Source organism: Streptomyces bullii (assembly GCF_042657145.1).
Classification (GTDB): domain Bacteria; phylum Actinomycetota; class Actinomycetes; order Streptomycetales; family Streptomycetaceae; genus Streptomyces; species Streptomyces bullii.
Window position 1 is genome coordinate 443,899 of record NZ_JBHSNY010000006.1, and the last position, 115,343, is coordinate 559,241.

Annotated in this window: 90 protein-coding genes and 2 pseudogenes (2 of these 92 only partly in view); 39 read left to right on the forward strand and 53 right to left on the reverse strand. The window is 73.0% G+C overall.

All coding sequences use genetic code 11. From position 1 onward, the window contains the following. On the reverse strand, nt 1-637 hold the 5' portion of the coding sequence (locus ACFPZJ_RS19705; protein ID WP_381023079.1) for an amino acid ABC transporter ATP-binding protein. It extends 107 nt beyond the left edge of the window; the window shows 637 of its 744 coding nt (coding positions 1-637); the start codon lies at nt 635-637; the stop codon falls past the left edge of the window. A gap of 129 nt (nt 638-766) precedes the next feature. Then, a complete protein-coding gene (locus tag ACFPZJ_RS19710; protein ID WP_381023082.1) occupies nt 767-1,174 on the reverse strand; it encodes a DUF6278 family protein in 408 nt (135 codons plus the stop codon). Nucleotides 1,175-1,345: 171 nt separating this feature from the next. Here ACFPZJ_RS19710 and ACFPZJ_RS19715 point away from each other — a divergent pair, with 171 nt between their 5' ends. Continuing rightward, a complete protein-coding gene (locus ACFPZJ_RS19715) occupies nt 1,346-3,109 on the forward strand; it encodes an SGNH/GDSL hydrolase family protein (RefSeq protein ID WP_381023085.1) in 1,764 nt (587 codons plus the stop codon). Nucleotides 3,110-3,131: 22 nt separating this feature from the next. Here ACFPZJ_RS19715 and ACFPZJ_RS19720 read toward each other — a convergent pair whose 3' ends face one another. From ACFPZJ_RS19720 to ACFPZJ_RS19755, 8 genes are all read right to left on the reverse strand, one after another. Continuing rightward, the gene (locus tag ACFPZJ_RS19720; protein WP_381023087.1) at nt 3,132-3,911 is read right to left on the reverse strand and encodes an exodeoxyribonuclease III; all 780 of its coding nucleotides are present in this window, start codon (nt 3,909-3,911) and stop codon (nt 3,132-3,134) included. Between the two features lie 52 nt (nt 3,912-3,963). Next, the gene (locus ACFPZJ_RS19725; RefSeq protein ID WP_381023090.1) at nt 3,964-4,599 is read right to left on the reverse strand and encodes an MBL fold metallo-hydrolase; all 636 of its coding nucleotides are present in this window, start codon (nt 4,597-4,599) and stop codon (nt 3,964-3,966) included. Between the two features lie 33 nt (nt 4,600-4,632). After that, complete coding sequence (gene pcaDC, locus ACFPZJ_RS19730; RefSeq protein WP_381023093.1) at nt 4,633-5,931, reverse strand: bifunctional 3-oxoadipate enol-lactonase/4-carboxymuconolactone decarboxylase PcaDC; 1,299 nt, start codon at nt 5,929-5,931, stop codon at nt 4,633-4,635. 138 nt (nt 5,932-6,069) lie between these two features. Beyond that, nucleotides 6,070-8,379, reverse strand: a complete 2,310-nt coding sequence (locus ACFPZJ_RS19735) for an SWIM zinc finger family protein (protein WP_381023095.1) — start codon at nt 8,377-8,379, stop codon at nt 6,070-6,072. Beyond that, nucleotides 8,376-11,243 (reverse strand): DEAD/DEAH box helicase, encoded by a 2,868-nt coding sequence (locus ACFPZJ_RS19740; protein WP_381023098.1) that lies wholly within the window; start codon nt 11,241-11,243, stop codon nt 8,376-8,378. The genes ACFPZJ_RS19735 and ACFPZJ_RS19740 overlap by 4 nt, the downstream gene beginning before the upstream one ends. 130 nt (nt 11,244-11,373) lie before the next feature. After that, nucleotides 11,374-11,958 carry a sugar kinase gene (locus ACFPZJ_RS19745; protein WP_381023101.1) on the reverse strand — a complete coding sequence of 195 codons (585 nt, stop codon included), beginning with the start codon at nt 11,956-11,958 and terminating at the stop codon, nt 11,374-11,376. Continuing rightward, nucleotides 11,955-13,103 carry an ROK family glucokinase gene (locus ACFPZJ_RS19750; protein ID WP_381023104.1) on the reverse strand — a complete coding sequence of 383 codons (1,149 nt, stop codon included), beginning with the start codon at nt 13,101-13,103 and terminating at the stop codon, nt 11,955-11,957. The genes ACFPZJ_RS19745 and ACFPZJ_RS19750 overlap by 4 nt, the downstream gene beginning before the upstream one ends. 174 nt (nt 13,104-13,277) lie before the next feature. Next, a complete protein-coding gene (locus ACFPZJ_RS19755) occupies nt 13,278-14,015 on the reverse strand; it encodes a GntR family transcriptional regulator (RefSeq protein ID WP_381023468.1) in 738 nt (245 codons plus the stop codon). 128 nt (nt 14,016-14,143) lie between these two features. Here ACFPZJ_RS19755 and ACFPZJ_RS19760 point away from each other — a divergent pair, with 128 nt between their 5' ends. Next, entirely contained in the window at nt 14,144-15,166 is a 1,023-nt protein-coding gene (locus ACFPZJ_RS19760) for a Gfo/Idh/MocA family protein (protein WP_381023107.1), read from the forward strand. 18 nt (nt 15,167-15,184) lie between these two features. On the opposite strand, the gene ACFPZJ_RS19765 is transcribed toward ACFPZJ_RS19760, so the two are convergent. After that, nucleotides 15,185-15,862, reverse strand: a complete 678-nt coding sequence (locus tag ACFPZJ_RS19765) for a response regulator (RefSeq protein WP_381023110.1) — start codon at nt 15,860-15,862, stop codon at nt 15,185-15,187. Between the two features lie 97 nt (nt 15,863-15,959). After that, the gene (locus ACFPZJ_RS19770; RefSeq protein WP_381023113.1) at nt 15,960-16,832 is read right to left on the reverse strand and encodes a hypothetical protein; all 873 of its coding nucleotides are present in this window, start codon (nt 16,830-16,832) and stop codon (nt 15,960-15,962) included. Nucleotides 16,833-17,234: 402 nt separating this feature from the next. Here ACFPZJ_RS19770 and ACFPZJ_RS19775 point away from each other — a divergent pair, with 402 nt between their 5' ends. Continuing rightward, nucleotides 17,235-19,079 (forward strand): caspase family protein, encoded by a 1,845-nt coding sequence (locus ACFPZJ_RS19775; protein WP_381023116.1) that lies wholly within the window; start codon nt 17,235-17,237, stop codon nt 19,077-19,079. 16 nt (nt 19,080-19,095) lie between these two features. On the opposite strand, the gene ACFPZJ_RS19780 is transcribed toward ACFPZJ_RS19775, so the two are convergent. The 4 genes and pseudogenes from ACFPZJ_RS19780 to ACFPZJ_RS19795 form a co-directional block, all read right to left on the reverse strand. Continuing rightward, complete coding sequence (locus ACFPZJ_RS19780; RefSeq protein ID WP_381023119.1) at nt 19,096-20,220, reverse strand: CHAT domain-containing protein; 1,125 nt, start codon at nt 20,218-20,220, stop codon at nt 19,096-19,098. 1 nt (nt 20,221) lies between these two features. After that, nucleotides 20,222-21,979 (reverse strand): hypothetical protein, encoded by a 1,758-nt coding sequence (locus ACFPZJ_RS19785; RefSeq protein WP_381023122.1) that lies wholly within the window; start codon nt 21,977-21,979, stop codon nt 20,222-20,224. Between the two features lie 3 nt (nt 21,980-21,982). Next, a complete protein-coding gene (locus ACFPZJ_RS19790) occupies nt 21,983-22,189 on the reverse strand; it encodes a hypothetical protein (protein ID WP_381023125.1) in 207 nt (68 codons plus the stop codon). A 157-nt stretch (nt 22,190-22,346) separates the two neighbouring features. Then, nucleotides 22,347-23,596 (reverse strand): annotated as a pseudogene (locus tag ACFPZJ_RS19795) (sensor histidine kinase). Nucleotides 23,597-23,778: 182 nt separating this feature from the next. Between ACFPZJ_RS19795 and ACFPZJ_RS19800 the strand changes: the two are divergent. Continuing rightward, a pseudogene (locus ACFPZJ_RS19800) lies at nt 23,779-23,978 on the forward strand (hypothetical protein). A gap of 189 nt (nt 23,979-24,167) precedes the next feature. Beyond that, the gene (locus ACFPZJ_RS19805; RefSeq protein WP_381023127.1) at nt 24,168-24,554 is read left to right on the forward strand and encodes a guanyl-specific ribonuclease; all 387 of its coding nucleotides are present in this window, start codon (nt 24,168-24,170) and stop codon (nt 24,552-24,554) included. 161 nt (nt 24,555-24,715) lie between these two features. Here ACFPZJ_RS19805 and ACFPZJ_RS19810 read toward each other — a convergent pair whose 3' ends face one another. The 3 genes from ACFPZJ_RS19810 to ACFPZJ_RS19820 all read right to left on the reverse strand — a co-directional run bounded on the left by ACFPZJ_RS19810 (nt 24,716) and on the right by ACFPZJ_RS19820 (nt 27,528). Continuing rightward, complete coding sequence (locus ACFPZJ_RS19810) at nt 24,716-25,498, reverse strand: SDR family NAD(P)-dependent oxidoreductase (RefSeq protein WP_381023130.1); 783 nt, start codon at nt 25,496-25,498, stop codon at nt 24,716-24,718. A 70-nt stretch (nt 25,499-25,568) separates the two neighbouring features. Beyond that, nucleotides 25,569-26,102 (reverse strand): DinB family protein, encoded by a 534-nt coding sequence (locus ACFPZJ_RS19815; protein WP_381023133.1) that lies wholly within the window; start codon nt 26,100-26,102, stop codon nt 25,569-25,571. A gap of 520 nt (nt 26,103-26,622) precedes the next feature. Then, nucleotides 26,623-27,528 carry a LysR family transcriptional regulator gene (locus ACFPZJ_RS19820; RefSeq protein ID WP_381023136.1) on the reverse strand — a complete coding sequence of 302 codons (906 nt, stop codon included), beginning with the start codon at nt 27,526-27,528 and terminating at the stop codon, nt 26,623-26,625. Nucleotides 27,529-27,584: 56 nt separating this feature from the next. On the opposite strand from ACFPZJ_RS19820, the gene ACFPZJ_RS19825 reads away from it, so the two are divergent. Next, complete coding sequence (locus ACFPZJ_RS19825) at nt 27,585-28,148, forward strand: FAD-dependent oxidoreductase (protein ID WP_381023139.1); 564 nt, start codon at nt 27,585-27,587, stop codon at nt 28,146-28,148. 126 nt (nt 28,149-28,274) lie between these two features. Here the strand turns inward: ACFPZJ_RS19825 and ACFPZJ_RS19830 are convergent, their stop codons facing one another. Together ACFPZJ_RS19830 and ACFPZJ_RS19835 are read right to left on the reverse strand one after the other, a co-directional pair. After that, nucleotides 28,275-29,180: a DMT family transporter gene (locus ACFPZJ_RS19830; protein ID WP_381023471.1), complete on the reverse strand. Its 906-nt coding sequence runs from the start codon at nt 29,178-29,180 to the stop codon at nt 28,275-28,277. A gap of 108 nt (nt 29,181-29,288) precedes the next feature. Beyond that, entirely contained in the window at nt 29,289-29,915 is a 627-nt protein-coding gene (locus tag ACFPZJ_RS19835; RefSeq protein WP_381023141.1) for a dihydrofolate reductase family protein, read from the reverse strand. A gap of 160 nt (nt 29,916-30,075) precedes the next feature. Between ACFPZJ_RS19835 and ACFPZJ_RS19840 the strand changes: the two genes are divergently transcribed. Further along, on the forward strand, nt 30,076-30,819 hold the full coding sequence (locus ACFPZJ_RS19840) for an SDR family oxidoreductase (protein WP_381023144.1): 744 nt from the start codon (nt 30,076-30,078) through the stop codon (nt 30,817-30,819). A gap of 132 nt (nt 30,820-30,951) precedes the next feature. Here ACFPZJ_RS19840 and alc read toward each other — a convergent pair whose 3' ends face one another. Beyond that, nucleotides 30,952-32,082 (reverse strand): allantoicase, encoded by a 1,131-nt coding sequence (alc, locus tag ACFPZJ_RS19845; protein ID WP_381023147.1) that lies wholly within the window; start codon nt 32,080-32,082, stop codon nt 30,952-30,954. Nucleotides 32,083-32,148: 66 nt separating this feature from the next. Then, nucleotides 32,149-33,486, reverse strand: a complete 1,338-nt coding sequence (allB, locus tag ACFPZJ_RS19850; RefSeq protein ID WP_381023150.1) for an allantoinase AllB — start codon at nt 33,484-33,486, stop codon at nt 32,149-32,151. A gap of 271 nt (nt 33,487-33,757) precedes the next feature. Here allB and ACFPZJ_RS19855 point away from each other — a divergent pair, with 271 nt between their 5' ends. Then, a complete protein-coding gene (locus ACFPZJ_RS19855; RefSeq protein WP_381023153.1) occupies nt 33,758-34,552 on the forward strand; it encodes an IclR family transcriptional regulator in 795 nt (264 codons plus the stop codon). A 255-nt stretch (nt 34,553-34,807) separates the two neighbouring features. Here ACFPZJ_RS19855 and ACFPZJ_RS19860 read toward each other — a convergent pair whose 3' ends face one another. After that, nucleotides 34,808-35,074: a DUF5955 family protein gene (locus ACFPZJ_RS19860; RefSeq protein ID WP_381023156.1), complete on the reverse strand. Its 267-nt coding sequence runs from the start codon at nt 35,072-35,074 to the stop codon at nt 34,808-34,810. Between the two features lie 294 nt (nt 35,075-35,368). Here ACFPZJ_RS19860 and ACFPZJ_RS19865 point away from each other — a divergent pair, with 294 nt between their 5' ends. Both ACFPZJ_RS19865 and aceB read left to right on the forward strand, forming a co-directional pair. Then, on the forward strand, nt 35,369-35,971 hold the full coding sequence (locus ACFPZJ_RS19865; RefSeq protein WP_381023159.1) for a nucleotidyltransferase family protein: 603 nt from the start codon (nt 35,369-35,371) through the stop codon (nt 35,969-35,971). 201 nt (nt 35,972-36,172) lie between these two features. Beyond that, nucleotides 36,173-37,798 carry a malate synthase A gene (aceB, locus tag ACFPZJ_RS19870; RefSeq protein WP_381023162.1) on the forward strand — a complete coding sequence of 542 codons (1,626 nt, stop codon included), beginning with the start codon at nt 36,173-36,175 and terminating at the stop codon, nt 37,796-37,798. 3 nt (nt 37,799-37,801) lie between these two features. Here aceB and ACFPZJ_RS19875 read toward each other — a convergent pair whose 3' ends face one another. Genes ACFPZJ_RS19875 through ACFPZJ_RS19885 form a run of 3 tightly spaced genes read right to left on the reverse strand, consistent with a single transcriptional unit; the run spans nt 37,802 to nt 40,655 of the window. Then, complete coding sequence (locus ACFPZJ_RS19875) at nt 37,802-38,122, reverse strand: Rdx family protein (RefSeq protein ID WP_381023164.1); 321 nt, start codon at nt 38,120-38,122, stop codon at nt 37,802-37,804. Beyond that, nucleotides 38,119-39,033: a HipA family kinase gene (locus ACFPZJ_RS19880; RefSeq protein WP_381023167.1), complete on the reverse strand. Its 915-nt coding sequence runs from the start codon at nt 39,031-39,033 to the stop codon at nt 38,119-38,121. Before ACFPZJ_RS19880 ends, ACFPZJ_RS19875 begins: the two co-directional genes overlap by 4 nt. 41 nt (nt 39,034-39,074) lie before the next feature. Next, the gene (locus tag ACFPZJ_RS19885) at nt 39,075-40,655 is read right to left on the reverse strand and encodes an IucA/IucC family protein (protein WP_381023474.1); all 1,581 of its coding nucleotides are present in this window, start codon (nt 40,653-40,655) and stop codon (nt 39,075-39,077) included. Nucleotides 40,656-40,758: 103 nt separating this feature from the next. Here ACFPZJ_RS19885 and ACFPZJ_RS19890 point away from each other — a divergent pair, with 103 nt between their 5' ends. From ACFPZJ_RS19890 to ACFPZJ_RS19900, 3 genes are read left to right on the forward strand one after another with little or no spacing between them, the layout of a single operon-like run. Beyond that, entirely contained in the window at nt 40,759-42,264 is a 1,506-nt protein-coding gene (locus ACFPZJ_RS19890) for an IucA/IucC family protein (protein WP_381023170.1), read from the forward strand. A 48-nt stretch (nt 42,265-42,312) separates the two neighbouring features. Then, nucleotides 42,313-43,578, forward strand: coding sequence for a vWA domain-containing protein (locus tag ACFPZJ_RS19895; protein ID WP_381023173.1), 1,266 nt, complete (start codon nt 42,313-42,315; stop codon nt 43,576-43,578). Then, entirely contained in the window at nt 43,578-44,372 is a 795-nt protein-coding gene (locus ACFPZJ_RS19900; protein ID WP_381023175.1) for a hypothetical protein, read from the forward strand. Before ACFPZJ_RS19895 ends, ACFPZJ_RS19900 begins: the two co-directional genes overlap by 1 nt. Before the next feature lie 227 nt (nt 44,373-44,599). On the opposite strand, the gene ACFPZJ_RS19905 is transcribed toward ACFPZJ_RS19900, so the two are convergent. Further along, nucleotides 44,600-45,232, reverse strand: coding sequence for a winged helix-turn-helix transcriptional regulator (locus tag ACFPZJ_RS19905; RefSeq protein ID WP_381023178.1), 633 nt, complete (start codon nt 45,230-45,232; stop codon nt 44,600-44,602). Nucleotides 45,233-45,319: 87 nt separating this feature from the next. Here ACFPZJ_RS19905 and ACFPZJ_RS19910 point away from each other — a divergent pair, with 87 nt between their 5' ends. From ACFPZJ_RS19910 to ACFPZJ_RS19920, 3 genes are all read left to right on the forward strand, one after another. After that, the gene (locus tag ACFPZJ_RS19910) at nt 45,320-46,528 is read left to right on the forward strand and encodes a pyridoxal phosphate-dependent aminotransferase (protein ID WP_381023181.1); all 1,209 of its coding nucleotides are present in this window, start codon (nt 45,320-45,322) and stop codon (nt 46,526-46,528) included. A 213-nt stretch (nt 46,529-46,741) separates the two neighbouring features. Then, entirely contained in the window at nt 46,742-47,365 is a 624-nt protein-coding gene (locus ACFPZJ_RS19915) for a hypothetical protein (RefSeq protein ID WP_381023184.1), read from the forward strand. 55 nt (nt 47,366-47,420) lie between these two features. After that, nucleotides 47,421-47,843, forward strand: a complete 423-nt coding sequence (locus ACFPZJ_RS19920) for an acyl-CoA thioesterase (protein WP_381023186.1) — start codon at nt 47,421-47,423, stop codon at nt 47,841-47,843. A gap of 210 nt (nt 47,844-48,053) precedes the next feature. On the opposite strand, the gene ACFPZJ_RS19925 is transcribed toward ACFPZJ_RS19920, so the two are convergent. The 7 genes from ACFPZJ_RS19925 to ACFPZJ_RS19955 all read right to left on the reverse strand — a co-directional run bounded on the left by ACFPZJ_RS19925 (nt 48,054) and on the right by ACFPZJ_RS19955 (nt 53,817). Next, entirely contained in the window at nt 48,054-49,454 is a 1,401-nt protein-coding gene (locus ACFPZJ_RS19925) for a nucleobase:cation symporter-2 family protein (RefSeq protein ID WP_381023189.1), read from the reverse strand. A 240-nt stretch (nt 49,455-49,694) separates the two neighbouring features. After that, complete coding sequence (locus tag ACFPZJ_RS19930; protein WP_381023191.1) at nt 49,695-51,071, reverse strand: 8-oxoguanine deaminase; 1,377 nt, start codon at nt 51,069-51,071, stop codon at nt 49,695-49,697. A 110-nt stretch (nt 51,072-51,181) separates the two neighbouring features. Further along, nucleotides 51,182-52,105 carry a factor-independent urate hydroxylase gene (pucL, locus tag ACFPZJ_RS19935; protein ID WP_381023193.1) on the reverse strand — a complete coding sequence of 308 codons (924 nt, stop codon included), beginning with the start codon at nt 52,103-52,105 and terminating at the stop codon, nt 51,182-51,184. Between the two features lie 6 nt (nt 52,106-52,111). Then, nucleotides 52,112-52,513 (reverse strand): hydroxyisourate hydrolase, encoded by a 402-nt coding sequence (uraH, locus tag ACFPZJ_RS19940; RefSeq protein ID WP_381023195.1) that lies wholly within the window; start codon nt 52,511-52,513, stop codon nt 52,112-52,114. Between the two features lie 5 nt (nt 52,514-52,518). Then, the gene (uraD, locus tag ACFPZJ_RS19945; RefSeq protein WP_381023197.1) at nt 52,519-53,028 is read right to left on the reverse strand and encodes a 2-oxo-4-hydroxy-4-carboxy-5-ureidoimidazoline decarboxylase; all 510 of its coding nucleotides are present in this window, start codon (nt 53,026-53,028) and stop codon (nt 52,519-52,521) included. A gap of 172 nt (nt 53,029-53,200) precedes the next feature. Further along, nucleotides 53,201-53,569 carry a helix-turn-helix domain-containing protein gene (locus ACFPZJ_RS19950; RefSeq protein ID WP_381023200.1) on the reverse strand — a complete coding sequence of 123 codons (369 nt, stop codon included), beginning with the start codon at nt 53,567-53,569 and terminating at the stop codon, nt 53,201-53,203. Beyond that, complete coding sequence (locus ACFPZJ_RS19955; protein ID WP_381023203.1) at nt 53,566-53,817, reverse strand: YkoF family thiamine-binding protein; 252 nt, start codon at nt 53,815-53,817, stop codon at nt 53,566-53,568. The genes ACFPZJ_RS19950 and ACFPZJ_RS19955 overlap by 4 nt, the downstream gene beginning before the upstream one ends. Before the next feature lie 280 nt (nt 53,818-54,097). Here ACFPZJ_RS19955 and ACFPZJ_RS19960 point away from each other — a divergent pair, with 280 nt between their 5' ends. The 18 genes from ACFPZJ_RS19960 (at nt 54,098) to ACFPZJ_RS20045 (ending at nt 73,343) form a co-directional block, all read left to right on the forward strand. Continuing rightward, nucleotides 54,098-55,183 carry a lytic transglycosylase domain-containing protein gene (locus ACFPZJ_RS19960; RefSeq protein WP_381023205.1) on the forward strand — a complete coding sequence of 362 codons (1,086 nt, stop codon included), beginning with the start codon at nt 54,098-54,100 and terminating at the stop codon, nt 55,181-55,183. A gap of 54 nt (nt 55,184-55,237) precedes the next feature. Next, nucleotides 55,238-56,344, forward strand: a complete 1,107-nt coding sequence (locus tag ACFPZJ_RS19965; protein WP_381023208.1) for an RNA polymerase sigma factor — start codon at nt 55,238-55,240, stop codon at nt 56,342-56,344. An 880-nt stretch (nt 56,345-57,224) separates the two neighbouring features. After that, nucleotides 57,225-58,163, forward strand: a complete 939-nt coding sequence (locus ACFPZJ_RS19970; RefSeq protein WP_381023210.1) for an ABC transporter ATP-binding protein — start codon at nt 57,225-57,227, stop codon at nt 58,161-58,163. Further along, nucleotides 58,160-58,930: an MlaE family ABC transporter permease gene (locus tag ACFPZJ_RS19975; RefSeq protein ID WP_381023212.1), complete on the forward strand. Its 771-nt coding sequence runs from the start codon at nt 58,160-58,162 to the stop codon at nt 58,928-58,930. Before ACFPZJ_RS19970 ends, ACFPZJ_RS19975 begins: the two co-directional genes overlap by 4 nt. A gap of 3 nt (nt 58,931-58,933) precedes the next feature. Continuing rightward, nucleotides 58,934-59,758, forward strand: coding sequence for an MlaE family ABC transporter permease (locus ACFPZJ_RS19980; RefSeq protein ID WP_381023214.1), 825 nt, complete (start codon nt 58,934-58,936; stop codon nt 59,756-59,758). A gap of 5 nt (nt 59,759-59,763) precedes the next feature. Beyond that, entirely contained in the window at nt 59,764-61,020 is a 1,257-nt protein-coding gene (locus ACFPZJ_RS19985; RefSeq protein WP_381023217.1) for an MCE family protein, read from the forward strand. After that, nucleotides 61,017-62,054, forward strand: a complete 1,038-nt coding sequence (locus ACFPZJ_RS19990; protein ID WP_381023220.1) for an MCE family protein — start codon at nt 61,017-61,019, stop codon at nt 62,052-62,054. The genes ACFPZJ_RS19985 and ACFPZJ_RS19990 overlap by 4 nt, the downstream gene beginning before the upstream one ends. Further along, nucleotides 62,051-63,070 (forward strand): MCE family protein, encoded by a 1,020-nt coding sequence (locus tag ACFPZJ_RS19995; protein ID WP_381023222.1) that lies wholly within the window; start codon nt 62,051-62,053, stop codon nt 63,068-63,070. The genes ACFPZJ_RS19990 and ACFPZJ_RS19995 overlap by 4 nt, the downstream gene beginning before the upstream one ends. A gap of 8 nt (nt 63,071-63,078) precedes the next feature. Beyond that, nucleotides 63,079-64,182 (forward strand): MCE family protein, encoded by a 1,104-nt coding sequence (locus ACFPZJ_RS20000; protein ID WP_381023476.1) that lies wholly within the window; start codon nt 63,079-63,081, stop codon nt 64,180-64,182. Next, nucleotides 64,179-65,462, forward strand: coding sequence for an MCE family protein (locus tag ACFPZJ_RS20005; protein ID WP_381023225.1), 1,284 nt, complete (start codon nt 64,179-64,181; stop codon nt 65,460-65,462). The genes ACFPZJ_RS20000 and ACFPZJ_RS20005 overlap by 4 nt, the downstream gene beginning before the upstream one ends. Further along, nucleotides 65,459-66,733: an MCE family protein gene (locus ACFPZJ_RS20010; RefSeq protein WP_381023228.1), complete on the forward strand. Its 1,275-nt coding sequence runs from the start codon at nt 65,459-65,461 to the stop codon at nt 66,731-66,733. Before ACFPZJ_RS20005 ends, ACFPZJ_RS20010 begins: the two co-directional genes overlap by 4 nt. Further along, entirely contained in the window at nt 66,730-67,245 is a 516-nt protein-coding gene (locus ACFPZJ_RS20015) for a hypothetical protein (RefSeq protein WP_381023230.1), read from the forward strand. Before ACFPZJ_RS20010 ends, ACFPZJ_RS20015 begins: the two co-directional genes overlap by 4 nt. A gap of 51 nt (nt 67,246-67,296) precedes the next feature. After that, entirely contained in the window at nt 67,297-68,085 is a 789-nt protein-coding gene (locus ACFPZJ_RS20020) for a hypothetical protein (protein WP_381023232.1), read from the forward strand. Between the two features lie 149 nt (nt 68,086-68,234). Next, nucleotides 68,235-69,074, forward strand: a complete 840-nt coding sequence (locus ACFPZJ_RS20025) for a TIM barrel protein (RefSeq protein WP_381023479.1) — start codon at nt 68,235-68,237, stop codon at nt 69,072-69,074. 33 nt (nt 69,075-69,107) lie between these two features. Then, nucleotides 69,108-70,001, forward strand: a complete 894-nt coding sequence (locus ACFPZJ_RS20030) for a 2-hydroxy-3-oxopropionate reductase (protein WP_381023235.1) — start codon at nt 69,108-69,110, stop codon at nt 69,999-70,001. Nucleotides 70,002-70,179: 178 nt separating this feature from the next. Further along, on the forward strand, nt 70,180-71,658 hold the full coding sequence (locus tag ACFPZJ_RS20035; protein ID WP_381023237.1) for a catalase: 1,479 nt from the start codon (nt 70,180-70,182) through the stop codon (nt 71,656-71,658). Between the two features lie 400 nt (nt 71,659-72,058). Then, complete coding sequence (locus ACFPZJ_RS20040) at nt 72,059-72,310, forward strand: hypothetical protein (protein WP_381023240.1); 252 nt, start codon at nt 72,059-72,061, stop codon at nt 72,308-72,310. Nucleotides 72,311-72,683: 373 nt separating this feature from the next. After that, nucleotides 72,684-73,343 (forward strand): TIGR04222 domain-containing membrane protein, encoded by a 660-nt coding sequence (locus ACFPZJ_RS20045; RefSeq protein ID WP_381023243.1) that lies wholly within the window; start codon nt 72,684-72,686, stop codon nt 73,341-73,343. A 129-nt stretch (nt 73,344-73,472) separates the two neighbouring features. Here the strand turns inward: ACFPZJ_RS20045 and gcl are convergent, their stop codons facing one another. Continuing rightward, complete coding sequence (gene gcl / locus ACFPZJ_RS20050) at nt 73,473-75,257, reverse strand: glyoxylate carboligase (protein WP_381023246.1); 1,785 nt, start codon at nt 75,255-75,257, stop codon at nt 73,473-73,475. A gap of 284 nt (nt 75,258-75,541) precedes the next feature. On the opposite strand from gcl, the gene ACFPZJ_RS20055 reads away from it, so the two are divergent. After that, nucleotides 75,542-76,306 carry a hypothetical protein gene (locus tag ACFPZJ_RS20055; protein ID WP_381023248.1) on the forward strand — a complete coding sequence of 255 codons (765 nt, stop codon included), beginning with the start codon at nt 75,542-75,544 and terminating at the stop codon, nt 76,304-76,306. A 693-nt stretch (nt 76,307-76,999) separates the two neighbouring features. Here the strand turns inward: ACFPZJ_RS20055 and ACFPZJ_RS20060 are convergent. Together ACFPZJ_RS20060 and ACFPZJ_RS20065 are read right to left on the reverse strand one after the other, a co-directional pair. Then, nucleotides 77,000-78,589, reverse strand: coding sequence for an AMP-binding protein (locus tag ACFPZJ_RS20060; RefSeq protein WP_381023251.1), 1,590 nt, complete (start codon nt 78,587-78,589; stop codon nt 77,000-77,002). After that, on the reverse strand, nt 78,586-80,256 hold the full coding sequence (locus ACFPZJ_RS20065; protein ID WP_381023253.1) for an AMP-binding protein: 1,671 nt from the start codon (nt 80,254-80,256) through the stop codon (nt 78,586-78,588). Before ACFPZJ_RS20065 ends, ACFPZJ_RS20060 begins: the two co-directional genes overlap by 4 nt. A 123-nt stretch (nt 80,257-80,379) precedes the next feature. On the opposite strand from ACFPZJ_RS20065, the gene ACFPZJ_RS20070 reads away from it, so the two are divergent. The 4 genes from ACFPZJ_RS20070 (at nt 80,380) to ACFPZJ_RS20085 (ending at nt 86,010) form a co-directional block, all read left to right on the forward strand. Continuing rightward, a complete protein-coding gene (locus tag ACFPZJ_RS20070) occupies nt 80,380-81,201 on the forward strand; it encodes a response regulator transcription factor (RefSeq protein ID WP_381023256.1) in 822 nt (273 codons plus the stop codon). 143 nt (nt 81,202-81,344) lie between these two features. Further along, complete coding sequence (locus ACFPZJ_RS20075) at nt 81,345-84,155, forward strand: helix-turn-helix transcriptional regulator (protein ID WP_381023258.1); 2,811 nt, start codon at nt 81,345-81,347, stop codon at nt 84,153-84,155. Nucleotides 84,156-84,408: 253 nt separating this feature from the next. Continuing rightward, nucleotides 84,409-85,200, forward strand: a complete 792-nt coding sequence (locus ACFPZJ_RS20080; protein ID WP_381023261.1) for a S1 family peptidase — start codon at nt 84,409-84,411, stop codon at nt 85,198-85,200. 159 nt (nt 85,201-85,359) lie between these two features. Then, nucleotides 85,360-86,010 (forward strand): LysE family translocator, encoded by a 651-nt coding sequence (locus tag ACFPZJ_RS20085; protein ID WP_381023264.1) that lies wholly within the window; start codon nt 85,360-85,362, stop codon nt 86,008-86,010. Nucleotides 86,011-86,047: 37 nt separating this feature from the next. Here the strand turns inward: ACFPZJ_RS20085 and ACFPZJ_RS20090 are convergent, their stop codons facing one another. The 15 genes from ACFPZJ_RS20090 to ACFPZJ_RS20160 form a co-directional block, all read right to left on the reverse strand. Then, complete coding sequence (locus tag ACFPZJ_RS20090; RefSeq protein ID WP_381023267.1) at nt 86,048-87,163, reverse strand: winged helix DNA-binding domain-containing protein; 1,116 nt, start codon at nt 87,161-87,163, stop codon at nt 86,048-86,050. 146 nt (nt 87,164-87,309) lie between these two features. Next, a complete protein-coding gene (locus ACFPZJ_RS20095) occupies nt 87,310-88,608 on the reverse strand; it encodes an MFS transporter (RefSeq protein WP_381023269.1) in 1,299 nt (432 codons plus the stop codon). Further along, nucleotides 88,605-89,750: a PLP-dependent cysteine synthase family protein gene (locus tag ACFPZJ_RS20100; RefSeq protein WP_381023271.1), complete on the reverse strand. Its 1,146-nt coding sequence runs from the start codon at nt 89,748-89,750 to the stop codon at nt 88,605-88,607. The genes ACFPZJ_RS20095 and ACFPZJ_RS20100 overlap by 4 nt, the downstream gene beginning before the upstream one ends. Before the next feature lie 133 nt (nt 89,751-89,883). After that, on the reverse strand, nt 89,884-90,303 hold the full coding sequence (locus ACFPZJ_RS20105) for a hypothetical protein (protein ID WP_381023274.1): 420 nt from the start codon (nt 90,301-90,303) through the stop codon (nt 89,884-89,886). Nucleotides 90,304-90,512: 209 nt separating this feature from the next. Further along, the gene (locus tag ACFPZJ_RS20110; protein WP_381023276.1) at nt 90,513-90,962 is read right to left on the reverse strand and encodes a hypothetical protein; all 450 of its coding nucleotides are present in this window, start codon (nt 90,960-90,962) and stop codon (nt 90,513-90,515) included. Between the two features lie 394 nt (nt 90,963-91,356). Next, on the reverse strand, nt 91,357-92,139 hold the full coding sequence (locus ACFPZJ_RS20115) for a TSUP family transporter (RefSeq protein WP_381023278.1): 783 nt from the start codon (nt 92,137-92,139) through the stop codon (nt 91,357-91,359). 76 nt (nt 92,140-92,215) lie between these two features. Then, the gene (locus ACFPZJ_RS20120; RefSeq protein ID WP_381023281.1) at nt 92,216-94,570 is read right to left on the reverse strand and encodes a penicillin acylase family protein; all 2,355 of its coding nucleotides are present in this window, start codon (nt 94,568-94,570) and stop codon (nt 92,216-92,218) included. After that, a complete protein-coding gene (locus ACFPZJ_RS20125) occupies nt 94,557-95,855 on the reverse strand; it encodes an MFS transporter (RefSeq protein ID WP_381023283.1) in 1,299 nt (432 codons plus the stop codon). The genes ACFPZJ_RS20120 and ACFPZJ_RS20125 overlap by 14 nt, the downstream gene beginning before the upstream one ends. Next, nucleotides 95,852-100,081, reverse strand: a complete 4,230-nt coding sequence (locus ACFPZJ_RS20130; protein WP_381023285.1) for an amino acid adenylation domain-containing protein — start codon at nt 100,079-100,081, stop codon at nt 95,852-95,854. The genes ACFPZJ_RS20125 and ACFPZJ_RS20130 overlap by 4 nt, the downstream gene beginning before the upstream one ends. Before the next feature lie 40 nt (nt 100,082-100,121). Then, nucleotides 100,122-106,889 (reverse strand): amino acid adenylation domain-containing protein, encoded by a 6,768-nt coding sequence (locus ACFPZJ_RS20135; RefSeq protein WP_381023288.1) that lies wholly within the window; start codon nt 106,887-106,889, stop codon nt 100,122-100,124. A 22-nt stretch (nt 106,890-106,911) separates the two neighbouring features. Then, nucleotides 106,912-110,343, reverse strand: a complete 3,432-nt coding sequence (locus tag ACFPZJ_RS20140; RefSeq protein WP_381023291.1) for an AMP-binding protein — start codon at nt 110,341-110,343, stop codon at nt 106,912-106,914. Further along, nucleotides 110,340-112,652: a pyridoxal-phosphate dependent enzyme gene (locus ACFPZJ_RS20145; protein ID WP_381023294.1), complete on the reverse strand. Its 2,313-nt coding sequence runs from the start codon at nt 112,650-112,652 to the stop codon at nt 110,340-110,342. The genes ACFPZJ_RS20140 and ACFPZJ_RS20145 overlap by 4 nt, the downstream gene beginning before the upstream one ends. Nucleotides 112,653-112,655: 3 nt before the next feature. Beyond that, entirely contained in the window at nt 112,656-113,627 is a 972-nt protein-coding gene (locus ACFPZJ_RS20150; RefSeq protein WP_381023296.1) for a GHMP family kinase ATP-binding protein, read from the reverse strand. 95 nt (nt 113,628-113,722) lie between these two features. Then, complete coding sequence (locus ACFPZJ_RS20155) at nt 113,723-115,225, reverse strand: argininosuccinate lyase (RefSeq protein WP_381023299.1); 1,503 nt, start codon at nt 115,223-115,225, stop codon at nt 113,723-113,725. A gap of 35 nt (nt 115,226-115,260) precedes the next feature. Then, nucleotides 115,261-115,343, reverse strand: partial view of an isopenicillin N synthase family dioxygenase gene (locus tag ACFPZJ_RS20160; RefSeq protein ID WP_381023300.1) — the final stretch only. Its footprint extends 847 nt past the window's final position; 83 of the gene's 930 nt are visible here — the last part of the coding sequence; the start codon falls outside the window, past its right edge; it ends in the stop codon at nt 115,261-115,263.

The following is a 115,343-nucleotide window of genomic DNA, read 5'->3' on the forward strand; positions in this document are numbered from 1 at the left end:
AGACGACACGGTTGGCGGCCGACCGGGCGAAGCCCATCTCATGGGTGACGACGATCATGGTCATGCCCTCGTTCGCCAGCTGCCGCATGACCTCCAGGACCTCGTTGATCATCTCCGGGTCGAGGGCCGAGGTCGGCTCGTCGAACAGCATCACCTTGGGGCTCATGGCCAGGGCGCGGGCGATGGCCACCCGCTGCTGCTGACCGCCGGAGAGCTGCGCCGGGTACTTGCTCGCCTGGTCGGCGACGCCGACGCGCTCCAGCAGCTCACGGGAGCGCTTGACGGCGTCCTCCCTGCTGCGCCCACGGACCTTGACCTGCCCCAGCGAGACGTTCTCCAGGACGGTCTTGTGGGCGAAGAGGTTGAAGGACTGGAAGACCATGCCGACATCGGCGCGCAGCCGTGCGAGGGCCTTGCCCTCCTCCGGCAGGGGCTGCCCGTCGAGGACGATCGTGCCGGACTGGATGGCCTCGAGCCGGTTGATCGCCCGGCACAGCGTCGACTTGCCCGACCCCGAGGGGCCGATGACCACGACCACCTCCCCCCTGCCGACGCTGAGGTTGATGTCCTGCAGGACATGCAGCTCCCCGAAGTACTTGTTGACGTCACGCAGCTCGATCAGCGGATCGACGGCCATGTTTCAGCCCTACTCACTCTCAGCTGTGTGGTGGTTGCCGCAACGTATCCAGGCAAGATCGCGCCCGCTCCGCGACACGCACCTTCCGGGCATTAGCCGTATTTACGGCAAACTTATCGAACTGATGGTTCATGCCTCCGCGACCTCCGCGTAGAGCTGGGAGAGCTCGGGCACACCGCTGGCGGCCCACTCGTGCCCCGAGGCCACGACGTCGAACTCCCGGCCCGAGGCGAGCCGCACGACGGGCTGACCGTCGGGCCAGATCTCCCAGGCGGCGCCCGGCACGGTCCGCACGATCACGGTGCCCAGGTACAGCCCAGCGTCGTTGCCGAGCCAGAGCAGGCTCTCCTCGTCGTCCCGCCAGCGCGGCAGCAGCTGGTCGAGCGCCTCCAGCGAGGCCACGGAGTCGTCCAGCCGGACGCCCGCCCGGGACGCCTGGGAGCGCAGCAGTTCGCACTCGGCGAGGAGTTCCGCGAGGCCCTCGGGATCGGGGAGCCCCAGCTTCTGGCGCCGGTTGCCCAGGAAAGGGATGTTCATACGCCCAGCGTGTCATTCGTACCGCCATATGCACCACAGGCGCGCGCGTGCGGTCGGTTCCGGTCGAGTTCACGCCGAGTTCGCGCATGGCTCGTTGACCGGTCCCCGGAGCCTCCCTAACTTCACTAGGCGCTTGTGTCGCGGCTGTCCAGTCGGCGGGAGGAGTCGGCCGTGCGCCGAAGTGTCCGGGACATCACGGTTGTGCTGGCCCTGTTGGCGTCCCTGGTCTCGGCGGGGTCGGCGCGGGCGGCCACCGAGGACAGGTCCGTGCCGCAGCCACTGGAGCGGCTCTTCGACAACACCGCCGTCAGCGACGACGCCCGGCCCGGCGAGGCGGACTTCGACGGCTCGGGCGCCTCGCTGTCGGCGCGGGACCTCGCGGCGGCGGGCTGGACGCCGGGCCGCGTCCTCACTGTGCAGGGCGCGCGGCTTACCTGGCCGCTCCGGCGGCCGGGCGAGCCGGACAACGTGCGGGCCGCCGGGCAGGACGTGCGCGTCACCGGCCGCGGCGACGCCCTCGCCTTCCTCGTGGCGGGCACCGGCGACCCCGACGGCACCGCGGGGACGGGCACGGTGTCGTACGCCGACGGCGCCCGCTCGGCGTACCGCCTGAGCGCGCCCGACTGGCGCACCGGCCCGCTGGCCACCAAGGCAGTGGCGCTGCCGCACATCAACACGCCCGGCGGCCAACTCGCCGAGCGGGCACGGCTGTACGTCGTGACGGTGCCGCTGGTGCCGGGGCGCCGGGTCGTCTCGGTACGGCTGCCGAGGGCCGCCGGGATGCATGTGTTCGGCCTGTCGGTGCGGCCCGCCGCGCCAGGCTGGACGGGCAGCTGGGCGGCCTCGACGTCCGGGTACACGGCTCTCGGGCCGTGGACGGGCCGGACGCTGCGGCTCGTGGTGCACAGCTCCGCCGGCGGGCCGCGGGTGCGGGTGCGGTTCGACAACACGTTCGCCGGGACGCCGGTGCGGATCGGGAGCGCCACGTTGGCGCTGCGGGCGTCGGGCGCGGCGGCCCGGGGCGCGCCGGTGCCGTTGTCCTTCGGCGGTGCGCACGGCGTGGAGATACCGGCGGGGGCGCAGGCCTACAGCGATCCGCTCGGTTTCGACGTGCCCGCGGACAGCGATCTGCTGGTGAGTCTCCACCTGCCCGGCACGGTGCCGGCCGCGCCCGTGCACCGGCTCGCGCTGCAGCGGTCGTACCTGAGCGAGCCGGGCGATCACACGGCGGACGGCTCGTCGGCGCCGTACACCTCGGTGCTGACGACCTGGCCGCTGCTCGGCGGAGTCGACGTGGGCGGCGGGCCGGGGTCGGTCGTGGTGCTCGGGGACTCGATCACCGACGGAGACCGGTCCACGGCGGACGCGAACCGGCGGTGGCCCAATGTGCTGGCCGCACGGCTGCTCGCCCAACGTGTGGTACCGCGCTATGGGGTTCTCAACCAGGGGATCTCGGGGAACCGTGTGGTCACCGACCGGTACCCCGGTGACGGAGTCTCCACGGACACCGCCGGGGTCAGCGCCCTGCACCGCTTCGACCGGGACGTCCTCGCGCAGACGTCGGCGCGTACGGCGGTGGTGTTCGAGGGCGTCAACGACCTGCGGTGGGGTGCGCCGGCCCAGGAGGTGATCGCCGGGCTGCGCGAGCTCGCGGCACGCGGTCACGCCCGGGGGCTGCGGATGCTGGTGGCGACGATCCTGCCCTGCGAGGGCGAGGCGCGGTGCACGGCCGCCGTGGACGCCGAGCGGATCGCGGTGAACACCTGGATCCGGGAGAACGACGACTTCGACGCCGTGCTCGACTTCGACGCCGTGGTGCGCGACCCGGAGCACCCGGCGCGCATGCTGCCCGCGTACGACAGCGGGGACCACCTGCATCCCGGGGACGCGGGGCTGGCGGCCCTCGCCGAGTCGGTCGACCTCGGGCTGCTGTGACGGCCGCCGTGCCTCCCGGCCGCTACACGTCCAGGTCCACGACCACCGGCGCGTGGTCCGACGCGCCCTTGCCCTTGCGCGCCTCACGGTCGACGAAGGCGTCCTCGACCGCCTTGGTGAACGGCTCGTTGGCGTACACCAGGTCGATGCGCATGCCGCGGTTCTTCGGGAAGCAGAGCTGGCGGTAGTCCCAGTACGTGAAGGGGTGCTCGTACTTCAGGGGCCGCGGGACGACGTCGGACAGGCCTGCCTCGCGGAGGGAGGCCAGGGCGGCGCGCTCGGCGGGGGTGACGTGGGTGGAGCCCTCGAAGGCGGCCCGGTCGTAGACGTCGTCGTCGGTCGGGGCCACGTTGTAGTCGCCCATGACCGCGAAGGGGCGGCTGCCGCCCGCGTCGCCGGCGACGGCTGCCCTGAGGGCCTCGATCCACTGGAGCTTGTAGGCGTAGTGGGGGTGCTCCACCTCGCGGCCGTTGGGCACGTACACCGACCAGACGCGGACCGGGCCGCAGGTCGCGGAGATGGCGCGGGGCTCGACGACGCCGTCGAAACCGGGGTCGCCTGGCAGGCCCTTGACGACGTCCTCGATGCCGACGCGGGAGAGCACCGCCACCCCGTTCCACCGGCCGGTCGCGTGCACCGCCGCCTCGTACCCCAGCTCGCGCAGTTCGTCGAACGGGAACTGCGCCTCGGCGACCTTGGCCTCCTGGAGGCACAGCACGTCGGTGCCGCTGCTCTCCAGCCAGGCCAGGAGCCTCGGCAGGCGGGCGGTGATCGAGTTGACGTTCCAGGTCGCGATGCGCATGCCTCACAACCTACCGGGCGGGTCCGACAACGCGGTCCCCGCCCGGTGGACCTCACACCTCGACGGACTCGCCCGGCGTCAGACGCAGGTGTTCCGAGCCGCCCAGCTGCCCGATCTGACGGTCGTAGATGGGGCGGGCGAGGTCGGTGAGGAGGGCGTCGTGGATGTCGTAGGCGCGCTGCGGCCCGACCTCGCGGACGTAGTCGATGACCTCGGAGATCTTGTTCCAGGGGGCCATGACCGGCAGCATCAGCGTCTCCACCGGCTGGTCGGGGAGGGTCAGGGCGTCGCCGGGGTGGAAGACCTTGCCGCCGTCGATCAGGTAGCCGACGTTGGTGATGCGCGGGATGTCCGGGTGGATCACCGCGTGCAGCTCGCCGTGCACCTGCACGTCGAAACCGGCGGCGGTGAAGGTGTCGCCGTGGCCGACGGTGTGCACGCGGCCCGGGAACGCCGACGAGATCTTCTCCGCGACGGACCTCAGCGTCCAGATCCGCGCGGCCGGGTTGTTCTCCATCGCGGCGCGCAGCCGGAACTCGTCGAAGTGGTCGGGGTGCTCATGGGTGACGAGGATGGCGTCCGCGCCGAGCGCGGCGTCCTCCTCGCTGAATCCTCCCGGGTCCAGGACCAGCGTCTGCCCGCCCTTCTCGAGGCGGACGCAGGCGTGCGACTTCTTCGTGAGCTTCATGGCTCCATCCTGGCCCGCGCCCTCGGCGGATGTTCACTCCTGGGGGGTGGTCTCCTCGCGGATGACCTGCTGCGCCACCTTGAACGCGCTGTTCGCGGCCGGTACGCCGCAGTAGACGGCGGCCTGCATCAGGACCTCCTTGATCTCGTTCGGGGTGAGGCCGTTGCGGAGGGCGGCTCGGGTGTGGAAGGCGAGCTCCTCCAGGTGACCTCCGGCGACCAGGGCGGTGAGGGTGACACAGCTGCGGGTGCGGCGGTCCAGGCCGGGCCGGTCCCAGATCTCCCCCCAGGCGTAGCGGGTGATGAACTCCTGGAAGTCGCCCGAGAACTCGTCGGCCTGCGCCAGCGCCCGGTCGACGTGCGCGTCGCCCAGCACCTCGCGGCGGACCTTGATGCCGGCGTCGTAGGGATCGGGCCGGCCCTGGGTCTGCGGCGGTACGACGGCCGGGGCGATCTCGGCGACGGGCCGGGGCTGCGGGGGCGCGGCGGACAGGACCGGCTTGACGGCGGCCGCGGGCAGGGCCGTCTGGCCGGTCGAGGAGTCGAAGGCGGGCTGCCAGGCGGTGGAGAAGTGACGGAACAGGAGGTCGGTGACCGCGGCGGGCTGCTCCACCGGCACCAGATGGGAGGCACCGGGGACGACGGCGAGGCGGGCGTCCGGTATCCCGGCGACCAGGGTGCGGGCCTCGGCGGGGCCGGTGACCTGGTCGTCCGAACCGACCAGCACGAGCGTGGGCACGCCGACGCGCGCGAGGTCCGCTCGTACGTCGAAGGAGGCGAGCGCCTCACAGGCGGCGATGTAGCAGCCGGGGTCGGTGGTGCGCACCATCTGCACGGCCCACTCGGTGATCGCGGGCTGCGCGGCGGCGAACCCGCCGGTGAACCAGCGGTCGGGCGCCGTACGGGCGATGGGGTCGAGGCCGTTCGTCCGTACGATCACCCCCCTCTGCCGGAACTCGTCCGCCGTGCCGAAGCGGGGCGAGGCGGCGATCAGCGCGAGGGAGGCCAGCCGCTCAGGGTGGCGCAGGGCCAGCTCGATGCCGACCGCGCCGCCGAGCGCGCAGCCCGCGTAACCGAAGCGGTGCACGCCGAGGCCGTCGAGGGTGGTGAGCAGCCGAGTGGTGAGATCGGCGACCGAGCCCGCCGGGTACGCCGGGGCGCCGCCGTGCCCCGGCAGGTCGAACCGGAAGACGCGCCACTGCTGGGTCAGCTCGGGGACCTGGCGGTCCCACATGTGCCAGGTGGTGCCGAGCGAGGGACCGAGGATGAGGACCGGGGCGTCTTCCGGGCCGTCGAAGCGGTACTGGAGGGCAGGGGTCGTCGTCTCACTCACCGCTCCACGCTAACCGCCGGTTTCGGCGACTCCGTCCCTGGGCCCCTGATACCCGCACCCGCCCGCCGGATATCACCATGGAACGCTCACGCGATCTTCACCGAGTGCCGGACGTTTCGTCGCAGCGTGGCGGCCCCGTCACAGATCGCCCGGTATGCCGAGCCCGGTCAGGGCGCCGACCGGGTCCAGGTCGGGGGTGCCGCGGGGCCACCAGTCGTCGTGGCCCGGCTCGGACTCGTACGCGTACCACAGGCCGTCGCGGCCGAGGCGGAGCTGGAGATGGCCGCGCGGGTGGGTGAGGCGGTTGCGCCAGGGGCGGAAGGCGGGCAGGTCGGCGGCGAGCAGCAGGGGACGGGCGCGGTCGAAGCGTCCGGCCGGCGGGTCCCAGGGTTCCTCCAGGACGGTGAGGCCCTCCAGTCCGCCCTGCCGCCAGGCGGCCACCGCGCGCGCCAGCTCGGCCGGGGTGCGGTCGGCGGCGGAGGCCAGGGCGGCGTAGAGCGCACGGGTGCCGGCGGTGAGCCCGGACCCGGGGCGGGCCGCGGCGAGGCGGACCGCGTCCTGCCACAGCGTGAGCCGCCCGACCGGGTCACGGCCGGTGGTGAGCAGGGCGTGGGCGCGGGCGGCGGCGTCGGTGGCCAGCTGGTCCAGGGCGAAGGGGTCCGGTCCTCCGGGGGCGGCTGGGTACGCCGGGGGCTGCTCGGGGTGCGGCGGAGCGGGCAGGGGCGCCGGGAGGGGCGGGAGGGTGCGAGGCGCGAGGGCGTCGGTGGCCCGGATGCCGGGCAGGGGCGCGGGTTCCTTGTCCTGCGCGGCGCGGGCGGCTCGGGTGGCGCTGCGGCGGGACAGGGCGTCGAGCAGGTCGCGTTCGCCTCGGCCGCGCAGCAGGAGCAGGACGAAGGGGTCGGCGTCGAGCAGGCGGGCGGTCTGGTAGCAGAGGGCGGCTGCGTGCTTGCAGGGGTGGCCGGTGTCCGGGCAGCTGCAGCGCGGGGCGAGGTCGCCGGGGCCGGGCAGCAGGGGCACGCCGCAGTCGGCGAGGGAGTGGGGCATCTCCTTGTCGAGGAGGGCGGCGATGTGTCCGGGCCGGTCGGCGGCGGCGTCCAGGAACCTCTCCCACTCGGCGTCGTCCAGTGTGCGCAGCCGCACCTGCACGCGGTACGGCCGGGGGCGGCTGCCCCGGACGTACGCCAGGACGAGGCCGGGCGTCACGGTGATCGCGTCCACATGCCCCTGCTCGGCGTACCCGCGGCCTCGCGCCAGCCGCTTGGCGTCCAGGGCTCCCTCCTCCAGCGCGGTGACCCACGCGTTTCCCCACCAGGTCTCGGCGAAGCCGGCGTCGCCCGACGAGCGGGGTGGGAAGGCCGGGAAGGTACGGCGGAGGTCGTTGTCGCGGTCCGGGGCGGCCATGGTGCGCGGGACGCGAGGGGTTGCGGGGGCAGGGGCGGGGGTGTGAGCGGTGCCGGGACTGGGAGTCGCTGCGGGAAGGGGAGTCGGGCCAGGGGTGCGGCCGTGCGCGTGCGGCGCGGTGTCCGGTGCGTCGGCGGGTTCGGGCGCCTCGGTGCCCGGGGAGGCCGGACCCTGCTGTCCCGCCGCCTCGTCGCGGTCGGGCTCCTCCGCTTCGGCGGGCATGCGGAAGGCGCCGGCCAGCAACTGACGGAGGTCCCGTGCCCGACTGCCGGTGGGACGGGCGGCTCGGGCGGGCCGGGCGGGCCGGTCCTGGGGACCAGGCCGGGAACGGGGAGCGGCCAGCGGCGCGGAAGGCCTCGCCGCGCCATCATGCCGAGCGGTTTCCGGCGCAGGGTCCGGCGGCGGCACTGGGTGCCTGCTCCGGGATTGGTCCGACCGGCCCCCCGGCGCCGCATCCGCCGACTCGTCCCGCGCAGCATCGGCCAGGCCGTCTCGTGCAACACCAGCCACACTGCCTCGCGCCGCATCCGCCCGGGCACTCCGCACCGCATCCGCCGAACCGCCCCGCGCCGCCTCCGCCCTGGCATCCGGCACCACATCCCCCGAACTCCGCGCCACAGCCGCCGAACCGCCGCGCATCGCATCCGCCCGGGCACTCCGCACCGCATCCGCCGAACCGCCCCGCGCCGCCTCCGCCCGGGCATCCGGCACCGCATCCACCACCGACGTGAACCCGCGTTCCCCCGACGTGACCCCGGGCGCCTCAGCGGGCGCCTGGTACGCGGCCGCCGGGGCGTCCGGCTCGGGGTCCGCCGCCTGGCGGGCGTGTCGTGCTGCTACCGCCCTGCGCAAGGCCTCGCGGGCCACGTCGCCCGGGCGGGGCGCATCGGCCGCAGGCGGTTCGGGAGGCGTCAGGTCCGGGGCCGGGGTCGGCTCGGCCGGTCCGGGCAGCGGGCGGGCGTCGGGCGGGGTGGTCTCTTCGCGGGCCGCCTGTTCCCGGGCCGCTCGCAGGGCGCGACGGGCCTCGTCGGCGGGGCGGCGGGTCATGGCGTCCTCCGCAGGGAGACCAGATCGGACAGCTCACGGTCGGTCAGTTCCGTCAGGGCGGACTCGCCGGAGCCGAGGATGGCGTCGGCCAGGGCCCGCTTGGACTCGAGCATCTCGGCGATGCGGTCCTCGACCGTGCCCTCGGTGATGAGGCGGTGGACCTGGACCGGCTGGGTCTGGCCGATGCGGTAGGCGCGGTCGGTGGCCTGTTCCTCGACGGCCGGGTTCCACCAGCGGTCGAAGTGGACGACGTGTCCCGCGCGGGTGAGGTTCAGGCCGGTGCCGGCCGCCTTCAGGGACAGCACCAGCACCGGGGTGGCACCGCTCTGGAAGCGGTCCACCATGCGTTCGCGTTCGGGGACCGGAGTGCCGCCGTGCAGCAGGTCCGCGGGGACCGCGCGGGCCGCCAGGTGGGAGGCGATCAGCCGGGCCATGCCGACGTACTGCGTGAAGACGAGGGCCGAGCCGTCCTCGGCCAGCAGGGTGTCCAGGAGCTCGTCGAGCAGCGCGAGTTTGCCGGAGCGGGCGGCCAGCCGCTCGGCCCGGGCGTGCTCCTCCTTCAGGTACAGGGCCGGGTGGTCGCAGATCTGCTTCAGCGCGGTGAGGAGCTTCAGCACCAGGCCCCGGCGGGCCATGCCCTGCGCGGTCTCGATGGCCAGCATCGACTCGCGCACCACCGCCTCGTACAGCGCGGCCTGTTCGCGGGTGAGCGGGACGGGGTGGTCGGTCTCCGTCTTGGGCGGCAGCTCGGGGACGATGCCCGGGTCGGACTTCTTGCGGCGCAGCAGGAAGGGACGGACCAGGCGGGCCAGGCGCTCGACCGCCTCCTCGTCCTCGCCGTTCTCCACGGCGCGTGCGTGCCGGGCGCGGAAGGACTTCAGGGGGCCGAGGAGCCCGGGCGTCGTCCAGTCCAGGAGTGCCCACAGTTCGGAGAGGTTGTTCTCCACCGGTGTGCCGGTCAGGGCCACGCGCGCGGGGGACGGGATGGTGCGCAGTGCCTTGGCCGTGGCGGAGTAGGGGTTCTTCACGTGCTGCGCCTCGTCGGCGACGACCATGCCCCATGTGTGCCCGGCCAGGGCAGGTGCGGCCGAGCGCATCGTGCCGTAGGTGGTGAGGACGAAGCCGCCGTCGGCGTCGTCCAGGGTGCGCTCGGGGCCGTGGAAGCGGCGCACGGGGACGCCGGGCGCGAACCGGGTGATCTCCCGCTGCCAGTTGCCGAGCAGGGAGGCCGGGCAGACCACCAGCGTCGGCTCGGAGCGGGCCCGCTTGAGGTGCAGGGCGATGACGGTGATGGTCTTGCCGAGGCCCATGTCGTCGGCGAGACAGCCGCCGAGGCCGACGGAGGTCATGAGGTCGAGCCAGGCCAGGCCGCGCAGTTGGTAGTCGCGGAGGGTGGCGTGCAGGCCGGGCGGGGGTTCCGCGGGCCGTACCCCGGCGGTGAGGCGGTCGCGCAGGGTGGCCAGCGCCCCGGTCGGCACCGCCTCGACCATCTCGCCGTCGACCTCCGCGCTGCCGGTGAGGGCGACGGACAGCGCGTCGACCGGGTCGAGCAGGCCGAGGTCGCGTTTGCGGGCCTTGCGGACGAGGGCGGGGTCGACCAGCACCCACTGGTCGCGCAGCCGGACGACCGGGCGGTGCGCTTCGGCCAGGGCGTCCATCTCGGCCTCGGTGAGCGGGTCGCCGCCGAGCGCGAGCTGCCAGCGGAACCGCAGCAGGTCCTCGCTCTCGAAGAAGCCGGTGCCGTCGGTCGCCGAGCCGGGCGCGGGCCGTACCACCGCCGTCGCGGACAGGTCCTGGGCCAAGTCCCTCGGCCAGTGCACGGCGACCCCGGCGGCGGCGAGCCGGGTGGCCGCGACGCCCAGCAGGTCGCCGAGCTCCTCCTCGGACAGGGCCAGCACGTCGGGCACGTCCTGGTCGCAGAGCCGGTCCAGGGGCGGCCAGACGCGGGCCGCCCGGCGCACCGCGAGGGCGGCGTCCACGCGTGCGCGGGGCCCGAACGCGTCGCCGGAATCGCCGGCCCACAGGGTCGCCGCGTCGACCACCAGCGTCGGGTCGGCGAGGCTGTGCACCTGCACCACCGCCGCGCCCGCGGTGCGCGCCGCGTCCGGGTCGGTGTCGAACAGGTCGTACGCCGACAGGTCGAGGCGGAGCGAGATCCGCACGCCCGCGTCCATGCCGGCGGCGACCTCGGCGGCCCAGTCGTGGGCGCCGGGCAGGTGTTGCGCCTGCCGCGCGGCGAAGGGCCTGCCGGACGCGTACGGGGCGGCCGGGGTGCGGGGCAGGGTATCGGCGACCGCGTCCAGGAAGGCGCGCATCAGCGCCTCCGGTTCGGGCAGCCGGATCGGGCCGGGGCCGGGCAGCGGGACGGCGTGGCCCTCGTGCGGGAGGGCGGCGGCCACCGCGCGCAGGTGCGCGATGTCGTCGGGGTCCAGGGGGCCGGCGCGCCAGGCGTCGTGGCCGGTGGCCGTCAGGCCGGGCAGCAGCCGGCCGCGGGCCGTCAGCCGCAGGGCGTGCAGCGCGGCCGCGCCCCAGCAGGCCGTCGCGGGGTGGGCCGCGGGGTCGTGGCGGGCCCGCACCAGCAGCGGCAGTGCCTCGCCGAGCGGGAGCGACCGGGCCGGGGCGGTCCGTCGTCGCACACCGGAGCCGTGCCGTCGTACGACGGTGAGCTCGGTGTCATCGGCGGGCAGCGCGCCGCCGTCGGGGTCCCAGAAGGCGATCCGGCCCTCGCGCGGCAGGGGCGCGGGCAGGAACACGGCGGCGAGCCGGACGGGGACCTCCGACTCCGCGGTCTGCGTGGTCTCCACGGCCTCCGCCGTGCCCTCCGTCCCGCCTGTCCGCTCGGTCATCGCGGCCGTGCCGCTCATACGTCCTGTCACCTCCCGCCCGTGTGCCGGATCAGACGTCTTCGACTCTACGGGCGGGGTCTGACAATCGACTCCGGCGGCCGGTCGGGGCGGGCCGGCTCGGCGCGCGGCCCGGATACGCAGGCCGGGATCAGGGCACCGTGCGGGAGACGACGTAGACCCACGGGTAGCTCGGGTTCGTCATGTCTACGACGATGTCGTGCGTCGGGGCGGGGTTCTTCTGCCGGTGCACCAGGCCCCACCACGCTCCCGAGTCCGCGAACCGCCAGCCGCTGACCCGCTGGTCGCGGGCGCCGATGGTGATGTCGCCCTCCTTCAGCTGCTCCCGGTTCACGCCGACGCTCGCCAGGTAGGCGTCCAGGCCGGCCGCGCTGGTCTCGAACTGGACGTAGAGGCGGCTGGTCTTCCAGTTGTTGGTCTCGTAGTACGCCACGTGCCAGGCCGGATGCGGTATGGGCACCTGGTACAGGCGGCGCTGCAGCTTCGACGGCCAGCCCTCGGTCAGGCCGGTCGCCGAGTACTTGGCCTCCTTGTCCTTGCCGCTGGCGCGGCTCTGGTTCGCGGAGATCACCAGGTATCCGGCCGGGATGCCGATGAGCAGCACGATGATCAGCAGGGTGAGCGCCCTGCGGCGGATCATGTGGCCACGGTCCTCGGCCGGTCGCCGGGGCCCGCCCGCGGAGCCGGACGGGCGCGGCAGGATGTTCGCCGTCACAGCGACTCCCGGGTACTGCGGCGGGCCTGTGCGTACCGCTCGTAGCGCTCGTACCGCTCCACCCGGCGGCGCTTGGCGCGGCGGAAGCGGCGGGCGACCAGCCGGGCGAGGTCGGCGGCGCCGACCATGCCCGCCTCGGGGCCGAGCTGGGCGCGGACGATACGGGCCTCGGGGCGGTAGCCGCGGCCGGTGAGGTGGCGCTTGAAGGCGTCCCGCGCGGGGCCGATGAGCAGGTCGTCGGCGGCCGAGACACCGCCGCCGATCACGAAGCAGGACGGGTCCAGGGCGGCGGCGAGGTTGGCGATGCCGACGCCGAGCCACTGCCCTATGTCCTGGAGCAGCTCGGTGCACATGGCGTCGCCCTCGCGGGCCAGCTCCGTGATCATCGGGCCGGTGATGTCGGAGATGTTGCCCTTGACGTGCTCGATGATCCCGTACGCCACCGGCGAGTCGGCGGCGGCCAGCTCGCGCGCCTCGCGGACCAGGGCGTTGCCGGAGCTGTACTGCTCCCAGCAGCCGCGGTTGCCGCACGGGCAGCGGTGGCCGCCGGGCACGACCTGCATGTGCCCGAACTCGCCGGCGACGCCGTACTTGCCGCGCTTGACCTGGCCGTCCTCCAGTATCGCGCCGCCGATGCCGGTGCCGAGGGTGATCATGACGAGGTGGTCCTCACCCCGTCCGGCGCCGAAGCGCCACTCGGCCCAGGCGGCGGTGTTGGCGTCGTTGTCCACGAGCACCGGCACCGAGAGGCGGCTGGCGAGGCGGTCGCGCAGGGGTTCGTTGCGCCAGGACAGGTGGGGGGCGAACAGGACGCGGTTGCGGTCGGCGTCGACCCAGCCGGCCGCGCCGATCCCGACCGCGTGCACGTCGTGCCGGTCGGACAGGTCCAGCACCAGCTCGACGATGGTGTCCTCGACGACCTTCGGGCTCTTGGACTTGTCCGGGGTCTCCGTGCGGAGCTTCTCCAGGATGTTGCCGTCGGCGTCGACGACGCCCGCCATCACCTTCGTACCGCCGATGTCGATGCCCACCGTCGGCACCCGGGGTGCGGTGAGATGGGAGCGGCGCTCCCTCGTGCCCACCGTGCGCAGGACGGGAGCACGGCGGGAGCCGATGGGGGCGGTGAAGTCGCGGTAGGTGCTCATCGCCGCCGATTCTGCCTCACCGTGACGCTGAGTGCTGCGAGGGGCAGCGGCGGGGCGCTGCCGCGCGGTGCCGGGTGCGGGTGCGTGCGAGCAGGAGCGGACGGTCACGCGCCAGGGGGCGGGGTGCGGGCGCTGGGTGATCAAGACAACACGGATGTCCCGTGCCGGTGGTGGTCAGGACCGGACGAGCAGCTGGAACTCGAAGGAGTAGCGGGACGGCCGGTAGGTGTGGGTGCCGTACTCCACCGCGCGACCGGTGTCGTCGAACGTCACGCGCTGCATGGTCAGCAGCGGGGCGCCCGCCTCCTCGGCGAGCCGCTCGGCCTCGGCGGCGGTGGCGGCGCGGGCGCCGATGGACTGGCGGGCACTGTGCAGGGTGATCCCCGCGGCCCGCATCAGGCGGTACAGGCCGGTCGCCTCCAGCTGCCCGGTGTCCAGGTCGATGAGGCCGGGCGGCAGGAAGTTGCACAGGTACGCCATCGGCTCCCCGTGCGCGAGCCGGAGCCGCTCCACGCGGTGCACCTCGCTGTCCTCGGCCACGCCGAGGGCGGCGGCGACCTCGGCGGACGCCGGGACGACGGTGTTGACCAGGACCTTCGTGGCCGGGCGCTGTCCCGCCGCCTCCAGGTCGTCGTAGAGGCTGCTGAGCTCCAGCGGGCGCTTGACCTGGCTGTGCACGACCTGTGTGCCGACACCGCGGCGGCGTACGAGCAGGCCCTTGTCGACGAGCGACTGGATGGCCTGGCGGACCGTCGGCCGGGACAGGCCGAGCCGGGCCGCGAGCTCGATCTCGTTGCCCAGCAGGCTGCCGGGCGTCAGCGTGCCGTGCTCGATCGCGGCCTCCAGTTGCTGGGCGAGCTGGAAGTACAACGGCACGGGAGAGCTGCGGTCCACGCTCAGCTCGAGCTGCACGGTCGGGTCGACTTCTGGTTTCGGCACGGCCTGAGCGTAGCTCCGAGCGTTGTTGACGGGAAGTTGTGAAGTTCGGTTGTCCGGACATGCAGATTGACAGGGGCGTGCCGCGACCGCAGTTTGATTCCATGCGCATCGGGGTCATCGGTACGGGCCGCATCGGCACCATCCACGCGAACACGCTCAGCAGGCACCGCGACGTCGGCTCCCTGATCCTCACGGACGCGGACGTCTCACGGGCTCAGGAACTGGCGCACCGGCTGGGTGAGACGGCGGCGCCGGGAGTGGAGGAGATCTTCCGGTGGGGGGTGGACGCCGTGGTGATCACGACGGCGACGTCGGCCCACGCCGAACTGATCGGTCGGGCAGCACGATCGGGGCTGCCGGTGTTCTGCGAGAAGCCCATCGCCCTCGATCTGGCGGGCACGTTACAGGCGATCAGCGAGGTGGAGACGGCCGGAACGGTGCTGCAGATGGGGTTCCAGCGGCGTTTCGACACCGGGTACGCGGGGGCGCGTGAGGCCGTACGGTCGGGGCGCCTCGGGCGGCTGCACACCGTGCGGGCGCTGACGAGCGACCAGGCGCCGCCGCCGGCCGCGTGGCTGCCGCTGTCCGGCGGGCTGTTCCGGGACACGCTGATCCACGACTTCGACGTGCTGCGCTGGGTGACCGGGCGCGAGGTGCTGGAGGTGTACGCCGCCGGGTCCGACGCGGGGCCGGCGATGTTCCGTGAGGCGGGTGACGTCGACACGGGCGCGGCGCTGCTCACCCTCGACGACGGCACCCTCGCCACGGTCACCGCCACGCGGCTGAACGGCGCGGGGTACGACGTGCGCATGGAGCTGGCCGGGGAGCTCGACCAGATCGTCGTCGGGCTCGACGACCGTACGCCGATCGCGTCCACGGAGCCGACCGGGCCGCCGGCCGCGGACAAGCCGTGGACCGGCTTCCTGGAGCGCTTCGGGCCGGCGTACGAGGCGGAGCTGAATGCGTTCGTGGAGGTCGTGCGGGGTGAGCGGGCCAACCCCTGTGATGGTCGGGAGGCCCTGCAGGCGCTGCGCGTCGCCGAGGCCTGCGAGCTGTCCCGCCGGGAGCGCAGGCCCGTACGGATGGGGGAGATCGCGGGTGGGGCGGCGCAGGGGCTGGCGTAGCCGCTCAAGGCGACACGGTCAGTGCTCCTCCTGTTCCTCCTCCAGCAGTCCCGCGTCGTAGGCGAGCAGGGCGATCTGGACGCGGTTGTTGAGGTCGAGTTTGGCCAGGATGCGCGAGACGTGGGTCTTGACGGTGGCCACGCTCATGAACAGGGCCGTGGCGATCTCCGCGTTGGACAGTCCCCGGCCGACCGCGACGGCGACCTCGCGTTCGCGGTCGTTGAGGGTCGCGATCCGCACACGCGCGCGCGTGCGCCGTGTGTCGGCGGTGGTGCCGGCCGCGTGCCGCATCAACTGGCGGGTGACGGTGGGCGACAGGACGGGGTCCCCGGCCGCGACCCGGCGCACCGCGTCGAGGATCGCGGCGGGCGAGGTGTCCTTCAGGACGAATCCGGCGGCTCCCGCGCGCAGCGCCCGCAGCACCTGTTCGTCGGCGTGGAAGGTGGTGAGCACAACGACCTGAGGGGCGTCCGCACGGCCGCGCAACCGCTCGGTGGCGGCGAGGCCGTCCACCGTCGGCATCCGGATGTCCATGAGGACGACGTCCGGGCGGGTGCGGTCGACGAGCGCCTCCACCTCGCCGCCGTCCCCGGCCTCGCCGACGACCTCGATGTCACCGGCGCCGCCCATCATGAGGGACGGCCCGGCCCGCACCAGGGGATCGTCGTCGACGAGGAGCAGCCTGATCGCAGTCATGGGGGTTACGTAGTCACGTTGTGCCCGGCGCGTGACGCGGACGGCGGGCCAACCGGTCTGGGGCGAGGGGCGGTTGGCCCTGGGGACTGCCGGTCCGCTAGGCGCGCAGCCGCACGCCGTAGAGGGTGCGCAGGCGGTGGATCTCCCACCAGACCACCGCCGTGACCGAAACGGGGCCGCCGATGACGGCGAGGAGCTGGATCACCGGCGGGCCGGGCGGCAGGCCGCCGGCCAGCAGGCTGATCACCCAGAACTCCCACACCAGCACTCCGGTGAGCAGCGCGGGCAGCGCCGCGTGCACGGCCGCGGTGTTGAACGCGGTGCGGACGGCGGGGCCGGTGGCGAAGCCGAGGAAGAACAGCACCCACAGGAAGGGCAGGACCACCGCCACCGCGAACCACGGGGTGGTTCCCGAAGTGCCCGAGGAGGTCGTGCTGTTCTGTTCGAGCAGGGTGATCGCCACGGCGAACAGCGGTACGGCGGTCACGGCGCCGATGTACCACAGGGACGACCGCAGTGCGGCGCGCATCCGCGGGCGCATCTCCGCCCGGGTCCGCGGCGACGCCCACCGGAACAGCAACGCGATGATCACGGGCGCGCTCAGCAGCAGCAGCACCGGGGTGACCACGAGCCGCATCATGTACAGCTCCTGCGCCTCGCTGATGTCCTCCGGCTTGCCGTACACCGCGAGCAGCAGCACGGACATGGCGGCCGCGGTCCACGCCCGCGCCTTCTGCACACGGGTCACCAGCGGCTCCTCGATCGGGCGGGGTCCGCGCGGCGGGAAGAGCCGGTGCGCCCTGCTGCGGGCCGAACGCGCGAACACGTAGCACGCCATCAGGGGCAGGACCAGGGTCCAGGTGCAGGGGAACAGCAGCAGCGCCCACGAGCAGCCGTGGATCCGCGCCCGGCCACCGCGCAACAGCACGCGCAGCGGGGGCCATTCGGCGCCGCGCAGGTCCCGCAGCATGCCCCACAGGGAAGTGCTCGGCCGCGGCGGGGGACCGTACGGATACGGGCCGGGCGGCGGCTGGGGCGGGTAGGGCTGCGGGGGGTACGGCTGGGGCGGCGGGTAGCCGTACGGCGCGGGGCCGGGCTGGGGCGGAATGTGGGGACCGGTGGCCGGGGGCGGCGGATACGGTCCTCCGTTCGGTGGCCAGGGCGGCGGCTGGTACGGGTTGGCGGGTCCCCCGAAACTCACTCTGCGGTTCCTTCCGTGACGCGCGGTGCTGAAGGCTGCACCAACATCAGCCATCACTTCCTCCAAGTCAACGCGCAGCGCCCCAGGGGGACATGGGAGTCGCGCGCCGACGCCCGGCATGCGCCCCGCAAACGCCCTGCCCGCGACCGGCGTCCCTGGGAGGATCACGGCATGCGCACCCTGTACGCCCTGTTCGTGGGCATCGACGACTACCCCGGCGCGCCCCTGCGGGGCTGCGTCAACGACGTACGGGCCGCGGAGAGTTGGCTGCGGCGGTACGACGGTCTCGACACGCGGATCCGGACGCTGCACGACGAGCACGCCACCCGCGCGGCCGTACTGGCGGGCATCGAGAGCCACCTCGGGCGCGGCGGACCCGGCGACACCGCGCTGCTGTGGTTCAGCGGGCACGGCAGTCAGAGCCCCACCGACGCGCCGAGCGAGGCCACCGGCTGGTCGCAGGCACTGGTCTGCCACGACAGCCTCGGGGTGGGCGGGCAGCCCCTGCTGCAGGACACCGAACTGGGCGCGTTCCTCGACCGGATCGCCGCGCGCGGCACCCATGTCGTGGCGGTGCTGGACTGCTGCCACTCGGGTGGCGCGACCCGTGGGGACGCGACGGGCGGCGCCCCGGGGACCGTCCGCGGTGTGCCGTGGCAGTCCTGGTGGCGGACGGACCGGGCTCGGGGCGGCTCCCGCGACGGTGGTGGAACGGGGCCCGAGCCGCGCCGGCACGTGCTGCTCGCCGCGTGCCGGCCGCAGGAGCGCGCCCACGAGCACGTTCTCGACGGCCAGGTGCGCGGCTTCTTCAGCCACGCCCTGCTGCACGCGCTCGACCTGCTCGGTCCCCAGGCCACGTACGGGGCGGTGCACGCACTGGCCGAGGGGCGTGTGCGCGCGCTGAGCCGCGCCCAGCATCCGGAGCTGCGCGGCCCTGAGGACGGGCGGGTCCTGTTCGGGGACCGGCTGCCCACTTCGCCGTTCCTGCTGCGGCACACGACGCAGGGCTGGGAGGTCAACTGCGGTGCCGTGCACGGGCTGCGGGCCGTCGGCGCCGAGTTCACGCTGCTCGGCGGGCCGGGCACCGTGGTGGTGCGGGAAGTGCGCCCCGAGTCGGCCCTGGTGGAGCCGGTGGGCTGGCGACCGGGAGCGGCGGACGAGCAGTCGGTGCACGCAGTGACGCCCTCCGCGCTGGCGTTCCCCCCGGCCGCGGTGACGCTCACCGGCGATCCGGACGCGGTGCGGCTGGTGTCGCAGGCCGTCGCCGCCGTGCCCGTCCTCGCCCTCGGCGGTGAAGGGCTGCCGCTGCGGGTCGAGGCCGGGCGGGGGCGGGCACGGGTGTCGGGGGGCGCCGGGCACCCTGTGCCCGAACTGCCGCTGCGCTCGCCGGCGGACGCGGCGCGGGTCGCCGGCTGTCTGGCCCACCTCACCCGCTGGCATCACATCCGGGACCTGGTCAACCCCGATCCGCTGCTGTCGTCGCTGGTGCGCGTCACCGTGACGGGGACCTCGGTGGGTGACGTGCGGTACTCGGCCGACGGCGAGATCGTGTGCGCGTACACCCCGGACGGCCGCGAGCCGCAGGTGACGGTCCGGGTCCACAACGACTCCGCAGACCCGCTGTGGTGTGTCCTGCTGGATCTGACGGACAGTTACGCCTCGTCGCCCCACCTGTACGAGGGCGAGTTCGTCGCCGGCGGCCGGACGGGATGGGCGCGGCGCGGTGAGCCCGTCTGGCTGCGGCTGCCGCCGGGACGGGCCCTGGTGCGGGGCGCCTTCACCCGGGACTGGCTGAAGGTGATCGTGGCCGAGAACGAGCTGAACCTCGCCCCGTTCCGGCTGCCCGCCTGGTCCGCCGCCGCCCCGTCCGCGCGCGACGGCGGGGCGGCACCGCCCGGCGGGGGCGGGCTCCTGCGGCTGACCGCCGCGTCCGCGGCCCGGGACGCGGGCGGCCCGGCCCCCCGGGTGGGCCGCTGGGGCACCGCCCAGGTGGTGGTGCGGACCGAGATCCCGTGACCGGGACTCCCCGTGGTCACCAGCCGAGGTGGGTGAAGCCCGCCCACGCGGTCAGGTCGTCGCCGCGGATGTGCCGTACGCGGGCGCACAGGTGACCGGGCATGCCGGGGGGCGGTTCGCGGCGGTCGTCCAGCATCCACAGCTGGGCGGCGCGCAGGGCCTGTCCGGGCGGCAGTCCATCGCGGCTCAGGAAGTGGTGGGTCATGTACATCAGCAGCGACGTCGCCTCGTCGGGCACCGGCCACAGCGAGCCGATCACCGAGCGGGCGCCCGCCACGAGGAACGCGGTGGACAGGCTGTACGCCTCGTCGTAGCCGCGCCCGGACACGTTGGTGCGGCAGGCCGCCAGCACCACCAGGTCCAGGCCCCGGTACCGGGGCTCCCCCTCGGTGAGCTCCTCGGCTGCCAACTCGCCTCCGGACAGGGCGAGATAGGCGCTGTGCCGCTCCCTCTGACGCACCACACCGTGGCAGGCCAGGTGCAGCAGACCGCCCCGCTGCCGGCGCAGCCAGCCGGTGACGGCGGCGGGTGTGGCGGTGCCGGGGCCGAGGAGGTCGCCGTGCGGGTGGAAGACCCGGTGGATCGCCTCCGCCTCCTCTCCGGCGTGGTGCAGGTCGCGGGTCGGATCGCCGACGACGAGCGCCTGCCGGGCTCCGGCGGCGGGCCGTGCGGCCACCTCGCACAGCAGACGGGCGGAGGGCAGGTAGGAGAGGTGCGCCTCTTCGCAGGCGTGGCGACGGAAGCCCCGGCGGCCGGTCAGGCGGGCCGCGTGCCAGGGCACGGCGCCCAGGGCGGCCATGGGCACCAGGATCACCGAGGGCACCCTGCCGTAGCCGCGGGGCAGTTCCGCGAGAAGCGGCCGCATCACGGTCGCACCGGCCCAGTCGCACAACCGCTCCAGGGCGGCGCGGCTGTGGTCGGGGCGCGGGACCGGGCCGGGAGCGGTGTCGGCGGTGGGCGGGCCTCCGGCGTCACGGCCGGGGGTGCCGGAGGCGCGGTAGGCGGCGAGCGGGGGCGCGTCGAGGGTGAGGTCCGGCAGTTCCAGGGTGCGGGTGCCGCCGTCGGCGGTGACGAGGAGCGCCGCCCCGGGGATGTGACGCGCACGGCGGAACAGCTGGTCCCCCGGGCTGGGGGGCTCCACTTCACCGGGCAGCAGGTAGACCAGCGCCGAGGCGCCCAGCGCGCGCAGGGCTTCGCCGATCTCCTCGGGGGACGGTGCGTCCCAGGAGCCGCTCCCGCAGGGGTGAGGCGGCCAGGGCCCGCAGGACGCGGTGGCGCAGCCGGCTGGAGCGGCCGGTGGAGAGGAAGCCGCCGGTCAGCAGTGCCGCCTCACCGCCCGGTTCGGGCGTCGCCGTGTCGCCGGACTGCCGCCACTCGTCGGCGAGTTCCGCCTGCCCGAGCGCCGTCAGCAGGTCCGGCACGGTCGCCGACACGGTCGCCGCGTGCAGCGCGAGGGCGCGTCCCGCGTCGAGGGCGCGGACGGCCTCGGTGTGGGCGCCGTCGGCCAGGCACCAGCGGGCCACCTCCGCGGCCTGCTCGCCCGCGAGCCGGGCGGCGGCCGCCGCGTGGGCCGTACCGGACTGCAGCAGGACGCTCCACGACGCGGCGCGCAGCGACTCCAGGCCGATGCGCCGGGCCTCGTCGTGGTTGGCGCGCCGTGCGCGGGAGCGGCGCGGCTGTGCGTCGCCCCGGTGGCGGTACGCCCGTGCGAGGGAGAGGCCGGTGACGCCCCACAGGGAGTGGTGCGGGCCGGCGGTCAGCCGCCACAGGTGCCTCAGCCAGGCGATGCCCTGGTCGAGGTGGTGTGCGCGGGTGTGGGGCGGGGCGATCTCCAGCACGGCGAGGGCGCAGTGCGCGGTGCCGAGCCCGCCGGCGTTGCGCAGCCACCGGTCGTCGTCGGGTTCGAGCAGTTCCAGGGCGTCCTCGAACAGCCGCATGCCGTCGAGGGCGGCCTGGTGGTCCTGGGTCATCAGGGCCCTGCCGACCTGGCTGTGACCCATCTCGCCGAGCTGGTGGGCCCGGATGTTGCGCGGCAGCGCGGCGGTCTGGCGGCGTACCTCCTGTACGGGGATTCCGGCCGGCATGCCGTCGACAGCGGTGGCGAAGCTGCCCGTGCGCTGCGCCCGCAGCAAGGCCAGGCCGGTGGTGGCGGCCTCCAAGTTCGACTGCATCGTCAGCCGGTCGGCGTGGTCGGGCGGGAGTTGGGCGAGGACGTCCTCCAGGGCCTGGATCTGCTCGCCGAGGAGCGCCTCGTCCCCGTCCCGGACGGCCTGGTGCATGCGGAGCGTGGCGAGCTGTCCGGCCATGAGGATCCGGGTCTGCTCGTCGAAGACCGGGGAGCCGGTCAGACGGGCCAGGTCCGCCACGGCCGCGTCGAACTCGTCCTCGCCGCCGGTGGTCTGGGCGAGGTGGGCGCGCAGCCCGGCGTACTGCCAGTCGACGACGTCGCGCATCGGGCTGCCGGGCGGATGGTGGGAGCGGTCCTCCTCCAGCCGGGTGAGCGCCGCCCGCAGGTCCGCGGGGTCGGTGATCTGCTGCATGCCGTGCCAGCCGCTCGCGGCGGTGGTCAGACCCTGCCAGTTTTCGTCGGCCGGCCCGTACTCCCGTGCCGCGCGGCGCAGTTCGTCCTCACGGCCGAGGTCGGTGACCGGCTGGTCGTAGTGCAGCATCGGCAGGATGCGCAGGATCTGCCCGGCCCGCAGGCCCGAGGGCATGGTGCCGACGGGCAGTTTCCGCCAGTCCGCGTAGAGCCTTTCGTAGGCCTCCGACGCGGTGGCGCAGCCCAGGCGGTCGAGGACGAGAGCGCTGATCCGGGAGGCGTCGCGGCCGTCGAAGCCGTGCTCCCGCGCCAGGACGCGGATCTCCCACAGCAGCGCCTCCAGGTCGTACGTGTCCGGCACCCGTCACTCCTCCCGGTCCCGCTGTCGCGGCGCGGTCCGTGTCCGGTACGGCGCCAGCACGCCGTTCAGCCACGTCTCCCCCTCCTCCGTGCCGAAGTCGACGCACGGCGCGCCCGTCGGTTCGAGCACGGGTGCCTCACCCCGGTCGTCGAAGAGGATCGCCACACGGTCGGCGGGTTCGCGTTTCGACGGCCTCGAACTGCGGGGCACCAGGCGACATGGCCCATGATCGGGCTTCCGATTCACGGGCCACAAGGGCAGCGCGCAGCACGTGTGCACCCTACTGGGCGTCCCGCCCCGCGCGGAGGGCGACGGCCGGTCGTCACCCGGTCGGGAACGGGTCGGTTCGCGGCCCACCCGTCCGCCGTCAGTGCCACGGCAGCCGCGCCCGCACCTCGAACCCGCCGTCCCCGGTGTGGCCGTGCTCCAGGGCGCCGCCCGTCAGCGTCGCCCGTTCCGCCAGGCCGATCAGGCCCTGGCCGGAGCCGGGGACGGGCGGTACCTCGCCCTCGGGGCTCGGGTTGCGCACGGTCACGGTGACGCCGTCGCCCGGGGCGCCGGTGACGGACACCGTGACCTCCGTACCGGGGGCGTGTTTGCGGGCGTTGGTGAGTCCCTCCTGGACGATCCGGTAGGCGGTGCGGCCCACGGAGGCGGGAACGGCCGGGGGATCGGTGACGCGGTTGTCGAGGGTGACCTTCATTCCGGCCGCACGGGACTCGGCGACGAGGGTGTTCAGCGCGGCGAGCGTCGGCTGGGGGCGGCCCGCGTCGTCGGGCTCCCCGGCGCGCAGGACGCCGATGATCTCCCGCAGGTCCTGGAGGGCCTCGTGCGCGCTCTCGCGGATGACGCCGGCCGCCCGCGCGATCTCCTCACGGGGCGCGTCGGGCCGGAACTCCAGGGCGCCGGCGTGCACGCTGAGCAGTGTCAGCCGGTGGGCCAGGACGTCGTGCATCTCCCGGGCGATGGCCTCGCGGGCCAGCCGCTGCGCCTGTTCGGCGCGCAGCCGCGCCTCCGTCTCGGCGCGCCGGGCCCGGTCGCGCAGGCTGAACACGAGTTGCCGTTTGGACCGTACGAACATGCCCCAGCCGACGAGCGCGGCGGTGAGCAGCACGCTGACCGCGAGGCCGACCAGGAAGGGCAGGTCGGGGTCGGGGCGCAGCCAGTAGTACAGCGGGACCAGCGCGAGCTGCGCCCCCGCCACCCAGGCCACGTCCCGGAAGGGGCGGTGCACGACGAGCGTGAACAGGGAGATCGGGGTCACGCCGCCCGCGGTGTCCGAGACGGGACTGAGGGGGACCATCGCACGGCCAGCCCGAGCGGCCAACGGCGGCGCAGCCAGACGGCGGCACAGGCGAGCGCGCCGATCCACTGGTCGACGACGATCAGCGCGTACGGCAGATCAGGGTTGTCGGGGAGCGCGTCGGCGGACAGCACACCCACGACGACGGCCAGCAGGAAGCAGGAGAAGTCGACGACCCAGTCGCGAACCGTGCGCCGGGGGCATGGCCCCAACTGGCCCGTGCCAGGGTCGGGTTCGTGGAGCAGGGCGGACGGGAAGAACCATCTGCGCCCCGTGAACACCGGGGAGATCTGCGCCGCCTTGTCACCGCTCACGGCCGACAAATCTACGCAGCCGCGCCCCGCCCGCCTCTGCGCACGCCGGATCACCGACCAACGTCGCACCCGTGTGCAGACTTTCGGCGCGGCGGGGTGCCGAGGACAGCGACCTTCCGTCGTGCGGGCCCCCGCCCCGCGGCCGATGCGCGTGAGGTCTCCTCGAGGCGGCGGTCTTTCCCATGAAGCAGGTGCTGGAGATTCCGGGATGCATCGTCCTGGTGCAGGGCGTGGCGGGCCTGGTGCATGAATTCACCGACGGAACTGGGGTTTCGTACACCGGCTGGACTTCCTCGACGGTTACGAGATCTACGCGAGCGTCACCCTGCTCGTGCTGGGCCTCGCCCTGTTCGCCGCCGCCGAAAGCCGGAAGTCCCGCTGAGGCCGGAAGTCCCGCTGAAGCCGGGGGTTCGGGGTCCGGGACGGGTGTGTGGCCGGCCGTGCGCTCGCCGACTGCGCGCTCCGCCAGGACAACCGCCCGCGACAACTGGCCGCGTTCGCAGAGGACTTGACAGAAAATCCACACACTTGACATTGACATGCCACTGTCTACGCGCGTCATCATGAGGTCATGAGATTCCCCCCACACATCACTCGCATCGGCGCCGCAGCCGCCGTCCTGTCCGCCCTCCTCGTCGGCGGCACGGTCACCGCCGCCCCGGCGGCCGCGGCAGTCGGCAGCATCTGCTACGGCGACCTGCCGTCCCAGGCGCACGACACGCTCGAACTCATCGAGCAGGGCGGCCCCTACCCGTACGCCCAGGACGGCACCGTCTTCCGGAACCGGGAAGGCATCCTGCCCGGCCAGCCCTCCGGCTACTATCACGAGTACACCGTCATCACTCCTGGCTCCTCCACACGCGGAGCTCGCCGCATCGTCACCGGCGAGGAGAACCAAGAGGATTACTACACGGCCGACCACTACGCGTCGTTCGACCTGATCGACTACGGCTGCTGAGCCCGAAGGTCACGGTCGGCACCAAGGAACGATGCGACCAGCTGGAGGCCCGGTCCGCGTTCAGCCGGACCTCCAGCTCCCGCCGGGGAACCGGTGATCGGCTGCCGGTGGGAACGGCGTTCTGGCCGCGCCGTGCGGACGCAGCGGCTTGTCGCGTCCGGCTAGTTGCGTCCGGCCATGACACCGCCGTCGACGTCCCAGACCGCGCCGGTGACCCAGCCGGCCCGGTCCGACAGGAGGAAAGCGACGGTGGCGGCCACGTCGTCGGGGGTGCCGGTCCGGCCGAGGGGGTGGAAGGTGTTGAAGCCGTCGAGGGCGGAGTCGACGTCCGCCTTGGGGATGAACTCCTCGTAGATCGGGGTGCGTACGACGGCCGGGGCGACGGCGTTGACGCGGATGCCGTGCGGGGCGAGTTCCATCGCGAGGTGCTGGGTGAGGGAGTGCAGTCCGGCCTTGGCCATCGAGTACGCCGACGAGGGTGTCGCGGCGACGGCCTGGTGCGCCCACATGGAGCCGATGTTGACGATGGCGCCCTTCGCGCCGCGGTCGATCATGGTGCCGACGACGGTCTGGGTGAGGAAGAAGAAGGCCCGGTTCATGGCCTGGTAGCGGTCGTAGTCCTCGGCCGTGTGCTCCAGGAAGGGCTTCGGGGCGAAGACACCGGCCGCGTTGACGAGGAGGGTGGCGTCGGCGTGCTCCTCGGTGAGGACGGCGCGCAGGCGGTCGACGGCCGCGGGGTCGGCCAGGTCGGCGGCGAGGCCGACGGCCTTGCCGTGCGTGGACAGGGCGGCCGCTGCCTCGTCGGCGCCCGACTGCGTGCGGCCGGTGACGACGGCGCTGCCGCCCGCGTCGAGGACGTGACGGGCGACGGCGTGTCCCATGCCGCTGGTGCCGCCGATGACGACGGCCTTCCGCCCGGTGAAGTCGGGGGTGGTGCTGGACATGTGGTGCTCCTGTTTCAGGTGGGTTCCCCGGACGGGCTGCCCCGACGGGAAAGCGCGTCCGGTGTGGCGGTCAGGCGTAGGGGTCGAGGACGAGGTAGCCGTCGACGCGGCTGAGCCGGTCCGAGGCAGGGTCGTCCGGCAGCGGGTGGCCGAGGTTTTCGGCACGGACCTCGCTGATCCACTGGTCGTGCTGGTACTCGTGATTGATCAAGGCGATCAGCAAGTGGGTGGCGACGACCGTGAGTTGGGTGGGAGCGCCGACCTTGCCGCCCGCGATGTCGCCGATGCGGGCGTGGACGCGTGCGGCGACGGTGTCGCGGAACGCGGTGAGCCGTTGGACCGTGGGCAGAGCGCCGCGGAACTTCTCCGGGTTCGCCGAGTCCATGAGCCCGTCCAGTTCCGGGTCGGGGCTGGGCTCGGCCGCGGTGAGGTTGCGGATCATGAAGTGGGCGACGTGGGCCTGGTGGCCGAGATGCCAGCCGATGGCGCTGGAGTTCTCGTGCGGGCGCCAGGTCACCTCGTCCGGGGTGAGGTCCATCCACAGGTCGTCGGTGTAGGCGCGGGCACGGTCGTACTCGCGGAGCAGTGCTTCGAGTTCGTGCATGACTCCACCTGTCGGTGCGGTGAGGAGGTCGCGGGTCGGGAGGAGGGGGGTGGGTGCACAGCCGGGTCGGGCTTCGGGTTCGGGCGAACAGTTCGGGTTCCGGTTCGGGCGCCGCGCCGGCCCGGTCAGCGGCGAACAGTGCGCGGGTGCCTCCGGGCGGTGGGCTTCATTGATCCGGCGGGCGGAGGCCGTCACCGGCCTCGGTGCGCGGTCGAAGCCTCGGTGCGCGGTCGCGCACGCTCCCGGGAGCGGTGGCCCGGGTGCGGAGATGTGCCAGGCGCCCTGGGGCGGTGGCCAGGCGGGCGCTGCCCTGAGCCGAGGGGCTGTGGGAGGTCTCAGACGGTTGCGTGGCGGACCTGGACGTGCTGCTCGTCACGGATCAGAAATACGCCATGGCTATGCCTCACTCGATCGGCAGGAAGGGGCGGAGCGGTACGTGCCGCCGCAACGTGCCTGCCACGTTAGGCATTTCATGCGGGGTCCGGTAGAGGGTCCCGTTGAATCTGGCGATAAGCACTGCCTATGGCTGACGGGCCGCTGCCAGGCTGTCGGCAAGGCGGAGGAGATCGGCGCTGAGGGGGGAGTCGGCACTCCACACGGCTTCGAAGGAGATCTGCACCTCGCGGCCCTGGTTCGTCAAAGGCCGGTGGGACACGTCGGGCGAGGTGAGCTTGGAGCGGGGAACCATCGCCGAGCCCAGGCCCAGCTTCGTCCAGTCCTCCAGGACCTGGTAACTGGCGGCTTGCCCCGGATAGGTGCGCAGGGGCAGCTCGTTCGCCCGGAAGAGCTGCGTGGTGAACGTGGTCAGGCCGCAGGTGTCCGGGACGAGGATGAACTGCTCCTTGCCGGCCTCTTCCAGTTCCAGCGGCGCGTCCGCGGACTCGGGGCCGGCGGACTCGGGGCTGACGACGACGATCGGCTCGACGTCGATGACCCGGTGCTCGAAGCGCGGCATCGCGGCCACGGCCGGGATCAGGATGATGTCGAGCCGGCCGGCCAGCAGACCCTCCCGCAGGTCATGCATGTTCGCCTCACGCAGCACGAGGTCGCGGGGTACGGGCAGGTCGCGGACCATGCTGAACGCCCGGGCGACCAGGTGCGAGCCGATCAGGGGCGAGACGCCCATGCGGATCTTCCGCTCACCGGGTTCGTTCAGTCGCCGTGCCTCCGCCGCGACGGCGTCGAGCGCGACAAGGGCCCGCTCGATCAGCGGGAGGATCCGGGCGCCGAACGCGGTCTGGGTGACGCCGCGCGGCGACCGGTCGAACAGCTTGCCGCCGAGGCGCTCCTCGAGCTTGGCGATCCCGTTGGACAGGGCGGGCTGCGTGACGCCGTAGGCGCGTGCGGCGGCGCTGAACGACTTGGTCTCGGCGACGGCCTGTGCGTAGCGGAGTCCTTCGAGGTTCAGGCGCTCGGTCATAGCCATGCCTTATCGCTCCATTCACCGATGTCCCCTACCGGGCCCGCTGTGCTCTACCTACGGTGGGGGCTCTGCCGACGCAGCATAACCAGCACCTATACACATCGTGTTTTAACGGGGGCCGTCGCCAAGGTCGTCGCCCACTACCCCTCCGCCTTCTGGCGGGAGTCAGGGCTGGCCGGAGCGGCATCCAGCAGGACCGGCCCGCTCCAGGAGCTGCACGACATGTCGGGACCCGGCGGACGGCCGCCGCGCTCTTCGGGTTCGCGCACGCGCGCACTGTCCGACCCGGATTCGACCAGGCCGTCATCGCCCAGCTCGCCCAGCTCTTCGGCCCGGCCGCGGCCACCCCCGACGCGCTGTACGTGCGGAACTGGAGCGCCGAGCGGTGGACCGCTCCGTCCACCGTGCAAGACCTCGCCGACCACTCGCTCTTCGGCCACCCCCTCTACCAGCGGCCCTCGCTGGACCGCCGACTGCACTGGGCGTCGACCGAGACGGCGACCGACCACGCCGGACATATCGAAGGTGCGCCGGCAGCGGGAGAGCGAGCAGCACGGGCCGTATTGGAGGCGCCCGGCGGAACGGACAGCCGCAGCGTCACCGTCCCCACCGCAAGCCGATAGGCCCCCCGGACGGGCGTACGGCGCGATCGCGTACGGCATCGCACCGTCGCCGTACGGGCGGCGGCTGCCACCGTCGGCTGCCGGCCCCAGACCGGCGAAGCCGCCTCGGATGCCGGCGACGGGACGTCAGCCTGCCGCCCGGCGTCCCCACGCCGTGCCCACCAGTACCAGCGCGCCGCCGAGCAGCCCGGCCGCGCCGAGCCGCTCCCCGCCGATCAGGATGCCGGCCCCGGCGGCCCACAGCGGCTCGGTGCCGAGCAGCAGGCTGACCCGGGACGGGGAGGTGCGGCGGACGGCCCACATCTGCACGAAGAACGCGAACAGTGTGCAGAAGGCGGACAGGAACAGCAGCCCGGCCCACTCCCGCGCCCCGAACTCCCCGGCCGCTCCCCAGGGCGTGGTGTCCGCGCCGGCCGACAGGACCGCGAACACGGCGAGAGCGGCGCCGAGCTGAACGGTGGTCACGGGCAGCGCGTCGGCGCCCCGGAGGGCCTGGGCGCGGGACATGACCAGGACGTGGACCGTGCGGGCGAGGGCCGCGAGCAGCATCAGCAGGTCGCCGAGCGCGGGGCGGGTGAAGCCGCCTTGCTGGGTGAGCAGGACGACGCCGAGCACACAGAGGGTGGCCGCGCCGAGGAAGGCGCGCGCGGGACGGGTGCGGGTGACGGCGGCCTCGGCGAGCGGGGTCAGGATCATGGTGAGGCTGATGATGAGTCCGGCGTTGGTCGCCGAGGTGTGCACGACACCGTACGTCTCCAGCAGGAAGATACCGCTGAGGATCAGCCCGAGGAGCCCGGCCCCGCGCCACTGCGCCGCCGTCAGCGCGCGCAGCGAACGGCGGGCCATGACCGCCAGCACCGGCAGGACGAGCGCGAACCGCAGCACCAGGACGGCGATGACGGTCCGCGCGGTGGTGATGTCCTTGGCGGCGAGGTAGCTCGCGCCCCAGGCCACGGCCACGAGCAGGACGGGCAGGTCGGTGAGCCAGGCGCGGCGGGGCGCGAGGGCGCCGGGTACGGCGATCGACGACATGGCGACGGTCTCCAGGGCTGGGGCGGGAGTGGAGACGTCGGCGGCTCGCACAGGGCGCGATCACCGTACTCGGGCCGGTGGGTGGCGACTACGGGTTTTCTTCGGCGGCTACATGTTCTCGGGCAGGTCGTACGTGCCGTACTCCGGCCGCCCCGCCAGGTCGTACGACTGGACGGAGACGCCCGCCGCGGTGACGTGTCCGCCGGTGTGCCGGAACGCGGTGGGGACGGCACCCTCCGGGAAGAGACGGCGGCCCGCGCCGAGCACCACCGGGAAGGTGAGCAGGTGGACGGTGTCGATGAGGTCCTGGGCCAGCAGGGACTGGGCGAGGGCGCCGCTGCCGTGGATCTGCAGCTCGCCGTCGGTGCGCTCCTTGAGGGCCGTGACCTCCTTGGCGAGGTCGCCGCCGACGACGGTCGTGCCCGCCCACTGCGGGTCGGTGAGCGTGGTGGAGACGACGTACTTGGGAAGGGCGTTCAGCCTGCCCGCGATCGGGTCGTCGGGGTCGGTCACCTTCGGCCAGTACCCGGCGAAGATGTCGTATGTGACACGGCCGAGCAGGAAGGCGCCCACCCGGTCGAAGACGTCGGTCACGAAGCGCAGGAAGTCCTCGTCGCCATAGGGGACGCTCCAGCCGCCCTGGTCGAATCCGTCGCGGGTGTCCTCGTCGGGTCCGCCGGGGGCCTGGTAGACGCCGTCGAGGCTGACGAAGGTGGTGAGGACGAGCTTGCCCATGGGGGTGCCTTCTCTCGGGCTCGCGGTGGGGTCTGTTGTCATCAGGTCAGACCCCACCGGGCCCCGCAACTCATCGCCCCCGGGTGGATCCGTTCCGGCTTGGGGGCTCGACGTCCGTTGCCCGCCAGCCGTCGGGCCCCGCGCCCGCTGGGATGGAGGCATGACTTCTCAGGGAACTCTCGAAGGCAAGGTGGCTCTCGTGACCGGCGGCAGCCGGGGCATCGGGGCGGCGACGGCCCTGCGGCTGGCGCGGGAGGGCGCGGACGTCGCCCTCACCTACGTCAGCGCCCAGGACGCGGCCGAGGACGTCGTACGGGCCGTGGAGGCGCTGGGCCGCCGCGCGGTGGCCCTGCGCGCGGACGCCGCGGACGCGCAGGAGGCGGACGGGGCCGTGGAGCGTACGGCCAAGGCGCTGGGCGGGCTCGACGTGCTGGTGAACAACGCGGGCGTGGGCGTGCTGGGGCCGGTGGAGACGCTGTCGGTCGCCGACGTCGACCGGGTCCTGGCGGTGAACGTGCGCGGTGTCTACCTGACGTGCCGGGCGGCGGCCGTGCGGATGGGGCCCGGGGGCCGGATCGTCACCATCGGCACCTGTATGACACAGCGCGTGCCCGGCCCCGGCGGAACGCTGTACGCGATGAGCAAGGCGGCGCTGACCGGCCTGACCAAGGCCCTGGCCAGGGAGCTGGGGCCGCGCGGGATCACGGCGAACCTCGTCCACCCGGGTCCCATCGACACCGACATGAACCCGGCGGACGGGCCGTACGCGGCCGGGCAGGCGGCGATGACCGCGCTGGGCCGCTTCGGTACGGCGGATGAAGTGGCGTCCACGGTCGCGCACCTGGCCGGGGCCGCGTACGTCACCGGCGCGGAGTTCGCCGTGGACGGCGGGCACGCGGCATGACGCACGAGGCGGCATGACAGAGGAGGCGGCACGGCAGGCGGCGCACGCCGCCCGCCGTCGCGTGGGTCGCACCGGCGCTGTCCGGCCGGTGCGGCTCTCGGGTCGGGGGCCTCGACCCCTAGGTCTTGCGGCTCAGCCGCCCAGTTCCCGGTGGCGGGCGGTCAGTCGGGTCGTGCCCTCCTCGGTCAGGGATCCGAACAGGCGGAGGCGGGAGATGCCGCCGTCGGGGAAGATGTCCACGCGCGCGTGCGTGCCGACGGCGGGCTCCGGCAGCACGAAGCGGTGGTTGGTGTCGGGCTGCAGGCGCGTGCGGGGCAGGATCTCCAGCCAGTCGCCGTCCTCGCCGTCCCGCACCGACACGGACGCCCAGCCGGCGCTGTTGCCCTTCAGGTACGCCGTGTCGATCTCCAGGGCGCGGATCCGGGACCGGTCCACCAGCCGGTAGCGGATCCAGTCGTGGCCCTGGTCGCGGCGGCGCCGGGTCTCCCAGCCGTCGTCCATCTTGCGGGAGCGGCCCGGCTGGATGGTGTGGGTGGCCGGTGAGTAGAACAGGTCGGAGGCGTCCTCCACCCGGCCGCCGTTCTCCAGGGCGACCACGTCGAAGGTCCCCAGGGCCTCCAGCCACTTCGGGTCGGGGACCACCTCGCCGTACACGCGCAGGCGGGCGATGCCGCCGTCGGGGTGCTGGTTGAGGCGCAGGTGGGTGAAGCGCTGTTCGACGGCGACCTCGAAGCCGTTGGCCGCGTGCCCGCCGACCGGGGTGCGCGGCACCAGGGTCGTCCACTTCACGTCGTCCGACAGCAGTTCCCGCGGCGACGGGGAACCGGGCACCGAGGTGCCCTCGACCGACACCGCCTGCGGGTAGTTGCCGCGGAAGTGGGCGGTGTCGACGACGATGCCCCGGACGACACCGGGGGCGCCGAGGCGGATCAGGGCCCAGTCGTGGTCGTCCGCGGTCGGCCAGGCGTGCTCGGCGGAGGCGCCGCGGCGGCGCCGGGTCTCCCAGCCGTCCATGACCTTGCCCTTGTGCCCGAAGTGCTCGGGGTCGAACTCGGCGCGCTCGGGCACCAGCAGGTTCTCGCGCTGGGCGAAGAACTCGTCGTTGGCGGCGATGACTGCGGCGCCGAGCCGCCGGTCGGCGAGGTTGGCGTACTGGGTGAAGGGGAAGTCGGCGGTGCGGTAGTCCGCGTACGGGTCACCGCCTCCGTAAGGGTTCGCGTCGCCGGTGAAACGAGCCAACGAGGAGTGCTGCTGCGCCGTCACGGTGATCAGGTCCTGCCTTTCGGGAGTCGGCCGGTGGGAGTGGAGGTCGCCTGGTGGGGGCGGCCCTCAGGAGGGCCGGGTGAGGAGCCGCCCCTTCGGCTCGGTGAACGTGCCGTCCGCGACGATGCGCTGCCCCCGCAGCCAGGTGGACTTCACCACGCCGTACAGGGTCCGGCCCGCGTACGCCGTGACGCGGTTGCGGTGCTGGAGGGCCGCCGGGTCCACGGTGAAGGTCTCCTCCGGCGCGACGACGGCGAAGTCGGCGTCACGGCCCGCCTCGATGGCGCCCTTGTGCCGCAGGCCCACCAGTTCGGCCGTCCGCGTGGACATCCAGCGGACCACGTCCTCCAGGCCGTGGCCGCGTCCGCGGGCCTCCGTCCACACCGCCGCCAGGCTCAGCTGGAGGCCGGAGATGCCGCCCCAGGCGGTGGCGAAGTCGTCGGTCTTCAGGTCGGCCGTGGACGGGGAGTGGTCGGTGACGACGCAGTCGATGGTGCCGTCCGCCAGCGCCTGCCAGAGCAGGTCCTGGTTGGCGGCCTCCCGGATGGGCGGGCAGCACTTGAACTCGCTGGCGCCGTCCGGGACCTCCTCGGCGGTCAGGGTCAGATAGTGGGGGCAGGTCTCGACCGTCAGGCGCACGCCCTCGGCCCTGGCCTCGGCGATCAGCGGCAGCGCGTCGCTGGAGGACAGGTGCAGGACGTGCACGCGCGCGTGGAGGCGTTTGGCCTGCGCGATGAGACCGGCGATGGCGGTGTCCTCGGCGTCACGCGGACGGGAGGCGAGGAAGTCGGCGTACCTGGGGCCGCCGTGCTGCGGGGCGGCGGCCAGGTGGTGCGGGTCCTCGGCGTGCACGATCAGCAGGCCGTCGAAGGCGGCGATCTCCGCCATGGAGCGGGCGAGCTGGTCCTGGTCGAGGTGCGGGAACTCGTCAACGCCGGACGGCGACAGGAACGCCTTGAAGCCGAAGACGCCGGCCTCGTGCAGCGGCCGCAGGTCCTTGACGTTATCGGGCAGGGCACCGCCCCAGAACCCGACGTCGATGTGCGCCTTGTCGGCCGCGACCTGCTGCTTGACGCGGAGGTTGTCGACCGTCGTGGTGGGCGGGAGCGAGTTGAGCGGCATGTCGACGAGGGTCGTGATGCCGCCGGCCGCCGCGGCGCGCGTGGCGGTCCAGAAGCCCTCCCACTCGGTGCGGCCGGGGTCGTTGACGTGCACGTGGGTGTCGACCAGGCCGGGCAGCACCACGTGGTCGCCGACGTCCTCCAGGCGGGCGCCGGCGGGCACCTCGGCGTCGTGGGGCAGTACGGCCGTGATCGTGCCGCCGGCGACCGCGACCGACGCGGGCCGCGTCCCCTCGGGAGTGATGACGCGCGTCGAGCGCAGCACCAGTTCAGCGTCGGACACCCGAACCCCTCTCTCAGCCGCTGTGTCCCGGCTCACGGGATGTGGTTCCACATGACGGAATTCAACGTTCTGTTGAAGGAGTCTTCACTCCCGCTCCCGCGCCGTCAAGGGCACACTTCTTCCAGGCACACCCGACGGCCGCACTCTGGACGTTTCCACAAAGCGGAATTAATATTCCAGCAACCAGAACGTAGCCACACACAAGCCGGGGAGTCAACCGACTGCCGGGTAGGCTTCTGCCCTTCTCCGCCAGTCCCGAAAGGAACGCGCCGTGCCGACGTCCAGCGCCAGCACCACCGACTCCGCCCGGTCCGCCAACGGCGGCGTCCAGTCCCTGGAGCGCGCCTTCGACCTGCTCGAACGGATGGCGGACGCGGGCGGCGAGGTCGGCCTGAGCGAGCTGTCCGCGAGCAGCGGGCTGCCCCTGCCGACCATCCACCGCCTCATGCGCACGCTGGTGGCCTGCGGATACGTACGCCAGCAGGCCAACCGCCGCTACGCGCTCGGCCCGCGCCTGATCCGGCTCGGCGAGTCCGCGTCCCGGCTGCTGGGCACCTGGGCGCGCCCGTATCTGGCCCGCCTGGTCGACGAGACCGGCGAGACGGCGAACATGGCGCTGCTGGACGGCGACGAGATCGTGTACGTGGCGCAGGTGCCGTCCAAGCACTCGATGCGCATGTTCACCGAGGTCGGCCGCCGGGTGCTGCCGCACTCCACGGGCGTGGGCAAGGCCCTGCTCGCGGGCTTCCCTCCCGAGGAGGTGCGCGCCCTGCTCTCCCGCACGGGCATGCCCGCCGCGACCGACAAGACGATCACCACGCCGGAAGGCTTCCTCGCGGCGCTGGAGGACGTACGCGCGCAGGGGTACGCCATCGACGACAACGAGCAGGAGATCGGAGTGCGCTGCCTGGCGGTGTCGGTGCCCGACTCCCCCACGGCGGCGGCCATTTCGATCTCCGGTCCGGCGGGCCGGGTCACCGAGTCGGCGACGGAGAAGATCGTGCCGGTACTGCAGCAGGTGGCCCGCGAGCTGTCCGAGGCGCTGGCGAGCCAGAGCCCCGCGTGACGGCGTCACGGCACCAGGGCCCGTCGTTCGGATCAAGCCGCGGACGCGCAGCCCGGCACGCGCGTGCGCGGCGCCGACGAGTGCGGTCGCTTCCCCCGCGACCTGCTCTGGACGACCGCCCCGCTTGCCAGGACACGTGACTCTGCGGGAAGCCGGAGCCCCGGACCGGCCGCACGGCCCACCGGTACCGCCCTTCCCCGCACCCCGGGCCGTGACGGCACCCGGTCCTGACCGCTGTCCTGACCGCGTGGCCGCCTACCCCTGCCCGCGCACCGCGCCCCCGAAGAGGTCGATGGCCCGGCGGACCTCCGACAGCCCCGGGGACAGCGCGCTCACCGAGCCGATCGCACCGGCGATCAGCAGCAGGGAGCGGCGCAGCCGGGGAATCTCCGGGCTGCCGCCGACCGCCAGGGCGTCCAGTGCGGCGAGTTGCTCCTCGGCGATGCTCCGGTCGGCGAACTCGCCGGGGTGGGCGGCGAGTTCGCGGCGCAGCCGGGACACGGCGGAGCGCAGCTCCGTCACCCGTGGATCCTCGCCGCCGGTCGCAGGCCCCTGCCGCCTCTGCTCCACGCTCCGCAACACAGTCCTCCCCCTCCGCACGCCGTCGTGCGCGTTCCCTTCCGACGCCTCTCCCCCGCCCCGGGCGTTGGCCGGACGCCCGGACTGGTCGGTGCAGGGCGCCAGTTAACGCCACCCCGGCCACCCCGCGCCAGTCCATTGCGTCATCGAGTTGCTCCGCTGCGTGACATCGCAGCCCAAGGCCTCCCTGTTTCCGCGCCGCGCGCCCCTTGCCGAGCCGTGCGGTATGCAGGACCCATGACGACACACGACACCGGCGCCGTGACCGGGCTGCTGCTCGCCGCCGGAGGCGGACGACGGCTCGGCGGACGCCCCAAGGCACTGCTCCGGCACCGGGGCCGACCGCTCGTGGAGCACGCGGTACGGGTGCTGCGCGCGGGCGGCTGCGCGCGGGTGCACGTGGTGCTGGGGGCGCGGGCCGAGGAGGTGCGCGCACGTGCGGAGCTGGGTGGGTGCGTCCTGGTGGAGAACCCGGACTGGCCCGCCGGCATGGGTGGTTCGCTGCGGGCCGGACTCGCCTCGCTCGCCGGTACGGGCGCCAGGGCGGCGCTGGTCTCGCTGGTCGACCAGCCGGGCATCGGCCCCGAGGCGGTCGCGCGCGTGCTCGCCGCCTACGCGTCCGAGGCATCCCTGGCCTGCGCCGCCTACCACGGGGTGCGCGGCCACCCCGTGCTGTTCGGCGCCGCGCACTGGGCCGGCATCGCCGCGACTGCGACCGGGGACCGGGGGGCACGCGCCTATCTGAAGCAGCACGAGAAGGACGTGGCGCTCGTCGAGTGCGGTGATGTGGCACAGCCGTACGACATCGACACCGAAGCCGATCTCGCCCACCTGGAGTGAGCGCCGTGGCACCGAGCGCCACCTTGCCTCGACCCGGAGAATCTCGACGTCAACAAACCATTGAACTTCCACTATGAGGAAACTAGTATCCACTGCTCAGAAGCGCCCGGCTGCTCCGCGGGCGCTGCCCGCCGTATCCGGGAAGACTGGCACCCGGTGCCACGCTCGCTGAAGACCGCTCGCTGAAGGAAGTGACTGTTCATGTCCGCACCAGCGCCGTCCCCGCTGGCCATCGTCGACGCCGAGCCCCTGCCCCGGCAGGAGGAGGTCCTCACCGACGCGGCGCTCGCCTTCGTGGCGGAGCTGCACCGGCGGTTCACGCCCCGGCGTGACGAGCTCCTCGCCCGCCGCGCGGAGCGCCGCGCCGAGATCGCCCGCACCTCCGCCCTCGACTTCCTCCCGGAGACCGCCGCGATCCGCGCCGACGACTCCTGGAAGGTCGCCCCGGCCCCGGCCGCGCTGAACGACCGCCGCGTCGAGATCACCGGCCCCACCGACCGCAAGATGACCATCAACGCCCTCAACTCGGGCGCGCGGGTCTGGCTCGCGGACTTCGAGGACGCCTCGGCGCCCACCTGGGAGAACGTCGTCCTCGGCCAGCTCAACCTGATCGACGCGTACACCAGGAACATCGACTTCACCGACCCCGGGTCCGGCAAGTCGTACGCCCTGCGCCCGAACGACGAACTGGCCACGGTCGTCATGAGGCCCCGCGGCTGGCACCTGAACGAGCGTCACCTCGTCGACGCGAACGGCGCCCAGGTGCCCGGCGCGCTCGTCGACTTCGGCCTGTACTTCTTCCACAACGCCCAGCGCCTGCTGGACCTGGGCAAGGGCCCGTACTTCTACCTCCCGAAGACCGAGTCGCACCTGGAGGCCCGCCTCTGGAACGACGTGTTCGTCTTCGCGCAGGACTACGTCGGCATCCCGCAGGGCACCATCCGCGCCACCGTCCTGATCGAGACGATCACGGCGGCGTACGAGATGGAGGAGATCCTCTACGAACTGCGCGAGCACGCCTCCGGGTTGAACGCCGGCCGCTGGGACTACCTGTTCTCCATCGTCAAGAACTTCCGGGACGGCGGCGCCAAGTTCGTCCTCCCCGACCGCAACGCGGTGACGATGACGGCCCCGTTCATGCGCGCGTACACCGAACTCCTGGTCCGCACCTGCCACAAGCGGGGCGCGCACGCCATCGGCGGCATGGCGGCCTTCATCCCCTCCCGCCGTGACCCCGAGGTCAACAAGGTCGCCTTCGAGAAGGTCCGCGCCGACAAGGACCGCGAGGCGAACGACGGCTTCGACGGCTCCTGGGTCGCCCACCCCGACCTGGTGCCGATCGCCATGGAGTCCTTCGACAAGATCCTCGGCGACAAGCCCCACCAGAAGGACCGCCTGCGCGAGGACGTCGACGTCAGGGCCGAGGACCTCATCGCCATCGACTCCCTGGAGGCCAAGCCCACCTACGGCGGCCTGGTCAACGCCGTCCAGGTCGGCATCCGCTACATCGAGGCCTGGCTGCGCGGCCTCGGCGCGGTCGCCATCTTCAACCTGATGGAGGACGCGGCCACCGCCGAGATCTCCCGCTCCCAGATCTGGCAGTGGATCAACGCCGGTGTCGTGCTCGACAACGGCGAGAAGGTCACCGCCGACCTGGCCCGCAAGGTCGCCGCCGAGGAGCTGGCGAACATCCGGGCCGAGATCGGCGAGGAGGCCTTCGCGTCCGGCACCTGGCAGCAGGCCCACGACCTGCTGCTCAAGGTCGCCCTCGACGAGGACTACGCGGACTTCCTGACGCTGCCGGCGTACGAGCAGCTCAAGGGCTGAGTCTCACGCTGAACGGTCCGAGTGGCCCAGGGACCTGCCCGGGGCCACTCGGTCGCGTACGGCCTTCTTCACGGCCGTCGGCTCCGGGAAGCCCTGCTCCCGGCGGTCCCACACCACCTCGCCGTCGACGCGGACGACGAAGACGCCGCCGGTCCCCGGTTTCAGGGACAGCTCGGCCAGTTCGGTCTCGAAGGTCGTCAGCAGCTCCTGCGCCAGCCAGGCGGCGCGGGGCAGCCAGCGGCACTGGGTGCAGTACTCGATCTGGACGCGGTGCTCTTCCGTGGCGTCCGTGGCCTGTGTGGCCTGCCTGCCCTGTGTGGTCATCCCAGGTGTACCGCCCAATCCTGTTCCGCGGCCGGCTTGCCGTGCAGGTCCGGGACCCGCTTGAGCCAGTCCGGCCGGCCTCGCTGCGTTCGCGCCGCCCGCCGGGCCTCCTCGGCGGCGAGTTCCTCCCCGGAGGGGAAGTCGGTGGGGAGCCAGGACGCGGAGGCCCGCACGCGCGCGTGGAGGTAGCCGACGTAGGCGTCCCGGACCCCGTCGGCCGTGGTGAAGCCCGGCTCCTCGGCGAGCCAGGCGTCGGGGACCTCCGCCACGATCCCGCGCAGCAGCTCCTCGGTCACGCGGGGCGCCAGTTCGGCGTCGGCGGCGCGGACGTCGGGCCCGTAGCGGCCGAGGGCGTGGTGCCGGAAGTCGTACGCCTTCTGCGGGGCCGAGGTGTCCCAGCGGTGGTGGAAGACCAGGGCGGCGCCGTGGTCGATCAGCCACAGGCGCGGGGGCGCCGTGCCGAACGTCGGCCAGACCATCAAATTGGAGCTGTGGACCGTGCGGTCGACGTTCGCGGTCAGGGCGTCGAGCCACACGATCCGGCCCGCCTCCAGCCGGTCCACGGGGAAGGACTCGGCGACCTTCGGCGTAAAGTCTTTGGCGCCCGGCAGGTAGTCCATGCCGAGGTTGACCCCGGCGCTGGACGCGTGCAGGTCCCGGACCTCCTGGTGCGGCTCGTGCTCGGCGATCGCCGGGTCGAAGTGCACCAGGACCAGCTCCGGGAAGCGCAGCCCCAGGGCGCGGGCCAGCTCGCCCACGATCACCTCGGCGACCAGCGCCTTGCGGCCCTGAGCGGAGCCGGTGAACTTCACGACGTACGTGCCGAGGTCGTCGGCCTCGACCACTGCGGGTACGGAGCCGCCCGACCTCAGCGGGGTCACGTATCGAACAGCGGTCACGTCGCGCAGCACACCGGCCAGGGTACGGGAGGCCCCGGGTGCGCTGATCGTATTTATGGGTGGGGCGGCGGTGCGGCCAGCGGGTTCGGCAGCGGCAGGTAGCGGGCGTCGGCGCCGTCCGCGCCCGTCCAGCGCAGCAGCAGGTTGGTCTTGCCGGGGAGGGTGGGCGCGGTGAGGAGGGCTTCGGCCTCGGGCAGGCCGTGGCGGCTCAGTTCGCGGCGTGCGGCGGGCCACGGGTCGAGGCCGGGATGGCGTTCGGCGAGGGCGCCGGCGACCTCGGTGAGATGGTTGACGACCAGGCAGTACACCAGCCGCTCCCAGCCGGCCCGGCGGGTCACCTCCGGCAGCAGTTTCACGCCCTCGGCGTCCCGGAACAGCGCCTGCACCGGCGTGCCGCCGGCGTCGACGGCGACGAGGGTGTTCTGCAGGTGCGCCTCCAGGACGACGCCGTGGTCGGCGAAGGCCCGCAGGGCCGGCGGGACCACCTGGGCCAGGTACGCCTCCCACCAGGACGCCGGGTCGGCGGCGGTGCCGAGCGGGCTGCCGGCGAAGCCCTCCACGAGGCCGGCGGCGAGCAGCGGCGTGGCGCCGGGCCGCACACGGCCGGCGAAGCCGTCGCGGACGATGACGGCAAGTTCCTCGAAGGCGAAGTCCGCGGTGCGGTAGCCGCGGTCGCTCAGCCAGGCCGCCGGGCCGCCGTCCAGGGCCCGGGCCGTCGCCGCGTCCGTCCGACGCAGTCCGAGCAGGTCGTGGCGCCACAGCCGGCGGATGTCGTTGGTGATGCGGACGTCCAGGCTGACCTTCAGGAACAGGTCGTGGTCGGGGGCGTACAGGGTGCGGATCGCGGCCGTGGGCCAGACGTCGAACGTGGTCGTGCCCAGCCGTACGAGCCTGCCGTCCGCGAACGCCTCGGCGAGGCCCCGGCCGGCCAGGGTGAGCTGCCAGGGGTGGGCGGGCAGCAGCCGGTAGCCGGGCGGGGCGGTGCCGAGGGCGTCCAGGGCCGAGGTGTCGCCCTCCTCGGCGACGGTGTCCTCGCGCAGACCGAGCAGCGTCAGCGGGAACCGGGCGTGCGCTTCGGGCGCGTACGGCAGCCACCCGGCGGCCGGGCCGCCGCCGCGCGCCTTGGGGGCGGGGTGGTGGGTGTGCCCGGTGACCAGGGACTGCTCGGAGCGCAGGTAGGGGTCTTCGGGCGGGGTGGCGCGGGCCCGGGCGGTCAGCAGGGCGGCCACGGCCTCGCGGCTGTCGATCATCTCGGCGGGCAGTTCGTGGTTGGACACACCGGTGTACCGGCGCAGTTCCTCGGCGACGAGCTTCACCAGTTCAGGGTGGCCGACGCGGTGCCAGGCGCCCGCCCGGTACAGCTCGGGCTCGGCGGGCCGACGAGTGCCGCGCACCCGCAGCAGACGGCCCCCGCCGGGCAGCCGGTACACCCGGCGTTCGTCCGGTGCCCCGGACGCTCCGCCGGCTCCGGTTACGGCGCCGCGGACGCCCCCGGGCCCCTGGCCCGGCACCGGCTCGGCGACCTCCCGCAGCAGGCAGTTCAGCAGCGGCGCGGCCGCGTACGCGTCGGCGCGCTCGGCGACGCCGGCGCGGGATGCGGCGTCGTCGCCGGTGGGCGGGGGCATGAGGTCCAGGCGTTCCACTTGTTCCCTACGGTCGCGTCCGGGCGGGGATGATCAGTATGTCGCTCGTCGTCCCTCCCCCGTGACGCCCTATTCGTACCCGAGGAGCCCGCCCGTGCACCGTCCCTCCACCGCCGAGGCCGAGGTCGCCGACGAACTCGCCGCGGTCCGCCCCGAGCTCGTTCCGGGGTACGCGGCCGCTCTGCCCGGCGCCCGTGCGGCCGTGCTGACCCGTCTGTGGCGCGGGCTGGCGCACGAGCCGCTGCCGTGGCTGGCCGGCCGCGCACCGGGCCGGGACGGGCTCGTGCTGCGGTTGTCCGACGGCCGCCGGCTGTACGGGCCGCACCCGGATCCGTACGCGACCGACGCGTACGTCACCGTCGTACGGCTCGACGAGGTGGCTTACGACGATCCGGCGAGGCTGATGACGGACCTTGCCGTACCGCACTCGGCGGGTTTCGCCGCCGAGCTCGGGCACAGCGTGGCGTCGCTGGCGCTGTCGCGGGCCGGGCGGCGCTCTCCTGCCAAGGAGTGGCCCTCGACCGACTGGGAGTGGGAGCAGCGGGTGGTGGACGGGCATCCCTTCCACCCCACCTGCCGGTCGCGGCCCGGTTTCTCGGTGGCCGAGCAACTGGCCTACGGGCCGGAGCACGGGCCGGTCGTGGAGCTGGGGCTGGTGCCGGTTCCGGCACGGGAGTGCCTGGTGTCGGGGGTGTGGCCGCAGGGACTGCGGGACGGGCGGCGGGTGGTGGTGCCGGTGCATCCCTGGCAGGCGGGGCACGTCCTGAAGCGCGCCTGCGAGGAGCGGATGGCCGCGCATCCGCTGATGTCCCTGCGGACGCTCGCGCTGCCCGGCGGGCCGCATGTGAAGACGGCCCTGAGCGCCCGGCTGACGTCGTCGGTGCGGGACATCTCCCTGCCGTCGATCGCCGCCTCCGCGGTGCTGTCCGACTTCGGGCAGGCGCTGGCGGCCCGCGCGGACGGCCTGCTGCACGTCACCCGCACGCTGGGCGCGGCCGCGGCGGGCTCCCCGGATCTCGCGGCCGTCCTGCGAGAGTCGCCGCAGGCCTACGCGGCGGCCGGGGAGCGGGTGGCGCCCGTGGCCGCCCTGGCGACGACGGACCTGCCCCGATCCCCCGCCTGGCCGGCCGCTTTCGCGCGCCTCGCCCTCACGGTCGGGCTGCGCCTGCTGGAGCTGGGCGTGGCCCTGGAGGCGCACGGCCAGAACCTCCTGGTGGTGCTGTCGCCGACGGGTGACCCGCTGCGGCTGGTCTACCGGGACCTGGCCGACATCCGCGTCAGCCCGGCCCGCCTGGCGCGGCACGGCGTCCCGGTCCCCGCGCTGCCCGTCCGCATGGTCACGGACGACGAACGCGTGCTGCGCCGCAAGCTGTTCGGCTCCCTGGTGGCGGGGTCCCTGGCCGGCACGGCGGGCTCGGGCCAAGCCCTGCGGGAGGCGCTGGAGACAGCCGTACGGGACCTGCCGCGCACCCCTGACCTGGCGGCACTCCTCGACGATCCCCTGCCGGCGAAGGCACTGACCCTGATGCGGATGTCACCGCAGACGGCCGGGGACCTGTGGGCGGAGCTGCCCAACCCCGTGCGCTGGAAAGCCGGTTGAAGAAGGCCCGTTTTGGATCACGGCACCGCCGCTCCGTAAGATCCGCCGATGATCACAAGAACACGGCTGGCGGCCGGGGCCGGTGCTCTGCTCGCCGCGTTGGCGGCCGGGCTCGCCTTCCCGGCCGGGGCGTCCGCCGGTGAACCCACCGGCCAGGACGCCCCCAAGGTCGACCTCGTCCTGGATGTGAGCGGTTCGATGCGGGCCCGGGACATCGACGGCCGGTCACGGATGGCGGCGGCGAAGCAGGCGTTCAACGAGGTGCTCGACGCCACGCCCGAGGAGGTCCGGCTCGGCATCCGCACCCTGGGCGCCAACTACCCCGGGGACGACCGCGAGGAGGGCTGCAGGGACACCGCTCAGCTCTACCCGGTCGGACCGCTCGACCGCACCGAGGCCAAGACGGCCGTGGCCACGCTCACCCCGACGGGCTGGACGCCGATCGGCCCCGCCCTGCTGAAGGCGGCCGACGACCTGGACGGCGGCAACGGCTCCAAGCGGATCGTGCTGATCAGCGACGGCGAGGACACCTGCGCCCCGCTCGACCCGTGCGAGGTGGCCCGCGAGATCGCGGCCAAGGGCATCGGCCTGACCATCGACACCCTGGGCCTGGTGCCCGACGCCAAGCTGAGCCGGCAGCTCAGCTGCATCGCCGAGGCCACCGGCGGCACCTACGCGTCGGTCGAGCACCAGGACGAACTCACCGACCGCGTCAACGAGTTGGTGGACCGGGCCGCCGAGCCGGTGGTGACGCCGGTGGCGGTCCAGGGCGCCGCCGAGTGCGCCCGGGCACCCGAGGTGAAGTCGGGCCTGTACACGGACCGCGAGGAGTTCGGGCAGCAGCGCTGGTACCGGGTGGACGTGCGGCCCGGCCAGGAGCTGCGCGCCTCGGTGAGCGTGGCGGCCGACCGTGCGGTGCACCCGGACTACGGCGTGCTGCTGCGGGCCGTCACGGTGCACGGCCGGGAGATCGTACGCGGGGAGGCGGCCGGCAACGGCCGTACGGATGTGATCTCCACCGGGCTCAGGTACCCCAAGCCCGACCGTGACGCGCAGGACGCCCCCGCCGAGACCGTGTGCCTGGCGGTCACGAACTCCTTCTCGGCGGCCTCCGGGGTGAAGACCACGCCCGGTCTGCCGCTGGAGCTGACCGTGGACGTGGTGGACGGCCCCTCGCAGGCGAGCGACGTGGCCGCGTTCGGCCTGGGCCGCGGCTGGTGGCTGCTCGGCGCGCTCATCCTGACCGGCTTCCTCGCCGGTCTCGTCCGGGGCTGGCTGTCACGCTGGCGGGTCGCGGTCTGGAGGACCAACTGATGCGCATGACACGGATGCTCGGCGCTGCTGTACTGGCGCTCGGGCTGGCCGCGGGTCCCGCGGCGGCCGACTCCTCGCCGTCGCCGAGCGCCTCGGACGACGGCGCGGCGCCGACGAGGGCGGGTACGTCGTTCCGTACGGCCACGGAGATCGAGCAGGGGCAGCGGGCCACGGCGAACGGCTCCGCGGGCGACTACCTGTACTGGTCGTTCCCCGCGGACGCCGGGCAGCGCCCCACCGTCCGGGCCACGGTGGAACTGCCGAAGACGCACGCCGCCCAGACCTGGCAGATCGACGTGTACGACGGGCTGCGCCGCCGCCAGGCCTGCCAGTACGGGGCGCAGACCCGCACCGCAGCGGCCGGGGTCTCGTCGCTGGAACTGGCCTGCGTGCTGCGCACCGTTCGGGCCTGGTCCGAGCCGTGGGCCGACGACCCGCTGCCGGGCACGTACTACATCCGCCTGACGGTCGTGCACGTGCCGGCCTCCGACCTGGGTTTGCCGGTCGGCACCGAGGTGCGGGTCGGCTCCGAGGACCTCGGCGGCGCGGCGGCGGTGGACGGCTCACTGGCGAAGCCGCTGGTTCCGGGCGTCGCGGCGAAGTCCGAGCGGAGCGAGCGCACTTCGGCCGCTCTGGCGGACACCGACCCGGAGGACGGCTGGGCGTCGGGCTGGTGGTCCGACCGCTGGGTGTGGACCGCGGTGGGCGGTGTGCTCGCCGCGCTGGCGGGAATCGCCGGGTACGCACTGACCCGCGGCCCGGGCCGGCCGTCGCGGATGCCGCCGGGGGCGTGACACACCGTCGGTCAGGCCCGCTGCCCGGCGCAGCGGGCCTCTTCGTCGACCGCCTGCCGCGGCGGCTTCCCCTGGGCGGCGCACGCCCTTGCGACCACCCTCCCCGAGCTGTGCATCTGTCGGCGCCGCCTCGGCAGTCCGCGGCCCCTGGCGCGCGGGCCCGGGGGCCACGACCGCCTCCCCGGGCGGGCCTCACGGCTGTCACCCCCGGCCCGCGGACCTCCGGGCTACCCCTCCCACAGCGCCTTGGCGAGCACCCCTTCCCCGGTCACCTCCACCCGCCCGTCCCGCACCGCCTGGACCAGGGTCAGCTCACCCCGGCTGATCGCCGTGCACGTGTCGGTGTCCAGGACCAGTCGGACATCGGGCTCCGAGGGGGCGGGTCCGTCGCCGTACACGGGGCCGTTCTCGGCGCCGGCGTACAGGTGGAAGTCGCCCTCCTCCAGGCTGACTTCGACCACGCCCGGCCCCTCCAGGGCGCGCAGCAGCGGCAGCGCGAACCAGTGGGCACGCACCGCGTCCGTAGGCCGCCGCTCCCCCAGCTCGGGCTGTCCCCACTCCCCCAGCGCCTGGAGCACGGGCAGCAACTCCAGCCCCCGACAGGTCAGTTGATAGACGTACGCCGCGCCGGGCGGCGGCAGCCGGCGCCGGGTCGCGAGGCCGTCGCGCTCCATGTCCCGCAGCCGCGAGGCCAGTACGTCCGTGCTGACGCCCGGCAGGTCCGCGTGCAGGTCCGTGTAGCGACGGGGGCCGGCCAGCAACTCCCGGACGATGAGCAGGGTCCAGCGGTCCCCGACCAGGTCGAGGGCGCGGGCGACGGAACAGTACTGGTCATAACTTCGGCGAGCGCGGGGTGACATGCGACGCAGTCTAGACATGTTGTTGGACTTTCCAAGCGCACACTTGGTAAAACCAAGCAACACCAGATACCGAAGAGGTGGCGGCGCATGGAGTTCCGGCAGTCGAGCAAGCTCAGCGAGGTCTGTTACGAGATCCGCGGTCCGGTGATAGAGCACGCCAACGCACTGGAGGAGGCCGGCCACAGCGTGCTGCGGCTCAACACCGGCAACCCTGCGCTGTTCGGCTTCGAGGCGCCGGAGGAGATCCTCCAGGACATGATCCGGATGCTGCCGCAGGCGCACGGCTACACGGACTCGCGCGGCGTCCTGTCCGCCCGCCGGGCCGTCGCCCAGCGCTACCAGACGCTCGGCGTGGAGGTCGACGTCGACGACGTCTTCCTCGGCAACGGCGTCTCGGAGCTGGTCTCGATGGCCGTACAGGCGCTGATCGAGGACGGCGACGAGATCCTCGTCCCCGCGCCGGACTTCCCGCTGTGGACGGCGGTGACGACCCTCGCGGGCGGCACGGCGGTGCACTACCTGTGCGACGAGCAGGCCGAGTGGTACCCGGACCTGGACGACATGGCGTCGAAGATCACGGACCGTACGAAGGCCGTGGTCATCATCAACCCGAACAACCCCACCGGCGCGGTCTACCCGAAGGAGATCGTCGAGGGCATCCTCGACCTCGCCCGCCGCCACGGCCTGATGGTCTTCGCCGACGAGATCTACGACCAGATCCTGTACGACGACGCTGTGCACCACTCGGCCGCCGCGCTCGCCCCCGACCTGGTGGTCCTCACCTTCTGCGGCCTGTCCAAGACGTACCGGGTGGCCGGCTTCCGCTCCGGCTGGCTGGTGGTCACGGGTCCGAAGCAGCACGCGAAGGACTACCTGGAGGGGCTGACCATGCTGGCCTCCATGCGGCTGTGCGCCAACGCGCCCGCCCAGTACGCCATCCAGGCCGCGCTCGGCGGCCGGCAGTCCATCCGCGAGCTGACCGCGCCGGGCGGGCGGTTGCGCGAGCAGCGCGACGTGGCCTGGGAGAAGCTCAACGAGATCCCCGGCGTGACGTGCGTGAAGCCGAAGGGCGCGCTGTACGCCTTCCCTCGCCTCGACCCCAAGGTGCACAGGATCCACGACGACGAGAAGTTCGTCCTGGATTTGCTGCTGCGGGAGAAGATCCAAGTGGTGCAGGGCACGGGCTTCAACTGGCCGGCCCCCGACCACTTCCGGATCCTCACGCTGCCGTACGCGGACGACCTGGAAGCGGCGATCGGGCGGATCGGTCGGTTCCTGAGCGGGTACCGGCAGTAGCGCGGAGCCGACCCGGGGCGGGCAACGCGGCAGGAGCGGGGGCCGGACCGGGCGGTGGGCCACGGGTAGCGGCAGGAGCGGGGAGCCGCACCCGGCGGCGGGCTCCTGCGGGCACGGTCGTCGCGCGCCCGGTGTCAGACCCGGATCGTAGTCTTCGCCTGAGACGACCGCAGCACCGCCGCCGGTGCGCCTCGTCCGGGAAAGGAGCACGCCGTGACCCGACCGCCCACCGCCGCGCAACGGCGGGTCATCGACGCCGCCGACCCCGTGACCGGGCGTCTGAAGGGTACGGAGGCCCAGCTCGCGGCGCTGGTGAAGCGGGGTCTGGCCTTCCGGCACCCGCGGCCGCCGCACGACCACTTCCTGACCCCGGCCGGACACCGGATACGGAAGGCCGGGCATGAGCCGGGAGAACCGGCGGCGACCGCGGACACGGGGGTGTTCGCCGCGCGGGCCGGCGGCGAACGGACGCCCGTGGACTCCGGCCCGGCCCGCCGGCGTGAGGTGCACAGCGCCTGGCAGGGCCTGCTGGAGCTGCGCCGGATGACCAACCCCGACGGGTCCGTGGACCGGCCGTGCGGCTGGGAGCGGACCCACCTGGTGCAGGCCGCCGCGCTGGCCCTGGAGGCGGCCGGCCACCGCCCGGCCGGGCCGGACACGGAGGGCTACCGGGTGCGCGCCACCCCGCAGCCGGAGGCCGTCGCCGTGTACGAGCCGGACGGCGCGACCCTGGGGGCCTGTGCCGCGACGCTGGAGCGGGCCGGATGGCAGGTCGGCGAGCACACGGAACCCCGGACGAGGGAGCGCTATCTGCTGGCTTCCCCGCGACGGATGTAGCGGCCACATGTCAGGATCAGTTCAACCAGCAACCGTGGCACGAGAAGAGGAATCCGTGAGCGAAGAGTTTTCCGTTCCGGTGACCGTCCGTGGGTACGAGACGGACGTCCAGGGGCACCTCAACCAGAGCGTGTACCTCAGCTACGCGGAACACGCCCGCTGGTCGCTGCTGCGGGCCGCGGGGATCAGTCAGGGGGGTCTCATCGGCAGGGGCGTGGGCCCGGTCGCCCTGGAGACGACCATCAGCTACCGGCGCGAGTTGCTGGCGGGCGACGAGGTGGAGGTGACGTGTGGCTTCGAGTGGGGCGAAGGCAAGACGTTCCGCATCCACCAGACGATCCGCAAGACGGACGGCACCGTCGCCGCCGAGATCACGGCGGTCGGCGGGCTGATGGACCTCAAGGCACGGCGCCTGGTCGCCGCCCCCCGCGAGTACTTCAAGGAACTGGCGGCGGACCCGGGCCCGTTCGGGCTCTGAGCATCCAGGCACTGTCGGCCCGCGCGGCGAGCCGCACCGGCGGGTCGCCCGACCGGGCACGGAGCGGGTGACGGCCACGGCGCAGGGGTACCGGCCCGCGTCGCCTCGCCCACGTACGACCGGCGTCGGCACCCGCATCCCCAGTGGGCTGAGGCGCGGGGCCCCCGCGCACCCGCCGTGTGGGGTGCGGGGCGGCCGGCCGGTTCCGGCTCAGGGTGTGGCCGGTGCCCGGGTCGCCCCGGTGATCTCCTCCCCCGCCTCCATCGGATGTGTCACCTCGTGGGCGTCCCGGCCGCCCCTGCCCAGGTGGTTGAAGACCAGGTTCAGCAGGACCGCCGCCACGCACCCGGTCGAGATGCCCGAGTCGAGGACGATCTTCGCGGTCTCCGGGAAGGCGTGGTAGAACTCCGGCGCCGTGATCGGGATGATGCCAACGGCCAGGGAGACCGCCACGATCAGGACGTTGTTGTCCCTGTCCAGGCCGGCCCGGACCAGGGTCTGGATGCCGCTGGCCGCGACCGAGCCGAACAGCACCACGCCCGCGCCGCCGAGGACCGGGCGCGGTACGACGGCGATGAGCGAGGCGGCCATGGGGCACAGGCCCATCAGGACCAGGAACGCGCCGCCGGTGGCCACCACGTAGCGGCTGCGGATCCTCGTCATGGCGACGAGGCCGATGTTCTGGGCGAAGGCGCTGCACATGAAGCCGTTGAAGACGGGGCTGACCGCCGAGCCGAGGGTGTCGGCGCGCAGGCCCGCCGCGATGGTCCTCTCGTCCGCCGGGCGCTCGACGATCTCGCCCAGCGCCAGCATGTCGGCGGTGGACTCCGTCATCGAGACCACCATGACCACGCACATCGACAGGATCGCGGCCAGTTGGAACTGCGGGGCGCCGAAGTGGAACGGGGTCGGGAAGCCGATCACGTCCGCGTCCGCGACCGGCGAGAAGTCGGTGGCACCGAAGGGGATCGCCACCAGCGTGCCGGCGACCAGGCCGAGCAGGACGGCGATCTGCTTGACGAAGCCACGGGTGAAGCGGCGCAGGAGCAGCACGATGACGAGGGTGCCGGCGGCCAGGCCCAGGTTGGTGGGTGAGCCGTAGTCGTCCGCCGAGGGCGCGGCGCCCTGCGCCCAGCCGAAGGCGACCGGCAGCAGCGAGACGCCGATCAGGGTGATCACCGTGCCGGTGACGACCGGCGGGAAGAAGCGGACCGCCTTGCTGAAGAAGGGCGCGGCGAGGAAGCCGAGGAGGCCGGCCACGATGACCGCGCCGAAGATGACCGGCAGCGCGTCGGACTTGTCGTCGGTGGAGGCGACGATCGCGGTCATCGGGGCGACGCCCGCGAAGGTGACGCCGTTGACGAAGGGCAGCCGGGCGCCGATCTTCCAGATGCCCAGGGTCTGGAGGAAGGTGGCCAGGCCCGCGGTGAAGAGGCAGGCGCCGGTGAGGAAGGTCAGTTCGGTGGCGGTCAGGCCTATGGCCGCGCCGACGATCAGGGGTGGGGCGACGACTCCCGCGTACATGGCGGCCACGTGCTGCAGGCCGGTGGTCGCCATCTTCACGGCGGGGAGTTTCTCGTCGACGGGGTGTACGGCTGGATGGTCGGCCACGGCGGCTCTCCTCCGGTCGGTTGCACGGCAGCGGGAAAGGGCTGCCGTGGGTTTCAGGGAGGTGGTGCGGGTGGTCGTGCGGGACCGGGTGACGGAGACCGTTCCGGGGCACGCGCGTCCACGCGCGCCCCGGAGACGGCCGCCATGAACCCCGCTCGGGTCCACGGCCACCGGCCGGGAGCCGTCCCTCCCGGCCGGAGATCAAGTGCCGTACCTCGACTGCCTTGCTCGGATACGGAGTTACTGTGCGGCGATCCTCGCCAGCCGCTGTGCCTCGTCCCGCGTGGAGCGGGCGATCGCGTCCCCGTCGACCGTGAGCAGACGGCCGTGCTCGACGATCTGCCGTCCGTTCACGAAGGAGGCGGTGACCGGGGCCGCCGCGCCGAAGACCAGCGCGGTCACCGGGTCGGCGATGGAGGCGTGGGCGAGGGTGTCCATCTTCCACAGCACCAGGTCGGCGAGCTTGCCCGGCTCCAGGGAACCGGTCTCGGCGGCGCGGCCCAGCACCTGGGCGCCGCCGTAGGTGCCCAGACGCAGTGCCTGGCGGGCGTTCAGGGCGGCCTCGCGGTGGGCGCCGAGGCGGTTGATGAGCAGGGCGTTGCGCAGCTCGGTGTGGAGTTCGCCGGACTCGTTGGACGCGGTGCCGTCGACGCCGAGGCCGACCGGGACACCGGCCCTGAGCATGTCCGGGACGCGGGCGATGCCGGCCGCGAGACGGGCGTTCGACGACGGGCAGTGCGCCACACCGGTCTTCGTACGGGCGAAGGCGGCGATGTCGGAGTCGTTCATGTGGACGCAGTGCGCCATCCACACGTCCTCGCCGAGCCAGCCGGTGGACTCGAAGTAGTCGGTCGGGCCCATGCCGAACAGCTCGTGGCAGAACTTCTCCTCCTCCACGGTCTCCGATCCGTGGGTGTGCAGGCGGACCCCGAGGCGGCGGGCCAGTTCGGCGCCGTCCCGCAGCAGTTCCGTGGAGACGGAGAAGGGCGAGCAGGGCGCGACGGCGACCTGAATCATCGCGTCGAAGGAGGCGTCGTGGTGCTGCCGTACGGTCTCCTCGGTGGCGGCCAGCGCGCCGTCGAGGGTCTCGACGGCGAAGTCCGGCGGCAGGCCGCCGTCCTTGACGCTGCGGTCCATGGAGCCGCGGGCGAGGGTGAAGCGCACCCCCGTCTCGCGGGCGGCGCGGATGATCGCCCCGGACAGGTCGCCGGAGCCCTGCGGGAAGACGTAGTGGTGGTCCATGGCGGTGGTGACGCCGCCGCGGGCCATCATCGCGAGCGAGCCCTGGGCCGCCGCGTACACCATCGGCTCGTCGATGCGCGCCCACACCGGGTACAGCGCCACGAGCCAGTCGAACAGGTTGTGGTCCGTGGCCAGGCCCCGGGTGATCCACTGGTAGAAGTGGTGGTGCGTGTTGATCAGGCCGGGGGTCACGAGGTGCCCGGTGGCGTCGATACGGCGTGCGACGTTCTCTAGGCCCTCGGGGGCCTTGCCCGCGCCGAGCGACTCGATGCGGTTGCCGGCGAGCACGACGTGACCCGAGGCGTACTCGGTGTCGTTCCCGTCGACGGTCGCGATCGCACAGTTCTCGATGACGATGCGCCGGTCTGCTGCCATGGTTCGTCCTTTGCGCTGAGGTGGAGGGGGCACGGCAGGACCCTGGGAGGTTTGAGTGCCGTGGCCGGAGAAGCGGGTCCCCCGGCCACGGGTGCCGAAAGAGGGAGAGGTCAGAGGTTGGTGAGGTCCACCGGGATCTTCGCCTCGCAGCCGTCCCGGAGGATCGTCGCCTCGATCAGGCCGTAGGGGCGGTCGGCGGCGAAGTAGACCTCGTTGTCGTTCTTCAGCCCGAACGGCTCCAGGTCCACGAGGAAGTGGTGCTTGTTCGGGAGGGAGAAGCGGACCTCGTCGATCTCGCTGCGGTGGTCGATGATGCGCGCGCCCATCTGGTACAGCGTCTGCTGGAGCGACAGGGAGTAGGTCTCGGCGAAGGCCTGGAGCATGTGCTTCCTCGTCTGCTCGTAGGACTTCTCCCAGTTGGGCATGCGCTGCTCGTCGTCGGTCCAGTTGAACCGCCAGCGGCCGGAGACCTGGGTGGCCAGGATGCGGTCGTAGGCCTCCTTGAGCGTCGTGTACTTGTCCTTGACGTAGCCCCAGAACTCCGAGTTCGTCGAGTTCATCACGACGAGGTCCTTCAGCCCGGAGACGACCTCCCACCGCTCGCCGTCGTAGGTGATCTGGGTCAGGCGCACCTCCTGGCCCTTGCGGACGAAGGAGTGCTTGACCTCGTCGGCGCCGATGAACTTCGAGTTGGCGTCGGAGGTCTCGATCCGCTCCCAGGCGTACTCCTCGATGCGGATGCGCGCCCGGTGGATCGGCTCCTGGCTGGTGACGAAGTGCCGGGCGAGGTGGATGCCGAACTGCTCGGCGGACTCGATGCCGTACTCCTTGGCGAACGCGTACACCGTGTTCTTGGTGGTGTCGGTCGGCAGGACGTTGGCGTTGGAGCCGGAGTAGTGGACCTCGTCCATGTCGCCGGAGAGGGCGACGGAGACGTTCAGGTCCTTGATGTGGTGGGTGGCGCCGTCCCGCGTGATCTTGACGACTCGGTTCTCGGCCTTGCCGTACTGGTTCTGTCCCAGAATGGTGGGCATTGCTCGCTAGCTCCCTCGGTATACGGAGTAGCCGAACGGGTTGAGCAGCAGCGGTACGTGGTAATGCTCGCCGGGGTTCACGGCGAAGGTGATCGCCACCTCCGGGAAGAACACGGCACCGCTGTCCCGATTCGCGGGGGCGTCCTGCTGCGCATCGGCTTGCTTCTTCGCGGTTCTCTCGAAGTACGGCTCCACGGCGAAGTCGAGCCGTACGTGGGTGGTCCCCTCCGGGAGGGCCGGGAGATCCTTGCACCGCCCGTCCGCGTCGGTCGCGGAACCGCCGAGCACCCGCCAGTCCGCCTCCCGGCCCCCGCGCGCGGCGAGCTGGACGGCGACGCCCTCGGCGGGGCGGCCGGCGCTGGTGTCCAGGATGTGCGTGGACACGGATGCGGTGCTGCTGGTGCTCATGCTGCTCAGTCCTCTTCGACGAGTCGGGCGAGCCGGATACGGTTGATCTTGCCCAGTTCGGTGCGGACGATCTCCCGCTCCCGCTCCGGCGGGTTGCCGATCCGTTCCCTGATCGCGTCGCGCATCTGCTCGCCGGTCCTGCCGGTGGCGCAGACGAGGAAGACGTGGCCGAACCTCTCCTGGTAGGCGAGGTTCAGTTCCAGCATCTGAGCCTTGAGCTCCTCGGAGGCGCCGGCCATGCCGCGCTGTTCCCGGGCCGAGGTGGGGTCGCCGGGCCTGGGGCGTCCGATCGGCGGGTGCCCGGCCATCGCCTCCTGGAGGTCCGCGGGGGTCAGCTCGGCCACGGCGGCGTCGGCGGCGGCGTACAGATCCTCCAAGGTGGCGTAGGGGCGGGCGGCGACCAGCCGCTTCCCCCACGCCGTGGAGGCGCACACCTCGTGCAGGGCGGCGAGGGCCGCGCGGTCGTCGAGGGCGTTGAAACGGGCCAGGCCCGGCGGCGTGGAAGTGGACGTCACGGGAGCCTCCGTGGCCGGATACGGCCTTCGTGCTGAACGGGCGTGGCAGTAGCTAACGCCCTTCGGCGACACCGCGTCAACACTTTGTTGAAAATTCGGGGGCCGTCGGAATCCGGGCCCGTCCGGGTCCGGGCCGTCGGAGTGAGGAGGCCCTGTGACCGGGGCGCTCGCCTCAGGCCTCCTTCTGGCGGTTGAGGTAGTTGTAGACGGTGAAGCGGCTCACCCCGAGCGCGCTCGCCACGGTCTCCACGCCGTGCCGTACGGAGAAGGCGCCGCGCGCCTCCAGGGTCCGTACGACCTCCTGCTTCGCCTTGCGGTCCAGTTCGGACAGCGGTCTGCCCCTCTGGCGCTCCATGGCGGCCAGGATGTGGTCCAGGGAATCCGCGAGCTGCGGCAGGCGTACGGCGACGGCGTCCGCGCCCTCCCAGGAGAGCACGACGTCGTCGGGGCCGGCCTCGTCCGGCGGGACCATCTCCCCGCCGATCGCGTCGACCAGGGGCTTCACGGCCGCGATGAACGGCTCGTCACCGGCGCCGGTCACCGGTCGCCCTCCTCGACGACGTTGACCTGGAGGGAGATCCGGGTGGCCCCGGCCTCCAGGGTCTGGCGCAGCAGCGCGTCCACGGCGGTGAGCACCACATCGGCACGGCCCTCGGCGGTGTTGCCGAACGGGCCGACGTCCACCGCGTCCAGTTCCGCCGCCTCGATGACCTCACGGGCCACCAGCGCGTGCGCGGGCGCCTCGTCGAGGTCGAAGGGCTCGGTCGTGAACTCCACTTTCAGTCGCACTGTGCCCCCATGGCATCTGCTCTGACCCGCGCGTGCCGCCGGGTCCGCGATCGGGACCGGTCCGGCCCCGGCCGCTTGGGGAGACCTTAACGGACAGCCGTACGGTCCCGGCTTCCCGGAATTTCCCCGCCCAGGGCTCCCCGGGGCTCCGCCGCGCCACAGGGCCCCCTGCCGCACCGCCCCTCTCGCCTCCGCCCGGATTTCCCCTGTTCGGCGCGACGGACCCGCCGCCCCTCCCCGTAGAGCTGACGAGAGCAGCACACGAGGAGGGGACGCGAACGTGGCAGGGCACAGAGTCAGAGGGGTCAGGGCTACGGTGATCACGGCGGCCGCGATGGCGGCGCTGACGGCCTCGCAGGCACCGGGGGCGCTCATGGCGCGCGCCTCGGCGCCGGTGCGGCCGGCACCCGCCGAGGACGGGCCGAGCGTGTCCGGCGACAGCCCGTACCGCACCGAGCTTCCGCCGCTCAGGGCCGAGGGGGCCGGAGCGGCCGGAGGGGACCGCACAGGGGGAGACGCCGTGCCGGCGGGTGCCGCACTGCCGGCGAGCGTGTTCGCCGCCTACCGCGACGCCGAGGAGGAACTCGCCCGCACCGCGCCCGGCTGCCGGCTGCGGTGGCAGCTGCTGGCCGCGATCGGCCAGGTGGAGTCCGGGCAGGCCCGGGGCGGCAGGGTGACCGCGGACGGGACGACCGTGACACCCATCCGCGGTCCGCGGCTGGACGGCGGCGCCTTCGCCGTCATCCGGGACACCGACGGCGGCGCGTACGACGGGGACGCCGTCTACGACCGCGCGGTCGGCCCGATGCAGTTCATCCCGTCCACCTGGGCGCGCTGGGGCGCGGACGGCAACGGCGACGGGCGCGCCGACCCGAACAACGTCTTCGACGCGGCACTCGCCGCCGGGCGCTATCTGTGCGCGGGCGGGCGGGATCTGTCCGTTCCGGCCGAACTGGACCGGGCGATCCTCGGCTACAACCACTCGACGGAGTACCTGCGCACCGTCCGGGCCTGGTACGCGTACTTTCTCACCGGGCACCGGGTGGTGCCGGACGGGTCCGCGAAGCCCACGCCCCCGGCGCGCCCCGAACCGTCGCGGCCGGCTCCCACGCCGAAGCCGGACTCGTCCGCCCGCCCGAGCACCTCCGCCCCGTCCCGGACACCGTCCGCGCCCGCCTCGCCCACGCCCACCCCGACCCGTCCGGCGAGCGAGCCGCGGGAGTCGCAGTCGCCCGAGCCACCCGTTCCGGACCCCGGTCTGGACCTGCCCGGTGACGGTCTGCTGCCCGGCGACGGGCCTCTGACCGGCAACAGTGTGGACTCGATGGCCTCCGCCCCCTCCACAACTGCGGCTACCGGGCGGTAATGTCGCGCCCCGCCGGACAGCACGTAACCGGCGGGTGAGCGCGAAGGGGCCCTCATGGCGACGGACATGCCTGCGAAGACGCGAGCGGCGCACGAGCGCTGGGAGCGAATGTGGAAGCACCGTGAGCAACTGCTCAAGGTGGCCCGGCGCCGCTCGATGAGCCTGGAGGACGCCGAGGACGCGGTGCACGAGGCGATGCTGCGTGCCGCGGAACGCCCTGACCTGGACGACGAGCGTCTGGCCGCCTGGCTGACGACCGTGACGATGCGGCTGTGCGTGGACCGGTACCGGCAGGTCAACCGCGAGGCCGAGGTGCGTCACAGTCCGACGCTGGTCGCGCCGGGTCCGGTGCCCGTGGAGGAGGCGGTGTGCGACCGGGCCGAGGCCCGGTGGCTGGCGGTGCGCAGCGGTGAGCTGCCTGCCCGGCAGGCCGAGGCGCTGCGGCTGAAGTCGCAGGACCTGGACGTCGGCCAGGTCGCCGTGGAGATGGGGCTGAGCTACCGGACCGTGGAGTCGCTGCTGGCCCGGGCCCGGCGCACGCTGCGCAACTCCCTGGCCGGGACGCTCGCCTTCGCCCTGTTCCTGTGCGGGCGGGGGCGACCGCGGGCCGGTGGCAAGGCGCAGGCCGTGGCGGCGGCCTCGACGGCGGCGACGCTGGCGGTGGCGGGGCTCGTCCTGCCGTCCGCCCTCGACGGACACGGCGGCGACGCGACGCCGCGGCCGCCCGCGTCCCGGGGTGTGGAGACGCTGGGGCCCGACGGCACCGGCCGGGCGGGAGCCGGTGCGTCGCACGTCCCCTCGCCCGGGTCATCGGCTCCGTCGGCCTCCCCCACGGACGGTCCGCTGCTGCCGCTGACCCTGCCGTCACCGCCGTCGCTTCCCCCGCTGCCGGAGGCCGAGGTCCCGCCGCTTCCCGACGTGACCGACGTGACGGACGTACCCGCCGTGCCGGAGCTGCCGCCCGTGCCGGACCTGCCGACGGGGTCGGCGGTGCCGGACCTGCCGACCGCCCCGTCGGTTCCCTCGGCCCCCTCGGCCCCGTCGGTGCCGTCGGTTCCCTCACTCCCCTCGGGCCAGGGCACCCCCGCGGTACCCCCCGCCCCGCTGAAGGCGTCCCCCACGAGCACGCCGGCCCCGGAGCTGTCCCAGACCCAGCCGTGACACGCCGCGGCGTTGCCGCCGGTGACACGGCCGCTGCCCGCCTGCCCCCCGGCCCGCGGACCAGCCGCATCCCCACCGCGAACCGCCTGGGTCCTCGACCGTAGATCGACCGCATCCCCACCGTGGACGGTGAGTCCCGACCCGTGGCCCGTCCACGACCGCCCGACGACCCGGCGCTCCCGCCCCTGGCCCGTCCGCGACCGCCCGACGACCGGCCGCGTGGCCAGCCGCAACCCGAGCGCATCCGACCCGCGACCCGCCTGCATCCCCGCCCTTAGGCCGACCGCATCTCAGGTCTGAGCCCTGACCCGCGGCCCGTCCGCGACCGCCCGTAGACCGGCGGCGCCCCCGCCCGCGCTCCGGCCGCCTCACCCTCCGTGAGCCCCCTGCACCCCGCCTGCAGAGACCGGCCGTGTCCGACACGCAGCCCGTCCACGTCCGCCCGGGCGCCCCTGCCCGCGCCCGTCCGCGACCCGCCTGCATCTCCCGGCCGCACACCGGAGCCAAGCCACAACCCGCGCCCCGTCCACGACCGGCCGTAGACCGGCGGCGCCCCCCCACTCATGCCCCGGCCGCGTACCTGTCCGTGCCCCGCCTGGGTCCCGACCGTGAGCCGGCCGCATCGCCCCCGCGCCCCGCCCGTGAACCGGCCGCGTGGCCAGCCGCAACCCGAGCGCATCCGACCCGCGACCCGCCTGCATTCCGACCCGTAGGCCGACCGCATCTCAGCCGCGCCGCGCCCGCACCCCTACCCGGCGCCCCCTCACCACCTCCCACCCGCAAACCCGTCCGAAAAAAATCTGTTCCGCCGCGACGGACGCCCCTGCCCTCCCCGTAGAGCAGATGTCGGAGCTGCTCCCGTGGGCGAAGGGTGAACCGGATGGGTGTCGAGATCTGTGTGGAAGGGCTCACGAAGTCCTTCGGTCACCAGGTCATCTGGCAGGACGTCTCGCTGACGCTGCCCGCCGGGGAGGTCTCGGTCATGCTCGGCCCCTCGGGCACGGGCAAGTCCGTGTTCCTCAAGACGCTCGTCGGACTGCTGAAGCCGGAGCGCGGGTCGATCACGATCCAGGGCCGGGACATCACCAAGCTCCGCGAGCACGACCTGTACGAGGTGCGCAAGCTGTTCGGCGTGCTGTTCCAGGACGGCGCGCTGTTCGGCTCCATGAACCTGTACGACAACATCGCCTTCCCGCTGCGTGAGCACACCCGCAAGTCCGAGAGCGAGATCCGGCGCGTCGTGCTGGAGAAGATGGACATGGTCGGGCTGATCGGCGCCGAGGAGAAGCTGCCCGGTGAGATCAGCGGCGGTATGCGCAAACGGGCCGGGCTGGCCCGGGCGCTCGTCCTCGACCCGGAGATCATCCTCTTCGACGAGCCGGACTCGGGCCTCGACCCGGTCCGCGTCGCCTACCTCAACCAGCTGATCGTCGACCTCAACGCCCAGATCGACGCGACGTTCCTGATCGTCACGCACGACATCGCCTCCGCCCGCCAGGTCCCGGACAACATCGGTCTGCTCTTCCGCCGCGAGCTGGTGATGTTCGGACCCCGCGAGCAGCTGCTGACCAGCGACGAGCCGGTCGTACGGCAGTTCCTGAACGGCCGGATGCGGGGGCCGATCGGGATGGCGGAGGAGAAGGACGCGGCCCAGGTCGAGCAGGAGCTGTCGCAGGTGGACGACGGCCCGGGGACCGAGGAGCTGACGCCCCGGCTGCTGCCGGGCCCGGGCATCACCCGCCCGCCCCGCTGGGAGGCGATCGCGAGACGCGAGGCCGAGCTGCACCGGGAGAAGAAGCAGGAGGTGGCGGACGCGTGAGCCTCTCCCCCACCGGCGCGCTGCGGCACTCGGGCAGCCTGTTCGCCCTGGCGCTGGACGTCGTGCGCACCATTCCGCGGCGGCCGTTCCAGGCGCGCGAGTTCATCCAGCAGGCGTGGTTCGTCGCGAGCGTCACCATCCTGCCCACGGCCCTGGTCTCCATCCCCTTCGGCGCCGTCATCGCGCTGCAGATCGGCAGCCTCACCCGGCAGCTCGGCGCCCAGTCCTTCTCCGGTGCCGCCTCCGTGCTCGCCGTGCTGCGGGAGGCCTCGCCGATCGTGACCGCGCTGCTGATCGCGGGCGCGGGCGGCACAGCCATCTGCGCCGACCTCGGGGCACGCAAGATCCGTGACGAGATCGACGCGATGCAGGTGCTCGGCATCGATCCCATCCACCGGCTGGTGGTGCCGCGGGTGCTGGCCTCGATGGTGGTGGCCGTGCTGCTCAACGGGCTGGTGTCGGTCGTCGGCGTGGCGGGCGGCTACTTCTTCAACGTCGTCCTGCAGAACGGCACACCCGGCGCGTACCTGGCGTCCTTCACCACCCTCGCCCAGCTCTCCGACCTGTGGGCGGCCGAGCTGAAGGCGCTGGTGTTCGGCGCGATCGCCGCGATCGTCGCCTCGTACAAGGGGCTCAACGCCAAGGGCGGCCCCAAGGGCGTCGGGGACGCCGTCAACCAGTCCGTGGTGATCACTTTCATGCTGCTGTTCGTGACCAACTTCGTGATGACCGCGGTGTACTTCCAGGTCGTCCCGCAGAGGGGCTAGCCGATGCGACCTCAACGACTCGTCGACCGCCCGCTGAAGTCCCTGGAGGAGCTGGGCACCCAACTCGCCTTCTACGGCCGCTCCCTGGCGTGGACGGGCCGTACCCTGCGCCGCTACAAAAAGGAGGTCCTGCGGCTGCTGGCCGAGGTCAGCTTCGGCCGTGGCGCGCTGGCCGTCGTCGGCGGCACGGTCGGCGTGATCGCCTTCCTGTCGTTCTTCACCGGCACCGAGGTGGGCCTGCAGGGCTACGCGGCCCTCAACCAGCTCGGCACGTCCAACTTCGTGGCGTTCCTGTCTGCGTACTTCAACACCCGGGAGATCGCGCCGCTGGTGGCCGGTCTCGCCCTGTCCGCGACGGTCGGCGCCGGGTTCACCGCGCAGCTCGGCGCGATGCGGATCAGCGAGGAGACCGACGCCCTGGAGGTCATGGGCGTCCCCTCGCTGCCGTTCCTCGTCACCACCCGGATGATCGCCGGGTTCGTCGCCGTGATCCCGCTGTACGTGGTCGGGCTGCTGTCCTCATACCTCGCCGCCCGGACCATCACCACCGTCTACTACGGGCAGTCGACGGGCACGTACGACCACTACTTCCACCAGTACCTGCCGCCGGTCGACGTGCTCTGGTCGTTCGGCAAGGTGATCGTCTTCGCGGTGCTGATCATCCTGGTGCACTGCTACCACGGCTACCACGCGAGCGGCGGGCCGGCGGGCGTCGGCGTCGCCGTGGGCCGCGCGGTGCGCACCTCGATCGTGGCGATCAACGTCCTGGACTTCTTCCTCAGCCTCGCGATCTGGGGCGCCAACACGACCGTGCGGATCGCGGGGTGAGGCCGGTGAGAACCATCAGACTACGGCTGTACGGGGTGGTCTTCCTCGTCGTGCTCGCGCTGCTGCTGTCCCTCGCCGTGGCCGTCTACCGGCAGGCGTTCACGCCCGTCGTCCGGGTCACGCTGCAGGCCGACCGGCTCGGCAACCAGCTCGATCCGCGGGCCGACGTCAAGCTGCGCGGGCTGCTGGTCGGCGAGGTGCGGGCGGTGCGCGCGGACGGCACCAAGGCGGTCCTCGACCTCGCTCTGAAGCCGGAGTACACGGCGTCCATCCCGTCGGACGTGCGGGCGCGGCTGCTGCCCAAGACCCTGTTCGGCGAGAAGTACGTCGACCTCGTGGCGCCCGCGCGGTCCTCGGCGCGGCCCATCCGGGCCGGGGACGTCATCCCGCAGGACCGCACCAAGGTCGGCATGGAGCTGCAGCAGCTGATGAACGACCTGCTGCCGCTGCTGCGGACGGTCGAGCCGGGCGAACTCAACGCCACGCTCTCGGCGTTCGCCGGCGCGCTGGAGGGCCGGGGCGACCGGATCGGCGCCAACCTGGTCCGGGTCGAGAGCTACCTGCGCCGTCTCAACCCGCACATGCCGTCCCTGAAGGAGGACATCTCGCGGTTCGCGGACGTGGCCGAGGTGTACGGCGACGCGGCGCCCGACCTGATGCGGATCCTGCGCAACACGGTCACCACCAGCCGCACCCTCGTCGAGAAGAAGGACCGGCTGGCCGCGGCCCTGCGCGGCACAGCGACCGTCGCGGACACCGCACGCGGCTTCCTCGACGGCAACGGCGACCGGCTGATCACCCTCGGGCGGGTCTCCCGGCCCACGCTGGAGCTGTTCGCCCGGTACTCCCCCGAGTACCCGTGCCTGCTGGCCGGCCTGGTCCGGCAGGAGAAGGCGGCGGAGGAGACGTTCCGGGGCGGCGAGATGCGCATCACCCTCGAAGTCGTCCGGCAGCGGCCCGGGTACGAGCCCGGCGAGGAGCCGCGCTACGCCGAGCGGTCCGGTCCCGACTGCCGGGGGCTGCCGCACCCGCGGGTGCCCGCGCCGCACACGAAACTCGACGACGGTACGAAGGAGGGCGGTTCGAGTGCGCGGCAGGACGGTTCGAGCGTGTCGTCCCCGGTGTCCGGGACGGCCGCCGAGCAGCGGGCGGTGGGCTCGCTCGTGGCGCCCGTGCTGGGCGTGCCCGCGGACGAGGTGCCGCCGGTCGCGACCCTGCTGTTCGGCCCGCTGGCGCGCGGAACGGCGGTGAGCGTCGCATGAGGACCTCAGGAGCCCGGCGGACGGCTGCGCCGCTGATCAAGTTCAGTCTCTTCGCGCTGGTCACGATTCTGGCGACGGCGCTGCTCGCCGCCACGATCGTCAACATCTCCTTCACCCCCAAGGACACCTACCGGGCCGTGTTCAGCGACGTCACCGGGCTGGAGGAGGGCGACGACATCCGGATCGCCGGGGTGCGGGTCGGCCAGGTGGAGGACATCCGGATCAAGGACCGGACGCTGGCCGAGGTGACGTTCACCGTCGGCTCGGACCGCCCGCTGCTGACCAGCACCCACGCGGTGGTGCGCTACCGGAACCTGGTCGGGCAGCGCTACATCGCGCTCACCGAGGGCGCGGGCGACGGCACCCGGCTGCGGCCCGGCGGCACCATCCCGCTGTCGCGGACCCAGCCCGCGCTGGACCTCAACGTGCTGCTGGACGGCTTCAAGCCGCTGTTCGCCGCGCTCAGCCCGAACGACGTCAACCGTCTGGCCACCTCGATCATCAGGACCCTGCAGGGCGAGGGCGGCACGGTGAACAGCCTGCTCGCGCACACCGCGTCGCTCACCACGACGCTCGCCGACCGCGACGAGCTGATCGGTTCGGTGATCAAGAACCTCAACACCGTGCTGGAGACGCTCGACAAGCGCGGCGGGCGGTTCTCCGCGCTGCTCGAGCAGTTGCGGCGGGTCATCTCCGGGCTGTCGGCGGACCGCAAGCCCCTCGGGGAGTCGCTGGTGAACATCGGTGACCTCACCGAGGCCACCTCCGGTCTGCTGAAGGACGCGCGTCCGCCGCTCAAGGACGACATCGCCGGGCTCAAGGAGCTCACCGGAACGCTGAACGACAACGAGAAGACCGTGGAGGGCGTGCTGAAGCGGCTGCCGAACAAGCTCAACGAGCTGACCGGGACGGCGTCCTACGGCTCGTGGTTCAACTTCTACCTGTGCGACTTCGACGGCCGGATCGTGCTGCCGAAGACGCGGCAGGTGCTCACTCCGGAACTGCACGTGGCACGGGCGAGGTGCGGCGGATGAGACTGCGACTGCCCCGACGCCCGCGACGGCCTCGTCTGAAGCCCTTCCGCGAGCGCAACCCCGTCGTCGTCGGCGCCGCCGGCCTGACCACCCTCGCGCTGCTGACCGTCGCCGCGTTCAACGCCGACGACCTGCCGCTGATCGGCGGCGGCGAGACGTACAGCGCGGCGTTCGCGGAGGCGGGCGGGCTCAAGCCGGGTGACGAGGTGCGGATCGCCGGGGTCAAGGTCGGCAAGGTCGAGACCGTCGACCTGGACGGCGACCACGTCAAGGTGACCTTCAAGTTGAAGGACGACCCGGCGTTCGGCACCGAGACCGGGGCGTCGATCCGGGTCAAGACCATCCTCGGCGCCAAGTACCTCGCGCTGCACCCGAAGGGTGCGGGGCAGCTCGCGCCGGGCAGTGAGATCCCGCTGCGGCGGACGGTCCCGGCGTACGACGTGGTGCAGGCGTTCAGCGATCTGACGACCACCACGGAGGAGGTCGACACACAGCGGCTCGCCAAGGCGCTGGACACCCTCTCGGCCACCTTCGAGGACTCGCCGGCCGAGGTACGCGCCTCCATCAAGGGCCTGTCGAGGATCTCCCGGACGGTGGCCTCGCGCGACAAGGCGCTCGGTGAACTCCTCGACCACGCCAACGGGGTCACCGGGGTGCTGGCCGAGCGCTCCGGGGACTTCTCCGCGCTGGTCAAGGACGGTGACCTGCTGTTCAAGGAGATCAGCAAGCGCCGGGAGGCCATCCACAAGCTCCTGAAGTCCTCCGCCGCGCTCGGCGTCGAGCTGTCCGGCCTCGTCGAGGACAACCGCGAGCAGATCGGTCCCGCCCTGAAGAACCTCGACACCTTCGTGAAGATGCTCGAACGCAACCAGGCCAGCCTGGACCGCAGCGTGAAACTCCTCGCGCCCTACGTCCGGGTCTTCACCAACACCCTCGGCAACGGCCGCTGGTTCGACAGCTACATCCAGAACATGGTCGCCGCCCCGGTGGTGCCGCGTACGGGAGGCAACCGGTGAAGAAACGCATGGCCGCCCTGGTCACCGCCCTCGCGCTGGTCGCCGCGCTCACGTACGTGCTGTGGCCGCGCTCCGAACCCGTGCGCGTCACGGCGTACTTCCCGCGCACCGTGGGCATCTACCCCGGCTCCGACGTCCGCGTCCTCGGCGTGCGGATCGGGGAGGTCAAGGAGATCACGCCGGAGGGTGAGCGGGTGCGGGTGGAGCTGGAGTACGACGAGGGCCGCAAAGTGCCGGCGGACGCGAAGGCCGCCATCATCAACTCGTCGGTGGTCAGCGACCGTTACGTGCAGCTGCTGCCGGTGTACCGGAAGGGACCGGTGCTGCGGGACGGCGACGTCATCCCCGAGGCGCGTACGGCCGTGCCCGTCGAGCTGGACCGGATCTTCGACAGCCTGCACACCACGGCGGAGGCGCTCGGCCCGAAGGGCGCCAACAAGGACGGCTCCCTGTCGCGGCTGCTCGGGGTGAGCGCGGACAACCTCGACGGGCAGGGCGAGAACCTCCACCGGACCGTCGAGGACCTGTCGCAGGCCGTCACCACGCTGTCCGACGGCCGGGACGACCTGTTCGGCACCGTGCGCAACCTCCAGGTGTTCACGGCCGCGCTGGCGGCTGACGACAAGGAGGTGCGGTCGTTCAACTCCAGCCTCGCCGAAGTCGCGGAGCAGCTCGCCGGGGAGCGTGAGGACCTGGCGGCGGCGCTGAAGAACCTCGGTGCGGCGCTCGGCGACGTGGCGGACTTCGTGAAGGACAACAAGAAGTCGCTGACGTCGAACGTCAAGGGCCTGAGCAAGGTCACCAGGGTGCTCGTCACCCAGCGTGCCGCCCTGGCGGAGCTGCTGGAGGTGGCCCCGGCCGGTCTGTCCAACCTGCAGAACGCCTACAACCCGTCGGCCGGCACCCTCGACACCCGCAACAACCCCGACGGGCCGCAGGACCCGGCCGCCCTGCTGTGCTCCCTGCTGAAGACGACCGGCGACGAGGGCGGGAAGAACCCCGACTGCCGGGACCTGGAGAAACTGTTCGCCTCCCTGCCCGAGGTGCCGACGGCACCGGCGTCCGGCACGGTCGACCGGACACTCGGCGGAATCCTGGGGGCGAAGGCATGAGGCGGCTGAGCAAGGGCGGGACGCTCGCGTGGACGGCGGTCGGCGCGCTGCTGCTGTCCGGCTGCGAGGTCAACGGCTGGTACGACGTCCCGCTGCCCGGCGGCGCCGCCACGGACGGCCGCGCCTATCACGTCACCGTCGAGTTCCGGGACGTGCTGGACCTGGTGCCGCAGTCCGCGGTGAAGGTCAACGACGTGACGGTGGGCGCGGTGGAGAAGGTGGAGCTGGCGGGCTGGCACGCCCGGGTGCGGCTGCGGATCGCCGGCTCGGTGAAGCTGCCGGCCAACGCGGTGGCCGAGCTGCGGCAGACCAGCATCCTCGGCGAGAAGTACGTGGCCCTGTCGCCGCCTCCCGGCACCGCGGCCGTGGGCCGGCTGGCCGACGGCGACCGCATCCCGCTGTCCCGCAGCGGCCGCAACCCGGAGATCGAGGAGGTGCTCTCCGCGCTGTCCGCGCTGCTCAACGGCGGCGGCGTGGCGCAGCTGAAGACGATCACCGTCGAGCTGAACAAGGCGCTGGAGGGCCGCGAGAACCGGGTGCGGGCCCTGCTGAAGGAGCTCGACACGTTCCTCGGCGGGCTGGACGAGCAGCGCGCGGAGATCGTCCGCGCCCTGAAGGGCATCGACCGGCTGGCCGAACGGCTCGGCAAGGAGAAGAAGACCATCGCCACGGCCGTCGACACCATGCCGCCGGCCCTGAAGGTCCTCGCCGACCAGCGGCGCGACCTGACGAAGATGCTCACGGCCCTGTCGAAGCTCGGCGAGACCGGCACCCGCGTGGTCAACGCCTCGCACGACGACACGGTCGCGAACCTCAGGCAGCTCCGGCCGATCCTGAACCAGCTCAACAAGGCGGGCGCCGACCTGCCCAACTCACTGGAACTGCTGACCACTTACCCGTTCCCGCGCAACGCGGTCGACGCCGTCAAGGGCGACTACGTCAACCTCAAGGTCACCGCCGACCTCGACCTGTCGAGCATCTACGGCAACCTCGAGGAGGAGGACGGCAAGGGCGACGACGGCCCGGACACGCCCGGTGCTCCGGACCTCCCCGACCTCCCGGACGTCCCCCTGCCGACGCCGCCCGGCCTGCCGGACACCCCGGACGTGCCCGGCCTGCCCGGCGAACCCACGGCGCCCTCGGCACCCTCGGCGCCCTCGGACGGCGGCCTGCTCTGCCCGCCGGTGTGCACCGCGGCCTACGGCGGGGACGCCCGCCGGCTCCCCGCGGGGATCGACCTCGAACTCGCCGAGCTGATGCTGAAGGGGATACAGCCGTGATCACTCGTACGGTCAAGGCGCAGCTGCTCGCCTTCGCCACGGTCACCGCGGTCGGGGTGTCCTATGTGGGCGCCCAGTACACGGGGCTGGTGGACAGCGTCCTCGGCCGCGGGTACACCGTGCGGGCCGACTTCGCCGACTCCGGCGGCGTCTTCCCCGGCGCCGAGGTCACCTACCGGGGGGTGCCGGTGGGGCGGGTGGGCCAGCTGCGGCTGACCGGCTCCGGCGTGTCGGTGCCCCTGCAGCTCGACGACGACACGCCGCCCATCCCGGCCGACACCCTGGCCGTCGTGGCGCACCGTTCGGCGGTCGGCGAGCAGTACGTCGATCTCCAGCCGCGCCGCGACAGCGGGCCGTACCTGCTGGAGGGCAGCACGATCCCGCGCGACCGCACCCGGACTCCGCTGCCCAACACCGACCTCGTGGCCAGTCTCGACCGGCTGGTGAACTCGGTCGGCAAGGACGATCTGCGCACCACCGTCGACGAGTTGGGCAAGGCATTCGCCGGCACCGGGCCGCATCTGGGCCGTCTGGTGGACTCGGGCAACGCGCTCGTCGAGTCGGCGTCCGACGCGCTGCCGGAGACGGTGCGGCTGATCGAGGACTCGCGGACGGTGCTCAAGACGCAGGCCGACCAGGGCTCGGCGATCAAGTCGTTCTCCCGTGACCTGGCGGCGCTCACGGCCCAGCTGAAGTCCAGCGACGGCGATCTGCGCCGCCTGATCGGCAACGCCGCACCGGCCGCGGTGGAGGTGAACTCGCTGCTGAAGTCCACCGAGTCGAGCGTGCCGGTGCTGCTGGCCAACCTCATCAGCGGAGGACGGGTCATGGTGGCGCGGCTGCCCGGCGTGGAGCAGGCCCTGGTGACCTTCCCCGTGGTGGTCGCGGGCAGCTACACGGTCATCCCGGGCGACGGCACGACCCACTTCGGGCTGGTCGTCAACGCCGAGGACCCGCCGGCGTGCACCCAGGGCTACGACACCCGGCGGCGTGACCCCGCCGACACCCGCACGCGGGAGGCGAACACCGACGCCCGCTGCACGGCCCCGCGCGGCAGCGACACCTCGGTGCGTGGCGCGCAGAACGCCCCCGGCGCCTCGTCCCGTACGGGCGACGCGCAGCGGGCGGCGTACGTCACCCCGTACGACCCGGATACCGGCCTCGCCACCGGCCCGGACGGCAGGCCCGTCGCGATCGGCTCGACGGGCGGCGAACAGAGCGTGTTCGGAAAGGAGTCCTGGCAATGGCTGCTCGTGGGACCGATGGCATGAAAGACATCTTCGGCGTCACCGCCCGCTTCACGGGGCACCGCCGTGCGCTGTCGGTGGGGCTGGCCGCCGCGACGGCGCTGACGACGGCCCTGGCGCTGTGGCTGGCGTTCCTCGTGCACGAACAGCGCGAGGGGGAGCAGCGTCGCCAGGACATCCTCTCCGCGGCACGCCAGTCGGCGCTGAACTTCACCTCGCTCGACTACCGGCACTACGCCCGGGACAGCCGGAACGTGCTGAAGAACGCCACCGGCGGCTTCAAGAAGGAGTTCGCCGCGCAGACCGAGCAGCTGACCCGGCTGGTCGCGCAGAACAAGTCGGTGTCCCAGGGGCAGGTCCTGGAGGCGGGCATCGTGCGGTCCGACGACCGCTCGGCCCGCGTCCTGGTCGTCGCCGACAGCAAGGTGACCAACACCGCCGTGCCCCAGGGCGAGGCCCGCACCTACCGGCTCCAGCTCGACCTGGTGCGCCAGGGCGGGCGCTGGCTCACCTCCGACGTCGAGTTCGTCGGCTGACCCCGCACCCCCTTCGTACCCGCTTCAGGAGAAAGCCCGAGGAGCAATACCGTGGCGAACCCGATCTCCCGCACCCGGGGCGCCGGCGCCCCCGCCCGCCGCACCCTGACCGCCCCCGCCCGCCGCACTCTGACCGCGGCCGCCCGCGCGGCGGCCAAGCGCGCCGGACGCACGGACGGCCCCGAGCGAGCGGTGCCGCGCGAGGACGAAGCGGCCCGGCCGCCGGAGGCGCCGCTGTCCGGGCGCACGGTGGTGATCGAGGTACCAGACGGCTGGGACGACCCGCCGGAGCCGGCACCGGAGTCCGCGGAGCCCGCCGAGGAGCGACCCACGAGGTCCCGGCCGCGGCTCCTCACCGTCGTCCTGGCCGTCCTCCTCGTGGCCGGGCTGGTCGCGGTGGGGATGCTCGGGTGGCAGTACCGTCAGGGGCAGCGGGCCCAGGACGCGGGGCATGAGGCGCTGGCGGCCGCCCGGAAGGCGGCGCCGGTGGTGCTGTCGTACGACTACCGGCATCTGGACCGGGACTTCGCCCGGGCCCGCACCCATCTGACCGGGAAGTTCCGCGAGGAGTACGGGAAGACCACCAAGACGGTGGTGACGCCGACCGCCGAGAAGTACCACGGGGTGGTCAAGGCGTCGGTGGTGGAGCCGCCGGGCGGTGGTGCCCCGGCGGCCTCGGTCGTCTCGGCCTCGCCGGACCGGGTCGTGGTGCTGCTCTTCGTCAACCAGGTCACCAGGAGCACCCAGGTCTCCGGGTCCCGCGTGGACCTGAACCGGGTGCGGATGACCCTCTCCCGTACCGCCGAGGGCTGGAAGGTGAGCGCCGTGGACGCGCTCTGATCTGCCCGTACCGATGCGCCCCCGCGCCGACCGCGCGGGGGCGCTTTTTCGTGCCCGCTCTTGACAGCTCTTCCCGATCACAGGCAATCTTCCATTACGCAGAAATGAACTTCCGCAATATGGAATACGAGGAAGGGGGCGCCGCCGCGATGGGATTCGCAGACCAGCGCTTCAACGTCAACCTGTCGATCCTCTTCACGGAACTCCCGCTCCTGGAGCGCCCGGCCGCCGCCGCCGCGGCCGGCTTCACCGCGGTCGAGCTGTGGTGGCCCTGGATCGACTCACCCACCCCCGAGCGGTCCGAGCTCGACGCCCTCGGCAAGGCGATCGAGGACGCGGGCGTCCGGCTCACCGGCCTGAACTTCTACGCCGGCCGGCTGCCGGGCCCGGACCGCGGCGCCCTGTCGGTCCCGGGCGAGGAATCCGAGCGGTTCCGCGCCAACGTCGAGGTGGCCGCCGACTTCGCGCGGTCGCTCGGCTGCACGGCGCTCAACGCGCTGTACGGCAACCGCGTCGAGGGCGTGGACCCGGCCGAGCAGGACGCGCTCGCGCTGGAGAACCTGGCGCTCGCGGCCCGGGCCGCCGACCGGATCGGCGCGATCCTGCTGATCGAGGCGCTGAACAGGCCCGAGTCGCCGCTGTACCCACTGGTGAGCGCGCCCGCCGCCGTCGGGATCGTCGACCAGGTCAACCAGGCCACGGGCCTGGGCAACGCGCGCTTCCTGATGGACCTCTACCACCTGTCGATGAACGGCGAGGACCTGCCGTCGGTGATCGAGCGGTACGCCGCGAAGACCGGCCACGTCCAGATCGCCGACAACCCCGGCCGCGGCGCCCCCGGCACGGGTTCGCTGCCACTGGAGGACCTCCTCGACCGGCTCCGCAAGGCCGGTTACGACGGCTGGGTCGGCCTGGAGTACAAGCCGGGCGACCGCCCGAGCGCCCAGGCCTTCGACTGGCTGCCCCGTGAGGCCCGCGCCGCCCGCTGAATCCCACCCCGGACTGTGAAAGGCACCCGCATCATGAGCAACCGACTCCCCAAGGTCGCCTGGATCGGCCTCGGCATCATGGGCTCCCCCATGTCCGAGAACCTGATCAAGGCGGGCTACGACGTCACCGGCTACACCCTGGAGCGGGAGAAGCTCGACCGCCTGGCCGCCGCCGGCGGCACCGCAGCCTCCTCCCTCGCCGAGGCCGTGCGCGACGCCGACGTGATCATCACGATGGTGCCCGCGTCCCCGCAGGTGGAGGCCATCGCCTACGGCCCCGACGGCATCCTGGACAACGCCAGGTCCGGCGCCCTGCTGATCGACATGTCCTCGATCACCCCGCAGACCTCGGTCGACCTGGCCAGGAACGCTGGGGAGAAGGGCATCCGGGTGCTCGACGCCCCGGTGTCCGGCGGTGAGGCCGGCGCGATCGAGGCCGTGCTGTCCATCATGGTCGGCGGCGAGCAGGCCGACTTCGACCAGGCCAAGCCGATCTTCGAGGCGCTGGGGAAGACCATCGTGCTGTGCGGTCCGCACGGCTCCGGCCAGACCGTGAAGGCCGCCAACCAGCTGATCGTCGCCGTGAACATCCAGGTGTGCGCCGAGGCGGTGGTCTTCCTGGAGAAGTCGGGCGTGGACCTGAGGGCGGCGCTGGACGTCCTCAACGGCGGCCTGGCCGGCTCGACCGTGCTGACCCGCAAGAAGGACAACTTCCTCGACCGCGACTTCAAGCCGGGCTTCCGTATCGACCTGCACCACAAGGACATGGGCATCGTCACGGACGCCGCCCGCACCGTCGGCGCGGCCCTGCCCGTCGGCGCCGTGGTCGCCCAGCTGGTCGCGTCGCTGCGCGCCCAGGGCGACGGCGGCCTGGACCACTCGGCCCTGCTGCGGGGAGTGGAGCGCCTGTCCGGCGCGCAGGTCTGACCGGTCCCTCATACCCCGGGCGGCGCCTCGCTGACATATGTCCTGTCGCGCCCAGAGCGATGGCGCCGCCCGGAACCACATCCAGAGATTCAACAAACTGTTGACGCCCAGATCGTCCCGACCTAGGCTCCACTAAGCGGAAAAAGTTTTCCGCTGCCCGTCGTACGGAAGGTCCACGATGTCGAAGCGCGTGCTCACCGCGGGAACACTCACCACGGAGTCCGGCGCCCCCGTCGCAGACAACCAGAATTCCGCCACCGCCGGCCTCGGCGGCCCGCTCCTGATCCAGGACCAGCATCTGCTGGAGAAGCTGGCGCGCTTCAACCGCGAACGCATCCCGGAGCGCGTGGTGCACGCCCGCGGCTCCGGCGCCTACGGCCACTTCGAGGTGACCGACGACATCACCGGCTTCACCGGCGCCGACTTCCTGAACAGCGTCGGCAAGCGCACCGAGGTGTTCGTGCGGTTCTCGACCGTGGCCGACTCCCTCGGCGGCGCGGACGCGGTGCGCGACCCGCGCGGCTTCGCGGTCAAGTTCTACACCCGGGAAGGCAATTACGACCTCGTCGGGAACAACACCCCGGTGTTCTTCATCAAGGACCCGATCAAGTTCCCGGACTTCATCCACTCGCAGAAGCGCGACCCGTTCACCGGCCGGCAGGAGCCGGACAACGTCTGGGACTTCTGGGGCCACTCCCCCGAGGCCACGCACCAGGTGACGTGGCTGATGGGCGACCGCGGCATCCCGGCGTCGTACCGCCACATGAACGGCTACGGCTCGCACACCTACCAGTGGACGAACGACGACGGCGAGGCCTTCTTCGTCAAGTACCACTTCAAGACGAACCAGGGCATCCGCTGCCTGTCCACCGAGCAGGCCCAGGAGATCGCGGGCAAGGACCCCGACTCCCACCAGACGGACCTGCTCCAGGCCATCGAGCGCGGCGTGCACCCGTCCTGGACCCTCTACGTCCAGGTCATGCCGGCGGCCGAGGCGGCCGACTACCGCTTCAACCCCTTCGACCTGACCAAGGTCTGGCCGCACGCCGACCACCCTCTGCGGCGGGTGGGCCGCCTGGTGCTGGACCGCAACCCGGACAACGTCTTCGCCGAGGTCGAGCAGGCCGCCTTCTCCCCGAACAACTTCGTGCCGGGCATCGGCCCCTCCCCCGACAAGATGCTCCAGGGCCGCCTGTTCGCCTACGCGGACGCCCACCGCTACCGCCTGGGCGTCAACCACACCCAGCTGCCCGTCAACGCCCCGAAGGCCGTCCCCGGCGGCGCGCACAACTACGGACGCGACGGCCTCATGGCGCTCAACTCCCAGGGCCGTCACGCAAAGAACTACGAGCCGAACTCCTACGGTGGCCCGGTCGAGACGGGCCGCCCGCTGTCGGCCCCGCTGGCGGTCGCCGGCCACACGGGAACCCATGCGGCTCCGCCGCACACCAAGGACGACGACTTCTTCCAGGCGGGTGAGCTGTACCGCCTGATGTCCGAGGAGGAGAAGCGGCGCCTGGTCGCCAACATCGCCGGCGGTCTGTCCCAGGTCTCCCGCGACGACGTGATCGAGAAGAACCTCGCGCACTTCCACGCCGCCGACCCGGACTACGGCAGGCGCGTGGAGGAGGCGGTCCGCGCCCTGCGCGAGGACTGACACACCGGCTCGCGTACGCAACTCGACGGGGAGGTCGAGACCGTACGCGCGGCCCGCGGGACCACCGGGCGGCCCGGATGACGGGTGGCCGCCCCGGTGGCACCGCGGGCAGGGCGAGGACCGCGGCGGCGTGTGAGCCAGTGCGGTGGTGAAGGTCCCGGCGCTCCTTCTTCGACCTGAGGGAAGGCGCCCCGGGCGCCGTCACACCCGCCGCGGTCCCAGCCCCCGTGCCTCTCCGAGGCACCAGCGACCCCGTCCGGCGGCGCGAACGACCTGTCGCGCCCAGCCTCGCACCGTCGGACGGCCAGACCGGCGAGCGCCGGATGCGGACGGTCCCGCATCCGGCGCTCCTCGGCGTCTCCGGGGTGCGCTCCGCCCGCGTCCGCAGGAGCCTGAAGGCATGACGCACCCGACCGAGCACCCGCACGTCGTGGTGCACCCGCCGGCCCTGGACGGCTCCCGGCGGGTCACCTCGGGCGACGAGACGCTGGGGATCGCCTCGCACGTCGACGACGTCGGCGAGATCCTGCGGCTGGCCGATCTGTACGTGACCGACGTCGCCGACAGCGACCTCATCGAGTGGGAGGGCGGCGGCCCGGACGACTGGCCGGGGCTGTCCGAGCACCACGAGCACCGGACGAGCGGGGAGTGAGGGCCGCCAGGCCGCCGGACCGCGTGGCCGCCTCGTCTACGCCACCGGTCGTACGCCCACTACGGAACCCTCAAATCAACCTCTGAACCCGGCCCGGGAGGCTTCGGCTGCCCCTGCCCGCGGGCACATTCCCGGTCACACGGGGCCCGCCGGCACGGGGGCGGGGGGCCCCGCCGCCACGGGGAACGGGGAGCGGGGCCCGCACGGGGGCGACGGGGGGACAGCCCGGCCCGGGCGCCACGGAGCCCGGCCCCAGCACGGGGAGGGCGCGGGTCCCGCGCGGGGGACGGGACCCGGGCCTCGCCCGGTGACACGGCCCGGCGCCCCCGGCAACCACCCGCCGGACGCCCGGACCCGGGATCGGGGGAAGCTCATGAACGGCGAGACACCGCTCCGCCTGCGACCGTTCGAGATCGCCTTGCTGCGCGGCGGCCCGCGGGCCGCCGTGACGGTCGCCGTGATCGCCCTGCACCTGCGGGGCGCCGTCGAGGCGGGCCGGCCGGGCACGGTACGAGCGGTGCGGTCGGCCCCGGACAGAGCCGGTGAGGCCGGTGTGCCCGGTGCCGCCGACGCGGACGGGCCTCCGCAGCCGCTTCCTGCGCTGGCCGACGCCGTGCTCGCCTGTCTGCAGGAGCCCGCCGGGCCGCAGGAGGTGTCCCAGCGTGCGGAGGTCCGCATCGCGGTGGCGGAGCTGCGGGTCGGCCTGGCGGAGGCAGGTCTGCTGCGGTTGCCGCTGCTCGGCCCGACGCGCGCCGCCCGCCGCCAGGTGCGGGCCCTCCGGCAGCGGCATCCGCTGCCCGCGAGCAGACGCCACCTGTCGGAGGACGACAAGCTGCTCGCCGTCGCGCTGCACGGCGAGGCGGCCCTGGCGCTGCTCGAACCGCGCTTCGCCCTGCGGACCGGCCTGATCCCCCGCGTCCAGGTGGCGGACAGGGGGCTCCTGCGGCACGTCCCGCGCGGGTACCCGGTCACCGGCGACAGAGCACTGCGCCACAGATACTCCTGCGGCGGCGGAGACGGCGGCACGGACTGAGCACACCGACGGGGCGGCCCCTCGGGAGAGGGGCCGCCCCTATGTGCGTGACAGTGCCTGGCAGTGCCTGTCCGTACCTGTCCGTGCCTGTCAGCCGCGTGACAGTGCCGCGTCCGTGCCGTACGCGCGTCAGACCTTCAGCGTCCTGATCGAAGTCGGCGCGTGGCCGGGTTCGGTCGCGAGCTCCTCGAACTCGACGACGTCGCTGATGTCGTTGGTCGTCGACATGGAGATGTTGGTGACCCGCTCCAGGATCGCCTCGACGACGACCGGGACCCGGTACTCGGCGGCGAGCTTCTTGGCCTGCTCGAAGGCCGCTGCCAGCTCGTTCGGGTCGGTCACCCGGATCGCCTTGCAGCCGAGGCCCTCGGCGACCTTGACGTGGTCGACGCCGTAGACGCCGAGCTCCGGCGCGTTGACGTTCTCGAACTCCAGCTTGACCTGGAAGTCGATGTCGAAGGCCCGCTGCGCCTGGCGGATCAGGCCCAGGTAGGCGTTGTTCACCAGGACATGGACGTACGGGATCCGGTGCTGCGCGCCGACCGCCAGCTCCTCGATCATGAACTGGAAGTCGTAGTCGCCGGAGAGCGCGACCACGCAGGCCTCCGGATCGGCCTTCGCCACGCCCAGCGCGGCCGGGACCGTCCAGCCGAGCGGGCCGGCCTGTCCGCAGTTGATCCAGTGGCGCGGCCTGTAGACGTGCAGCATCTGGGCGCCCGCGATCTGGGAGAGACCGATGGTGGAGACGTACCGGGTCTCCGGGCCGAAGGCCTTGTTCATCTCCTCGTAGACCCGCTGCGGCTTGATCGGGATGTCGTCGAAGTGCGTACGGCGCTGGAGCCTGGCCTTCCTCTCCTGCGCGGCCGCCGCCCAGGCGGAGCGGTCGGGCAGCTTCCCGGCCGCCTTCAGCTCCTTGGCGATCTCGACGAACAGCTCCAGTGCCGCCTTGGCGTCGGAGGCGATGCCGTAGTCGGGGGCGAAGATCCTGCCGATCTGTGTGGGCTCGATGTCGACGTGGACGAAGGTGCGGCCGGCCGTGTAGACGTCGAGTCTGCCGGTGTGGCGGTTGGCCCAGCGGTTGCCGATGCCGAGGACGAAGTCGGACTCCAGGAACGTCGCGTTGCCGTAGCGGTGCGAGGTCTGCAGGCCGACCATGCCGGCGTTGAGCTCGTGGTCGTCGGGCAGGACGCCCCAGCCCATCAGGGTCGGCACGACCGGCGTGCCGGTCAGCTCGGCGAACTCGACGAGCAGTGCGGCGGCGTCGGCGTTGATGACACCGCCGCCCGCGACGATCAGCGGCCGCTCGGCGGCGTTCAGCATCGCGATCGCCTTCTCGGCCTGGGCGTGGGTCGCGGCCGGCTTGTAGACCGGGAGCGGCTCGTACGTCTCCGGGTCGAACTCGATCTCCGTGAGCTGGACGTCGATCGGCAGGTCGATGAGGACCGGGCCGGGACGGCCGGAGCGCATCAGGTGGAAGGCCTGCTGGAAGACGCCGGGGACCTGGGCGGCCTCCAGGACGGTCACGGCCATCTTCGTGACCGGCTTGGCGATGGAGGCGATGTCGACGGCCTGGAAGTCCTCCTTGTGGATCACGGCGGTCGGGGCCTGGCCGGTGATGCACAGGATCGGGACGGAGTCGCCGGTGGCGGAGTACAGGCCCGTGATCATGTCGGTGCCGGCTGGGCCGGAGGTGCCGATGCAGACGCCGATGTTGCCCGGGTGGGTGCGGGTGTAGCCCTCGGCCATGTGCGAGGCGCCCTCGACGTGCCGGGCGAGGGTGTGGGTGATGCCGCCGGAGGCCTTGAGCGCCGCGTAGAAGGGGTTGATCGCCGCGCCCGGGACACCGAACGCGTCGGTGATGCCCTCGCGCTTGAGGATCTCAACTGCCGCGCGGGCAGCGGTCATTCGAGCCATCGAGTACTCCTGCTTCGGCTGTCGGATTCGCACTCCCGTCGCGCCCCGCGGTGAGCTCTTCCGTATAGCGGAAATAACTTTCTACGATCTGGAATGAATGTAGGTGGACGGGCGAAGACCGTCAAGAGACCGACGGGCGCCGGGCAAACGCCGGACAAGCGGGGGCGCCCTGGAGGACGATGGGTGCGCATCCCCAGCAGTCGAGTCGCCGAATCGCCGAGTCGCCGTGCCAGCGAGCTGTCGCGCGGTGGCGCTGTCGTCCGGCGACGCCGTCCGGGAGGGCCATGTCCGAGAGCGTGCCGGTGCGCTGCCCGTCCTGCCGGCGCCGGCACCGTTACGCGGCACCGGTGTATCCGTGCGCGTGCGGAGCCCCCGTCGCCCCGCGACTGGACGGAGAGGGGTCCGCGACGCCCGTGGCCCACCGCGTCTGGGAGGACGACTGGGTCACCCTGCCGTGCGGACAGTGCGGCCGGCGCGGCGAGTGGCCCCACCCGGAACTGGGCTGCGCCTGCGGCACGGTCCTGCGCATCCGGGTGACCGGCAGCGCGCCCCGTACGGGAACGGACGAGAGCCCTGCCCGTGCGGAAACGGGTGAAAGCCCCGGCCGTGCGGGAACGCGTGAGGGCCCCGGCCGTACGGGGACCGGCGAGAGTCACGCCCCCGCAGAGCACCAAGCCTTCCGGCCGGTCCCGGTCCGTACCGCGCTCGACGTCGTCATGGCCGCCGCGCTGTGTCTGCGTCGGCTCGGCCACGGGGACATCCGCCGGGCGGACCGGCGCCCGCCCTCCGGTGTCGCCCTGGCGGCCCGCGGCGTTCTCGCCCAGGTGGAGCCGACCGTGCGCGCGGCGTCGCTGCGGGACGTGGAGTGCCTGTGGCTGACGGCGATGACGGAGTCCAAGGGATGCGTGTACTTCTCCCTCGCCGGTTACACCGACGACGCCCGCGCCCGCGCGGACGCCCTGGGCGTCCCCCTGTTCGTCCTCGACTCCACGGGCACGCCACAGCCGGTGAACGGGCCGGCGCACGCGCTGCGCACGACCGGCGCCTGACACAGCGGTCGGCGGCCGGACACCAGCCGCCGACCCGCCCGCCGTCCGTACCGCTGCCTCCGGGCATCCGGCTGGGGACCGCCTCCCCCTCGGCCGGGGCCCGCATGCCGCCTGGCCCGCACACCGGGCGTCGCCGGCCAGCGATGCCCTACCGCGGGCCCCTCGTCACCGCCCGCGCCCCGTCACCAGGCCCGCGCCGCCGGCCCCCGTCCGCTTTCGCCCCCGACGCGGAAAAGCCCCGCGACGGCCACCCCGCCGCCCCGGTACCGGCCCAGGCGCATCCGCCCCGCCGCCCCGGCCGAACTCCCCGCCTTCCGGGGCAGCGAACGGGGCGCCGAGGCGGACGACCGCCCGGTCGCGTACCTGCTCGCCAGCCAGTGGACGGCGCGCTCCACGCGGGCAGGTCCCGGCCTGCTCAGGCCCTGCTGTCCCATGCCGACGGCCGCGCGCACGAGGAGGGCCTTGCCTGACCGGCCTGCCCCTGACCGCCTTCGCCGACGTCCCGTGGAACGCGCCGTACTGCGCCCGCCTCGGCTTCCGCGTGCCGGCCGAGGCCGGACTCACCGCGGGGCCACGGGCGGTCCGTGCCGAGGAGGCCGCGCAGGGCCTCGGCCGATGGCCGCGTGTGCGCATGCGCCACGCCCACGCCGTCGGCCCCGCACGTGCTCGCCTTCGACCGCCGCACGCCGTCGCTCACCGGACGCCGTACTTCTCCCGCAGCTCCACCTTCCGCACCTTCCCCGACACCGTCATCGGGAAGGCGTCCAGGATCTGCAACCTGGTCGGTACCTTGTAGTGCGCCAACTGCCCCTCGCAGTACGCGCGCAGTTCCTCCAGGGTGAGCGGGTCGGCCGGGTCGCGGGGGACGACGCAGGCCAGGACCTCCTCGCCGTACCGCTCGTGCGGCACGCCCACGACCTGGACGTCGCGGATCTCGGGATGGCCGTACAGGAACTCCTCCACCTCACGCGGGTAGATGTTCTCGCCGCCCCTGATGATCATGTCCTTGATGCGGCCGACGATCTCGACGTACCCGTCGTCGCGCATCACCGCCAGGTCCCCGGTGTGCATCCAGCGGCCCGCGTCGACGGCCTCGGCGGTCTTCTCCGGTTCGTTCCAGTAGCCGAGCATCACGCTGTAGCCGCGGGTGCACAACTCGCCCGCCGTTCCGCGCGGTCGGGTCACCCCGGTCGCCGGGTCGACGATCTTCACCTCGATGTGCGGCAGGACGCGGCCGACGGTGCCGGTGCGGTGCTCCAGGTCGTCGTCCATCCGCGTCTGCAGGGACACCGGGGACGTCTCGGTCATGCCGTAGCAGATGGAGACCTGTTCCATGTGCATCTCTGCGACGACCCGTTTCATCACCTCCACCGGGCAGGGCGAGCCCGCCATGATGCCGGTGCGCAGGGAGGTCAGGTCGTACGACGCGAAGTCGGGCAGGTTGAGCTCCGCGATGAACATGGTCGGCACGCCGTACAGGGACGTGCAGCGCTCCTCCTGGACCGCGCGCAGGGTCGCCGCCGGGTCGAAGGACGGGGCGGGGATGACGATGCAGGCGCCGTGGGAGGTAGCGGCCAGGTTCCCCATCACCATGCCGAAGCAGTGGTAGAAGGGCACGGGCACACAGACCCGGTCCTGCTCCGAGTAGCCGATCAACTCCCCGACGAAGTAACCGTTGTTGAGGATGTTGTGGTGGGAGAGCGTGGCGCCCTTCGGGAAGCCCGTCGTGCCCGAGGTGTACTGGATGTTGATCGGGTCGTCGCAGGACAGCTCCTCGTACGGGGCGGAGGTGCCGCGCGCGATCAGCGCGTCCCAGCTCGGGTCGCCGATGTACACGGTCTCGCGCAGCTGCGGGCACCGCGGCCGCACCTGCTCGACCATCGCCCGGTAGTCGCTGGTCTTGTGGCTGAGGGAGGCGACGAGCAGCGAGACGCCGGCCTGGTCGAGGACGTACTCGACCTCGTGGGTGCGGTAGGCGGGGTTGATGTTCACCATGATCGCGCCGATCCGGGCGGTGGCGTACTGGACGAGCACCCACTCCGGGCAGTTGACCGCCCAGATGCCCACCCGGTCGCCCTTGGCGACGCCGGCGGCGAGCAGCGCACGCGAAAGCTTCTCGACGTCCGCGGCGAACTCGGTGTACGTCCAGCGCCGCCCGGACGGCACGTCGACGAGCACCTCGCGGTCCGGCCAGGCCGCCACCGCCCGGTCCAGGTTGGCCCCGATCGTGTCGCCGAGCAGGGTCGTCCCGCTCGTGCCGTGCGTGTACGACAGCTCGCTCACCGGAAGTCCTCCTCGCGGAACTCGGCGTCCGATCCGGCGGCCGTGGCCTCGCGCAGCTCGACGCGGCGGATCTTGCCGGAGACGGTCTTGGGCAGCTCGCCGAACTCCAGGCGGCGGATGCGCTTGTAGGGCGCGAGGACGTCACGGGAGTGCTCGAACAGCACCTTCGCGGTGCCGGGGCCCGGCTCCCAGCCCTCGGCCAGTACGACATACGCCTTGGGCACGGCCAGGCGCAGCTCGTCCGGGGCGGGCACGACGGCCGCCTCGGCCACCGCCTCGTGCTCCAGCAGGGCGCTCTCCAGCTCGAAGGGGCTGATCTTGTAGTCGGAGGCCTTGAAGACGTCGTCGGCGCGTCCGACGTAGGTGAGGTGTCCGTCCTCGTCCCGGGAGCCGATGTCGCCGGTGCGGTAGTAGCCGCCGGCCATCACCTCCGCCGTGCGGTCCGGGTCGCCGTGGTAGCCGGTCATCAGGCCGACCGGGCGGTCGGAGAGGTCGAGCGCGATCTCGCCCTCGGCGGCGCCGGGCGCGCCGGAGACGGGGTCGAGCAGTTCGACGCGGTAGCCGGGGCTCGGCCGTCCCATGGATCCGGTCTTCAGCGGCTGGCCGGGGCTGTTGGCGATCTGCACGGCGGTCTCGGTCTGCCCGAAGCCGTCCCGGACGGTGACGCCCCAGGCCCGGCGGACCTGCTCGATGACCTCGGGGTTGAGGGGTTCTCCGGCGGCGACGGCCTCGCGGGGCGGGGTGCGCAGCCGGGTCAGGTCGGCCTGGACGAGCATGCGCCACACGGTCGGCGGCGCGCAGAAGGTGGTGACCCGCGCCCGGTCCATCTCGGCCATCAGCCGGGGGGCGTCGAACCGGGTGTAGTTGTGCAGGAAGACCGTCGCCTCGGCGTTCCAGGGGGCGAAGAGGTTGGACCAGGCGTGCTTGGCCCAGCCCGGCGAGGAGATGTTCAGGTGCACGTCGCCGGGGCGCAGTCCGATCCAGTACATGGTCGCCAGGTGCCCGACCGGATACGAGGTGTGGGTGTGCTCGACCAGTTTGGGACGGGCGGTGGTCCCGGAGGTGAAGTAGAGCATCAGGGGGTCGTCGGCCAGGGTGGGGCCGTCGGGCGTGAAGCCGCCGGGAGCGCCGTAGGCGTCCTCGTACGGCTGCCAGCCCGGGGCCGCTCCCCCGACCGCGATGCGGGTGTAGTCGCCGGGCACCCCGTCGAACTTGGCGGTGTCCGCGGCGCGTACGAGCACGTGCCGGACCCGGCCGCGGTCGACGCGGTCGCGCAGGTCGGCGGGGCCGAGCAGCGGGGTGGCCGGGATGACGACGGCGCGCAGCTTCATCGCGGCCAGCGCGGTCTCCCACAGCTCGGTCTGGTTGCCGAGCATGACCAGGACCCGGTCCTCGGCGCGCACGCCGCGCTGCCGCAGCCAGTTCGCGACGCGGTCGGAGCGGTCGGACAGCTCGGCGAAGGACAGGCGGGACCCGGAGCCGTCCTCCTCGACGATGTGCAGGGCGGTGCGGTCGTTTCCGTCCGCGATCACGTCGAACCAGTCGAGCGCCCAGTTGAAGCGGTCCAGTCGGGGCCAGGCGAAGCCCTCGTAGGCGGTGGCGTAGTCCTCGCGGTGGTGCAGCAGGAAGTCCCGCGCCCCGCGGAAGAGCTCCGTGGCCGTGCTCATTCGTCCTCCTCGTTGCCGGACCATTGCCGGGCGGCTCCGGACATCGTGTAATCCGTGATGCAGGTCTCACTACCCCCGAACGGGGGTGTCTGCGGCAGGGCGGCCGCAGGGAAGGGCGAGCAGGTGACGGCCGACAGGGTGGAGATACGGAACGCGCTGCTGCGGCTGCGGCGTTCCACCGGGCTGCCGGTCGCCTTCGGCGGCCTGCTGGAGGCCGGGCGGCAGCAGATCCGCATCAGCGAACTCGACGGCACGGCGACACGGGCGCTCAGCTCGCTCGCGGTGACCTCGGGGAACGGGCTGGGCGGCAAGGCGGTGGCACTGGCCCGGCCCTGCGTGGTGACGGACTACTCGTCGTCCCGGCAGATCAGCCACGAGTACGACGCCCCGGTGGCGGCGGAGGGGCTGCGCTCGGTGCTGGCCGTGCCGGTGGTGGTACGGCACCGGGTGCGCGGAGTGCTGTACGGCGCCCTGCGCACGGCGCGGCCGCTGGGTGGGCGCGTCCTCGACACGGCGGCCGAGGTGGCCCGGGACGTGGAGCGGGCGCTGGTCGTGCGCGACGAGGCGCGGGAGACGCTCGGCGCCGCGCGGGCCGGGACGGCACGGGACGCGCTCGGCGCCGCACGGACCGAGCAGGTGCGCGAGGCGCACGCGGCCCTGCGGGCGCTGGCGCCGCGGATCGGCGACCCGGCGTTGCGGGCGGAGCTGCTGCGCGCGTGCGCGTTGCTGACCGGGCCGCCCCCTGCGGTGGCACGGCTGGCGCCCCGGGAGGTGGACGTGCTGGCGTGCGTCGCGACGGGCGCCACCAACGCGGCCGTCGCCGAGCGGCTGGGGGTGACGGCCGAGACGGTGAAGGCGTATCTGCGGTCGGCCATGCGGAAGCTGGGGGCCCGCACCCGTGGGGAGGCCGTGGTGGCCGCGCGCCGCGCGGGGTGGTTGCCGTAGGCCCGAGGTGCTTCTATTCGCTCAGGCACGCTTTGAATTTCGTCCTGTCTCACCCGCTGTTGTTTCTCTCACCACAGCGTCCGTCCGAAATTCAATGAGTCGTTGCCTAATATTGGCCAGGACACGACACACGGAGGGGAGCGGTGACCGTGCGACGGGACTTCCGGGAGCCTGCCAGGAACCGCCCCGAACTGGTCATCGGCCGGGAAGAACTGTTCACCACGGCGCGTGAGCAGCTCGGCCGAGGCGGCAGTGTGCTGCTGCACGGCCCTGCGGGAATTGGAAAGTCGACCGTCCTGCGGGCACTGGCCGGGGATGACGCCGGGACGGCCCGGACCGTCCTGCGCTGCTCGGCCACGGAGTCCGAATCCCATCTGCCGTTCCTGGCCCTCGCCGATCTGTTCGGCCTGGTCCTGGACGAGGTGTCCGGCAAGCTGCCGGCCGCCCAGCGCACCGCCCTGGAGTCGGCGCTCACCGGCCGCGGCGAGTCCACACTCCAGCGGGACGGGCTCGCGCTGCGCCTGGCCGTGCTGTCCGCGCTGCGCGCGCTGGCCGCCGACGGCCCCGTCCTGCTCGTCGCCGACGACCTGCAGTGGCTGGACTCGGCCAGCGCCGAGCTGCTCGGCTTCGCCGCCCGCCGGCTGGGCGACACCCCCGTCCAGCTGCTGTGCGCGGTGCGCACCGAGGACGAGGAGTACGACCGTCATCTGCGGGCCTGCCCACCGGACACCCTCGCCGTCCGTCTGGGCCCGCTCTCCCGCGCCCAGGTCTCCGCGCTGCTCGACCACCGCGGCTACACCAACCTGTCCCGCTCCACGGTCCGTGACATCCACCGCACGAGCGGCGGCAACCCGCTGTTCGCCCTGGAGCTGGGCCGCGCCCTGGCCGAGAGCCCCGCCCGGCCCCGGCCCGGTGACCCGCTGCCGGTGCCCACCTCGCTGCGGGCCCTGGTGCTCAATCGCTTGGAGATGCTGTCGGACGAGGCGCGCCGCACGCTGCTGGTGGCCAGCGCGGGCGCCCGCCCCACCGTGGCCCTGCTGCACGCGGCCGGGCGGGACAATGCCGAGGCCGAGACCGCCCAGGCCGCCGCGCTGGGGCTGCTGGCGACCGAGCCGGAGGGACCGGCCGTACGCTTCGCGCATCCGCTGATCTCGGCCGCGCTGTACGCGGAGGCCCCGGCGCAGGAGCGGCGCGCCGCGCACGCCGCGCTGTCCACGGCCGCCTCCGACCCGATCGAGCGGGCCCGGCACCTGGCCCTGGCGACCACCGGCACCGACCCGGAGGTGGCGGCCCGGCTCGCGGAGGCCGCCACGCTGGCCCGGGACCGCGGGGCGCCCTCGGTGGCCGCCTCGCTCGGGCTGCTCGCGGCCCGGCACACCCCGGCGGACAGCGCCCCGGGCCCCGACGAGCGGCGGCTGCTGGCCGCCGAGGACGCGATCACCGCGGGTGAGGTCGACCTCGCGCGGGACATCGCGCGGGACGTGCTGACCCGGGCCACGGTGCCCGCGGAGCGGGTGCGGGCCTGGATGGTCGTCATCGAGGCGGCCGGGCAGGCCCTGGGCGAGGTCGACGCCGTCTTCCCGCAGGTCCTGGCCGACGCGGGCGACGACCCGAAGCTGCTCGCCCTGGTCCACTACCAGCTGGCCTGGCGCGGCCTGGTCGTGGAGGGCGACTTCGCCGAGGCCCGGCAGGAGGCCGCCCACGCGGCGGAGCTGGCCGCGCGCGGCGAGGACCGGCGCACCGAGCTCATGGCGCTGTCCTTCCAGGCCTCCGTCGAGACCCTGATGGGCCACCCGGACGCCCCCGCCACCATCAAGCAGGCGTTGAAGGAACCCCAGGACCCGTACGTCGCCTGCCACCACAACGGGGCCGGCTCGGCCCGGTTCCGCTGGCTGATCATGAGCGACCGGCTGCCCGAGGCCCGGGCGACCATCACGGCGCTGCTGCGCGAGGCGCGGCGGCGCGGCATGGTCGAGAGCGAGGTGCACTACCTGCGTTTCCTCGCCGACACCGAGCTGCGCTCCGGGCACTGCGGCCGGGCCCTGGACCTGGCCCGCGAGAGCCTGCGCCTGGCCCGGGACTCCGGGATCGGCGAGGGCGCCTCGGCGATGCTCACCTCCCTCGCGGAGGCCTCGGCCGGGGACGTGGACCGGGCGCTGGTCCTCGCCCGGGAGGCGGCGGACCACGCCGAGGTGGACGGCGACCAGATGTACCTGTCGCGGGCGCTGGCCGCCCTCGGCTACGCCCAGCTGGTGGCCGGGGACCCGGCGGGCGCGGTCCGTTCGCTGCGTCGGGTGCGGGAGCTGGAGTACGGCCTGGGCATCACCGACCCGGCGCGCGGCCGCTGGCACGGCGACCTCGCCGAGGCCCTGGTGCGGATCGGAGAGCCGGGCGAGGCACAGGACGTCATCGACGTCGCACGGGTCCACGCGCTGCGGCTCGGCCGGGAGAGCGTGCTGGCCGTCCTCGACCGGGCCGAGGCGCTGGTCCGCGCGGCACGCGGCCAGCACGAGTCGGCCCTGGTCCAGTTGACGTCCGTTCAGGACCGGCTCGCCAAGCTCGGATACGGCCTGGAGGAGGCCCGGGCCGCGTTCGCGCTGGCCCGGCTGCGGGCCCGGCGGCCGGGGCCGGCCTCGTACGACGAGGCGGCGCGGCTGTTCAGGCGCTGCCGGGCGCTGCCGTGGCTGCGCCAGGTGGACCAGGCCGCCGCGGCCGGCCCGGCGGAACCGGCCGCCGTGCCCACGCCCACCCTCGACGCCCTGGAGGGTCTGGCCTCGATGGAGCGTCAGGTCGCGGCGCTGGTGATGGAGGGCGCCACCAACCGGGAGATCGCCGCGCGGCTGTTCATCAGCGTCAAGACCGTCGAGGCGACGCTCACCCGGGTCTACCGCAAGCTGGGGATCCGATCGCGGGTCGACATCGTCCGACTGGCGGCGGGGCGCCACGCGCAGTGACCCGGAGGCGGGTGCGCGGCGACGGGTCGGCGTGACCGGATAGGCCCCGGGTCCCGTGCGGGTTTACGAGGGCCGACCGAGGGTTATCCCTGCCCAACTCCCTTAGGGGCTTCCCTCATTGGGAGGCCGGTGTGCCCGGTTCTAGCGTAAGGGCGTGCCGCTCGCCCGGGCACCCGGGGGGTCCGATGGAGCCCCTCCGGTGCACCACCCCCCACCCGCGCGACCCCCCACCGGCAATCCGACGAGGAGACTCATGTTCGGGCTCACCCGTGCCAAGAAGGCCGCCGCCCTGGCCGCGGCGACCGCTGCCGCCGCCGTGACCGCGCTGCTCACCGCCCCCGCCGCCGGCGCCGCTCCCCAGCCCATCGTCGGCGGCACGACGACCACCGCCTCCGCGTACCCGTTCGTCATGCAGATCACGAACGCCTCGCAGTCGCAGTTCTGCGGCGGCACGCTGGTCTCTCCCACGAAGGTCGTCACCGCCGCGCACTGCATGGTCGGGCGGACCACGGGCAACACGATGGTCGTCGGCGGGCGTACCTACCGCAACGGCACCGACGGCACGGTCAGCAGAGTCAGCAAGATATGGATCCACCCGAACTACACGACCGCCACCAGAGGCGAGGACGTGGCCGTGCTGACGCTGTCGACGGCGATGCCGTACACCACGGCGAAGTACGTGTCGTCCTCGGACACCGGCGTGTACGCGGCCGGCACCACCGCCCGGATCCTCGGCTGGGGCACCACCTCCTCCGGTGGCAGCTCCTCCAACCAGCTGCGGACGGCGACCGTTCCGATCGTGTCCGACACCAGCTGCGCCGGCTCGTACGGCTCCTCCTTCGTGCGGAGCGAGATGGTGTGCGCCGGATACACCTCCGGCGGCGTGGACACCTGCCAGGGCGACAGCGGCGGTCCCCTGCTCATCGGGGGCGTCCTGGCAGGGATCACTTCCTGGGGCGAGGGCTGCGCGCAGGCCGGTTACCCGGGTGTCTACACCCGGCTGACGACCTTCTCGAGCCAGGTGAGCGCGCAGGTCAACTCGTAGCGACAAGGACTCCTGAGTATCCCTCAGGTGCAATGCCGGGGGGCGTTGCGGGCCTCCACGAGCGGCCCGCAACGCCCCCTCTCCATGTGCGCCGTCTGGTCCGGCTCCCGTCGCCGCTGTTTCAATGGGGCTCCGTGCGGCGGAGGAGGAGTGACGGGCATGGTGTCAGCGGACCGGTTCCTGGCCTTCGCCGCGATGTCGCTGCTGGTGATCGTGATTCCGGGTCCCAGCGTGCTGTTCGTCATCGGCCGGGCCCTCGCCCACGGCCGGCGCAGCGCCGTGGCGACCGCCCTGGGCAATGTCGTCGGCTCCTACCTGCTGGTCGTCGCGGTCGCGGTCGGGATCGGCTCGCTGGTCGAACGGTCGGTGACGGTGTACATGGCGGTGAAGCTGGCCGGGGCCGCGTATCTCGTCTTCCTGGGGGTGCAGGCGTTCCGGCACCGCAAGGAGCTCAAGGCGTCGCAGATCGGCACCCGCCCGGCCGGGACGGCGGCCCGCGGGGACCTGCGCACCGTCCTGGACGGTGTGCTGGTCGGTGTCACCAACCCCAAGGGCGTGGTGTTCTTCGCGGCCGTACTGCCCCAGTTCGTGGATCACACGGCGGGGCACGTGGTGCCGCAGATGCTGCTGCTGGGGCTGGTGCCGATCTGCATCGGCCTGGTCACCGACACCCTGTGGGGCCTGTGCGCGTCGGCGGCCCGCACCTGGTTCGCGCGATCCGACCGGCGTCTGTCGCTGATCGGCGGCGCGGGCGGGTGCACGATGATCGGGCTCGGGGTGACGGTCGCGGTGACGGGCCGGGCGGACTGAGGGCCCCGCACGGCTGTGGGGTGAGCGGTCGCGCGGCTCACCGCCGTACGGTGCCGAAGCGGATGTCGTACGACGACTCCGGGTGCAGCACGGTCAGCATCCGCTCCCCCTCGGCCAGCACGTCGTCCCGCTGCGCACGGGTGAGCCGCTCGAACGGCTCGATGACGAGCGCGTCCCGCTCCAGCCGCCAGACGCCGGCCAGGAAGCCGTCGACGAGGAGCGTGGAGTGCGCCGCGTTTCCCTGCCAGGTGCGGCCCCGGTGCTCGGGCGGGATGACGCGGGTGCGGTCGGCGTGGGAGAGCAGCAGGTTGTCGAACTCCGGCAGGAAGCGCGGCGGGGCCGGGGTGTCCGGGTCGGGACGGGGCGCGTCCGGGAGGTCGAACAGCTCGGCCCCGTCGGTGTCCCGGAAGGTGACCAGCCGTGGGCGCAGCCGCTCGAAGGCGTCGCGCAGCCGGGTCAGTCCGGCCCAGGTCTGCATGTCCTTGACGGAGGCCGGGCCGAAGGCGGCGAGGTAACGCAGCACCACCGTGTCCGGTTCGGGGGCGGGTTCGGCGGGACGGCCCAGCCAGTGCTCGGCGGTGGTGAGGGCGACCTGGCCGCTGCGGCCCCACAGTCCGCGCGGGGTGACCTGGACCAGGGGCAGCGTGCAGCGGGCGGCGACGGACAGGGCGAGCGGGTCGGCGTCGGGCCAGTGCCGCAGCAGGGCCTCGCGCAGCTGCTTCATGGTGCGCGGCCCGGCCTCGACGAGGTCGCGGGTGAGGGCGGCGAGCCGGTCGAGGTCGACGCCCTGTAGTCCCGTGCGGAAGGTTTTCAGTTCACGCTCCCGGGCGGGCTGCACCAGCGGTCGCAGGGTCAGGCAGTCGTCGGCGGTGTGGGTGTGGATCGTCGAGCGCAGGGTGACGATCCGGACGGCCGCGCGGTCTTCCATCAGCCGGGACAGCGCCTCGGGCGTGAAGCCGTCGAGGCGGGCGGCGAGCGCGTAGTACGGGGGCTTGACGTTCTGGGCCTGGAGGCCGACCAGATGCTCGACGGCGGCCTCGGCGGACATCGGCGAGCGGCGCAGGAGCAGTTGCCGGTCGAGGGTCGCCCGGTTGAGGGCGCGGGCGGCGAGCACCGGGGCCGTGGCCGTGTCGCTGCGCTTCGTCTTCGTCATGCCGTGCACGCTAACGCCGGTCGCGGACAGGTTCTGTCCGCTGCGCCAGTCGGACGTCGGCCCGCGGAAAACAACCCGCAGAAGTGCCGCGGGACAGGGACGAGCACCCGGACGGTGCCCGCCCCTTGGGTCCGTCGACCGGTGGGTCAGGGGGTGGCGGGCTGCCGTTCGGGGGCGGGAGCCCGTAGGCGGCCGGTGCCGTGCAGGGCGTACAGCGCGGTCGCGCACGCCAGGCCCAGTGCGGTCAGTGAGAGCCATGGCAGGGCCGGCATCCCCGCCTCGCGGGCCGCGTCGAGCGCGGCGCCGGTGAGCAGGTTGCCGAGCGTGATGCCGATGCCGCAAATGGTGTTGTACAGGCCGTAGTGGGTGGCGACGAGCCGGTCGCCGGCCAGGCGGACGATGGTGTCCATCTCGAAGGGGTAGGCGATCATCGTCCCCACGGCCAGGAGCAGTGCGGTGAGCGACGGGGGCACGGCGGCCAGCAGCCACAGACCGACGCCGCCCCGTGGCACGGGCACCGCCGTACCCAGCAGCAGTGGCACGAACGCCAGGCCCATCACCGCCAGTCCGCGCACGAGTGCCTGGCCGGGCTCGTAGCGGGCCTTGCACCAGGCGGTCACCCGGGTCTGGGCCAGGATGGTGCACAGCCCGGACACCGCGAAGAGCACCGCCACGGCGGCCGTGCCGAACTCGCCGTCGCCACCGAGCCGGCGCACCTCGAGCGGCAGGGACAGATAGACCTGGAAGGTCAGGACGTACGAGCCGGTCATGGCGCCGGAGAAGAGCAGGAAGGGCCGGTTGGCGAGGATGCCGCGCCACTGCGTGAGCACACGTTCACCGGCCCCGCCGGACTGTCCCTCGGTGTCCTCCTTCCGCCTGGCGGGCAGCGCACGGACCTGCACGACGGACAGCAGCGCGAAGATCCCGGCCGCCACCAGGCAGGTGACACGGAAGTCCAGCCCGGTCAGCACCATTCCGACGAGCGGTCCCAGCAGGATCCCGGCCTGGTAGAAGACGTTGAACAGTGCGAACGCCTCGACCCTGCGCTCCCCCGCGTCCGCCGCGAGGTAGGCCCGTACGGCCGGGTTGAACAGGGCACCGGCCAGTCCCGTCGCCGCCGACGCGGCGAGCAGCGCGGCCGGCGAGTCCACGAGTCCGAGTGCCGCGAAGCCGACGGTGCGCAGGACGCACCCGGCCACGATCAGCGGCTTGTACCCGAGGCGGTCGGCCAGGGTGCCGCCGACCAGGAACATGCCCTGCTGGCTGAAGTTGCGCACGCCCAGGACGAGCCCGACGACCCAGCCGGCCAGTCCGAGGGTGCCGGAGAGGTGCGCGGCCAGGTACGGCATCAGCATGTAGAAGCCGAGATTGATGGTGAACTGGTTCACCATCAGCATCTGGACGCTGCGCTCGTAGGAGCGCACCTGGGTGACCAGACTCCTCACCGGCCCTCCTCAGGGGCGTCGGACGCGGCGTTCGCGTCGTCGTCCGGGGTGGCGTCCTGCCGCGTGCCCTGGAGGGTGAGGGGGTCGACCACGCTGGTGCACCGGGTCCAGCGCGTGGCCTCCTTCTCGTCCAGGCGGCCGATCACGTCCGGTTCGGTGGCCGGCGGGGAGTCCAGCAGGCCGTGCGCGGCGCAGTAGTCGTCGTCGTACACCGTGCCCAGGTAGCGCTGCGGGCCGTCGGGGAAGATCGCCGCGATGCGGGCGTCAGCGGGCATCGTGCGGGCGAACCAGCCGGCCACCAGGGCGACCGCGCCCACGCTCCAGCCGCCGGTGGCGTAGTGGGAGGCGGCGAGCTGTCGGCAGGTCCACACCGCCTCGGCCGGGGCCACCCAGTGCACCTCGCTGAAGTTGTCGTACGCCACGTTGCGGGGGTAGATGCTGGAACCGAGGCCGCGCATCAGCCGGGGCCTGGCCGGCTGGCCGAAGATGGTGGAGCCGATCGTGTCGACTCCGACGACCGTCAGCTCGGGGTAGAGCTGACGCAGCACCCGGGAGACGCCCGCGGAGTGGCCGCCGGTGCCGACGCTGCACACGAGGACGTCGATGTGGCCCATCTCGGCGGCGAGTTCGAGGGCCAGCGGGGTGTAGGCGGCGACGTTGTCGGGGTTGTTGTACTGGTCGGGGCACCAGGAGCCGGGGTGCCGCTCCAGCAGCCGCTTCACGCGCTCGCGGCGGGCCTGCTGCCAGCCGCCCGTGGGGTGCGGCTCGGAGACGACGGTGACCTGGGCGCCGTACGCGCTCAGCAGCCGGGTCATGGACGACTCCATTCCCGGGTCGGTGACCAGGGTGACCGGGTGGCCGTACACCATGCCGGCCAGCGCGAGTCCCAGGCCGAGGGTGCCGCTGGTGGACTCGATGATGCGTCCACCCGGCCTGAGATCGCCCCGGGCCCGGGCCCGCTCGACCATGTGGAGCCCCGGGCGGTCCTTGATGCCGCCGGGGTTGAAGCCCTCGAGTTTGGCCCAGAAGCCGCGCCCTGCAGGGGCCAGCGGTTCCGACACGCGCAGCAGCGGCGTGTTTCCGACCAGTCCGGGCAGGGCGGACCGGCCGGCGGGGCGGGCGGTCTTCGTCGGTGACTGCATGTTTTCGCTCTCGCTCGATGAATCACGGTGGAGGGCTCATCACGCGCGCCGCGGCGACCGGCACGGATCATCCGTTCCGTGCCCGGTGTCGACGGAGCGCGGCAGCCTGCGACGCCGGCTGCGGGCGCGAGCTCTAGATCCGCCAGCGGGACGTCACGACGAGCGCCGCCCGTCCGGTGCGTGGTCTGCGACCTCCACGCTTGGCGCGGAAGGCGAGCGGAGGTCCGAGGAGGGCGGCACCGGCAGCCGCTGCCGCCGGGGCGTTCGCGTCGGCGACCGGCTGCTCCGGCCCCTGGGCCGCCACCCGGACGACCGCGTCCGACGCGCACTGGTGAGCGCCGTGCGGGGCGTGCGGGGCCTGCGGTTCCGTGCCGCCCGGAGCCGCCTGGGCGGTCGGGACGGCCGCGGGTACGGGCCCGCGGGTCTCCTCGGCGGCTGCACCGTGTGCCGCGGCGCACAGGACGAGCATCAGCAGCAGGGCACCCTGGACGAGGGTGCCGAGCCGGCGCGACGAGGGAGCGCCGTGCGGGACGCTCCGGACGGGCGACGGCATGGGGGACCGGACATGCGACGGCATGGGGGACCGGACATGCGACGGCATGGGGGAAGGGCGCGGCACAGCTCCTCCGTCCGGCCGCGTCGCCTCCGGTCAGCGCGGGAGGGATGCGGCGGGCGTGGGTGGTGGGGGCCGTCCTGCTGCCCGTCCCGGGGAGGGCGCGGCTGTGGAACGGCGTAGGGGAAGGAGGGAGGACGCTGTGGTTGCTAGACCTGCTGGACGACCGACGCCTTCATCGCCACCGCCGACGCCCCACGCAGGCCGGCGCCCGTCAGGCCTGGCCCGACCTGGGAGCGGACGGAGGTGACCGGTCCGCCGACCGACGGGGCGCAGTCGGGAGTCACGCCCGTCGCTCCCTGCTGCGGCTGCCCGGTGAGGCAGTGTTCGGCGGGGTGCGGTGAACCGTGGCCGTCACGGTGCCCGTCCGTCACCACGACGGGCTCGGGCATGTGCTCGTCGTGGATTGCGGTGCCCGTCTCGGTCCTGTCCGCCAGGACGGCTGCCGCACCGGTCGACAGGTGTCCCTCGATGCCCTCGGCGTGCGGCCCGTGGGCGAAGAGGATGCCGAACACCAGCACGGCGAGGGCCAGCACACGCGGCAGTCCCGCGCAGACGCGGGCCCGCGCGGTGTGCCGGGGCGACCAGGCCGTAATCATGCCGTGATACTAACGGCTCGGCGCCACGGAACCCCAACTCCCCCGGAACGTCGAGCCCATCGAGCCACGACATGGCCGGTTCGGGTCGGCGATGTCCCGATCGCCTGCGTAACGCCCGCCGCTCGGCGGCGAGTTGGCCGCGGATGCCTGGAGCGCGCCCTTGCCGGCCGGTGCGGCCTCGGCGCCCGGCCGATGCGGCTCGGCACGCCCGGCCTGTGCCATCTCAGCACGACGGCATACGCATCCCAGCGCCCGGCCTGCCATCTCAGCACACGGCATGCGCCAGCTCAGCGCCCGGCCTGCCATCTCAGCCCCCAGCCTGTGCTGCTCCAGCGCCCGGCCGGTGCGGCTCAGCGCCCGGCCGGTGCGGCCACAGCGCACGGCCTGTGCCATCTCAGCCCCCGGCCTGTGCCGCGTAGAGCGCGCCGAGGGCGGCGGCGAGCGTGCCCAGCAGGAGGCGGAGCAGCCGTTCGGACAGGCGGGGTTGAAGCCGGGCACCCAGGTAACCGCCCGTCAGCCCGCCCAGTCCACAGGCCAGCCCGAGGAGCCAGTCGGGGGCGATGTCGTCGCCCGCGGAGAGGGACAGCAGTCCATAGGTGGCGGCGCCGACCAGTGAGGTGAGGAAGGTGGAGGCGAGGGCGGCCGGGGCGACTTGGTCGACGGGCGCTCCCCGGCCGACCAGGACGGGCCCGAGGACGGAGCCGCCGCCGATCCCGTAGATGCCGCCGATCGTCCCGACCACCACCGCCAGCGCGGTGACCGTACGCGGTGACAAACCGTCCGCCGCGCGCCCGGTGGTGGGGCGGAGCGTGCGGACGACGAGCCACAGGCCGAGCGGCAGCAGCAGCGCGGCCACCAGGAGCCGGAAGACGGCCTGCCCGGGGACGGCGAAGACACGGATCACCGCGCCGAGGACGACCCCGGGCAGGGTGCCGGCGAGCAGGAGGCGGGTCAGCGGACCGTGGAGGGCGCCGTCGCGGCGGTAGCGCAGCAGGGCGCCGGGCCCGGCCACCACGTTGTACAGCAGATTCGTGGGGGTGACGGCCGGACTGGGCACGCCGAGGACGCTCAACTGGACCGGCAGCAGGAACACCGCGCCGGAGACTCCCACGGGCGCGGTGACGGCCGCGATCAGCAGTCCCGCGGCGAACCCGAACGTCACCGTCGACCAGTCCACCGCTGCCCCTCCCGGCCGTCGGCCCCGTCTCCGTCCCGGTCCGGCGGCGCCGTTCCCCGGCACGGCCGTCCGCTGATCATGACAGAGCGCGCAGGCGGAGCACGTGCGGCGTGCTGCCCGGGGAGGGCAGGAGGTCCACGCGGTGGTGCCGCCCCTCGGTGTGGGCCGGGGTCTGGTCGTCGTAGTGCGGCGAGACCGGGTTGCCCGAGGCGCCGTGGCGCAGGACGTCCCACAACTCGGGGCCCACCGGGGACAGTTCGGCCACGAACCGCCAGGGTGCTCCGTCGACCACCGCTCCCGTCGGCGCGGACGAGGTCAGGCCGACCGTGTGGGAGCTGCCGCCGACCGGCGTCGACGACGCGCCGAAGAGCGGGGCGAGGGCGGGGACGGCCCTGCCGAGCGGGTGCTGGTCGGTCGTCCGGTGCACCCGGTCGTACCGCCACAGCGTCGGGTCCTCGCCCAGTTCCCCGGCGATGCGCCGGGCCGTCTCGGTCAGCGCGCGGCTCACCACGGTCGGCAGGTCCTCCTGGTCGCCGAGTGCCGCCCTGGCCTCCGGGGTGAGCACCAGATGGTCGACCTGGAGTGCCGCGTCCGGCATGGCGGCGGCCAGTTCCTCCCCCAGCCGGCTGCCGATCCAGTGCTCCGTGAGGACCTGCGTGAGCCGGAAGAACACCAAGGGCGCCGCCAGGTGGCCGTGGTCGTGCCCGTCCCACTCCCGCAGCAGGCGACGGCAGGTGACGGCGAGCGGTGTTTGCGGGGGCTGTTCGTCCAGTGCGTCGAGCAGGGCGGGCAGCACACGGCGGGCCCGCCCGTCCAGGACGTCGGACTGCCAGCGGGCACACGCCGCGGCGGTGACGGTCTCCTCGGTGGTGATCAGCTCCTCGATCCGCTCCGCCCGGTACGGCGCCAGCCAGTCCACCCCCAGGTCGAGCGGGGCGTCGGCGGGCAGCAGCCGGTGGTTGGCGGAGACGATGTACCCCTCGGGCGGGTCGACCGCCTCCGGCAGGTCGTCGAAGGCGAGGAACTCCTGCCAGGAGCGGGCGACCACGGCGTGTTCCGCCGGCGGTCGCCCGCTGCTGCCCGGCTCCCGGGCGGGCACGTTTCCCGCCGTCTTCAGGGCGATGGTGCCGTCCTGGCACGCGACCACCACGTTGAGCACCGGCACCCCGAACGTCCGCAGGGCGTCCCGGAACCCGGAGTAGTCACGCGCACGCCACATCCGCTGGCAGGCCTCGATCTCGGCGGAGGGCACCAGCCCGCTCCAGAACAGGCCGTAGCGGCCGTCGCCGTCCGAGCCGGGCGGGTCCAGTTCGACGTGGCGGGCGCCGCCCGCCGCCCGCACCCGGACGGGCTCCGCGCCGCGCACGGTGATCACGCTCTCCTCGCTCCATGCCTCGTCCGGGTCCGCGGCCGGCAGCGTGCACAGGTCCTGGGTGTCCACGGTGGAGTTGGTGATGCCCCAGGCCAGATGACGGTTGGCGCCGGCGATCAGCCCCGGCAGACCGGGGACGGTGACCCCGTAGCCGCTCGCGCCGTCCGCCGTCTCCTCGCCGGCCGGCCGGTCGTCCAGCCGCAGGCCCATCTGGTACCACAGGCTGGGCTGGGTGAGGACGATGTGCGGATCGTTGGCCAGCAGCGGATGCCCGGACGCGGTGCGGGAGCCGGAGACGGCCCACGCGTTGGAGCCCAGTGGATGCTCGCCGCCCAGCAGCGCGTCGAGCCAGTCCCGCGAGGCCCGTGGCAGACCGGCCGCGGAGGGGAGGTCGGCCCCGGCGGGTGTCGTCCCCCGCGGGGCCGCGGAGACGGTGCGGACGGTGACCGCCCCGTCGACGGGGTACTTGGGCGTGGTGAAGGCCCGGGCGTGCTCGGGGTGTTCCCGGGCGAGCCTGGCGCGGAACGCCTCACTGGCGAGGTTCCGGCCGAGGTCGAAGCCGAGGTGCTTGACGATGGCGACGGAGTCCCGCGGCGTCCAGGGTTCGGGCCCGTAGCGCAGCAGCAGGAACTCCACCGGGAGCCCGCCACGCCGCCGCATTCGCCGTACGGCCGCGTCGACCCCGTCGCCGAACGCCACCAGGTTGGCCCGGTGACGGGCGGAGAGGAGCGCCTCGGAGGCGCGGGCGATCCGGTCGATGCCCAGCTTCCGCGCCCGCACGTCCTCGTCGACCACGGCCGCGCCGAAGATCTCGGCCAGCCGCCCCCGGGCGCGGCGGCGCAGCACGTCCATCTGCCAGAGCCGGTCGGTCGCCTGGGCGTAGCCGACGGCGAAGTAGAGGTCGTGTTCCTCGGCGGCCGAGACGAACGGGACACCGCGATCGTCGCGGCGGATCTCGGCGCCGTCGACCAAGCCGGGCAGCCGGAGCAGGCCGCTGCCGCGCTGGACGCGCAGGCTGGGCAGCGCCAGCAGTCGCAGCGCCCGCTCACGCCACTTCATCGGCGTGCTCCTCCTTCGGCCGCTGCGCGGAGCGCTCGTGCGCGGGACCGGCCAGGCCGGGGATCCGCCGGCCGACGAGCAGATAGATGACCACGCTGGCCAGCGCGAACGAGCCGACGCCGAGGAACATGGTCGTGCCGCCGTAGCCCGCGAGCAGCAGGCCACCGGTGTAGGGGCCGATGAACACGCCGAGTTGGGCGAAGGTCTGCGCACCGAAGTAGGAACCTCGGCGGTCCTCCGGAGCGATCCGGTCGATGATGGCGAACTCCGCCGGGTAGATGAGGATCTCGCCGAGCGAGAACACCACCATCGCGGCCACGAAGTGCCAGATGCTCTCCGCGAACGCGAAACCGGCCATGCCGAGGACGGTCAGCAGACCGCCGACGACGATGGACGTCACGGGGTTGCGCCGCTCCATGAACCGGGAGACGAACAACTGCAGGACCACCACGGTCACCGCGTTGGTGGTCAGCACATAGCCCAGGATCGCGGTGCCGTCGGCGAAACCGCCGGAGAGATGCTGCGCCAGCAGCGACGAGACCCGGCCGTGCACGGCCTCCAGCAGCAGTCCGGCGAGGATGAGGAACAGCAGACGCGAGTCGGTCGCCACGACCCGCGCGCTCTCCGCGAGCCCTTTGAGCACGCTGCCGAAGAGCTGGGTCTCCCCCTCGCCGGTGGCCGCCCGGCCGGGTTCGCCGGCCGACGCGGACGACGGCGGGGTCAGCAGCAGGACCGCTGCCAGGCCGAGCAGGTAGACGCCGTAGCCGAGCGCGCCGACGAGGAACGCCGTCCGGTCGCCGGCCAGACCGACCGCCGCGCCGACGACCGGCCCGACGGCGTAGCCCATGTTGGTGGTCATGTACTGGTACGAGAACCACTTCACCCGTCGGCCCGGCGGAAGCAGGTCGCTCAGCAGCGCCTTGCCCACGGGTCCGAAGGAACTGCTGCTCAGGGCCATGGTCGCGTTGAAGACGAAGACCGCGAGGACGCCGTGGCTGAAGTAGAGGCCCACGAACGAGCCGATCACGCCGAGGAGGGAGACCAGCAGCAGCCGGGTCCGGCCGAGGAGGTCGGAGAGCGAGCCGCCGACGAACCCGGCGAAGATCGAGAAGAACACCGACGAGCCGATGATGAAGCCGATCATGCCCGGCTGGAGCCCGAGTTCCCTGCGGAGGAACACGGCCAGGAAGGGCACGGTGACCGAGTTGGCGAGGCTCATGATGCCGGTGCCGGCGATCAGCACCCGGGCGAGCACCGGCGGGGACGCGGTGGTGGTGTCGGTCATCGCGCTGTCGCGCCCTTCCCTGTGTCGGAGCGGCCCGGGTGGGGGCTGCCGGAGCCGCCCGGCACGTCTTGCTCGGTGAGGAATCGCCGGACGAGGCCGGCCAGTTGCCTGGCGTGCGGGTTGCGCAGCATGCCCTCGTGGTCGGCGTCGACGGCTTCGGTGCGCAGGGTGCCGGGCAGGTACCGGGCCCATCCCGCGGAGCTTTCGGCGCGTGCCGGGTCGCCGCCGGCCGCGGCCCGGACGAAGAGGGCGGGGTGGGCGGCCGCCCGCGGTTCGGGCCAGGTCAGGTCGCACATCCGCCGGAAGGTGTCGAACGCCGTCTCCAGGCCGCCTGAGAAGAACTTCACGGCGTCCGGGCCGATGACGTCCTCCACGCGTCGCAGCAGCGAGGTGGTGGACGCCGTACCAAGCAGTTCTCCCAGGTCGGTGTCGCGGTGCCGGGCGAGGTCGGGGAAGAGCCCGCCGAGGGTGGTGAGGAACACCACGAGCTGCCGGTCGTACCCGACGCGGAGCTCCTTCTCCAGGGCGCCGGGGTCCAGCGCGTCGAGCAGGACCAGGCCGGCGACGGGGACGCCGCGTGCAGCGAGTTCCTCGGCGACGTGGAAGCCGAGGGCGCCGCCGTAGGAGTGGCCGAGGAGGTGCAGGGGGCCGCCCTCCACGGTGGCGGCGATGATCCGCGCGCACTCCTCGGCCAGGGCCGCCGCGGTCGCCTCCAAGTCGTCGAAGGCCCGTACGAGCTGGGAGGTGGCGAGCGCGTAGAAGGAGCGGTCCGGGAAGTGGGAGGAGAGCTGGGCGAAGGATTCGCCCAGTCCGAGCACTCCGGGCAGGGCGAACACCGGAAGTGCTCCCGCCGGGTTCTGACGGAGCCGGAACAGGGCGGGATGGTCCGCGCCGGGGTGTCCCGGCGTCCGGGTGGCGGGCGCAGCAGGGCGGCCGGCCCGCTCCAGCGGTGCCGTCCTGGCGTCGGCTCCCGCGCTGAGGTGGGTGAGCAGCCGCCCGAACTCGTCCGCCATGCCGGCGATCGTGTCACGGCGGAACAGGCCGGTGTTGTAGCTCCAGCGGAACCGCAGGCCGCCGGCTTCCTCGGCCGCCTCCAGCATCAGTTCGGCCTGCGCCCCGGGGTCGGGGGCGCGCACCGGGCTGACGTCGAGGCCGTCCAGGCCGAGGACGGCCGCCTCGTTGTTCTGCAGCGCGAGCATGATCTGGAAGAGCGGTGCGTGGTGCGGGCTGTGCGGCGGGTTCAGCCGCTTGGCCAGCAGGGCGAGCGGGACGTGCTGGCGCTCCAGGTCCCGCGTGGTCTGTTCGCGCACCCGGGCCAGCAGGTCGCGGAAGGTGGCGGCGCCCTCCAGCCGGGTGCGCAGCACGAGCGTGTTGACGAACATGCCGATCACGTCGTCAAGTTCGGCCCTCGACCGGTTCGCCACCGGGCTGCCGACCACGATGTCGTCGCTGCCGGAGCGGCGGGCCAGCAGGACGGAGAACACCGCCTGGAGCAGCGTGAACAGGGTGACGTTCTCCTCGCGGCAGGTGCGCCGCACCGCTTCCGCGGCCGGGCCGCCCAGCCGGGTGGTGACGGTGTCCGCGTCGTAGGTCATGCGGGCCGGCCGGGGGAAGTCGAGCGGTAGCCGGTGCACGGCGGGCAGTTGGGCCAGGCGCTCCTCCCAGTACGCGAAATCCTCGTCCGCCTCCGGCCCGTCGAGCCACCGCTGGAGGCTGTACGCGTGGTCCGCGTACGTGTACGGGAGCGGTGTGAGGGGGATCGGGGCGTCCTTCGGGGCGTGCCGAAAGTGGGCGTACAGGGCCTTCAGTTCACGGCTGAGCACGGCGACGGACCAGCCGTCCGCGGCGATGTGGTGCGTGGTGACCAGGAGAGCGTGGTGTGCGGGGGCCACGCGCACGAGGCGGACCCGCAGCATGGGGTCGTCGCCCAGGTCGAACGGTCGCGTGGACTCCTGTTCCGCGAGCCGGTCGACGGCCCGCCGCCAGTCCTCCCCCGGCGTCCGCGGCAGTTCCTCGGCGTGGATGGGGAACGGCGCCGGCGGCCGGATGACCTGCACGACCTCGCCGTCCTCCACCCGCAGCACGGTGCGCAGCGGAGCGTGCCGCTCGACGACGGCCGTGAAGGCCCGCTCCAGCGCCTCGACGTCCGGCTCGCCCCGGAGCAGCAGCGTGGTGTGCAGATGGTAGGCGGGGCTGTCCGGTTCCAGTTGGGAGAGGAAGTACAGCCGCCGCTGGGCGTCCGTGACCGGCTGGTGCGCGGCCTCGGGGGCCTTGACGAGGCGGGCGGCCGGGCCGCCGCCGCGTGCCGGTGTGCCGAGCCGCTCCCGGACGACGGCCGCCAGGGTGCGTGCGGTGGGGGCGCGGAGGAACTCCCGCAGCGGCACCTCCACGTCGAAGGCGGAGCGCACCCCGGCCAGCAGCCGGGTGGCCAGCAGCGAGTGGCCGCCCAGCTCGAAGAAGTCGGCGGTGGGGTCCGCCTCGTCGAGGCGGAGCAGGCCGGTGACGATCTGGAGGACGCGGTCCTCCACGGCGTCGGCCGGCTCCTGCCGGTGACCTCCCCCGTGCAGGGGGAGGGTGGAGGCGGGGGTGGGTTCGGGGAGGGCGTTGCGGTCGGTCTTGCCGTTCTGGGTGAGCGGCATCCGGTGCAGGCCCACGAAGACGCGCGGGATCATGTAGGCGGGGAGCGTCGGGGCGAGCGCCTCGTGCAGGGACCGCGCGGACAGGCTCGCCGACCCGGCCGGGACGACGTACGCCACCAGGCTGTTGCCCCGTCCTGGCAGGTCGCGGGCGACCACCGCGGCCTCCGCGAGGCAGGGCAGGGCGCGCAACGCCTGCTCCACCTCACCGAGTTCGATGCGGAAGCCGCGGATCTTGACCTGGTCGTCCTTGCGGCCGTGATACGCGTAGTCACCGGAGGGGGTGAGCCGGGCCAGGTCGCCCGAGCGGTAGCCGCGCCCGCCGCCGTCCGGCAGGTCGACGAAGCGGTCCCGGTTGAGCTGCGGGCGCTTGAGGTAGCCGAGGCTGACGCCCGGCCCGGTCACCACGATCTCGCCGATCGCGCCCTGCGGTACGGCGGCCAGTGAGTCGTCCAGCAGCAGGAAGCCGGTGCCGGTGACGGGGCGGCCGATCAGTGACTCGTCGTGGCCGAGTTGGGCCCGCGTCACGCGGTGGAAGGACGACAGCACCGTGGTCTCGGTGATGCCGTAGCCGTTGACCAGGCGGGGAGCGTCGTCGCCGTACTTGGCGAACCATGGCGCCAGGTCGGAGAAGTACAGGGTCTCCCCGCCGAAGACCACCCAGCGCAGCGGCAGCCGGTCGGCGTGGCGGGTGTCCTCCGCGACGAGGTGGTGGAAGGCGGTGGGGGTCTGGCAGAGGACCGTGATCCGTTCGTCGCGCAGCAGCCGGCGGAACGCCGCCGGGTCCTTCGCCGTGTGCGCCGGTACGACGACGACCCGGCCGCCGTGCAGGAGGGCGCCCCACATCTCCCACACGGAGAAGTCGAACGCGAAGGAGTGGAACAGCGTCCACGCGTCGTCCGGGCCGAAGTCGTACACCTCCTCGCTCGCCGCGAGGAGGCTCAGCAGGTTGCCGTGCGAGACCTGCACGCCCTTCGGCCGGCCCGTCGTCCCCGACGTGAAGATGATGTACGCACGGGTGTCCCGGCCGACCGCCGCGGGTTCGCTGTCGCCGGCGGCCGGCAGCGGTTCGTCCACGCACACCACCGGCACGCCGTCAGGCACCCGCCCGGCCAGCGCCCTGGTCGTGATCACCGCGGCCGGCTCGGCGTCCTCGGCGATCAGCGCCAGGCGCGCGGTCGGCGCCTGCGGATCCAGCGGCACGTACGACGAACCCGTCCGCACCACCGCCAGCGCCGCCGCGACCATCCACGCCGAACGTTCCAGCAGCACCCCCACCGGGCGCGCCGGGTCCGCAGCCAGCGAAGCCAGCGCGGCCGCCAGACGTCCGGCGGTCTCGTCGAGCCGGCGGTAGGTCCACCTCCGCTCCCCGTCCTGTACGGCGACCCGCTCCGGGAACGCCGTCACCACCGACGCGAACGCCTCGGCCAGACCGCTCGCCCGGTTCAGGGCGGAGTCGGGCCGGGTGGTGCCGGCCGGGGCGGCCGGTGCCGGGGCAGGGGCGCGGGGCGCCGGTGGGGGCTGCGGGGCGGGTGACGGGGCGCGCTGGGCCACTCGTCGGCGCAGCCGTTCCGCACGGTCCTTCTTCATCGATGCATCCTTCGCTTCCTGGCGTCGCGCGTTCGGCCGGTCAGAGGGTGAGCAGCAGCGCCGGCAGCAGTCCCCGGTCCTCCACCCGGTCGAGGAACGCCGGCCAGTGGGGGGAGTCGGCCACCGTGGCCGCCTGGGCCGTGTCGGAGAAGTCGAGCCTGTCGCCACTGAGTTCCGCCCAGATCCGGGCGAGCCGGGCGTGCTCCTGCGCGGTGGCCAGCGCGACCGACCCCAGGCTGCGGTCCGGCTCCTCCAGGAAGACGTCGAGGACCCGGGCCACGGCATCGACGAGCCGTTCCACGGTGGCGGCGGTGAACAGGCTGGAGTCGTACTGGACGTCGAGCTGCAGCCGGTCCCCCTCCAGGAAGCGGAACAGCAGGTCGAACAGGCTGGTCCGCGGGGGCACCTGCTCCAAAATGGCGGTCAGTCCGGGCAGTTCGCCCAGCCGCATCGGGAAGTTGTCGACGGTGACGATCACCTGGACCAGCGGCGGCAGGCCGGGCAGGCGGGGTGTCCGGGTCGTCCTGACGATCTCCTGGAACGGCGTCAACTGGTGCTCCAGCGCGCTCAGCGCGCTCGCCGTGACGGACTGCAGGAGGTCGGTGGCGCTGTGGTCGAGGTCCACCTGGTAGCGGCAGGGCAGGGTGTTGGCGAAGAAGCCGAGCAGGTGCTCGGTGCCGGGCACGGCGCGACCGGCGACGCCGGTGCCGAGCACCACGTCGGACTGCTGGGCGAACCGGGCCATGACGACCGCGGTCGCCGCCTGGACGAGCATGAAGAGGGTGGTCCGCCGGGCCCGGGTGAATTCGGCGAGTCGACGGGTGGCGTCCTCGTCCCACGTCCGGGTGACGTAGCCGGGGGCCCGGGAGCGGTCCTCGGTGCGCTCGTGGTCGGTGACCAGGGCCAGTTCGCCCGAGTAGCCGTCCAGGTAGGAGCTCCAGAAGTCCCGCTCCTGGCTTGCGGAGGACTCCAGGTACCGCTGCTGCCAGACGGCGTAGTCGCCGTACTGGACGGTGAGTTCGGGCAGCCGCGGGGAGCGCTGCTCCCGGTGGGCCAGGTAGGCCTCGGTGATCTCCCGGACGGCGACGTCGATCGACCAGCCGTCGGAGACCACGTGGTGGCTGCTCCACTGAAGGATGTGCTCGGTGGCGGAGAAGGAGTACAGCCGTATCACCGCCAGCGGCCCGTGCTCCAGGTCGTAGCGGTGCTCGGCGGCACGCCGCCGGACGTAGGCCTTCCTCGCCCCGGCGTCCGCGCCGACGTCGGCGGTCACCTCCTCCACCTCCAGCCGGACCCGGGCCTCGGGGGCCGGGACCTGGTAGGGGACCCCGTCCCGGACGCCGAAGCGCACGGAGAGGGTCTCGTGGCGGTCCACGAGGGTGTCCACCGCGTGCCGCAGGGCTTCCACGTCGACGCGGCCGGTCAGGTGCAGGAGGGTGACGCCCTCGTAGGAGCGGTCGTCGGGGTCGACCTGGTTGAGGAACCACAGACTGGCCTGGTTGCCGGCGAGCGGCAGTTCCACCGTTCCCTCGGGCCGCCGGGGGATGCTGACGGCGGCGAGGGAGGCGGGCCGGTCCGCGCCGGCGCTCTGCTCGAACAGGGCCGCCAGCGCGCGGGGCGTCGGGTTCTCGAAGATCGTGCGCAGCGGGAAGTCCACACCGAACCGGTCGCGCAGCCGGGCCATCACCTGGGTGGCGTGCAGCGAGTGTCCGCCGAGGTCGAAGAAGTCGGTGGTCGCGCCGGGGCGCCGGTCCAGCCGCAGCACGGACGCCCAGATGTCGATCACCGCGGCCTCGGTGGGCGTGGCGGGTTCGTCCGGCGCCTGCGCCGGCGGGGTGACCAGGGTGTCGACGTCCCAGGCGGCGAGCGCCTTGGCGTCGACCTTCCCGTTGGTGTTGCGGGGGAGTTCGTCGAGGCGGACCAGGAAGTCCGGGACGGCGTAGCGGGGCAGCACCCTGGCCAGCCGGTCGCGGACGTCGGCCGGGGCCACGTCGAGGCGGAGCACCGGTGCGTCCTGGGCCGGCGGGGCGCCTTCGGCGGCGCCCTCGGCCACCTTCGGCACGTAGAAGGCGACGAGCTGTTTGCCGCGGCCCTCGTCGAAGACGCGGGCGACGACCGCGCTCTCCTGGAGGTCGTCGAGACCCGCGAGGGCAGCCTCGATCTCGCCGAGTTCGACGCGCTGCCCGCGGATCTTCAGCTGGCTGTCGATCCGGCCGAGGAACTCGTAGCCGCCGTCGGCGAGTTGGCGGCCCCGGTCGCCGGTGCGGTACGCCACGGCCCGCGGGTCGCCGGCCAGTGGGTCGGGCACGAACGCCTGGGCGGTGCGCTCGGGGTCGTTGAGGTAGCCGGCGCCGACGACCAGTCCGCCCACGTACAGCTCGCCCGGGGTGCCGACGGGCACCGGTTCCCGGTTGCCGTCCAGGACGTAGACGGCGCAGTTGCGGATGGGCCGGCCGAGCTGCACCGAGGCCACCTGTTCGTCGACGTCCTCGACGACCTCGTAGTGCGTGACGTCGTCGGAGATCTCCGTGGCGCCCCACATGTTGAGGAAGCGCACCTCGGGCAGCAGTCGCCGGAAGGTGTTGACGGTCCGGGGCGCCAGGGCCTCACCGGCGCAGACGACCCAGCGCAGCGCGAGACCGGGGAAGGCGTCCACGCCGTAGTAGGTGAGCTCCGCGTTGATCACGCTGAGGACGGACGGGGAGACCTCCAGCACGGTGACGCCGTCGTCGGCGAGGGCGCGCAGCAGCCGGGGCGGGTCCTGGCTGACGGCGTCCGGGTAGATCACCGTGGTGCCGCCGACACCGAGCGGCGCCAGCATCTGCCACACCGAGATGTCGAAGGTGGCGGCGGCGTCCTGCGAGACCAGGTCGTCGGCGCCGATGCGGAGTGCGGCGACCTTGGCCTCGATGTGGTTGAGCATGCCGTCGTGCCGGATCAGCGCGCCCTTGGGCTCACCGGTGGAGCCGGAGGTGAAGGTGACGTAGGCGCTGTCCCGGCCGGACGGGACCGGGCCGGTGTACGGCCGGCACCCGGCGGCCTCGGCGAGCACCTGCCGCAGGTCGAGCACGGGCACGGGGGCGGCCTCGCCCGCCGCCTCGGCGGCCGCCTCGGTCAGGATCCCGGTGAAGGTCTCACCGCTGAGCAGCAGGGTGGCCTCGCTGGTGCGGAGCATGCTGGCCACGCGCGGGACGGGGCCCCGGGGCAGGGGCAGGTACACGGCGCCGACGCGCATGACGGCCAGCGCGGCGGTGAGGAAGTCGAGGTCGCGGCCGGCCCCGAGCCCGATCACCGTGCCGGGGCCCGCGCCGAGTTCGACCAGCCGGGTGGCCAGTCCTGCGACCCGCTCGGCCAAGGTCCGGTAGTCGAGGGTGTCTTCGCCGCAGACGGCCGCGGTCCTGTCCGCGTGCGCGGCGACGGCCCGCTCGAACACCTGGAACCAGCCGTCCGCCGACAACGGTCGCGGGGTGGGGTCACCGAAGCCGGCCACCAGTTCCCGCCACTGCTCCTCGCCCAGCAGTTCGCGCCGGGTCGGCACACGGTGCACCCCGGCCGCGATGCTCTCCAGCGCGCTGCGGTACAGCTGCGCGATCCGCCGCAGTTGCTGCTCGGAGACCCGCTTCATGTTCCCTTCGAGGTCCAGGGCGAGCAGTCCGCTGAAGGGGTCCCGGTTGAACTCGGCGCGGAGCGTGTAGTTGGTGTGGATGTACGCCTTGGCGTCCAGGACTTCCAGGTCGGTGCTCGCCGCGAGCCGCTGGTAGGCGTGGAAGTGGGTGTAGTTGAAGCTGATGTCGGTCAGCTCCCGGATGCCGGTCAGCCGCTGGATCTCCGCCAGGGGGTAGCGCCGCATCGGCAGCAGCGCGGTCTCCTTCTCCAGGGCCGCGCGGATCAGGTCGCTCCAGCGGACGTCACCGCCGCGCAGCCGGTACGGGACCATGTTGAGGTGCAGGCCGAGGACCTCGGTGCCGCCCTCGCCCTCGGAGCGGCCGTTGGACATGACGGACAGGACGACGTCGTCCCGCCCGGTCAGTGTGGCGACGACACGGGCGTGGGCGGCGATCAGGACGTGCCGGACCGTGACGTCGCAGGACCGGGCCACCTGGTCGAGGGCGTCGGAGAGGTCCGGGTCGATGTCGACGCTGAGGAAGCCCATCGTTCCCTCGTGGACGTCGAAGGAGCCGCTGACCGTCTGCGGCAGGAGCGTGGGCTCCGCGCCCGCCAGTTCGGCGGCCCAGAACGCGCGGACGTCGGGGTCGCGCAGCGTCCGCTGCTCCAGGGCGATGAAGTCGGCGTAGCGGCGCGCCGTGCGGGGAGCGGGTTCCTTCTCCTCGCCGTTCTTGATGGCCCAGTAGTCGCTGAGGATCTCCGTCATCAGTGAGGCTTCGCTCCATCCGTCGAGGAGGGAGTCGTGGAAGCTCATGGAGAACAGGAACTCCCGTTCGCCCAGGACATGGGTGTGGAACCGGGACAGCGGCGGGTTCGCCCAGTCGTAGGGGACGCGTTCCTCACGGGCGTGCCACGCCTGGAGCTCCGTCTCCTGCTCGGCGGCGGGGAGGTGCGTCAGGTCGGTGACGGTCAGCCGGACGGTGGCCGTGCGGTGCACCAGTTGCAGGGGCTCGGAGCAGCCGGTGAGGTCGAAGGAGGTGCGGAGGATGTCGTGGCGGTCCACGGCCCGGGCGATGGCGCGTTCCAGGGCGGTGTGGTCGTAGGCGTCCTGGAGCCGGAACGAGAACACGTCGCAGTACATGTTGACGTCGGCCAGGTAGGCGCTGTGGAAGAGGAGACCGGCCTGGAGGGTGCCGACGGGGTAGGCGTCCTCGATGCCGGCGGTGGCCGAGAGCCGCTCCCGGTCCTCGGGGGTGAGCAGGCTGAACGGCGCGACGGGCTCCTCGCCGGCCGGTGTCCGCTCGGCGACGGCGGCCAGGGCCTTGGGCGTCTGCAGGGCGTAGATGTCGGCGAGTTCCACGGACATGCCGTGCTGTTCGGCGTCGGCGCGCAGTTTGAGCGCCAGGATGGAGTCGCCGCCCACGCTGAAGAAGGAGTCGTTCTCGGTCACGCCCTGAACGCCGAGCACGTCCTCGTAGAGCGCGACGAGGGCCTGGACGGTGGCCTCCGCGCCGGCTTCCGGAGCGCCGTCGGCGGGGAGGGCCGGCGGGGCGCTCTCCCTGAGGCTGCCGGACACGGTCGGCGCGGGCAGACGTGCCTGGTCGATCTTGCCGTTGAGGTTGACGGGAAGGGCGTCGACCGGGACCACGAAGGCGGGGATCATGTAGTGCGGCAGGCGTTGCCGGAGGTGGGCGAAGAGCTGGTCGGCGTCGAGACCGTCCTCCCGGACGATGTAGGCGACGATCCGGGGCGTGCTGTCCGCGGTGGAGGCACGGGGCCGGCCGCCGCCCCGGACGAGGTCCCGGATGTGGGTGATCTCGGAGGACACGAACCGTTCCTTCACCACCGGGCTCGATGGAGCCTTCGGTGCGGTGACGACGACGGCGGCCTGGCGGACACCGGGAACGTCGGTCAACGCGGAGCGGATCTCGCCGAGTTCGATGCGGAAGCCGCGGATCTTGACCTGGTCGTCCTTGCGGCCCTGGTACTCGTACTCGCCGGTGGGGGTCAGCCGGGCCAGGTCGCCGGAGCGGTAACCGCGCCCGCGGCCGCCGGGCAGGTCGACGAACCGCTCCCGGTTCAGTTCCGGGCGGTTGAGGTAGCCGAGGCTCACGCCCGGGCCCGTCACCACGATCTCGCCGGTCTGCCCGTCCGGCACCTCGGACAGATCGTCGTCCACCAGCAGGAAACCGAGCCCCGGCAGGGGGCGGCCGATCAGCGAGGCACTCGCCCGGAGGTCCTCGCGGCGCACCCGGCGGAAGGAGGCGTGCACGGTCGTCTCGGTGATGCCGTACATGTTCACCAGGCGGGGGGTGTCGTCCCCGTACTTCCCCATCCACACCCGCAGGTCGGAGAAGTACAGCGCCTCCCCGGCGAAGATGACCCAGCGCAGCGGCAGCAGATCGGCGAAGCGGGCGTCCTCCGCCCACAACTGCTGGAAGGCGGTGGGGGTCTGGCTCAGCACGGTGACCCGCTCGTCGCGGAGCAGCCGCCGGAACGCCGCCGGGTCCTTGGCCGTGCGGGCCGGGACGACGACGAGGCGGCTTCCGTGCAGCAGGGCGCCCCACATCTCCCAGACGGAGACGTCGAAGGCGAAGGAGTGGAAGAGCGTCCACACGTCCTCGGGCCCGAAGTCGTACTCCTTCTGGCCGGCGGCGAGGAGACTCAGCACGTTGCCGTGGGAGACCTGCACGCCCTTCGGCCGGCCCGTGGTGCCGGAGGTGAAGATGATGTAGGCGCGGGTGTCCCGGTCGACGGCGACACGGGGCTCCTCCGCGTCGGCCGCCGGGAGCGGATCGTCCACCAGGACGGCGGTGACGCCGTCGGGCACCCGCCCGGCGAGCGCCCTGGAGGTGATCACCACCGCGGGCTCCGCGTCGTCGACGATCAGCTGCAGACGGGCGGGCGGCGTCTCGGGATCCAGCGGGACGTAGCAGGAGCCGGTGCGCACCACGGCGAGCGCCGCCGCCACCATCCACGCCGACCGCTCCAGCAGAATGCCCACCGGGCGCCCCGGTTCCGACGTCGCCGCCCGCACCGCCGCCGCCAACCGCGCGGCCGTCTCGTCCAGTCGGCGGTACGTCCAGCTCCGCTCGGCGTCGTTCACCGCGACCCGTTCCGGGTACGCCGCCACCGCCGCCGCGAACGCCTCCCCCAGACCGGCGGAAGACAGAGTGGTGCCCTGGGTCTCGTTCCACTGCATGGCAAACCTCCGGAAGTCCATCTCACTTGGGGGGAAGGGCGGTCAGTTCTCGCAGGGCGGCCCGGAACTCCTCGCACACGCGTGCCGCGACGTTCTCCTCGACCAGGTCCCGCTGGTACTGGAGGCGGAACACCAGGCGCTCGCCGTGGCGGGCGCCGTACAGGCTGAGGGCGAACGCCACGTCGCGGGGCGGGATGTCGACGGCCTGGAGTTCGACGCCGCCGTAGGTCTGGCGGCAGCCGCTCCACGGGATGGCGAACCCCTCGTCGAGCCGGCCGTCGGCCGACTGCTGGAAGGTCAGCGTCGCCTGGAACAGCGGGTGCTGGCCGTGGCGTTCCGGGGCCAGGGCCCTGATGAGGCGGGAGAGCGGAAGGTGCGCCGTGTCCAGGCCGGTGCGCAGTTCCCGCCAGGTGCGCTCGGCGAGCTCGTCCAGGGCGTCGCCGTCGCGGAAGTCGCCCAGCAGCGGCAGCATGTTGACGAGGTATCCGACCGTCTCGGCGTAGCGCCAGTCGCCGCGGCCGTGGTGCGGGGTGCCGATGACGATCTGCCGGTGCCCGGTCACCCGGTGCAGCGCCCGCAGGTAGCCGGTGGCGAGGAGGACGAACGGGGTGTGGCCGCGCGACCGGCCGAGCTCGTGGACGCGCCGTGTGGTCGCGGCGTCCACCTCGAAGTCGACGAGGCCCGCCGGATTGCGTCGGCGTCTGACCGGCAGCGGCGACGAGAGGAGCAGATGGTCGCGCAGGGGCCGCCACCGCTCGGTCAGCGCGGCGAGCTGGGCCCGCGCCGCTTCGGACGTCAGGGCCCGCGCCTGGTCGCCCGCCCAGTCGGTCGCGCTGCCCGGGGCGACGGCGGCGGCGAAGCCGGTGCCGGCGGTGTCGTCGGCTCCGAGCACGTCGGCCAGGATCTCGGCCATCACGATCCGCAGCGACCAGTGGTCGACGACCGCGTGGTGGCAGGCGAGCAGCAGCAGGGTGCTGGTCGGCGTGAGGACGGCGGCGGCCCGCACCAGGGGGCCGGAGGTCAGCGGGAACCGCCTGAAGGCGGTCTCCTCCAGGAAGCGGCGGGCCTGCTCCGGGGCCTCGTCCTCCTGCTCCCGCAGCCGGAAGTCCAGTGGGAGGCGGGCGTGCACGACCTGGGTGCCGGTGCCCAGCGGGCCGAGGGTGGTCCGCAGGGCGGGGTGCCGGGCCAGGGCGGCGAGGACGGCGGCGCGGAGGCGGTCCGGGTCCAGCCGGCGGGCGATGCGCACCGCCGTCGGCAGGATGTTGGCGGTGTCCTCCGGGTGCAGCTCGTCGTGAAAGGCGAGCTGCACCTGTCCTTCGGACGCCGGGTGGACTCCCGTGCCGTCGCCCGGTGGTGCGGTGGCGGGGGCGGCCGGGGTGCCGGCTTCCTGGGTCGAGGCGGATGCGGCCGGGGTGGCGGCGAGTTCCTCCGTTATCTCCGCCAGGGAGCGGTCGCCGTAGAAGAGACCGGCCTCGATTGGCCGCTCCAGGAGTGCTTCCACGGCGCCTTTCAGCGCGACCAGTTTGAGCGAGTCCAGTCCGAGCGCCGCCAGCGGCTGCTCGTGGTCCTTTGCGGTCAGCTCGTATCCGAGACGGGCGGCGGCGAGCCGGCCCAGGGTGTCGCCCAGCGTCTCGCGGCCGGTCTCCGTCCGGCCCACGGCGGGCGGCGCGGGTGACGGCTCGGCGGTGGGGGTGCCGGGGGGCACGGGCCGGGGACGGTGGACGAGCCGCAGGGTGCCGTCGAGGTGGCGCTGTCTGCTCTCGGTCCGGCGGATCTTCCCGCTGGACGTCCGGGGCAGGGAGCCCGGGAAGACGAGCACGACGTCGGAGAGGTGCACGTCGCACTCCGTGCCGACCTCCCGTCGTACCCCTTCCGCCAGCAGACGGGCCGCCTTGTCGTCGGCGCGCAGTGCGGCCACGCCCTCGCGGGTCACCTCCAGCACCAGGACGACGTCCCGCTGCTCCGGGTCCGGCTGGAAAGCGGCTGCGGCGCCCCGGCGCAGGTACGGGGAGGTGAGGGAGCCGACGCTCTCGATGTCGTGCGGGTGGAAGTTGCGGCCGGCGACGATGATCAGGTCCTTGCTCCGCCCCACCGGGTAGAGCTGCCCGTCGAGGAGGGCGCCGAGGTCACCGGTGCGCAGGAACGTTCCCTGATGTCCGGTGACGCGGGCCTGGAAGGTCTCCTCGGTGGCCGCGGGATCGTCCCAGTAGCCGTGTGCGACGCCCGGGCCCCGCACGCAGATCTCGCCCACGCTGCCGTCGGGCAGGCTCCGGCCGTCCTCGCCGCGGATGACGACCGTGGTGCCGAGGGCGGCGCTGCCCGAGGAGACGATCTCGACGGCGTTCGCCTGCCCTTCGGCCGCGGCCCCGAGCCGCCCCTGTTCGACGGCGCTCCGGTCGAACAGCCCGGTCCTGTACCCGGCTCCGGGCTGGGACCCGGAGACGAACAGGGTGGCTTCCGCCAGCCCGTAGCAGGGGTAGAGGGCGTCGGCGTCGAAGCCGTGTCCGGCGTAGCGGGCGGCGAAGTCGCGCAGCGTCCGGCCGTTGACCGGTTCGGCTCCGTCGAACGCGACGCGCCAGGCACTCAGGTCGACTCCGGCCAGCCGCTCGGGGTCGTACCGGTCGACGAGGAGCCGGTAAGCGAAGTCGGGCCCGCCGGAGCAGGTCGCGCCGAAGCGGTCGATCGCGGTCGGCCAGATCATCGGGTCGTGGACGAACGCGAAGGTGTCGAGCAGCACGGAGGGGATGCCGTAGAAGAGCGGCAGGAGCGTGGTGCCGATCAGCCCCATGTCGTGGTACATCGGCAGCCAGCTGAGGATGACGTCGTCCGGGCGGATGCCGAAGCCGTCGGTGATCGCCGTCTCGTTCTCCACCAGGTTGCGGTGGCTGACCATGACGCCCTTGGGGTGTCCGGTGGACCCGGAGGTGTACTGGAGGAAGGCGAGGCCGGAGCCGTCGGGTTCGGCCGGCTGGAGCGGCGTGTGGCCGGTCGTCGGCATGGCCTCGACGGTGTGCACCTCCACACCGCCCGCCGTCCCGTCCGGCCGGAGCATCTCCCCCACTTTCCCGGCGAGTTCGTCCGTGGTGAGCGCGAGTGCGGGCCGGCAGCTGTGCACCACGCCCGCGATGCGGTCCGGTTTGGCGCCGGGCCGCGGCGCGTAGAGCGGTACCGCGACCGCGCCGGAGTACAGGCAGCCGAGGAACGCCGTCAGGTAGTCGAGGCCGGGCGGGAAGAGCAGCAGGACCCGGTCGCCGGGGTGGGTGGCGCGCCGCAGGTGTGCGGCGATCCTCAGCGCCGCCTGCTCCAACGCGCGGTAGCCCACGCGGCGTCGGACGGCGAGGTCGGCGCCCACGAAGGTGTACGCGGTGGCGTCCGGTCGTTCGCGGGCCCAGTGGGTGAGGGCGGCGGGGATGGAGGTGAACGCGACGGGCGGGCGGGCTCGGAGCTGCCTCACTGTGCTGTCCTCTCCTGCGCCGCCCGACCCGCCTGCCGGGCGGACGAGAAGTCCTGGATGCGGGGGCTCAGTTGGCCGATCGCGTCGGCGCACGTCTTGGTGACCTGGGTCGGTGAGTCGCCGTGGGCGATGACGTAGCCGAGGCGGTCGTAGGCGTCGCGGGGCGGGCGCACCGCGGTTCCTGGGCGGGCGGTGACGACGACGCGGTCGACGCCGTCGATGTCGCGTGCCTGCCCGGTGCCGTCGACCCCGGTGAGCTCGCCCTCCCGGTCGGCCAGCAGGAACTGGATGCCCGCGTGGCGGGCCGGCTCGGCGACCGGCTCCGGAGGCTGCCCCAGGGCGACGCGCAGCTGCTGTTCGAGGAGTTCCGTCCCGGTGGACAGCCGGATGAGTTCCGGGATCATGCCGCCGGCCATCCGGGCGTTGATCTCGACGACGGCCGGGCCGTCCTCGGTGAGCCGTACCTCGGTGTGGGTGGCGCCGAGTGCGATGCCGACGCCTTCCACGGCGCGGCGCACGAGGTCCTCCACCTGGCCGGCGACCGTGGGTGAGAGCGGGGCGGGGAAGAGGTGGCGGTGCTCGACGAAGTACGGGGTGCCGGTGACGCTCTTCTCGGTGATGCCGATGCAGCGCGTCTCGCCCTTCCAGGTGAACATCTCCACGCTGAACTCGGGTCCCTCCAGGTACTGCTCGACCAGCGCGGTCCCGGCCGTGGGCAGACCCCGGGCGTTGACCCGGACGGCGAGGATCCTCGCGACCTGCTCCTCGGCCTGGTCCCGGGTGGTGCACAGCAGCACGTTCGTGGAGCCCGACTCGTCCGCCGGCTTGACCACGCAGGGCAGGCCGACGGCGTCGACCGCCGCGGCCACCGAGGCGACGTCGGTGACGGCGGCGAAGCGCGGCTGGCGCACCCCCGTCGCGTCCAGCGTGCGCCGCAGCGCCGACTTGTCGCGGCAGGCGGCCACCGCCGCCACGGGGTTGCCCGGCAGTCCCAGCCACGCCGCCAGGTCGGCGACCAGCGGGACGTAGAAGTCGCTGGTGGTGGTGATGCCAGCGATCTCCTCCCGGCGGAACCGGTCCTGGATGCCGCGGCGCAGCTCCGCCAGGGAGTTGGTGTCGCAGACCAGCACTTCGCACTGCGCCTCGGCGAGGCCGGCGTACCGCTCGGGCCCGCCGGTCAGCAGGACGGGTCGGTATCCGAGCCGGCGCGTCGTCTCCAGCGCGAGCATGCCGGTGCCCGTGGTGTTGGACTCCACGAAGAGGAGGTGCTGACGCAGCCCGGACGTGCCGTCGCCCTCGCGTGCCGTCCGGGACCACTGGTGTACGACCCGGCCCGGCTCGACGGCCTGGGAGGCGGGCGCCCTGCCCTGCTCGTGCAGCCCCCGTTCCACCCAGTAGGCGTCGCTGTACACGGTGTCGACGTAGCGGTCGCCGCGGTCCGGGAGGATGCCGACGATACGGGTGCCCGGCTCGGACCGGGCGGCGAGGTCGCACAGCACCCGGTACACCGATCCCGAGGTGTTCCCGGCGAAGATCTGCTGCTGCCTGGCGAGGGCCCGGGTCGACTCGAACGCCTCGGCGTCGTTCAGCCAGTGCACTTCGTCGATCAGGCGGCGGTCGAGGTTCTTCGGCAGCAGGCTGTTGCCGAGGCCGCTTTGCAGTCTGCCCGGCAGGTCGGGCTGCCCGAAGAGGACACTGCCGACGGCGTCGACCCCGACCACGGTCAGCTCCGGCAGGGTGTCCCGCAGGGCACGGGCGGTGCCGCACAGGGATCCCCCGCTGCCCACCGAGCCGACGAGGACGTCGATCGGCCCCAGGTCGTCGAGGATCTCGCCGGCGAGCAGACGGTAGGCGCCCGGGTTGTCCGGGTTGCTGTACTGCTGCGGCCAGAAGGCGCCCGGCAGGTCCGCGATGAGACGGTCGAGCAGTTCCAGCCGGGCGCTCTGCCAGCCCTGCCCGCTCATCGCCTTTACGACATGCACCTGACATCCCAGCGCGCGCAGCTTGGCCAGGGTGACGTCGTCGATGCGGGGGTCGGTGACGATGTGCACCTCATGGCCGAGGGCCGTCCCGACGATGCCGATGCCCAGCGCCATGGTGCCGGAGGAGCTCTCGATGATGGGTGCGCCGTCGCGGAGGGCGCCGGTGCGTTTCGCCTCCAGGATCATGGTCCGGGCGACGCGGTCCTTCATGCCGAACAGGTTCTGCAGTTCCAGCTTCGCGTAGACGTCGACGCCGGGGGCGCCGTCCACGCGAAGGCGCACCAGCGGCGTGTGTCCGATGGTGTCAACCACGCTGTCGAAGAGCATGTGTCAGGTCCCTGAGTGGTGGCCGGCGGATGGGGGGATGGGGCTTTCGCGTCGTGCGTGTTCTGCGGATCTGTCCGGTGCGTCGGGGCGCGCGCTCTCCGGCCCCAGCGAGCGGTAGACCGAGACGCTGCCGGTGAACGCGGCGCACGACTTCTCGACGTACTCGACGGCGTCCGCGTGCTCCTCCGCGTCGCCGGGGAGCAGGACGCCGAGGTTCGTACCGCTGTGGGCGAGCACCAGCCCGAGCCCGTCCACGTCGCGGCAGATGCGCAGCAGATCGCCGAAGTGTCCTCTGGGGGAGAGCGTGGAGTGCATCACCGCGCTCCGGGTGGAGACGTCGCCCACCGTTCGCAGGTCTCCGGACCGGACGGCGTCCGCCAGTACTCGCAGCAGCCGCGCGTACTCGCGCTTGTCCGCTTCGCCGCGCGGCTTCCTCGACTGGTTGAACCGGACGGTGTCCACCATGCCCCCGGCATCGTGGGCGACGATGGTGAGCGGCGGAAGAAATCCCAGTCTTTCGCGCAGCCGTACTTCGCGGTGGTAAAAGGCGACGATTCCCGGGTACATGACGCCGTCCGACGGCTCGATGCCGCGCAGGAACAGTTCGATGTCCTGCTCGGTGAGCCGGACGCCCAGCGCCCCGCCGACCGCGCGGGCCGTGGCGACCAGGTCGGCGGAGGAACTGGCGAGCCCCTTTCCCTCGGGCAGCGTGGTGGTGATGTGCAAGGAACCGCCGCCCTGGTGACCGTGGGCGCGCAGGATGCGTTCGGCGAGCAGACGCGACTTGGCCTTGTGCGGCGGCCGGACCTCCACCGTCCGCCGGGCCGGAGCGAGGTGGAACTCGGCGACGGAGGAGCGGCTGATCGGAAAGGTGACGAGGAAGTCCAGGTCGTTCTCCGGCAGCACACCCTGCAACAGTTCACCGAAGGTCCCGTTCGCGACACCGACACCGGCGCCTGCGCCGTCCTCTCTCACGGAGCCGTGCGGTACTGCCCCGTGCTGTTCACCTGGTGGTCCAGTCATCCGCTCCCCCTGTGTCCGCACTGTGTCCGCACCGGTCGGCGCAGCCGCTAAAGGCCCAGTTGGCGATCGATGTCCGTGAGCGCGCCACGTACGCGCTCGTCGCGCCGTCGCCACTCGGCGCGCTGCTCGTCGAGGTGTGCGGCGTGCCCGGCGAGCAGCTCGCGCACCGCGTCGGGGTGCGCCGATCCCGCCGATCGTTTCCGGCGCAGGCTCTCCTCCACGTCGAAGGCCACGGCCAGGGCGCGTGCCGGTTCCGCCAGTGCGAAGCCGTGCGCGAGCGCGACCTCGCGCAGCAGGTCGGGTGCGGTCTCGCGGGGCGGCAGTCCCCTGCCGGAGGCGGCGACGACGTACTGCCCGGCGATGACCTGGGCCCTGCGCCAGGGCACGTTCTCGTCCAGCGTCAGCAGGTTGGCGAGGGTGAAACCGCCGAGGTACTCACGCTCGCAGACCTCGCGCATCCGCTCCTCGCGGAAGCGCAGGTGGTCCAGGACCGTGCCGAGCAGGCGCAGCACGCTCCGCACGGTGGTGAAGGCGCTCAGCAGGTGCGCGCCGGCCTCCTTGGAGACCTCGACCGAGTTCGAGTACGGCGTGTTGCGCTGGCCGAGGACGAGGTCGAGGTGGAAGGCGCTGAGGTGGGCGGTCCTGCCCCTGATCCGCTCCAGGACCGGGAAGTTCTTCTTCTGCGGCATCGCGGAGGAGATGCCGCAGAGGTCGTCGGGCAGGTCGATGAACCCGTACTCGCTGCTGCCCCAGCTCATGAGGTCGGTGGCGAACCGGCTCAGCGGGACCGACAGGACGGAGAACTCGGCGGTGATCTCGACCGACCAGTCGCGCGAGGCCACGGCTGCCAGGGCATGCGGTCGCACGGCACGGAACCCGAGGAGCTCGGCCATGCGGGCCCGGTCCCACGGCAGCTCCTGCCCCGCCATCGCGCCGGCGCCCAGCGGACCGAGGTCGATCCCGTCGTAGGTGGACAGCAGTCGGGTCAGGGAGTGGATCACCTGCTCGCACAGGGCCGCCAGATAGAAGCCGGGCGTGATGACCTGGGCGGTCTGCAGATGGGTGTAGCCGGGCATCGCCATGCCGAGGGTGGCGGAGGCCACGCGGTGCACCGTCCCGGCGAACTCCAGCAGGTGCTCCGCGGTGCGCAGGAGATGCTCCCGGGCGAAGAGCAGCTGTGCGCACGACTGGAAGTCGTTGCGGCTGCGGTCGACGTGCCAGGCGGGGACGGGCGTGCTGAGGTGCCGCTCGACGAAGCGTTCCAGGGCGAAGGCGATGTCCGACATGTTGTCGGCCGGGCTCGCCTGGATGCGTTCGGCGGTGACGTCCGCCAGCAGCCGCCCCAGCTCCTCCACGTGCGCCCGGGAGAGGATGCCCATACGCCCGTACTCCAGGGCGAGCACCTTCTCGATGGCGAGGTACCAGGGAAGGAGATGCTCGGCCTCGTAGTGGAACTGCGGAGCGAGTATCTCGTCGTGGAGCAGAGCACTGGGCGCCGAGGAGATACGTCCGCTGATCGGGGCCGAGGAGTGCTCCGCCGAAGACGTCACTCGATCCTGTGCGGGAATGTGGCTCACCTCCTGCCTTACGACGCGGCCTGGTAAGTCGTCTGCATCTTCCACGCGAACCACTGACCGACGGTCACCCGGTCGAGGTCCGCCTCGGTGG

Excerpts from the sequence above, each read along its gene's own strand:
- ACFPZJ_RS19710 (WP_381023082.1), bottom strand. The coding sequence starts at position 1,174 with ATGAACATCCCTTTCCTGGGCAACCGGCGCCAGAAGCTGGGGCTCCCC.
- ACFPZJ_RS19720 (WP_381023087.1), bottom strand. The coding sequence starts at position 3,911 with ATGCGCATCGCGACCTGGAACGTCAACTCGATCACCGCCCGCCTGCCG.
- ACFPZJ_RS19725 (WP_381023090.1), bottom strand. The coding sequence starts at position 4,599 with ATGAAGCTCACGAAGAAGTCGCACGCCTGCGTCCGCCTCGAGAAGGGC.
- ACFPZJ_RS19735 (WP_381023095.1), bottom strand. The coding sequence starts at position 8,379 with ATGACCCGCCGCCCCGCCGACGAGGCCCGTCGCGCCCTGCGAGCGGCC.
- ACFPZJ_RS19740 (WP_381023098.1), bottom strand. The coding sequence starts at position 11,243 with ATGAGCGGCACGGCCGCGATGACCGAGCGGACAGGCGGGACGGAGGGC.
- ACFPZJ_RS19750 (WP_381023104.1), bottom strand. The coding sequence starts at position 13,103 with ATGAGCACCTACCGCGACTTCACCGCCCCCATCGGCTCCCGCCGTGCT.
- ACFPZJ_RS19760 (WP_381023107.1), top strand. The coding sequence starts at position 14,144 with ATGCGCATCGGGGTCATCGGTACGGGCCGCATCGGCACCATCCACGCG.
- ACFPZJ_RS19765 (WP_381023110.1), bottom strand. The coding sequence starts at position 15,862 with ATGACTGCGATCAGGCTGCTCCTCGTCGACGACGATCCCCTGGTGCGG.
- ACFPZJ_RS19770 (WP_381023113.1), bottom strand. The coding sequence starts at position 16,832 with ATGCTGCGGGACCTGCGCGGCGCCGAATGGCCCCCGCTGCGCGTGCTG.
- ACFPZJ_RS19775 (WP_381023116.1), top strand. The coding sequence starts at position 17,235 with ATGCGCACCCTGTACGCCCTGTTCGTGGGCATCGACGACTACCCCGGC.
- ACFPZJ_RS19805 (WP_381023127.1), top strand. The coding sequence starts at position 24,168 with ATGAGATTCCCCCCACACATCACTCGCATCGGCGCCGCAGCCGCCGTC.
- ACFPZJ_RS19810 (WP_381023130.1), bottom strand. The coding sequence starts at position 25,498 with ATGTCCAGCACCACCCCCGACTTCACCGGGCGGAAGGCCGTCGTCATC.
- ACFPZJ_RS19815 (WP_381023133.1), bottom strand. The coding sequence starts at position 26,102 with ATGCACGAACTCGAAGCACTGCTCCGCGAGTACGACCGTGCCCGCGCC.
- ACFPZJ_RS19820 (WP_381023136.1), bottom strand. The coding sequence starts at position 27,528 with ATGGCTATGACCGAGCGCCTGAACCTCGAAGGACTCCGCTACGCACAG.
- ACFPZJ_RS19830 (WP_381023471.1), bottom strand. The coding sequence starts at position 29,180 with ATGTCGTCGATCGCCGTACCCGGCGCCCTCGCGCCCCGCCGCGCCTGG.
- ACFPZJ_RS19835 (WP_381023141.1), bottom strand. The coding sequence starts at position 29,915 with ATGGGCAAGCTCGTCCTCACCACCTTCGTCAGCCTCGACGGCGTCTAC.
- ACFPZJ_RS19840 (WP_381023144.1), top strand. The coding sequence starts at position 30,076 with ATGACTTCTCAGGGAACTCTCGAAGGCAAGGTGGCTCTCGTGACCGGC.
- ACFPZJ_RS19865 (WP_381023159.1), top strand. The coding sequence starts at position 35,369 with ATGACGACACACGACACCGGCGCCGTGACCGGGCTGCTGCTCGCCGCC.
- aceB (WP_381023162.1), top strand. The coding sequence starts at position 36,173 with ATGTCCGCACCAGCGCCGTCCCCGCTGGCCATCGTCGACGCCGAGCCC.
- ACFPZJ_RS19875 (WP_381023164.1), bottom strand. The coding sequence starts at position 38,122 with ATGACCACACAGGGCAGGCAGGCCACACAGGCCACGGACGCCACGGAA.
- ACFPZJ_RS19895 (WP_381023173.1), top strand. The coding sequence starts at position 42,313 with ATGATCACAAGAACACGGCTGGCGGCCGGGGCCGGTGCTCTGCTCGCC.
- ACFPZJ_RS19900 (WP_381023175.1), top strand. The coding sequence starts at position 43,578 with ATGCGCATGACACGGATGCTCGGCGCTGCTGTACTGGCGCTCGGGCTG.
- ACFPZJ_RS19905 (WP_381023178.1), bottom strand. The coding sequence starts at position 45,232 with ATGTCACCCCGCGCTCGCCGAAGTTATGACCAGTACTGTTCCGTCGCC.
- ACFPZJ_RS19910 (WP_381023181.1), top strand. The coding sequence starts at position 45,320 with ATGGAGTTCCGGCAGTCGAGCAAGCTCAGCGAGGTCTGTTACGAGATC.
- ACFPZJ_RS19930 (WP_381023191.1), bottom strand. The coding sequence starts at position 51,071 with ATGGCAGCAGACCGGCGCATCGTCATCGAGAACTGTGCGATCGCGACC.
- pucL (WP_381023193.1), bottom strand. The coding sequence starts at position 52,105 with ATGCCCACCATTCTGGGACAGAACCAGTACGGCAAGGCCGAGAACCGA.
- uraH (WP_381023195.1), bottom strand. The coding sequence starts at position 52,513 with ATGAGCACCAGCAGCACCGCATCCGTGTCCACGCACATCCTGGACACC.
- ACFPZJ_RS19965 (WP_381023208.1), top strand. The coding sequence starts at position 55,238 with ATGGCGACGGACATGCCTGCGAAGACGCGAGCGGCGCACGAGCGCTGG.
- ACFPZJ_RS19970 (WP_381023210.1), top strand. The coding sequence starts at position 57,225 with ATGGGTGTCGAGATCTGTGTGGAAGGGCTCACGAAGTCCTTCGGTCAC.
- ACFPZJ_RS19980 (WP_381023214.1), top strand. The coding sequence starts at position 58,934 with ATGCGACCTCAACGACTCGTCGACCGCCCGCTGAAGTCCCTGGAGGAG.
- ACFPZJ_RS19990 (WP_381023220.1), top strand. The coding sequence starts at position 61,017 with ATGAGGACCTCAGGAGCCCGGCGGACGGCTGCGCCGCTGATCAAGTTC.
- ACFPZJ_RS19995 (WP_381023222.1), top strand. The coding sequence starts at position 62,051 with ATGAGACTGCGACTGCCCCGACGCCCGCGACGGCCTCGTCTGAAGCCC.
- ACFPZJ_RS20000 (WP_381023476.1), top strand. The coding sequence starts at position 63,079 with ATGGCCGCCCTGGTCACCGCCCTCGCGCTGGTCGCCGCGCTCACGTAC.
- ACFPZJ_RS20005 (WP_381023225.1), top strand. The coding sequence starts at position 64,179 with ATGAGGCGGCTGAGCAAGGGCGGGACGCTCGCGTGGACGGCGGTCGGC.
- ACFPZJ_RS20015 (WP_381023230.1), top strand. The coding sequence starts at position 66,730 with ATGAAAGACATCTTCGGCGTCACCGCCCGCTTCACGGGGCACCGCCGT.
- ACFPZJ_RS20025 (WP_381023479.1), top strand. The coding sequence starts at position 68,235 with ATGGGATTCGCAGACCAGCGCTTCAACGTCAACCTGTCGATCCTCTTC.
- ACFPZJ_RS20030 (WP_381023235.1), top strand. The coding sequence starts at position 69,108 with ATGAGCAACCGACTCCCCAAGGTCGCCTGGATCGGCCTCGGCATCATG.
- ACFPZJ_RS20035 (WP_381023237.1), top strand. The coding sequence starts at position 70,180 with ATGTCGAAGCGCGTGCTCACCGCGGGAACACTCACCACGGAGTCCGGC.
- ACFPZJ_RS20040 (WP_381023240.1), top strand. The coding sequence starts at position 72,059 with ATGACGCACCCGACCGAGCACCCGCACGTCGTGGTGCACCCGCCGGCC.
- ACFPZJ_RS20045 (WP_381023243.1), top strand. The coding sequence starts at position 72,684 with ATGAACGGCGAGACACCGCTCCGCCTGCGACCGTTCGAGATCGCCTTG.
- gcl (WP_381023246.1), bottom strand. The coding sequence starts at position 75,257 with ATGGCTCGAATGACCGCTGCCCGCGCGGCAGTTGAGATCCTCAAGCGC.
- ACFPZJ_RS20055 (WP_381023248.1), top strand. The coding sequence starts at position 75,542 with ATGTCCGAGAGCGTGCCGGTGCGCTGCCCGTCCTGCCGGCGCCGGCAC.
- ACFPZJ_RS20065 (WP_381023253.1), bottom strand. The coding sequence starts at position 80,256 with ATGAGCACGGCCACGGAGCTCTTCCGCGGGGCGCGGGACTTCCTGCTG.
- ACFPZJ_RS20080 (WP_381023261.1), top strand. The coding sequence starts at position 84,409 with ATGTTCGGGCTCACCCGTGCCAAGAAGGCCGCCGCCCTGGCCGCGGCG.
- ACFPZJ_RS20085 (WP_381023264.1), top strand. The coding sequence starts at position 85,360 with ATGGTGTCAGCGGACCGGTTCCTGGCCTTCGCCGCGATGTCGCTGCTG.
- ACFPZJ_RS20090 (WP_381023267.1), bottom strand. The coding sequence starts at position 87,163 with ATGACGAAGACGAAGCGCAGCGACACGGCCACGGCCCCGGTGCTCGCC.
- ACFPZJ_RS20100 (WP_381023271.1), bottom strand. The coding sequence starts at position 89,750 with ATGCAGTCACCGACGAAGACCGCCCGCCCCGCCGGCCGGTCCGCCCTG.
- ACFPZJ_RS20105 (WP_381023274.1), bottom strand. The coding sequence starts at position 90,303 with ATGCCGTCGCCCGTCCGGAGCGTCCCGCACGGCGCTCCCTCGTCGCGC.
- ACFPZJ_RS20110 (WP_381023276.1), bottom strand. The coding sequence starts at position 90,962 with ATGATTACGGCCTGGTCGCCCCGGCACACCGCGCGGGCCCGCGTCTGC.
- ACFPZJ_RS20120 (WP_381023281.1), bottom strand. The coding sequence starts at position 94,570 with ATGAAGTGGCGTGAGCGGGCGCTGCGACTGCTGGCGCTGCCCAGCCTG.
- ACFPZJ_RS20125 (WP_381023283.1), bottom strand. The coding sequence starts at position 95,855 with ATGACCGACACCACCACCGCGTCCCCGCCGGTGCTCGCCCGGGTGCTG.
- ACFPZJ_RS20130 (WP_381023285.1), bottom strand. The coding sequence starts at position 100,081 with ATGAAGAAGGACCGTGCGGAACGGCTGCGCCGACGAGTGGCCCAGCGC.
- ACFPZJ_RS20135 (WP_381023288.1), bottom strand. The coding sequence starts at position 106,889 with ATGCAGTGGAACGAGACCCAGGGCACCACTCTGTCTTCCGCCGGTCTG.
- ACFPZJ_RS20145 (WP_381023294.1), bottom strand. The coding sequence starts at position 112,652 with ATGCTCTTCGACAGCGTGGTTGACACCATCGGACACACGCCGCTGGTG.